Origin of the sequence: Bradyrhizobium sp. in8p8 (assembly GCF_000426845.1) — a bacterium.
Lineage (GTDB): Bacteria > Pseudomonadota > Alphaproteobacteria > Rhizobiales > Xanthobacteraceae > Bradyrhizobium > Bradyrhizobium japonicum_C.
This window is the reverse complement of sequence record NZ_AUGD01000012.1, coordinates 1-113,753: the sequence shown is the minus strand read 5'-3', so window position 1 is coordinate 113,753 and position 113,753 is coordinate 1. Positions and strand designations below refer to the sequence as shown.

108 protein-coding genes and 4 pseudogenes (1 of these 112 running past the window's edge) are annotated in these 113,753 nt (G+C 61.9%); 47 read left to right on the top strand and 65 right to left on the bottom strand.

The genetic code is table 11. The annotated features are described in order from the left end of the window. Positions 1-426: pseudogene (gene modD / locus K408_RS38860) on the bottom strand (ModD protein); its annotated part reaches 208 nt to the left of the window's first position; the annotation flags it as partial. A gap of 2 nt (positions 427-428) precedes the next feature. On the opposite strand from modD, the pseudogene K408_RS42325 reads away from it, so the two are divergent. Further along, positions 429-653: pseudogene (locus tag K408_RS42325) on the top strand (molybdate ABC transporter permease subunit); the annotation flags it as partial. Further along, positions 653-1,465: a DUF2478 domain-containing protein gene (locus K408_RS0127485; protein ID WP_155248697.1), complete on the top strand. Its 813-nt coding sequence runs from the start codon at positions 653-655 to the stop codon at positions 1,463-1,465. The pseudogene K408_RS42325 and the gene K408_RS0127485, both read left to right, overlap by 1 nt. Positions 1,466-1,824: 359 nt before the next feature. On the opposite strand, the gene K408_RS0127480 is transcribed toward K408_RS0127485, so the two are convergent. The 8 genes from K408_RS0127480 to K408_RS0127445 form a co-directional block, all read right to left on the bottom strand. Further along, positions 1,825-2,571: an SDR family NAD(P)-dependent oxidoreductase gene (locus K408_RS0127480; protein WP_024342075.1), complete on the bottom strand. Its 747-nt coding sequence runs from the start codon at positions 2,569-2,571 to the stop codon at positions 1,825-1,827. A gap of 51 nt (positions 2,572-2,622) precedes the next feature. Further along, positions 2,623-3,585, bottom strand: a complete 963-nt coding sequence (locus tag K408_RS0127475; RefSeq protein WP_024342076.1) for a carbohydrate kinase family protein — start codon at positions 3,583-3,585, stop codon at positions 2,623-2,625. Between the two features lie 32 nt (positions 3,586-3,617). After that, entirely contained in the window at positions 3,618-4,310 is a 693-nt protein-coding gene (locus K408_RS0127470) for an L-fuculose-phosphate aldolase (protein WP_024342077.1), read from the bottom strand. Between the two features lie 19 nt (positions 4,311-4,329). Next, complete coding sequence (locus K408_RS0127465; protein WP_349509771.1) at positions 4,330-4,989, bottom strand: hotdog family protein; 660 nt, start codon at positions 4,987-4,989, stop codon at positions 4,330-4,332. A 124-nt stretch (positions 4,990-5,113) separates the two neighbouring features. Next, positions 5,114-5,683, bottom strand: coding sequence for a peroxidase-related enzyme (locus tag K408_RS0127460; RefSeq protein ID WP_024342079.1), 570 nt, complete (start codon positions 5,681-5,683; stop codon positions 5,114-5,116). A gap of 14 nt (positions 5,684-5,697) precedes the next feature. Next, positions 5,698-8,010, bottom strand: coding sequence for a molybdopterin guanine dinucleotide-containing S/N-oxide reductase (locus tag K408_RS0127455; RefSeq protein WP_024342080.1), 2,313 nt, complete (start codon positions 8,008-8,010; stop codon positions 5,698-5,700). Continuing rightward, the gene (locus K408_RS0127450) at positions 8,007-8,765 is read right to left on the bottom strand and encodes a CoA transferase (RefSeq protein WP_024342081.1); all 759 of its coding nucleotides are present in this window, start codon (positions 8,763-8,765) and stop codon (positions 8,007-8,009) included. Before K408_RS0127450 ends, K408_RS0127455 begins: the two co-directional genes overlap by 4 nt. After that, positions 8,765-9,550 carry a CoA transferase subunit A gene (locus K408_RS0127445; RefSeq protein WP_245265933.1) on the bottom strand — a complete coding sequence of 262 codons (786 nt, stop codon included), beginning with the start codon at positions 9,548-9,550 and terminating at the stop codon, positions 8,765-8,767. The genes K408_RS0127450 and K408_RS0127445 overlap by 1 nt, the downstream gene beginning before the upstream one ends. A 267-nt stretch (positions 9,551-9,817) precedes the next feature. On the opposite strand from K408_RS0127445, the gene K408_RS0127440 reads away from it, so the two are divergent. The 4 genes from K408_RS0127440 (at position 9,818) to K408_RS0127425 (ending at position 14,815) form a co-directional block, all read left to right on the top strand. Beyond that, positions 9,818-10,972: an ABC transporter ATP-binding protein gene (locus K408_RS0127440; protein ID WP_024342083.1), complete on the top strand. Its 1,155-nt coding sequence runs from the start codon at positions 9,818-9,820 to the stop codon at positions 10,970-10,972. Further along, positions 10,969-12,759, top strand: coding sequence for an ABC transporter permease subunit (locus K408_RS0127435; protein ID WP_024342084.1), 1,791 nt, complete (start codon positions 10,969-10,971; stop codon positions 12,757-12,759). Before K408_RS0127440 ends, K408_RS0127435 begins: the two co-directional genes overlap by 4 nt. A gap of 32 nt (positions 12,760-12,791) precedes the next feature. Beyond that, positions 12,792-13,886 (top strand): extracellular solute-binding protein, encoded by a 1,095-nt coding sequence (locus K408_RS0127430; RefSeq protein ID WP_024342085.1) that lies wholly within the window; start codon positions 12,792-12,794, stop codon positions 13,884-13,886. Between the two features lie 113 nt (positions 13,887-13,999). After that, positions 14,000-14,815 carry an IclR family transcriptional regulator gene (locus K408_RS0127425; RefSeq protein WP_024342086.1) on the top strand — a complete coding sequence of 272 codons (816 nt, stop codon included), beginning with the start codon at positions 14,000-14,002 and terminating at the stop codon, positions 14,813-14,815. 241 nt (positions 14,816-15,056) lie between these two features. Here the strand turns inward: K408_RS0127425 and K408_RS0127420 are convergent, their stop codons facing one another. After that, positions 15,057-16,046: an NADPH:quinone oxidoreductase family protein gene (locus tag K408_RS0127420; RefSeq protein ID WP_024342087.1), complete on the bottom strand. Its 990-nt coding sequence runs from the start codon at positions 16,044-16,046 to the stop codon at positions 15,057-15,059. 141 nt (positions 16,047-16,187) lie between these two features. Here K408_RS0127420 and K408_RS38850 point away from each other — a divergent pair, with 141 nt between their 5' ends. The 3 genes from K408_RS38850 (at position 16,188) to K408_RS0127405 (ending at position 20,127) form a co-directional block, all read left to right on the top strand. Next, complete coding sequence (locus tag K408_RS38850; protein WP_024342088.1) at positions 16,188-17,252, top strand: AraC family transcriptional regulator; 1,065 nt, start codon at positions 16,188-16,190, stop codon at positions 17,250-17,252. 104 nt (positions 17,253-17,356) lie between these two features. Then, complete coding sequence (locus K408_RS0127410; RefSeq protein ID WP_024342089.1) at positions 17,357-18,883, top strand: acyl-CoA synthetase; 1,527 nt, start codon at positions 17,357-17,359, stop codon at positions 18,881-18,883. Positions 18,884-18,915: 32 nt separating this feature from the next. Continuing rightward, entirely contained in the window at positions 18,916-20,127 is a 1,212-nt protein-coding gene (locus K408_RS0127405; protein WP_024342090.1) for an ABC transporter substrate-binding protein, read from the top strand. Positions 20,128-20,187: 60 nt separating this feature from the next. Here K408_RS0127405 and K408_RS0127400 read toward each other — a convergent pair whose 3' ends face one another. The 10 genes and pseudogenes from K408_RS0127400 to K408_RS0127360 all read right to left on the bottom strand — a co-directional run bounded on the left by K408_RS0127400 (position 20,188) and on the right by K408_RS0127360 (position 31,700). Beyond that, positions 20,188-21,369: an acyl-CoA dehydrogenase family protein gene (locus tag K408_RS0127400; RefSeq protein ID WP_057199131.1), complete on the bottom strand. Its 1,182-nt coding sequence runs from the start codon at positions 21,367-21,369 to the stop codon at positions 20,188-20,190. A gap of 254 nt (positions 21,370-21,623) precedes the next feature. Further along, positions 21,624-21,803: pseudogene (locus K408_RS44350) on the bottom strand (SCO family protein); the annotation flags it as partial. A 251-nt stretch (positions 21,804-22,054) separates the two neighbouring features. Then, complete coding sequence (locus K408_RS0127395) at positions 22,055-24,112, bottom strand: hydantoinase/oxoprolinase family protein (protein WP_035698553.1); 2,058 nt, start codon at positions 24,110-24,112, stop codon at positions 22,055-22,057. Next, positions 24,112-25,770, bottom strand: a complete 1,659-nt coding sequence (locus K408_RS0127390; RefSeq protein WP_024342093.1) for a hydantoinase B/oxoprolinase family protein — start codon at positions 25,768-25,770, stop codon at positions 24,112-24,114. Before K408_RS0127390 ends, K408_RS0127395 begins: the two co-directional genes overlap by 1 nt. A gap of 84 nt (positions 25,771-25,854) precedes the next feature. Next, a complete protein-coding gene (locus K408_RS0127385) occupies positions 25,855-27,171 on the bottom strand; it encodes an aspartate aminotransferase family protein (protein ID WP_024342094.1) in 1,317 nt (438 codons plus the stop codon). A 21-nt stretch (positions 27,172-27,192) separates the two neighbouring features. Further along, a complete protein-coding gene (locus K408_RS0127380; protein ID WP_024342095.1) occupies positions 27,193-27,900 on the bottom strand; it encodes an ABC transporter ATP-binding protein in 708 nt (235 codons plus the stop codon). After that, a complete protein-coding gene (locus K408_RS0127375; RefSeq protein WP_024342096.1) occupies positions 27,887-28,624 on the bottom strand; it encodes an ABC transporter ATP-binding protein in 738 nt (245 codons plus the stop codon). Before K408_RS0127375 ends, K408_RS0127380 begins: the two co-directional genes overlap by 14 nt. Continuing rightward, a complete protein-coding gene (locus tag K408_RS38845; protein WP_162250097.1) occupies positions 28,621-29,595 on the bottom strand; it encodes a branched-chain amino acid ABC transporter permease in 975 nt (324 codons plus the stop codon). The genes K408_RS0127375 and K408_RS38845 overlap by 4 nt, the downstream gene beginning before the upstream one ends. 10 nt (positions 29,596-29,605) lie before the next feature. Then, positions 29,606-30,481 (bottom strand): branched-chain amino acid ABC transporter permease, encoded by an 876-nt coding sequence (locus K408_RS0127365; RefSeq protein ID WP_024342098.1) that lies wholly within the window; start codon positions 30,479-30,481, stop codon positions 29,606-29,608. Between the two features lie 67 nt (positions 30,482-30,548). Further along, on the bottom strand, positions 30,549-31,700 hold the full coding sequence (locus tag K408_RS0127360) for an ABC transporter substrate-binding protein (protein ID WP_024342099.1): 1,152 nt from the start codon (positions 31,698-31,700) through the stop codon (positions 30,549-30,551). 174 nt (positions 31,701-31,874) lie between these two features. Here K408_RS0127360 and K408_RS0127355 point away from each other — a divergent pair, with 174 nt between their 5' ends. Next, positions 31,875-32,660, top strand: a complete 786-nt coding sequence (locus K408_RS0127355) for an IclR family transcriptional regulator (protein WP_028146010.1) — start codon at positions 31,875-31,877, stop codon at positions 32,658-32,660. Between the two features lie 57 nt (positions 32,661-32,717). Here the strand turns inward: K408_RS0127355 and K408_RS0127350 are convergent, their stop codons facing one another. The 9 genes from K408_RS0127350 to K408_RS0127305 form a co-directional block, all read right to left on the bottom strand. Further along, positions 32,718-34,121 (bottom strand): amidase, encoded by a 1,404-nt coding sequence (locus K408_RS0127350; RefSeq protein WP_024342101.1) that lies wholly within the window; start codon positions 34,119-34,121, stop codon positions 32,718-32,720. A 76-nt stretch (positions 34,122-34,197) separates the two neighbouring features. Beyond that, positions 34,198-34,959 carry an SDR family NAD(P)-dependent oxidoreductase gene (locus K408_RS0127345; protein ID WP_024342102.1) on the bottom strand — a complete coding sequence of 254 codons (762 nt, stop codon included), beginning with the start codon at positions 34,957-34,959 and terminating at the stop codon, positions 34,198-34,200. Between the two features lie 45 nt (positions 34,960-35,004). Beyond that, positions 35,005-35,730 carry an ABC transporter ATP-binding protein gene (locus tag K408_RS0127340; protein ID WP_029674454.1) on the bottom strand — a complete coding sequence of 242 codons (726 nt, stop codon included), beginning with the start codon at positions 35,728-35,730 and terminating at the stop codon, positions 35,005-35,007. Next, positions 35,720-36,439: an ABC transporter ATP-binding protein gene (locus K408_RS0127335; RefSeq protein ID WP_024342104.1), complete on the bottom strand. Its 720-nt coding sequence runs from the start codon at positions 36,437-36,439 to the stop codon at positions 35,720-35,722. The genes K408_RS0127340 and K408_RS0127335 overlap by 11 nt, the downstream gene beginning before the upstream one ends. 2 nt (positions 36,440-36,441) lie before the next feature. Continuing rightward, entirely contained in the window at positions 36,442-37,512 is a 1,071-nt protein-coding gene (locus K408_RS0127330) for a branched-chain amino acid ABC transporter permease (protein ID WP_024342105.1), read from the bottom strand. Between the two features lie 12 nt (positions 37,513-37,524). Then, complete coding sequence (locus tag K408_RS0127325; RefSeq protein ID WP_029674455.1) at positions 37,525-38,391, bottom strand: ABC transporter permease subunit; 867 nt, start codon at positions 38,389-38,391, stop codon at positions 37,525-37,527. A 95-nt stretch (positions 38,392-38,486) separates the two neighbouring features. Beyond that, a complete protein-coding gene (locus K408_RS0127315) occupies positions 38,487-39,704 on the bottom strand; it encodes an urea ABC transporter substrate-binding protein (protein ID WP_028146009.1) in 1,218 nt (405 codons plus the stop codon). 58 nt (positions 39,705-39,762) lie between these two features. After that, on the bottom strand, positions 39,763-40,758 hold the full coding sequence (locus K408_RS0127310; protein WP_024342108.1) for an acetamidase/formamidase family protein: 996 nt from the start codon (positions 40,756-40,758) through the stop codon (positions 39,763-39,765). A gap of 17 nt (positions 40,759-40,775) precedes the next feature. Next, the gene (locus tag K408_RS0127305; RefSeq protein ID WP_024342109.1) at positions 40,776-42,176 is read right to left on the bottom strand and encodes an amidase; all 1,401 of its coding nucleotides are present in this window, start codon (positions 42,174-42,176) and stop codon (positions 40,776-40,778) included. A 411-nt stretch (positions 42,177-42,587) separates the two neighbouring features. Here K408_RS0127305 and K408_RS0127300 point away from each other — a divergent pair, with 411 nt between their 5' ends. Both K408_RS0127300 and K408_RS0127295 read left to right on the top strand, forming a co-directional pair. Next, positions 42,588-43,760: a transporter substrate-binding domain-containing protein gene (locus tag K408_RS0127300; protein ID WP_024342110.1), complete on the top strand. Its 1,173-nt coding sequence runs from the start codon at positions 42,588-42,590 to the stop codon at positions 43,758-43,760. Next, positions 43,757-44,344, top strand: a complete 588-nt coding sequence (locus K408_RS0127295) for an ANTAR domain-containing response regulator (RefSeq protein WP_024342111.1) — start codon at positions 43,757-43,759, stop codon at positions 44,342-44,344. The genes K408_RS0127300 and K408_RS0127295 overlap by 4 nt, the downstream gene beginning before the upstream one ends. 392 nt (positions 44,345-44,736) lie before the next feature. Here K408_RS0127295 and K408_RS0127290 read toward each other — a convergent pair whose 3' ends face one another. Together K408_RS0127290 and K408_RS42315 are read right to left on the bottom strand one after the other, a co-directional pair. Then, on the bottom strand, positions 44,737-45,474 hold the full coding sequence (locus tag K408_RS0127290) for an IclR family transcriptional regulator (RefSeq protein ID WP_283805289.1): 738 nt from the start codon (positions 45,472-45,474) through the stop codon (positions 44,737-44,739). A gap of 190 nt (positions 45,475-45,664) precedes the next feature. Next, on the bottom strand, positions 45,665-45,859 hold the full coding sequence (locus tag K408_RS42315; RefSeq protein WP_155248698.1) for a hypothetical protein: 195 nt from the start codon (positions 45,857-45,859) through the stop codon (positions 45,665-45,667). 83 nt (positions 45,860-45,942) lie between these two features. Between K408_RS42315 and K408_RS0127285 the strand changes: the two genes are divergently transcribed. The 6 genes from K408_RS0127285 (at position 45,943) to K408_RS38840 (ending at position 52,470) form a co-directional block, all read left to right on the top strand. Continuing rightward, positions 45,943-46,788 (top strand): amidohydrolase family protein, encoded by an 846-nt coding sequence (locus K408_RS0127285; RefSeq protein WP_024342113.1) that lies wholly within the window; start codon positions 45,943-45,945, stop codon positions 46,786-46,788. A 16-nt stretch (positions 46,789-46,804) separates the two neighbouring features. Then, a complete protein-coding gene (locus K408_RS0127280; RefSeq protein WP_024342114.1) occupies positions 46,805-48,016 on the top strand; it encodes a CaiB/BaiF CoA transferase family protein in 1,212 nt (403 codons plus the stop codon). A 51-nt stretch (positions 48,017-48,067) separates the two neighbouring features. After that, positions 48,068-49,240 (top strand): NADH:flavin oxidoreductase/NADH oxidase, encoded by a 1,173-nt coding sequence (locus K408_RS0127275; RefSeq protein ID WP_028146008.1) that lies wholly within the window; start codon positions 48,068-48,070, stop codon positions 49,238-49,240. Between the two features lie 74 nt (positions 49,241-49,314). After that, positions 49,315-50,526 (top strand): ABC transporter substrate-binding protein, encoded by a 1,212-nt coding sequence (locus K408_RS0127270; protein ID WP_024342116.1) that lies wholly within the window; start codon positions 49,315-49,317, stop codon positions 50,524-50,526. 992 nt (positions 50,527-51,518) lie between these two features. Next, the gene (locus K408_RS0127255; protein WP_024342119.1) at positions 51,519-51,842 is read left to right on the top strand and encodes a hypothetical protein; all 324 of its coding nucleotides are present in this window, start codon (positions 51,519-51,521) and stop codon (positions 51,840-51,842) included. Positions 51,843-52,014: 172 nt separating this feature from the next. Beyond that, complete coding sequence (locus K408_RS38840) at positions 52,015-52,470, top strand: PaaI family thioesterase (RefSeq protein ID WP_024342120.1); 456 nt, start codon at positions 52,015-52,017, stop codon at positions 52,468-52,470. Positions 52,471-52,637: 167 nt separating this feature from the next. Here K408_RS38840 and K408_RS0127245 read toward each other — a convergent pair whose 3' ends face one another. From K408_RS0127245 to K408_RS0127215, 7 genes are read right to left on the bottom strand one after another with little or no spacing between them, the layout of a single operon-like run. After that, positions 52,638-53,675, bottom strand: coding sequence for a tagatose 1,6-diphosphate aldolase (locus K408_RS0127245; protein ID WP_024342121.1), 1,038 nt, complete (start codon positions 53,673-53,675; stop codon positions 52,638-52,640). After that, positions 53,672-54,631: a sugar kinase gene (locus tag K408_RS0127240; protein WP_024342122.1), complete on the bottom strand. Its 960-nt coding sequence runs from the start codon at positions 54,629-54,631 to the stop codon at positions 53,672-53,674. Before K408_RS0127240 ends, K408_RS0127245 begins: the two co-directional genes overlap by 4 nt. Beyond that, positions 54,628-55,701 (bottom strand): ABC transporter ATP-binding protein, encoded by a 1,074-nt coding sequence (locus K408_RS0127235; protein WP_024342123.1) that lies wholly within the window; start codon positions 55,699-55,701, stop codon positions 54,628-54,630. The genes K408_RS0127240 and K408_RS0127235 overlap by 4 nt, the downstream gene beginning before the upstream one ends. 6 nt (positions 55,702-55,707) lie before the next feature. Next, on the bottom strand, positions 55,708-56,712 hold the full coding sequence (locus tag K408_RS0127230; protein ID WP_024342124.1) for a zinc-dependent alcohol dehydrogenase family protein: 1,005 nt from the start codon (positions 56,710-56,712) through the stop codon (positions 55,708-55,710). 5 nt (positions 56,713-56,717) lie between these two features. Further along, positions 56,718-57,545: a carbohydrate ABC transporter permease gene (locus K408_RS0127225; RefSeq protein ID WP_024342125.1), complete on the bottom strand. Its 828-nt coding sequence runs from the start codon at positions 57,543-57,545 to the stop codon at positions 56,718-56,720. 4 nt (positions 57,546-57,549) lie between these two features. After that, positions 57,550-58,437 (bottom strand): carbohydrate ABC transporter permease, encoded by an 888-nt coding sequence (locus K408_RS0127220; protein WP_024342126.1) that lies wholly within the window; start codon positions 58,435-58,437, stop codon positions 57,550-57,552. A gap of 60 nt (positions 58,438-58,497) precedes the next feature. Beyond that, on the bottom strand, positions 58,498-59,796 hold the full coding sequence (locus K408_RS0127215) for an ABC transporter substrate-binding protein (protein WP_024342127.1): 1,299 nt from the start codon (positions 59,794-59,796) through the stop codon (positions 58,498-58,500). Positions 59,797-60,022: 226 nt separating this feature from the next. On the opposite strand from K408_RS0127215, the gene K408_RS0127210 reads away from it, so the two are divergent. From K408_RS0127210 to K408_RS0127195, 4 genes are all read left to right on the top strand, one after another. Continuing rightward, positions 60,023-61,039, top strand: coding sequence for a LacI family DNA-binding transcriptional regulator (locus K408_RS0127210; protein WP_245265934.1), 1,017 nt, complete (start codon positions 60,023-60,025; stop codon positions 61,037-61,039). 10 nt (positions 61,040-61,049) lie between these two features. Next, entirely contained in the window at positions 61,050-61,784 is a 735-nt protein-coding gene (locus tag K408_RS0127205) for an SDR family NAD(P)-dependent oxidoreductase (protein ID WP_024342129.1), read from the top strand. Positions 61,785-61,987: 203 nt separating this feature from the next. Continuing rightward, positions 61,988-62,296, top strand: coding sequence for a formylglycine-generating enzyme family protein (locus K408_RS44345; protein WP_200948598.1), 309 nt, complete (start codon positions 61,988-61,990; stop codon positions 62,294-62,296). A 1-nt stretch (position 62,297) separates the two neighbouring features. Then, positions 62,298-64,088 (top strand): chloride channel protein, encoded by a 1,791-nt coding sequence (locus tag K408_RS0127195; RefSeq protein WP_024342130.1) that lies wholly within the window; start codon positions 62,298-62,300, stop codon positions 64,086-64,088. Positions 64,089-64,093: 5 nt separating this feature from the next. On the opposite strand, the gene K408_RS0127190 is transcribed toward K408_RS0127195, so the two are convergent. Genes K408_RS0127190 through K408_RS0127180 form a run of 3 tightly spaced genes read right to left on the bottom strand, consistent with a single transcriptional unit; the run spans position 64,094 to position 67,567 of the window. Beyond that, positions 64,094-64,816: a GntR family transcriptional regulator gene (locus tag K408_RS0127190; protein ID WP_024342131.1), complete on the bottom strand. Its 723-nt coding sequence runs from the start codon at positions 64,814-64,816 to the stop codon at positions 64,094-64,096. Between the two features lie 28 nt (positions 64,817-64,844). Beyond that, complete coding sequence (locus tag K408_RS0127185; protein ID WP_024342132.1) at positions 64,845-66,440, bottom strand: GMC family oxidoreductase; 1,596 nt, start codon at positions 66,438-66,440, stop codon at positions 64,845-64,847. Further along, positions 66,440-67,567 carry a mandelate racemase/muconate lactonizing enzyme family protein gene (locus K408_RS0127180; RefSeq protein ID WP_024342133.1) on the bottom strand — a complete coding sequence of 376 codons (1,128 nt, stop codon included), beginning with the start codon at positions 67,565-67,567 and terminating at the stop codon, positions 66,440-66,442. Before K408_RS0127180 ends, K408_RS0127185 begins: the two co-directional genes overlap by 1 nt. A 105-nt stretch (positions 67,568-67,672) precedes the next feature. Here K408_RS0127180 and K408_RS43545 point away from each other — a divergent pair, with 105 nt between their 5' ends. From K408_RS43545 to K408_RS44340, 5 genes are all read left to right on the top strand, one after another. Further along, a complete protein-coding gene (locus tag K408_RS43545; protein WP_245265935.1) occupies positions 67,673-67,966 on the top strand; it encodes a hypothetical protein in 294 nt (97 codons plus the stop codon). Next, positions 67,963-68,442, top strand: a complete 480-nt coding sequence (locus K408_RS43540) for an ABC transporter permease (protein ID WP_245265936.1) — start codon at positions 67,963-67,965, stop codon at positions 68,440-68,442. The genes K408_RS43545 and K408_RS43540 overlap by 4 nt, the downstream gene beginning before the upstream one ends. Next, complete coding sequence (locus tag K408_RS0127170; protein ID WP_024342134.1) at positions 68,439-69,248, top strand: ABC transporter ATP-binding protein; 810 nt, start codon at positions 68,439-68,441, stop codon at positions 69,246-69,248. Before K408_RS43540 ends, K408_RS0127170 begins: the two co-directional genes overlap by 4 nt. 21 nt (positions 69,249-69,269) lie before the next feature. Beyond that, positions 69,270-70,265: an ABC transporter substrate-binding protein gene (locus K408_RS0127165; RefSeq protein WP_024342135.1), complete on the top strand. Its 996-nt coding sequence runs from the start codon at positions 69,270-69,272 to the stop codon at positions 70,263-70,265. Positions 70,266-71,077: 812 nt separating this feature from the next. Beyond that, positions 71,078-71,623: a DUF421 domain-containing protein gene (locus K408_RS44340; protein ID WP_024342136.1), complete on the top strand. Its 546-nt coding sequence runs from the start codon at positions 71,078-71,080 to the stop codon at positions 71,621-71,623. A gap of 152 nt (positions 71,624-71,775) precedes the next feature. Here K408_RS44340 and K408_RS0127155 read toward each other — a convergent pair whose 3' ends face one another. Next, a complete protein-coding gene (locus K408_RS0127155; RefSeq protein WP_024342137.1) occupies positions 71,776-72,864 on the bottom strand; it encodes a c-type cytochrome in 1,089 nt (362 codons plus the stop codon). A 761-nt stretch (positions 72,865-73,625) separates the two neighbouring features. Here K408_RS0127155 and K408_RS42310 point away from each other — a divergent pair. From K408_RS42310 to K408_RS0127130, 5 genes are read left to right on the top strand one after another with little or no spacing between them, the layout of a single operon-like run. Beyond that, positions 73,626-74,000, top strand: a complete 375-nt coding sequence (locus K408_RS42310) for a c-type cytochrome (RefSeq protein WP_210163716.1) — start codon at positions 73,626-73,628, stop codon at positions 73,998-74,000. Next, entirely contained in the window at positions 73,997-75,022 is a 1,026-nt protein-coding gene (coxB, locus tag K408_RS0127145) for a cytochrome c oxidase subunit II (RefSeq protein ID WP_024342138.1), read from the top strand. Before K408_RS42310 ends, coxB begins: the two co-directional genes overlap by 4 nt. Positions 75,023-75,072: 50 nt before the next feature. Beyond that, a complete protein-coding gene (locus tag K408_RS0127140) occupies positions 75,073-77,598 on the top strand; it encodes a cbb3-type cytochrome c oxidase subunit I (protein ID WP_028146005.1) in 2,526 nt (841 codons plus the stop codon). 6 nt (positions 77,599-77,604) lie between these two features. Next, positions 77,605-77,964 carry a hypothetical protein gene (locus K408_RS0127135; RefSeq protein ID WP_035728965.1) on the top strand — a complete coding sequence of 120 codons (360 nt, stop codon included), beginning with the start codon at positions 77,605-77,607 and terminating at the stop codon, positions 77,962-77,964. 30 nt (positions 77,965-77,994) lie between these two features. Continuing rightward, a complete protein-coding gene (locus tag K408_RS0127130) occupies positions 77,995-79,059 on the top strand; it encodes a sodium:calcium antiporter (RefSeq protein ID WP_024342141.1) in 1,065 nt (354 codons plus the stop codon). A 15-nt stretch (positions 79,060-79,074) separates the two neighbouring features. On the opposite strand, the gene K408_RS38825 is transcribed toward K408_RS0127130, so the two are convergent. Beyond that, entirely contained in the window at positions 79,075-79,953 is an 879-nt protein-coding gene (locus K408_RS38825) for a cytochrome c oxidase assembly protein (protein ID WP_024342142.1), read from the bottom strand. A 649-nt stretch (positions 79,954-80,602) separates the two neighbouring features. Between K408_RS38825 and K408_RS0127115 the strand changes: the two genes are divergently transcribed. The 5 genes from K408_RS0127115 (at position 80,603) to K408_RS42885 (ending at position 85,807) form a co-directional block, all read left to right on the top strand. Next, positions 80,603-81,646 (top strand): AI-2E family transporter, encoded by a 1,044-nt coding sequence (locus K408_RS0127115; protein WP_029674464.1) that lies wholly within the window; start codon positions 80,603-80,605, stop codon positions 81,644-81,646. Between the two features lie 389 nt (positions 81,647-82,035). After that, the gene (locus tag K408_RS0127110) at positions 82,036-82,491 is read left to right on the top strand and encodes a DUF2231 domain-containing protein (protein WP_024342145.1); all 456 of its coding nucleotides are present in this window, start codon (positions 82,036-82,038) and stop codon (positions 82,489-82,491) included. A gap of 10 nt (positions 82,492-82,501) precedes the next feature. Beyond that, on the top strand, positions 82,502-84,034 hold the full coding sequence (locus K408_RS0127105) for a PQQ-dependent sugar dehydrogenase (RefSeq protein WP_028146004.1): 1,533 nt from the start codon (positions 82,502-82,504) through the stop codon (positions 84,032-84,034). 871 nt (positions 84,035-84,905) lie between these two features. After that, a complete protein-coding gene (locus tag K408_RS0127095) occupies positions 84,906-85,106 on the top strand; it encodes a hypothetical protein (protein ID WP_024342148.1) in 201 nt (66 codons plus the stop codon). A gap of 524 nt (positions 85,107-85,630) precedes the next feature. After that, positions 85,631-85,807 carry a hypothetical protein gene (locus tag K408_RS42885; protein ID WP_196232402.1) on the top strand — a complete coding sequence of 59 codons (177 nt, stop codon included), beginning with the start codon at positions 85,631-85,633 and terminating at the stop codon, positions 85,805-85,807. An 821-nt stretch (positions 85,808-86,628) separates the two neighbouring features. On the opposite strand, the gene K408_RS0127085 is transcribed toward K408_RS42885, so the two are convergent. The 11 genes and pseudogenes from K408_RS0127085 to K408_RS0127035 form a co-directional block, all read right to left on the bottom strand. Next, on the bottom strand, positions 86,629-87,006 hold the full coding sequence (locus K408_RS0127085) for a limonene-1,2-epoxide hydrolase family protein (protein ID WP_024342149.1): 378 nt from the start codon (positions 87,004-87,006) through the stop codon (positions 86,629-86,631). A gap of 251 nt (positions 87,007-87,257) precedes the next feature. Next, entirely contained in the window at positions 87,258-87,758 is a 501-nt protein-coding gene (locus K408_RS0127080) for a DUF6448 family protein (protein WP_245265937.1), read from the bottom strand. A gap of 63 nt (positions 87,759-87,821) precedes the next feature. Beyond that, positions 87,822-88,310: a hypothetical protein gene (locus tag K408_RS0127075; protein WP_024342151.1), complete on the bottom strand. Its 489-nt coding sequence runs from the start codon at positions 88,308-88,310 to the stop codon at positions 87,822-87,824. Positions 88,311-88,584: 274 nt separating this feature from the next. Further along, entirely contained in the window at positions 88,585-88,974 is a 390-nt protein-coding gene (locus K408_RS0127070; RefSeq protein WP_024342152.1) for a c-type cytochrome, read from the bottom strand. Positions 88,975-89,050: 76 nt separating this feature from the next. Continuing rightward, a pseudogene (locus K408_RS38820) lies at positions 89,051-90,045 on the bottom strand (FAD:protein FMN transferase). 10 nt (positions 90,046-90,055) lie between these two features. Then, a complete protein-coding gene (locus K408_RS0127060; protein ID WP_024342153.1) occupies positions 90,056-90,607 on the bottom strand; it encodes a nitrous oxide reductase accessory protein NosL in 552 nt (183 codons plus the stop codon). Then, entirely contained in the window at positions 90,604-91,431 is an 828-nt protein-coding gene (locus K408_RS0127055) for an ABC transporter permease (RefSeq protein WP_024342154.1), read from the bottom strand. Before K408_RS0127055 ends, K408_RS0127060 begins: the two co-directional genes overlap by 4 nt. Next, the gene (locus tag K408_RS0127050; RefSeq protein WP_024342155.1) at positions 91,428-92,348 is read right to left on the bottom strand and encodes an ABC transporter ATP-binding protein; all 921 of its coding nucleotides are present in this window, start codon (positions 92,346-92,348) and stop codon (positions 91,428-91,430) included. The genes K408_RS0127055 and K408_RS0127050 overlap by 4 nt, the downstream gene beginning before the upstream one ends. Further along, on the bottom strand, positions 92,345-93,730 hold the full coding sequence (locus K408_RS0127045) for a nitrous oxide reductase family maturation protein NosD (RefSeq protein WP_024342156.1): 1,386 nt from the start codon (positions 93,728-93,730) through the stop codon (positions 92,345-92,347). The genes K408_RS0127050 and K408_RS0127045 overlap by 4 nt, the downstream gene beginning before the upstream one ends. A 2-nt stretch (positions 93,731-93,732) precedes the next feature. Next, positions 93,733-95,682: a TAT-dependent nitrous-oxide reductase gene (gene nosZ, locus K408_RS0127040; RefSeq protein WP_024342157.1), complete on the bottom strand. Its 1,950-nt coding sequence runs from the start codon at positions 95,680-95,682 to the stop codon at positions 93,733-93,735. Positions 95,683-95,700: 18 nt separating this feature from the next. Further along, positions 95,701-98,001 (bottom strand): NosR/NirI family protein, encoded by a 2,301-nt coding sequence (locus K408_RS0127035; RefSeq protein WP_024342158.1) that lies wholly within the window; start codon positions 97,999-98,001, stop codon positions 95,701-95,703. Positions 98,002-98,193: 192 nt separating this feature from the next. On the opposite strand from K408_RS0127035, the gene K408_RS38815 reads away from it, so the two are divergent. Both K408_RS38815 and K408_RS0127025 read left to right on the top strand, forming a co-directional pair. After that, on the top strand, positions 98,194-99,087 hold the full coding sequence (locus K408_RS38815) for a ferritin-like domain-containing protein (protein ID WP_024342159.1): 894 nt from the start codon (positions 98,194-98,196) through the stop codon (positions 99,085-99,087). 14 nt (positions 99,088-99,101) lie between these two features. Next, a complete protein-coding gene (locus tag K408_RS0127025) occupies positions 99,102-99,902 on the top strand; it encodes a succinate dehydrogenase iron-sulfur subunit (RefSeq protein ID WP_028146001.1) in 801 nt (266 codons plus the stop codon). Between the two features lie 10 nt (positions 99,903-99,912). Here the strand turns inward: K408_RS0127025 and K408_RS38810 are convergent, their stop codons facing one another. The 6 genes from K408_RS38810 to K408_RS38800 all read right to left on the bottom strand — a co-directional run bounded on the left by K408_RS38810 (position 99,913) and on the right by K408_RS38800 (position 104,779). Beyond that, on the bottom strand, positions 99,913-100,674 hold the full coding sequence (locus tag K408_RS38810; RefSeq protein WP_024342161.1) for an ABC transporter ATP-binding protein: 762 nt from the start codon (positions 100,672-100,674) through the stop codon (positions 99,913-99,915). Between the two features lies 1 nt (position 100,675). Beyond that, entirely contained in the window at positions 100,676-101,809 is a 1,134-nt protein-coding gene (locus K408_RS0127015) for an ABC transporter permease (protein WP_024342162.1), read from the bottom strand. Further along, a complete protein-coding gene (locus tag K408_RS38805; protein ID WP_155248703.1) occupies positions 101,806-103,050 on the bottom strand; it encodes an efflux RND transporter periplasmic adaptor subunit in 1,245 nt (414 codons plus the stop codon). The genes K408_RS0127015 and K408_RS38805 overlap by 4 nt, the downstream gene beginning before the upstream one ends. 11 nt (positions 103,051-103,061) lie before the next feature. Next, complete coding sequence (locus K408_RS0127005; protein WP_024342164.1) at positions 103,062-103,478, bottom strand: hypothetical protein; 417 nt, start codon at positions 103,476-103,478, stop codon at positions 103,062-103,064. A gap of 22 nt (positions 103,479-103,500) precedes the next feature. After that, positions 103,501-103,914 carry a hypothetical protein gene (locus tag K408_RS0127000; RefSeq protein ID WP_024342165.1) on the bottom strand — a complete coding sequence of 138 codons (414 nt, stop codon included), beginning with the start codon at positions 103,912-103,914 and terminating at the stop codon, positions 103,501-103,503. 184 nt (positions 103,915-104,098) lie between these two features. After that, positions 104,099-104,779, bottom strand: a complete 681-nt coding sequence (locus tag K408_RS38800; RefSeq protein ID WP_024342166.1) for a TetR/AcrR family transcriptional regulator — start codon at positions 104,777-104,779, stop codon at positions 104,099-104,101. 249 nt (positions 104,780-105,028) lie between these two features. Between K408_RS38800 and K408_RS0126990 the strand changes: the two genes are divergently transcribed. The 7 genes from K408_RS0126990 to K408_RS0126955 all read left to right on the top strand — a co-directional run bounded on the left by K408_RS0126990 (position 105,029) and on the right by K408_RS0126955 (position 109,505). After that, positions 105,029-105,511: a DUF6789 family protein gene (locus tag K408_RS0126990; protein ID WP_024342167.1), complete on the top strand. Its 483-nt coding sequence runs from the start codon at positions 105,029-105,031 to the stop codon at positions 105,509-105,511. 164 nt (positions 105,512-105,675) lie between these two features. Beyond that, the gene (gene fdxA, locus K408_RS0126985; protein ID WP_024342168.1) at positions 105,676-106,014 is read left to right on the top strand and encodes a ferredoxin FdxA; all 339 of its coding nucleotides are present in this window, start codon (positions 105,676-105,678) and stop codon (positions 106,012-106,014) included. 104 nt (positions 106,015-106,118) lie between these two features. Continuing rightward, positions 106,119-106,364: a DUF2249 domain-containing protein gene (locus K408_RS0126980; RefSeq protein WP_024342169.1), complete on the top strand. Its 246-nt coding sequence runs from the start codon at positions 106,119-106,121 to the stop codon at positions 106,362-106,364. Positions 106,365-106,428: 64 nt separating this feature from the next. Then, the gene (locus K408_RS0126975) at positions 106,429-107,793 is read left to right on the top strand and encodes a hypothetical protein (protein ID WP_024342170.1); all 1,365 of its coding nucleotides are present in this window, start codon (positions 106,429-106,431) and stop codon (positions 107,791-107,793) included. Positions 107,794-107,804: 11 nt separating this feature from the next. Continuing rightward, positions 107,805-108,350, top strand: coding sequence for a DUF2249 domain-containing protein (locus tag K408_RS0126970; protein ID WP_024342171.1), 546 nt, complete (start codon positions 107,805-107,807; stop codon positions 108,348-108,350). Next, complete coding sequence (locus tag K408_RS0126965) at positions 108,347-108,664, top strand: metal-sulfur cluster assembly factor (RefSeq protein ID WP_024342172.1); 318 nt, start codon at positions 108,347-108,349, stop codon at positions 108,662-108,664. The genes K408_RS0126970 and K408_RS0126965 overlap by 4 nt, the downstream gene beginning before the upstream one ends. Positions 108,665-109,076: 412 nt before the next feature. After that, positions 109,077-109,505, top strand: coding sequence for an RrF2 family transcriptional regulator (locus tag K408_RS0126955; RefSeq protein ID WP_024342174.1), 429 nt, complete (start codon positions 109,077-109,079; stop codon positions 109,503-109,505). A 17-nt stretch (positions 109,506-109,522) separates the two neighbouring features. On the opposite strand, the gene K408_RS0126950 is transcribed toward K408_RS0126955, so the two are convergent. The 3 genes from K408_RS0126950 to K408_RS42305 all read right to left on the bottom strand — a co-directional run bounded on the left by K408_RS0126950 (position 109,523) and on the right by K408_RS42305 (position 110,584). Then, on the bottom strand, positions 109,523-109,762 hold the full coding sequence (locus K408_RS0126950) for a hypothetical protein (RefSeq protein ID WP_028145999.1): 240 nt from the start codon (positions 109,760-109,762) through the stop codon (positions 109,523-109,525). Positions 109,763-109,890: 128 nt separating this feature from the next. Then, positions 109,891-110,079 (bottom strand): DUF2249 domain-containing protein, encoded by a 189-nt coding sequence (locus K408_RS38790; protein WP_051160739.1) that lies wholly within the window; start codon positions 110,077-110,079, stop codon positions 109,891-109,893. Continuing rightward, positions 110,057-110,584 (bottom strand): hypothetical protein, encoded by a 528-nt coding sequence (locus K408_RS42305; protein WP_155248700.1) that lies wholly within the window; start codon positions 110,582-110,584, stop codon positions 110,057-110,059. The genes K408_RS38790 and K408_RS42305 overlap by 23 nt, the downstream gene beginning before the upstream one ends. Positions 110,585-110,655: 71 nt before the next feature. On the opposite strand from K408_RS42305, the gene K408_RS43535 reads away from it, so the two are divergent. Further along, complete coding sequence (locus tag K408_RS43535) at positions 110,656-110,985, top strand: DUF6522 family protein (RefSeq protein ID WP_024342176.1); 330 nt, start codon at positions 110,656-110,658, stop codon at positions 110,983-110,985. A gap of 98 nt (positions 110,986-111,083) precedes the next feature. Here the strand turns inward: K408_RS43535 and K408_RS0126930 are convergent, their stop codons facing one another. Both K408_RS0126930 and K408_RS0126925 read right to left on the bottom strand, forming a co-directional pair. Then, the gene (locus tag K408_RS0126930) at positions 111,084-111,398 is read right to left on the bottom strand and encodes a hypothetical protein (protein WP_155248702.1); all 315 of its coding nucleotides are present in this window, start codon (positions 111,396-111,398) and stop codon (positions 111,084-111,086) included. A 733-nt stretch (positions 111,399-112,131) separates the two neighbouring features. Then, entirely contained in the window at positions 112,132-113,688 is a 1,557-nt protein-coding gene (locus K408_RS0126925) for an ISL3 family transposase (RefSeq protein ID WP_024342178.1), read from the bottom strand. Between the last annotated feature and the right edge of the window lie 65 nt (positions 113,689-113,753).

Here is a 113,753-nt window from a genome sequence, read left to right as displayed (position 1 = left end):
CCGGCAACCGCCGCGGCAAGTGCGGCGTCAGCGGTCTTCACCTCGATCACCAGCTTCTTCTCCGGCGCCGCCCGGCGCAATCGCTGGACCGCTTGAAACAGCGGCAGTTCGCTGAGGAACGCACGGTGCTCGGGAAACACCAGCACGGTCTCGGACAGGCCGAGCCGGTGCATCACGGCGCCGCCCGCCTTCACGGCCGCCGCTGCAAAGCGCTTGGTCCCCGGCACGTTCTTGCGCGTGCAGGCGACCGCAATCTCGGGTGCAACCGCCCGCGCCGCAGCGACGATGAACGCGAGCCTCGCCGGCCACGCCCGACCAGATCTCGATCAAGGTCTGCGCCACCTTCCAGCTCCGGAGCAGATCCGGGGCCGAACCGCGCGCTTGGAGGATCGGGGCGCCCTGCTCCAGCGCCGCCCCCGATGCGGCGAACGGTGCTCGGCTTCGCACACACGGTCGGCGAGTTCGGGCTCGTTCTGATGATCGGCGGCAACATTCCCGGTCGCACCAAGGTGCTGTCGGTCGCGCTCTTCGATTGTGTCGAGACGTCCCGGTGGCGTGAAGCGAGCATGCTCGCAGGCCTCATGGTGATCTTCGCCTTCGCGGTGATCCTGACCATGGCAATCGCCGACAAGTGGGCCGCAAGGGGTGCGGCATGTTGCTGCCGGTACTCTATATCAGCCACGACATGGCCGAGATCGAGCGCTTCGCCGATCATCTGATGTTGATGGAGAGTGGCCGCGTCGTCGACTCCGGCCCGCTGCACAGCCTCCATCCGATACCGCTGGTCGGGAGCCGTGATCGGTACGGACATTGCTCGGCTCGACGGAACCGCGTAAATAATCCGACGAGGATGACCATGCCGATCGACTTTCACGACATCGACCCGAACCGCGTCGCCGCGATCCTCTATCGTCCGCAGGACGACGTCGACGCCCTGCTTGCCGAGTTTGCACAGAACCTCGGGCGGTCGGGCGAGCGGATCGGCGGCGTGGTCCAGCGCAACGTCAAGGATGGCGCCGGCTGCCAGGTTGGCATGCAGGCCATCGACCTCATGACCGGCGCGGAGATCTCGATCTGCCAGCCACTCGGCTCGGGCGCCATGGCCTGCAGGCTCGACGCTGCGGGCCTTGCTGAGGCGGCGGTCGCCGTCACCCGCGCGATCGCGGCCGACGTCGATCTCCTCGTGATCAACAAATTCTCCAAGCAGGAGGCAGCCGGCGAAGGCCTGCGCGACGAGCTGGCCTGCGCCATCGCCGCCGGTATCCCCGTGCTCACGGCAGTGCCGGAAAAATGCCTGGACGCCTGGAATGATTTTACCGGCGGGATCGGCACAACTCTCTTGTGCGAGCGAGCAGCGATCGAGGGCTGGTGGCAGGAGCTGTCGTCACGGTTGAAACAGGCCCGCACGGCGCACGCGCCCGCCGATGCGCCTGCGGCGTTACTTGCCGATCATCACGTCGGATGACTTGATCACCGATAGCAGTTTTCACTGGCCGAGACCCCTATGACTCGTTGCTAACCTGAGTCAGCGTATGCCACGAGAGTAAAGCTTCCGGGGCACGGCTGCGGCCAACCGGTGCATTAGCGCAAACCCGGGCCAGACGAAGACCAATCTCAAGCTTCTCCATACTTTCCTACCCGCGGCCCAGCACGAGAGCTTCCAGAAAGCTGCGGAATCGAACCGCTCTCCGTCCGCGATCAGCATGCAGGGTCGCGACACCATTGCCGACGAATAATGCCTGAGCCGACGAAGACCGCGCCGGTTTCAGAACCGACGCACTGGAAGCAGGCACTAGCGAGTTCTTCTTGCGGTCGGCCCTCCTCTTAGCTGTAGAAGATACCCCCATCGACGTTAAGGGCCTGGCCGGTGACGAAGGCAGAATCATCGGACGCAAAGAATGCGACTGGACCGACCACGTCCTCCGGTTGTCCGAGCCGGTGCAAGTCCGTGATCTTCTCGAAATAGGCGACGCGCTCGGGATCGCGGAGATTGTTCATCCCCATCTCAGTCACGATGATGCCCGGGCATACCGCATTGACCGTGATGCCGTGGCCTCCGAACTCCATGGACGAGACCCGTGTAAAGCCGACCACGGCGGACTTCGACGCGGCATAGTGGGACTGTCCCGGGCCGCCTGTTCGGGCAGCGAGCGAAGCGATGTTTACGATGCGCCCGTACTTGCGCTCCTTCATGTGCCCAACCACAGCCTGGGTCATTTGGAACACGCCGCGGGTGTTGACGGCGAACGTCTGATCCCATGTATCGGTCGTCAGTTCGTCGATGGTCGCCAGCCTGAGGATACCCGCATTGTTGACGAGGACGTCGATGTGCCCAAGGCCCCCGACGGCTTCCGCCACGGCCCGCCTGCAATCGCCGATCGCGCTGACGTCGCCCAGCACCGGGATGCAGCGGCCGCCAATCTCCTTGATCTCGGCGACGGTCTCCAGAAGGACCTTCTCCTGCGCTGCGATGTCGGTCAGCGCGAGATCGTAGCCGCGTTTGGCAAGGCCGATGGCAATGGCGCGGCCAATTCCGCGGCTTGCTCCCGTCACGATCGCATGTCGGGCCATGTTACGTTCTCCCCTGTTGTTCGGACGAATTGTTCTTGCGGTGTAGAAAGATCAGGCGCGAGCAGACTTGCGGACCGGGAAGGTGTTCATGGCTTTCACGGTCTCCTCGAATGATACGAGGTTGGCGCCGGAGCCCAGACCCGTTGCGACGATCGCGGCGGTGGCGGTCGCAAGCCTGGCGCAGTCGAGCAGGTCCCAGTCGCGGACCAGACCCGCAATGAACCCGCCCGTGTAGGAATCGCCGCATCCCGACGTATCGCGGACCGCAACTTCGAAAGCCGGCACGGAGAATTGACGTCCGTCCCGCGTCATCACGAACGATCCGTCGGCCCCAAGAGAGATGGCACAGGCCCCCGCTCCCTTCTCGATGAAGAAGCGCGCACACGCGGCCGGATCGTCGGTTCCAACCATGGCATTGGTCTCATCGATGCTCGGCATGAAGAAGTCGACATAAGGCAGCAGCGGCTCGACCAGCGCCAGCGTTTCACGCCGCGCCTGGATGAGATCGAGCGTCGTCATGCAACCGGCCGCCTTGGCGTCGCGCAGCAATGCGACGGAAGGCGCTCCGTCCATCGCGAGCAGGGAGCCGACTCCGCCGAGATGCAGGACCTTGCTGCGGCAAGCCGCCTTCTGCGTTTCGGGTGCGATCCGCCAGCGCGCCGAGGCGCCCCTTGCATGCATGACCGGACGCGAGCCATCGGGCCGGATCGGCAGGATCGTGGCCGAGGTCGGGCTGTCGGCCATCCGCTCCATGAGAGAGATGTCGATCCCTTCGCGCTCAAGCGCGTTCAGCATCCAATCCGCCTTCTCGTCGGAGCCGACTGCGCCGACCGCGAGCGCCTTGAGACCAAGACGTGCGCAAGGAACGACCGTTCCGCCGGCGGTGCCTGCGACTGCGAGCCGAATTTCTTCGATCAGCAAGCGGCCGCCACCGGGCGGAATCTCCGTCACCGGGACGCCTAGAATGTCCAGAATGTAAGTACCGCAGACGCTGACATCGTGAGTGTGAGCCATGATTTCTCGCAGGACAGTGGTTTGGTCGTGATCTAGCTCGACGGATGGCGGGTCTCGGGCTTGCCGTCGTTATCGCGCAAGCCGTACTGCCCCCATCGCTTCAGGATGCTGTCGATTTCCTCGTCCGGCAGCAGCGGAGGAGAGCCGAGTTGAAGACAGCCGTGATACTGCTTGGCCAGCACTTCGACTTCCACCGCGAGCCAGAAGGCCTTGCGCAGGTTGGGACCGATGGCGATCAGGCCGTGATGAGCGAGGAGGCAAGCGCGGCGATAGCGAAGCGCGTTCAGGGCCGCCTGCGACAGCTCGGCCGTGCCGTATTGAGCATAGGGCGCGCAAGGGATGTCGTTTCCGCCGGCAGCGGCAATCATGTAGTGAATCGCGGGGATCGAGCGGTTCATGATCGCGATGATCGTGCAGAAGATCGGATGGGCGTGAACGACGGCGCCGACCTCCTGCTTCGATCTCAGGATGTCGAGGTGAAAGCGCCATTCCGTCGAGGGAACGTTGCCGGCCGACGCTGTCCACGAGCCGTCCCAGTTCATGGCCACGATATCTTCAGGCTTCATGCGGTCGTAGGGAAGGCCGGACGGCGTCAGCAGGATGCCGTCATCGGTTCGGACGCTGATGTTTCCGGACGTTCCCTGGTTGATGCCCTGCGCCGCCATCTCGCGGCACGCGTCGATGATGGATTGACGAAGTTCGAACTCTGCTTCGCGCCCGCTCATATGTTGGTCCCGTCCCCGTTCATGCACTTGCTCCGAGCTGGACCTGCCGGTCGACCAACAACCACGTCGCTCGGGCGGTCGCCAGCACCTCCTGCTCCGCATTAAGCAAGGCACTCTCGGCAAAGAGCTTGCGGCCGGCCCGCCCGGTCGGCCACGCCACCACCACGCAGCGATCTCCGGGACGCGGCCGACGATCGATCCGCGCTGCCATTCGTCCGAGCAGGGCCGTCTCGTCACCATTCAGTCCCAGGTGCCGGGCACCCACGCTGCAATAGCCGGTCGGGCAGTCAAGAGCAGCCCAGAGGAATTCGGGCGCGACATGGCCGTCCTCGCCGGACAGACTGCCATGAGGCACCCAGGAGGCAGCGAACACGACCGGCTTGCCCGGGACTGCCCCTGCCTCGAGCGGACCTGCGAAGATCCGGAGACCGTCGCCATGGCTGCGTGCGGGGCCACAGACGAAGCATCCTGGAAGGTTGTGGCTCTGTTCGTTGTAGGGCGTTCTGCCGACCGCGTTTTCAGCGGCTTCGTAGCTCACCCTGGGAACGTCCGGCACATCGACGCGTGCTGCATGCGCCGTCGCGAGCGGCTTGCCGCTCTCGCGCAACTCGATCCCGCCGTCGGTCCCTGTCAGCACATCGAGCGGCCGCTCAAGCGGCGGCGGGGCGCGCAACGTCACTTCAGCGTCTCCGGCGACGTGCCTTGCGAGAGATCCGCATACATAGCCTCCGTTGCCGGAGTTGGGCGGCCCCCGGAAGCGTCTGTCGATGACCAGCGATACCATTGCAGTTCGTCCGCGTCGCTCATCGCCCCATCGAGAAGAACTCATCGTTCGGACGCATGCTGGTGACATTGGCGAGGCGGTTCGACATGCCGAAGAATGCAGCGATGGCCGCAATATCCCAGACGTCCTCCTCGGTGAATCCGTGTGCCTTGAGATCTTGGATGTCGGAGTCGTCTACCTCATAGGCCCGCGCCGAGACCTTCATCGCGAAATCGAGCATCGCCCTTTGCCGCGCGGTGATGTCGGCCTTGCGGTAATTGGCGGCGATCTGGTCCGCAATCTGCGGATTCTTTGCGCGCACGCGCAGGATGGCGCCGTGTGCCACGACGCAATACTGGCATTGATTGGCGCTGCTGGTCGCGACGACGATCATCTCGCGCTCGGCCTTGGTGATCGGCCCGGGCTTGTCCATCAGAGCGTCGTGATAGGCGAAGAACGCCCGGAACTCGTCAGGACGATGCGCGAGTGTCAGGAAGACGTTGGGGACGAAGCCGGACTTTTCCTGAACCGCCTCGATTCGCGAGCGGATATCCGTAGGAAGCGTCGCGATGTCGGGGACGGGAAAGCGGCTGATGGCGGGCGCAGACATGTTGCAAGCTCCTGTTAGACTGCCGCGAGCGCGACGAGCGATTCCTGATAGGCCCCGAACGCGTCGCGCTGATCGGCGGCGTACGGCTCGACTCGCACGAGGCTGGTATGGGCCGAGCAGCCCTGGCCGAATTGGGACGTGCCGATATCGAGCGTGAGCACGTTCGGATTGCCGGCGATTTCCAGGCCGCTATTGCCTGTCGGCGTGAACCAGGCACCGGTCGGAAGCACCAGTACGCCCTGACGGACCTTGTCGGTGATTTCAGCCGTCGCGAGGCATTCCCCGCGACCATTCCAGATGCGGATCGTCTGGCCGTCATCGATGCCGAGAGCTGCCGCGTCGTCAGGATGAAGGCGAGCCTGTTCACGGCCATTGCGCTTCATGGCCCGGCTCGACGCGCCGGTTTCGAGCTGACTGTGAAGACGACCGGCCGGCTGGTGCGAGATGAGGTGCATTTGGCCTGCGTCGGCGGCATTGCCGAGCCATTCAGCCGGCTCGATCCACGCGGGATGCGGGCGACAGTCGGCATAGTCCAGCCTGGCCAGAGTTTCGCTGCCGAGCACGATCTTTCCGCTCTCGGTCTTGAGCGCATGCGCCTCCGGATCCTTGCGGAAGTCAGCCAGGAACGTATGCTCCGTCTTGACCGGGCAGCGGGCATAGCCGGCTTCCCAGAACGCATCGAAATCCGGCATCGCAAAGCCGAAGCGCTGCGATGCGTCACTGCGGCAGGCTTCGTAGAGATGCCGGACCCAGCCCATCTCGTCTCGGCCTTCGTTGAATCGATCGGCCATCCCGAGCTTGGCCGCAATCTCATTGAAGATCTCAAAGTCGGATCGAGCCTCGCCCAGCGGCTCGATCGCCTTCTTCATCGCCAGAATGAAATCCGAGCGTCTGTTGCCGGCGATGTCATTCCGCTCGATCGACGTGGTTGCGGGCAGGACGATGTCGGCCCGCTGGGCCGTCGCCGTGAACATCGGATCCTGCACGATGATCGTTTCCGGTCTGGTCCAGGCCTCCGATAAGCGATTGAGATCCTGGTGATGATGGTAGGGGTTACCGCCAGCCCAGTAGACCAGTCGCGTGTCAGGATAGGAGCGTGTCTCTCCTTCGTAACTGAACGACGCGCCGGGATTGAGCAGCATATCGCTGATCCGAGCCACGGGAATGAAGCTGTCGATCGGTCGCGCCAACTGCGAAATAGCCGGAGACTTGCCGACGTTGATCGGGGCCCCGACGCCGCCCAGCGATCCGTAGCCGTAGCCGACGCCGCCGCCCGGCAATCCGATCTGGCCGACAACCGATGCAAGTCCGAGCGCCGCCCAGAACGGCTGTTCGCCATGATGGGCGCGCTGCAGGCTCCAGCTCACCGTCAGCATGCTCCGCGTGTCGACCAGGCGGCTTGCGAGCTCGGCAATCTGGCCTGCATCGAGCCCGCAGATGCCGGCGGCCCACGCGGCGTCCTTTCGACCGCCATCGGCCTGGCCTTCGAGATAGCGAAGAAAACGATCCGCGCCGCTGGTGCAGCGCGCGAGGAAATCCGTGTCGTGCCGGCCCGCCTTCACGATCTCGCCGGCAAGGCCCAGCATCAGCGCGGCGTCCGTGTTCGGCCGGATTGGCCACCATTCGGCATCGACCCAGTCCGGCAGATCGTCCCTCAGCGGCGAGACGTGGATGATCTTGACGCCGCGCTCGACGATCTTCCTGAGATAAGTCTCGAGGCGGTGGCTGCCGATTCCTCCGGCCTCGTTTTGCGCGGTTCGCGGCGACAGAGCGCCGAACACCACCAGCGTCTCGGTATGCTGCGCGATCGTGTCGAGCGTATTGGCGCGGCCGCCGCATGCGTCGTCGCTGCCCAGCGTGTGGCGCAGGATCACGGGACCCGCGGCGATGGAATAGGTGTCGACATGCCTGGTGAAGCCGCCAACCAGGTTGAGCATGCGCTTCAGAAGCGACGAGGCATGGTGCAGGCGACCCGAGTTGGTCCAGCCATAGGAGCCCGCGAAGATCGACGCATTGCCGAACGTGCCCGCCACACGGCGTACTTCGTCGGCGACCAGCGTCGTCGCCTCGTCCCAGCTGACAGCGACGAACTTGTCCCGGCCACGACCGCGGCGATCACTCTTTTCGCGCTTGTCCAACCAACCGGAACGAACCATCGGCCGCAGCACGCGCCGGTCGGGATTAGCCCATTCGGCAACGGAATGGATGATCGGGGAAGGCGCCGGATCGTGCTCGAACGGCTCGACGCCCACGATGCGATTATCCTCGACGAGGATCGTGTAAGCACCCCAATGGCTGCAATGCGGGACCCGCTTGATCCTGCTCATGCGTCGACCGCCACCAGATCGCGCCGGATTTGCGCGGCGAATTCGGGATAGGTCTCGGCGAGTTCGTCGAACACGCGGCCGCGGAGCAACTCCAGCGTCGACCCGTCCGGCAGCGGGGTCTGCCGCGGCTCGGCGTCATGTTTAAACTGAAAGCCGGTCGCCTGCTTGATCTCGGCAAGATCATGCCCGGGGTGAACGCTCTCGAGTTCGAATCCCGGCCGTGTCTTGTCGAACCGAAAGAGACCCTTGCCCGTCAGGAGAGCAACGGGACCGCCGCTCCGAAAGACTCCCTCTGCGCTGACGCCGGGGGCACTGATGAAGTCCACATGTTCGACGAAGACGCGCGGCGTATGCTCCTCGCGGAAGAGGATGACCCGCGGCACGACAAAGTAGAGATAGGCCGACCCGAACGAGCCGGGCCAGCGCACGCTGGAGCGCGGATAATCACCGGCGCCGACGAGGTTCACATTGCCGAAGCCGTCGATCTGGCCACCACCGAGGAAGAACGCGTCGATCCGTCCTTGACCTGCACAATCGAACAGCTCGGCCGAACCGTTGGTAAAGAAATTATGCTCGACAGAACCGAGAATGGAGATGCGTGGACCGACGGCGCCGCCCGCTTCCTTCAGTGCGCGCAGAAGCATCGCACCCGCGGCAGGAATCGGAGAGGAGGCGCCTACAGCGACATGCCTGACCCCATCGAGCAGCCGCGCGATCGTGCAAATCAGCACTTCGCGAGGGAGAACGTCCGCCATCACGCCGGCTCCATCTGCGCCTGCGCCATATAGGCGGAGAAGCCTTCAGCCGTTCGCGCGGCCTTCGCATAGCGTGCGATCTCGGCGCTGTCGGCCGGATACTCGCCCCAAAGACCGTACGGCCACGCGCCCTTCGGTGCGCGCGCGACTGCCGTGACGTAGAGTGCCGGCAACACACCGGCAGCGCTCATCTCGTCGGCGAGCAGGTTTTCTTCGACGATGCGCTCTACCGTGACGAGAACGGTTCGCGAAGCATAGGCCATGGCGGCGAGCTCGCGGCGCCGCCCGATCCAGACATTGCCGAAACGATCAGCCATGGGAACGTGGAAGATCGTGACATCGGGCTTGATCGCGGGAATCAGCACGATCGGATCGCCGCCGTCCGCCAGGGGATTGTCGACCACGCGCCAATCGTCACGATGGCGGAGCAGATCCGTTCCAATCAGCCCTCGGAGCGGCATGAAGGGACTGCCCTTCTGCGCCGCCACCAGGCCCGCATGGATGGCGGGGCACGTCGCGTCCTTCAGTCGAACCGCGCCATCCTTGACCGCAGCATTGAACCGGGGCGCTCCACCCGCTTCACCCAGCGAGACGGCGCTGGTCTCCACCGTCCGGACGAGACCCGCACCGATAAGCTGGTCGACCTGCAATCCGCCGGTTGGCACGCAGACGAGATCGAGATCACCCGCACCATGCTCGATCATTGGCCGCGTCATGGCCATGGAGACGCCGGCGTAGTCGACCGGCAGCGCCACGCGCATGCCCGGCTCGATGTGCTTCGCCATTGCGCGAGGCTCGCTCAACACCATCATCCTCCCCGTCTTGTTCTATATTGTAGAACGCAATTCCAAATTAATCTAGGCGGATTTCGACGATGCTGTCAATCTGACTTCGCCGCCGGAGCCTTGATTTGCAGGACTTTCCCGTGCGCAGCCGACCGCAGCAGCGCATGATTGCGCCGCGATCGGGCGGCTCGACTTGACAAGACGATGCGCTACGCCAAGAATAATTGGAATAGCGTTCTACAATATAGAACATGTCGGGAGGAAAGAATGGGTGAGCCTGCGGCTCAGCGCGCGATGCGCTCCGGCGATGCGAACGTTCGGACATTGCCGACCGGCCGCCTCCGGGACCGCGACGCGATCGGATCGAGCATTTCCGTCCGCGAGGCGGTGAAAACCTACGGCAGCTTCCATGCCGTCGACCGGATCAGCATCGATATCGAGCCGGGCGAGTTCATCACGCTCCTTGGACCATCCGGCAGCGGCAAGACGACGCTGCTCAACCTCGTGGCCGGATTCCAGAGCCTCGACAGCGGCGAGATTCTCGTCGACGGCAAGCCGGTCCACAACGTACCCACGCACAAGCGCGGCTTCGGCATGGTTTTCCAGAGCTACGCGCTGTTTCCGAACATGACGGTCAGCCAGAACGTCGCGTTTCCGCTTCGCATGGCTGGTGTCGACCGGGCAACTGCAGAGCGCCGTGTCGCCGAAACGCTGGAGATCATGCGGCTGACGGAGCATGCGGCGAAATCTCCCTCCCAGATGTCGGGCGGACAGCAGCAGCGCGTCGCGATCGCCCGGGCCATCGTCAGGAGGCCCAAGGTCGTGCTGATGGACGAACCCCTCAGCGCCCTGGACCGGCGGTTGCGCGAGCAGATCCAGATCGAGATCCGCGACCTTCACCAGACCATCGGCAGTACGATCCTGTTCGTGACTCACGACCAGGGCGAAGCCCTGACGATGAGCGACCGCATCGCGGTGCTCAACGCCGGCAAGATCGTTCAAATCGGCCGACCGCTGGACATCTACCGGCATCCGACCGATCGCTTCGTCGCCTCGTTCGTCGGCGAGAGCAATCTGATCGAGGCAGAAATTCTGCAGAAGCGCGGATCGACACTGACGATGAAGAACCGTGCAGGATACGTGTTCAGCGCCGAAAGCCGGGATACGATCGACGTCGGGCGCGCAACTGTGCTCGTGCGTCCGGAACGCATCGCCGTGTCGAACGAGCCGGCTGCGAATTCCACGCCCGTCAGCGTCACGTCTGCGATCTTCCTCGGCGAGATCCTGCGGATCGAGGCGCAAATGGATGGGGGAGATCCGCTCCTGATCCGGTGCACCGACATGGCCGACCGGCCCCTGCCGGCCGTTGGGGATCGTCTGCATGTGAGCTGGGGCGCCGCGGACTGTTGGGTGCTCGCATGACCTCGGCATCGCTCGCCGCCCTGACGGGGCGCCCTGGGAATCTCGATCTCGTCAGGAGGTTGAAGGATCCGGCGCTGCTGCTCCTGCCCGCGCTCGCGTTTCTGGCTTTCATCTATCTCCTGCCGCTGATCGATCTCATCCGTATCAGCGTGAGCGGGCCGTCGTGGTCGTCCTACTTCGAGCGGGTGTTCGCGATCCCGCTCTATTGGGATTCGCTCGTCCGCACGATGCAGATCTCGGTCACCGTCGCAGGGCTGTGCCTGCTGTTCGGATATCCGACTGCGCTGCTCATTCACCGCAGTCGCGGCATTGCCCAGGTCCTGATCGCGACTGCGATCGTGCTGCCCTATTTCATCGCCATCCTGATCCGGACCTACGCCTGGATGGTCCTGCTCGGCCGCAACGGGCCGGTCAACAAGCTGCTGGTTTCAATCGGCATATTGAGCGAGCCCGTGCAGCTGCTCTTCAATCGCGGCACCGTGCTTCTCGGCATGACCGCCGTGCTGCTGCCGCTGATGGTGCTGACGATCTATTCCAGCGTGGCGCGCCTTGATCAAAGCCTGACCCGCGCGGCGCTGGCCAGCGGCGCCGGGCCCATTGCGGCGTTCTGGCGCGTGTTGCTGCCGCTGACCTTACCCGGCATGGGCGCCGGCTTCCTGCTGGTCTTCGTCGCGGCGATCGGCTTCTTCATAACCCCTACGCTGCTCGGGGGACCCGGTGACCAGATGTTCGCCATGCATATCACCCAGCAGGCAGACTCGGTCACATCGGAAGGATTCCTGCAGGCATTGGGCGTGGTGCTGCTGACGATCACGCTGGCGGTCGTCGCGGTGGCGGGACGCTTCCTCGGTTTCGAGTTCATATGGGGTGGCCGCAAGCTGACCGAGGCAACACCAAGAACCACTGACCGCCCCGCAGCCGATGTCGGCCGCCGCAGCCTCAGCGCCACAGCTGCCGACTTTGTCGGCTGGCCGCTTCTGAGGCTTTTCGGGCGGCTGCCGGCGAGCTTCGGAACTTGGACCGTTCGTCTCGTGGGCGGATTGGTCATTGCCATTCTCATCCTGCCGATCATCGTGGTGATGATCATTTCCTTCAGCAGCGCAAGCTATCTGACGTTCCCGCCGCCGGGCTTCTCATTCCGCTGGTACGAGCAGTTCTTCTCCGACTCGAACTGGATGCGGGCATTCTGGACATCCTTGGTCGTCGCGGCGATGTCAGCCGGCATCGCGATCGTGCTGGGCGCCTCGGCCGCCCTCGGCATCGTCAGAAGCAGCATTCGCGGCAAATCCGCCATCATGCTGCTTCTCGTAAGTCCGATCATCGTCCCTCCCGTCGTGCTCGGCCTGTCGCTGTACAGCCTGTTCCTGCGTTTCGATCTGGTCGGCTCCGTCTTCGGCCTTGCCGCGGCGCATGCGATCGGCGGCCTTCCCCTTGTCGTGGTGATCCTGTCCGCATCGCTTCAAGGCGTCGATACCAGGCTCGAACAGGCCGCCGCCGTCCATGGCGCATCGTCCCTGACGGTATTCCGCCTGGTGACGCTGCCTGCCATCATGCCGGGCTTGGCTGCAGCGACATTCTTCGCCTTCCTGCACTCGTTCGACGAACTGGTGCTGACGCTGTTCCTGTCGAGCGCGGAGCTGAAGACGCTCCCACTCATGCTGTGGGGCGACATCAACTATCGGCTCAATCCGGTGCTGGCCGTGGTCTCGACGCTGGAGGTGCTGCTGGTGGTCGCGGGGCTCGTCCTTGCGCGACCCGTTCTCGCCACGTCGCGGAAGGCGACGTGACACAGATCAACTTCAACTGGAGGAAAGAGAAAATGCTGGGAATGAAACGCTGGCGATTGTCGGCTTCCGTATTGGCTTCGGCCCTGTTCATCGCGATGGGGACGGGCCTGGCTCAAGCGCAGAGCAACGTCGTGATCATGCAGGATCCGGGCGGCGGATATGGCGATGCATTGCGTAAGGTCATGTACGATCCGTTCGAGAAGGAGACCGGCATCAAGGTGGTCACCGTCCAGGAGGCCCGCAGCGGCCCGCGCATCAAGGCTCAGGCCGAAGCCGGCAAGGCGCAATGGGACCTGACGTTCATCTTCGACCAGGAGACGAAGTTGCTCGGCGACTGCTGCCTGGCCGATATCGACTATTCCAAGCTGTCCGACGCGGCGAAACAGACGCTGGCGGCGATGCCGGACAATCTGAAGCGCAAGAAGGGCGTGGCACTGCAGGTGATCGGCGTCGGCCTCGTCTACAACAAGGACAAGTACAAGGGGGCAAACGTACCGACCACGTGGGCCGACTTCTGGGACGTGAAGAAATTTCCCGGACGGCGCTGCATGCCCGCCTGGCCGCGTTTCGTATTCGAAGCGGCGCTGATGGCCGACGGCGTGGAGAAGAGCAAGCTCTACCCGATCGACATGGAGCGGGCGCTGAAGAAGGTCAAGGAAATCAAGCCACACATCGCCAAATGGTGGACCACATCCGCACAGCCGCCGCAGCTCCTGCTCGACGGCGAGGCCGACATGTGCATGGCCTACACCGGCTCGATGAGCAAGCTCGCCCTGGAGGGCGCCCCGATCGAGCTGACCTTCAACCAGGGCTTCGTCTACTACGATTTCTTCTCGATCCCCAAGGGAGCGCCGAACTACGATAACGCGCTGAAACTGCTTTCCTGGCGGCTCGATCCCAAGCGCGCAGCGCAGCTCACCTCGACCTTCCCGGTCGCGCTTCCCTCCCAGGTCGTGTTCGAGGCAGCGACGGACAAGAAGCTCGCCCGCTACTGGGCCAACAATCCGGACAACGTCTCGAAGGCAATCGAATGGAGCCCGGACTATTGGGGCGCACCCTCGCCGGCCGGAAACTCCACCAATGAAGAGTACGGCCAGGAGAAACTGAACGCCTTGCTGGCGCAATAGGCAGGCTGATCGGCCCCGATCCAGGAGGATCGGGGCCGATCCCACACGCGGGCTGTTGCGGATCGCGCGACCATGCTAGACGCGGTGAAAGATCATTCTATTTTGGCTTGTGGATGGATAAGGCTTTCACCAAGGGGCTGCGTCTCCTGGAAGCACTTGCTCTGAGCGAGCAGCCCCGCGGGGTGACGGACCTCGCGAGCGAGCTGAAGCTCACCAAGAGCAACGTGCATCGGCTCCTGATGACTTTGCAGTCCCAGGGCTATGTGCGCCAGATTCCCCCGCACAGCACCTACGAGCTCACGACCAAGATCTGGGCGCTCGGCAGCCATGTCATCCACCGGATGGATCTCATCAACATCGCGCGGCCGGCAATGACGAAGCTTGCCGAGATCACCGGCGAAACCATCCACCTGTCCGTGCTCGAAGATACCGACGTCGTCTACGTCGACAAGATCGAGAGCGCTCACCATATCCGCGCCCATACGAGCGTTGGCATGCGCGCACCTGCGTTCACCATGGCGACAGGGAAGGCGATGCTCGCCCATATGCCAGATGACTATCTGGAACGCTTCCGGCCGCATCTCAAGCGGTATACGGAAACGACGCGAACGACGATCGAGGAGCTGCGCGAGGACATCGAGCTGGCGCGCACGCAGGGTTACTCCTCCGTCCTCCATGGCGAGTGGCGCGAGGGCATCGCAGCCTGCGCTTGCGCCATCCTCGGCCGCTCCGGCGAACTCGTCGGGGCGATCGGCGTATCCGGCCCCGACACCCGCATCAAGCGCAAGCAGATCAAGGAGTACTCGGTCCACGTAATGGAGGCAGCCCGGGCCATCGGCGCAGCCCTCGGCTATTCCAACAGGCCGGCGGCGCACCCTGCCCCGAGAAGCGATTCGATGCCGTCACATCAACCACGACGCACCCCTTGATCTTGCCGGCCGCGGTGTCCGTAGCAGGCAGTGGCGCGATGCGCTGCCGAATCCAATCAAGATTCCAAGTTCGTGCTTCTCATTGAGACGTTCCTCCCGAGATCCTTCTATTGGTGGACCAACTACGTGGCGGATTCGATGGGGGCTTTCTGTACGGGAACGCCTCAGAAGGACCTGGTCGTTGCTGAAGAGGGCATCATAGATGTCATGAGAGCTTTTCTGTCGAGCAATTGTCAATCGCTCAAATGACTACGACAATCTTCCCGACCGATTGTCGGCAGGCAAGACGCCGGATCGCCTCACCGCCCTCCCGCAGCGAGAACTCGGCCGTAATTCCTGGCGATAACAGGCCTTGTTCATACCAGTCCTGGAGCTGACGCCGGTTGGCAACGATCCGCGGATCTTCCGACAGGGTGAATGTTCGCCAATTGATACCCAGCACGTCGCAGTTCTTCAGGAGCGGAAGGTTGAGCGGCAACGACGGAATGCCGGCGGCGAAGCCAAGAACGAGATAACGTCCGCCTTCTGCGACACTTCGGATAGCGGCCTCCGCGAGCCAGCCTCCAACGGGATCGATGATCACATCGGCACCATTCGGACCGACTGCAGCCTTCAAACGTAAGGCAACCTCGCTGCGTTGCTTTGGCATCTCCACCGGATAGGATACCCCCTCAGCAGCCCCGTGCTGACAGGCGAAGGCAAGCTTCTCTTCCGACGACGCTGCGGCGACCACGCGGGCTCCGAGATTGCGAGCAACCTGAACCGCAGCGATGCCGACACCTCCGCCGGCGCCGAGCACAAGCACCGTCTCGCCTGCTTGAAGCCGGGCGCGGGTATGAAGCGCATAGTAGGCCGTCTCGAATGTGAATTGCATGACCGCGCCGTCGGCCAAGGACATGCCGTCCGGAATCGGAATGCAGCGGTCGACGGCAACGGCGACCAACTCTGCCATGCCCCCTGTCCCGGTACGGGCGGCAACGCGATCCCCGACGCTGAACGCCGTCACGCCCGGTCCCACCGCTGACACGAGGCCAGCGACTTCGCCGCCCGGTGCGAAGGGGCGAGGTGTCTTGACCTGGTAGCGGTCCTGAATGGTGAGTACATCCGGGTAGTTCACGCCGCACGCCCTCACCGCCACGAGGACTTGGCCGGCTCCGGGGACCGGATCTGGTACATCGAGCAGCCGCAGGCCCTCGGGTCCGCCCGGTTCGCAGCTCATCAACGCCCGCATCTGGTCTCTCTCGGCTGAATCCTGCGGCGGAGAATGAAGCGGAGCTGGCTCGCCGCAATGACGAAAACGATCAGACGCATTGACCATCGACGCCAGGGGAATGCTGGCGTGACGGCGATCCGGCCGTTAACATGATGCGTCATGTCGGGAACCTCACAGGCCAGGAGCCGATCAGCTCAAACGCCGCCGCGTTCGGCAATCGACACCGGCTATGTCGGCCTGGTGCTGAGCGGTGCGCGGGAGGCCGGGCTCGACATCAATCGGCTCCTGAGACGCGCGGGAATCGCGAACGGTCAGCTTGACAGGCCGGGCACCCGTCTGCCGCAGGAGCAGTTCGCGCGCATGATCGCAACCTTGACGCGCCAAACGCGTGACGAACTCTGGCTGCTGTGCAGCAGGCCCATCAAGCCCGGCACGTTTCGCATGATGTGCCGCCTGCTCATCCGCTGCACCAACCTGCGCGAGGCCATCAGGATAGGTTGCCAGTTCTATCATCTCGTCGTGGACGACTTCGCCGTTCGACTCGCCGAAGGCGAGCACGACGCCTCGGTCTACGTGACCGACAGGATCGAGCAGCCGAACCGCCGGCGAATGGTCAATGGCGCCATCCTGTTGTTCACCTACGGCCTCATGTGCTGGCTTGTGGGCCGTCGTCTGCCCCTGATCACCGTGCATTACGTCTTCTCGGAGGAGCCCTTCAGCTCCGAGCTCGAGCCTTTCTACCGGGCTCCCATGCTGTTCGATCAGCCGCGCACCGAAATTCGCTTCGACGCCGAGCTGCTCGATCTGCCGATCATGCCCGACGAGGAACGGCTGCGGCGGTTTCTAGCCTCCATGCCGAACGCGCTGCTCGTGCGCTACAGGGACGACAGCAGCGTTGCCGAACGCGTTCGCGCCATTCTGCGCCGCAACCTCAAACGTCCCATGTCGCTCGAGGACGTCGCGGAGACGCTGGCCGTCTCGCCACAGACCCTGCGCCGTCGCCTGATCGAGGAGGAGCAGTGCGGCTTCCAGGAGCTCAAGGATCGCGTCAGGCGCGACATTGCGACACATATGCTCAAGAAATCCCGCCTGCCGCTCGAGGAGATTGCGCTGTCGCTGGGGTTCTCGGAGCTCAGCACGTTTCACCGTGCATTCCGGCGGTGGACAGGGCTGACACCGGGCGAATTCCGCGAGCGTCACGCCGCCGCGGTGGACGCGCGGTAGGATTCCGCCAATCCGATTGGCATGCTTGGTCATTTCAACGGCCGCGCCATTGACCTGATACTACCCGCCAATCGGCCACCGACGTGGCCGTCAGCGGGGAAGAAATGCCGATCTTGCGTCAATGGGCCGAGCGTCATCCTGAGAAAATCGCAGCGCGCGTCGCCTTCTCGAAGGACATTCTCACCTATGGCGAACTCGACCGGCGAGCGAACGGTGTGACCCAGATCCTCGTCTGGATGGGCCTTACCGTCGGCGATGGCGTCGCCATCATGCTCGACAACGACCTCACCTATTTCGAGCTGCTCTGGGGCGCTCGGCGGCACGGCGTCTATTACACGCCCGTCAGCACCCATCTGCAGTCCGATGAGGCCGCCTACATCGTCCGGGACAGCGGCGCGAAGATATTCTTTGTCGCAGCGCGCTTCGCCGACACCGTGCGCGCGCTCAAGGCCAACAATACTAACCGGTGCGCCATCTTCGTGATCGGCGGCTCCGATGACGGCAGCTTCGATTATGCCGCCGAGCTCTCGCGTTTCGACCGCATGATCGAAATCGGAGACGGTCCCGTGGGCAAGGACTTCTTCTACTCCTCCGGCACGACCGGGAAGCCGAAAGGCATCAAGCAGCCGCTGTTCTCCAGCGTTCGGCAGGCCCAGGCCTCCGGCGACTGGGTCCGCAGCAATTTCAACTTTGCGCAGGACACCGTGTATCTTTCGCCCGCACCCCTGTATCACGGCGCGCCGCTGCGCTTCACCATGCGCACGCTGGAAAGCGGCGGGACCGCCGTCATCATGACGAAGTTCGCGGCCGAGCCGGCGCTTGCCGCCATCGCGCGCTACCGCGTCACCCACAGCCAATGGGTCCCCACGATGTTCTTTCGTTTGCTGGCGCTGCCCGCCGAGATACGCGCCCGCTACGATCTGTCATCGCATCGCTGCGCCATCCATGCGGCCGCACCCTGCCCGCCAGTTCTGAAGGAGCAGATGATCGAATGGTGGGGGCCGATCGTGTGGGAATACTATGCGGGCTCAGAGCGCAATGGCGCCACCTGTATCTCGACTGCAGAATGGCTCGCTCATCGCGGCTCGGTCGGTCGCGCCTGCGTCGGCACCATCCACATTCTCGACGAGGCGCAGAACGAGCTCGGACCTGGCCAGATCGGTGACGTCTATTTTGACGGCCCGCAGTTCGTCTATCACAACGATCCCGAGAAGACCGCGCGATCCCGCAACGCGCTGGGTTGGTCGACCATCGGCGATGTCGGCTATGTCGACGAAGAAGGCTATCTCTATCTTACCGACCGTCGATCGCACATGATCATTTCCGGCGGTGTCAATATCTACCCCGCCGAGATCGAGCACCGCCTGGCCTTGCACCCGCAGGTCGCCGACGTAGCGGTATTCGGGATACCGAACCCGGAATATGGCGAAGAGGTCAAGGCAGTCGTCCAGCTCAAGAATCCGTCGCAGGCCTCGCCCGCGCTCGCACAGGATCTGATTGCGTTCTGCCGGGCGGAGCTCTCGCACGTGAAATGTCCGCGCTCGATCGACTTCGAGCCCGAACTGCCGCGGCAGGAGAATGGGAAGCTATTCAAGCATGTGCTGAAGCAGCGCTACCTGCAGCCCGCCTGATACCCCTCGACCAACCAGACAAGGAATGGAGCATGAATAAGCTCATCGCCGCGACCTGCGCAATGGCATGCGCCGTCCTCTCCCCGATCGCATGTGCCGAGAGCGGCAAACAAGGACCAGGCGTCACCGAGAGCGAGGTCAAGATCGGTCAAACCATGCCCTATAGCGGCCCGGCCTCCAGCTTTGCGGCCATCGGCCGCGCCATGACAGCCTATTTCCGCAAGGTGAATGACGAAGGCGGCGTCAATGGCCGCAAGATCAACCTGATTTCGCTCGACGATAGCTACAGTCCCCCGAAGGCCGTCGAACAGACGCGCCGGCTGGTGGAGAGCGATGAAGTCCTGGCGATCGTCGGGACCTTCGGCTCGCCGACCAACTTCGCCATCCAGAAATATCTCAACGCCAAGAAAGTCCCGGGCCTGTTTCTCGGCACCGGCGCCAATCGCGTCTCCGAGCCCGCAAACTATCCGTGGTCGATGGGCTGGCAGCCCAACAATCACGCCAAGGGCGTGATCTATGCCAAATATGTTCTGAAGGAGCGCCCCAACGCGAAGATCGCCGTGTTGTACCAGAATGATGATTTCGGGCGAGACTATGCCAAGGGGTTTCGCGACGGGCTCGGTGACAAGGCTGCCTCGATGATCGTCAAGGAGCTTAGCTATGAGATCTCCGAGCCGACCGTCGACTCTCAAGTCCTGACTTTGAAGGCTGCCGGAGCGGACGTATTCCTCGACATCTCGACGCCGAAATTCACCGCCCAGGCCATCAAGAAGATGGCCGAAACGAAATGGGAGGCACTGCACCTGCTCAGCGACGCTGCCGGTTCGATCTCGAGCACGCTGGTGCCGGCGGGGCTCGAGAACTCGAAGGGAGTGATCACGGTCGCCTTCCGCAAGGATCCGAACGATCCCGCCTGGGCTGATGATGCCGGCATGAAGGACTATCTGGCCTTCATGAAGCAGTACATGCCCGACGCCAATCCGTCCGAGACCTATCACGTGTTTGGTTATGCCACGGCTCAGACGTTAGTCCACGTATTGAAGAACTGCGGCGACGATCTCACCCGCGAGAACCTGATGAAGCAGGCGGCGAGCATCAAGGACCTCGAGCTTCCGATGATGCTCCCCGGCATCAAGCTCAATACCAGCGCGACCCGTTACACGCCGATGAGCCAGGAACAGCTCATGCAATTCGATGGAACACGATGGAAGCCCATCGGCGAAGTGATCGACGCGGAGAAATAGCGGCGAAGCAGAGCGACGCCCGGTCGAGCCGGGCGTGCATCTTCTAGCCGGATATCAGCGCTAATCCGTTGCGCGCAGAACTTCTCGCGCGATCGTCATCTTCATCACCTCGGTCGTGCCCTCCGCTACCTGGGCGATCCGGCTCTGGAAGTAGAGCTGACCGAAGCGGTTCTCCCTGAGCACCCCGAGCCCACCATGGATCTGGATGGCCCGGTCGATCACCCTGCAGGCGGCCAGCGGCGCAAAGCACTTGACCATGGCCGCCTCCTTGCGCGCATCCATGCCGCGATCGAGCATCCAGGCTGTCTTGTAGACCATCAGGCGCGACTGCTCGAGATCCATCTCGGATTCGGCGAGCATCCATTGAATGGCCTGCCGCTCGGCAAGCGGCTTGCCGAAGGTCTCGCGCTCGCGCGCCCGTTTCGCCGCCTCGCCCTGCGCCCAGCGAGCCGTACCGGTCAGTCGCGCGCCGATCACCGTGCGGTTGCGATTGAGCTGGTCCATCATGTAGCGGAATCCCATGCCTTCCTGACCGAGCATGTTCCTCGCCGGCACCACGCAATCCTTGTACTGGTAGTCGCAGCTTCTCCCCAGATACGTGCCTGGCGCCATGGTCTCGTATTCACGCAGCACGGAGACGCCGGGGTTGGGATAGTCGACGAGGAAGAGGCTGATCCCCTCGTACCCCTTCCCGGGGTCGGTTACCGCGTAGCACAGGAGATATTTCGGCGTGATGCCCGGATGGTTCGGCGGCGGCGCCCAACGCTTGATGCCGTTGATGACATAGCTGTCGCCTACGCGAACGGCCGTCGTCTGGATACCGGCCGCGTCCGAACCTGCTCCCGGCTCCGAGATGTTGATGTGATAGAACTTGTCTTCCTTGAGGATCGGGTAGAGGTAGGCCTCTCGCTGCCATTCAGGGGCGACGTACAGTGCGGGATGTGGATCGAGGAATCCCGACCAGGTCGCAAGCAGGCCGTGCATGACGGGCGATCTGACGATTTCCTCATAAACCAGGCACTTCGCGATGGTCCCGAGCCCTTGGCCGCCGGCCTCCTTCGGGACTGCGATGCCCCTGAACCCGTACTCGCGAAACTTGCGCACCACGTCCATGAAGATGTCGTGGGGAACGGCGTAGTCGTCCGTTCCCCATCGATCCTCCAGTGGCCGGCACACCTCGTCCACGAACGCGGCGGCGCGCGCCTTGATATCTTGCTGCTCCCTAGAAAGTTCAAAATCCACTGCGATCTCCAACCTTTGTTCAGTGAAGCGAGCCTAAGACCCCTGTCTCGCGGCCGTTATGGCGCCGTAGCCCAATCTGGTTGGCCGATTGGATCATCGGGCCGGCTGCCCGTTCCGGCGGCGTCGGATGCCGGCGTCGGCTACCAAGGAGGACTTGCAGGGATGCAGTCCGCGGGTAAACCGGTTGAAGCAATTCCGGTTCGGCCAGACGATCTGGAGAGGTTCGCGCAGCGGACCCCGATCCCGAAGAGCGCTCACGGGCGGTGTTTTCTCGCCGCCGTCCGGCACTGGCTGAATATCCCGATGTTCTCGCGCGAGCCGGTCAGGCCAGGTGCAATGCGGATAGCCGCGTTCCAGGGAGACCCTTTCAGGATCCCCGGCGTATCGCGCTCCGGATCGACGGCGACATAAAGCGGCGGCAGCCGCGACGCTAGCGGTCCGAGCCGACCGTCGGGAGACCGAACCTGATTGCAGCCATCCGAGCCATTCGAAGGTGGTAAAGCGCGCCCAAAGCGCCGACGCGCGTTGCTATAACCACAGTTCCCCTACTTGGACCACCGGCGCAAAGAAATCGGCGGCCTGCAATGATCGTCGACCACGGTCGCTTCTGACCCGTCCGATTCCATACACCCAAGTCCCAGAGCGGAAGTAGCGGTCTCGAAGCCTGAGCAGACTCGTCATTCGGTCACCTGAGCCTGATGTCGAGCCAGCCCAGATCGTTTACCTCGATTTGATCGCCCTCGCCGATGACGACTGTCGTCGTTTCCGCTTCCACAATTGCTGGACCTTCGATTCTGTTGCCCGGACGAAGCTGATCGGCGGCGAAAACATCGACTTCTCGCCATTGGCCGAAGAACGCCTTTCGACGTTCTCTTGGTTTGCAAGGCGCTTCGGTCTCCTGCCCACGCGCGACTTGTCCGACGCTCGGGACAGCGCCTAGGGCAGAAACCCGCGCATTGACGAACACCACTTCCTGATCCGGGGACGAGTAAGTGTATAGCTCTTCGTGGCGACGATGGAACTGATCCTCTAACCGATCGACGATGTCGTCCGACGCCCAATCAAGATTGTTTAGCGGGACATCAATCTGGAAGATCTGCTCGCCGTAGCGCATCTCGGCGGAACGTTCGATTGCCACATCGCCGCCAAACCACGACTTCAGGCGACCCGTCGCCTCTCTTTCCAGGTTGGCGAAGATGGCCCTGACCTCCTGGGCCGTAATCCGTTGGCCGGCGCTGTAATGCGTATGGCTCACCTCGTACCGCAGATCGCTGGTCAACATGCCCCAGGCGGACAGGACTGACGCCGCCGTCGGCACGATGATGCGCTTGATTTCAAGTTCCCGCGCAACTTCGGCCGCGTGCAGGCCGGCAGCGCCACCAAAGCTAAGCAGCGCGAAGCGTCGCGGGTCGACACCGCGACGCAGGGTCATCAGACGGATACCGTCCGCCATGCGCAGATTGACCATTCGATAGATTCCAGCCGCTGCATCGTCCCGCGACAGCTCCAGCGCTTTCGCAATACGATCGACTGCCGCTTCTGCGGCTGCACGATCGAGCGGCCGCTTTCCGCCCATGAACGCAGACGCGTCCAGATATCCGAGAATGACATTGGCATCGGTAACCGTCGGTTCAACACCACCGTTGCCGTAGCAAGCCGGCCCTGGCACCGACCCAGCGCTCTCTGGCCCGACGCGGAGCGTACCACCCGCATCTAGAGTAGCAATCGACCCTCCACCGGCGGCGATGCTCGCGATATCGAGACTCCTTAGCGCGATACGTTGACCGGCGAGCCCTCCCTCAGCGGACAGCGACGCGCGACCATCAGTAATCAGCGAGATGTCCGTGCTGGTTCCTCCCATGTCGAAAGGGACAAGGTTGGGAATTCCGAGCAGTTCCGCACAGCGCCGGGATCCCGAGATACCACCCGCGGGGCCGGAAAGTACGGTGCCTGCAGCGAGCCGCGCGGCTTCCTCAAGCGGGGCCATCCCGCCATGCGAAAGGATAATAAAAAGGCTGCTGGTCAGGCCCGCGTCCCTCAGCCGGGCTTCTAGATTGGTCAGATAGCGCCGCACCAGCGGAGCAACGTAAGCGTTCACGATCGTTGTTGAAACGCGTTCATACTCCTTGATCTGCGGCAACACATCGCTCGACCGAGAGACGTTGAGCTCTGGAAGCTCGCGTTTCAGTCGTTCGACGGTCGCAATCTCGTGCGCTGGATTGCGGTAGGCGTGCAGGAAGCACACGGCCACGGAGCTTGCTCCGGCGGCGCGGATCGCCGAGATCGCATTACCGAGGGAGTCTTGATCGAGTGGGATCAGCACCTCGCCGTTCGGCCTGACGCGCTCACGCACACCGAAGCGTAGTTGGCGCGGAACCAGGGGGGCCGGGGGTGGGATGCGGAGGTTGTAGCGATCTTCCTTCAGACCCTCGCGCATTTCGATGACGTCTCGATGGCCTTCCGTCGTGAGTAGCGCGACCTTTGCCCCCTTCCGCTCGAGCAATGCGTTCGTCGCCACTGTAGTCCCGTGCACCAGGCGGTCCGTCCTGGCGAGCATCTCCGCTCGTGGCATCTTCAGCCGGCTTGCGAGTTCCTCAAGTCCATTCATGACGCCTACAGACTGGTCCGCCGGCGTTGTCGGCGATTTTGCGAACACGGTGTTGCCGTCGCGATCGACCGCGACGAGGTCAGTGTACGTACCGCCAACATCGATTCCGATGGTAAACATCTTCAGGCTATCCATTAAATCGTCGTGAGCTTTGTCGTCAGGCCCTGCATCAAGTCGCCTTCGCGCGCTTCAGCAGACCGTTGACCAGGGGGGCCCCATCCTCCGCCGCCTGAGGAGCGCACCTCGAAGCAGTCGCCGGGAAGGACTTCGATGCCGACCTCCTTCGTGCGCAGCACTCGCGGCGCGCGGCCCTGCGACACGAGAGTGTACTGATGGGGAAGCCCATCACTGCCGCCGAGCATCCCGCATGCGCCATGCTTCGTGCCCTCGCCTGCGGTGTTCGCTCGCGCAGGCTTCGCCGTTTCCACGACGAGATCCAACGACACGCCCAGGCCGCCGCGAAACTTGCCGTCTCCGCCGGAGTCCGGACGAAATTCGTGATGCCGGAAATAGAGCGGAAAGCGGGCTTCATCGACCTCGATGCTGCCGAATTTGATACCCCCGACCGTATGCCATTCACCAATCGATGACCAACCATCGCCCGCCGACGACGCCCCTCCTCCGGGCCTGGCCTGGAACAAATGCCAGATAAAGTTGCGCCCTGTCCGCGGATTCTCACCCTGGATGGCGATGCGGAATCTGCGGCTCCACCCGGCCATCGCACGATCCGGACACGACTGGGAAAGTGCCTTGACGATAGCCTCCACGATTTCATTCGAAGGATGGCTGGTGCACATCGTGACCGGCCGGCCGGGATCTGCCCATACGATCGTGCCCTGTTTGGCAACGACCTTCAGCGGCCGAAGTGCGCCGGCGTTCTTGGGAATATCCGCATCGATGAGATAGGCAAAAGCCATGACGACCGCAGCCTGCATATTGGCGTGCGACGAATTGACAAAGCTCGTCGACTGAGGGTCCGACTCCGAAAGATCAATCTCGATGTCAGATCCCTTCTTGGTCACCTTCGCGGCGATTCTGATATCGCTTCGACCATGACCATCATCGTCGAGATACGCTTCTCCATAGAACGTACCGTCCTGCCATGTCGCTAGGACTGCCCGCGTCTGTTGTTCGGCAGCATCGAGAATTGCTTCGACGGCGGCCTCGACGACCTGTCCACCAAACTCGTCGAGCAGCCGCCTGACACGGCGTTCGCCGAGGTGCGCCGCACCAATCATCGCAGCAAGATCACCGCGGAAATCTCGAGAATTCCGCACGTTGAGTGCCAGCATGTCGAGCAGGTCGTCACGAAGTCTGCCCGCTTCATAAAGCCGGATCGGCGGTACCCGCAATCCTTCCTGCCAAATGTCGGTCGCGCCCGGATTGTAGCCGCCGTGGGTCGCCCCGCCGATATCGCTCTGGTGTGCACGCACGATGGTCCAGTACAGCCTCCGTTCCCCATCGAAGATTGGCACGAACGCGGTCAGATCGGGCAAGTGACTGCCACCATGGTAGGGATCGTTGAGCAGCAGAACGTCGCCTGGCTTGATGTCCTTGAAGCGCTCCTCGATCGCAAGCGTCGCCCAGGACAGCGCGCCGACATGAACCGGAATATGGTCCGCCTGCGCAATCAAACGCCCATTCACGTCGCAGATCCCCAGCGAGAAGTCACGGCTGGAGTTCAGGATCTGCGAGTAAGATGTACGCAGCATCGCTTCGCCCATTTCGTTCACGATCGAACTTAGACGATGCTGGACAACGGAGCGGGTGATGGGGTCGATCTTTGAGGTCATCGCAAGCCTGCTGGTAGAAATTAAAATCTCAATCCGATGTCAAGCGGGCGCCAGTCGGAACAGTTCGCGCTACAGGGAGCTTGATCAGCCGAACGCGGCGACCTCCTCCAAGGACTCCGCGGCCGCCTTCACAATCGTATCGACGTCAGCATCGGTCATCGGCAACGACAGCGCCATCAGGCCATAGCTCGCGACGAAAATCCCGCGATTGAGCAACCCGGCGGTGAAAACGGCCTGGCGCTTCGCTTCCACCTCGCTCGAGTAAGCCGAACGATAATCCCGGACGTTGCGGTCGGTGAAATGAACCTTGAGGAGCGAGCCCAATCCGACTGCGGTCCCGGCAACGCCAGTCTTGCGGAAGGCCGCATTGATGCCGTCGCGTACCGCAGTGCCGATCCGATCGAGGCGTGAATAGGCTGCTGCATCGAGCAACATCATGGCGGCAAGACCGGCGCGCATGGTGACGGGATTGGCCGAGAAGGTGCCGCCGTGCGGGAGCGCCGGTTTGCCGGAAGATGGATCGAACACCGCCATGAACGTCTTGCCGCCGGCGACCGCGCCGACCGGGAAGCCGCCACCGATGATCTTGCCGAGCGTCGTCAGGTCCGGATCGATGCCCCAGAGCCCTTGTGCGCCCTCATAGCCGAGACGGAATGTGATGACTTCGTCGAAGACAAGCAGCGCGCCGACTTCCCGCGTGACCTGACGGAGCGCTTCCACGTAGGCTCGATCCGCCGGAACCAGACCCGCCCGGTTCGGCATAGGATCAACGAGTACACAAGCGAGTTCGGGACCATGCTCGCGGATCAGGCTCACGGCCGCTTCGACGTCGTTGAACGGAATGGTCACGACGTCCGCGAGCACGTTGTCGGGCGTGCCTTTGGCATAGGCTACCGATACCGGGGCGTTGCCTCCCCAAGCCGCGGGTGTCGGGTCGAGGCTGACTTCAGCGTAGTCATAGGAGCCGTGATAAGCACCCTCGCACTTCGCGATCTTCGGGCGACCCGTGTAGGCGCGGGCCGCTTTTAGCGCCATCATTACCGCCTCGGTGCCCGAATTGCAGAAGCGGACATGATCTACGGATGGAAGCCTTGCTGCCAGCAACTCCGCGAGTTCGACTTCGGACTCCGTCGGCATGCCGAAGGCGGAGCCCAGAGCGAGTTGCTTGGTCGCCGCCTCGATCAATGCGGGATGAGCGTGGCCATGGATGAGAGACGTGAAGTTGTTGATGCAGTCGATATACTCATTGCCATCGACGTCCCGGACACGGCAGCCGGCGCCCGAAGCTGCGTAGATCGGGAACGGCTTCATATAGACGGTGGTTCGCGTATTGCCACCCGGCAGGCTCTTGAGCGCTCGTTGATAGAGATCTCGCGATTGAGAATGATTGGCGGGATACATCTTGCCTCCTTGATCCTGGGTTCAGCGCCCCAGATAAGCTTCGCGAACGCGCGCATTGTGCTTGAGTTCGTCTGCCGGTCCTTCCAGCACAATGCGCCCTGTCTCCAGCACATAGGCACGATCGGCGACCGAGAGCGCGAGTACCGTATTTTGCTCCACTACCAGAATGGTCAGACCGGTCTCGCCAATGCACCTGACCTGTTCGTAAACCTCTTCGGCAAGCCGCGGCGCCAAGCCGAGCGATGGCTCGTCGAGCAACAGCAACTTGGGGCGGGCCATCAGAGCACGTCCGATCGCCAGCATCTGCTGCTCTCCGCCCGACAATGACCATCCCAGTTGTCGTCGGCGCTCCTTAAGGCGCGGAAACAATCCAAAGACGCGATCGAGATCGGCCGCAATCGACTGCCTCCAACGGCGCCAGCTGACGGTCGCAAGGGTCAGGTTCTCCTCGACCGACAATCCAGGAAATATCCTTCGGCCTTCGGGCGCCTGCGCAATGCCAGCGGAAACGCGTGCGTCGGTGGGCCATCCGGCGATCGAGCGTCTCTCGAATCTTATGTCTCCCGACGAAACTCGGTTGAGGCCGGAGATCGCATGGAGCAAGGTCGTCTTGCCGGCGCCATTGGCACCGATAAGCGCGACCGTTTCGCCAGCTTCGACCTGGAGGGTCACTCCCTGCAGCGCCACGATATCGCCATGCGCGACCACGAGATCGTTACACGACAGCATGAGCATATCCTTCGCCCAGATAAGCAGACAGCACGGCCGGATCTGCTTGTATCTCCGCTGGAGTTCCCTCGGCGATCTTGCAACCAAAATTGAGAACGAAGATGCGCTCGGCGAGCCGCATGACCATCCCCATATTGTGTTCGATCAGCACCACGGCGAGTCCGTGCATCGCCCGCAACTCCGCCAGGCGATCGATTAGTTGATCGACCTCGCCTGAATTGAGGCCGGCCGCCGGTTCGTCCAGCAGGAGGACGTGCGGCCGGCACGCCAACGCACGTGAGAGCTCCACCATTCGGCGCCGACCGTACGAGAGCGACATAATGGCTTCGTGCGCCACGTCTGCCAATCCCATTTGCTCGATGATCTCCATCGAGAAGTCGCGCAGGTCAGACTCGCTTAGGCGGCCGCGTATCGCCGCACCCGTCATCACGTTTTCTAGCACGCTAAGGCGTGCGAATACCCGTCCGTGCTGGAACGTACGGCCGAGGCCGGCACGAATACGCTTGTTGGTGGCCATCCGCGTGATCGCCTGCCCGGCGAGAAGCACCTGCCCTTCATCTGGCATCGCCAGGCCAGTCAGAACGTTCAACAGGGTGGACTTTCCAGCGCCGTTAGGCCCGATGACAGCGACGAACTGCCCGTTTTTGACGGTCAGATCCACGTCCGCTAACGCAGCGAGACCTCCATAGCGCTTGTGAATGCCTCGTGCTTCCAAGGCGTTCATGACGTCGCCTCCGGAGCGCGAGCAGATGCGAGAAGCGGAGTTTTAGCTGACCGACGGCTCAAGCGTTGGCCGAGGCCAACGAGACCCGTGGGCAGAAACACCAGAATCCCAAGCACCAGCAGGCCGAAGAAGAAGAGGTAGGCGGTACCGAGAAAGCGCAACCATTCCGGCAGAAACGTCAGCAGCACCGCTCCGAGGACAGCACCGACGATTGTGCCTTCGCCGCCGACGATCAACATGGCGAGGTATGTGATCGAGTGCGCATAGGTGAAATCCTCCGGCGCAACGAAGCGCATGTGCAGGGCAAACAGGCACCCGGCAACGGCAGCGCAGATGGCGGAAAGCACGAACGCTTCAATCTTGATCCGCGTCGTATCGATTCCGGTCATCTCGGACGCGATCTCATCATCGCGCACAGCTATCATTTCGCGGCCCAGGCGGGACTTGTGCAATGCGGCCGCGGCGGCGGCGATCAGCGCCAGAACCATAAGCGCAAGCCACAGGAACTGGTGCTCCCCGGAGAAGCTGAACGAGCCAAGCGCCAATCCCGGGATCCGCGCGATCCCGTTGGTCCCCCCTGTCATCGCAATCCAATTGGACGTTACGATATAGAACGACACGTTGAGGCCGAGCGTCGCCAGTGCCAGGTAGTGCCCGCGCAGGCGAAGCAATGGGTACCCGATCAGGCCGGCAGAAATGGCTGTCGCCGCAATCGCTACTGGCGCAGCGAGCCACGGTGACCATCCGCAAGTGGTCGTCAGGATGGCCAAGCCATAGCCGCCCATGCCAACAAAAGCCGCATGGCCAAGCGAGATCAAACCGGCATAGCCAAACGCAAAGTTGAGCCCAATCACCGCGACCGCGGAGATCAGCGAGAGATTCAACAAGCGAAGATGATATTCCGGCAGGACCATACCGGAGATCCCGCCGAGCACAATGATCGCCGTCGCGATCTGCAGGGGAATGCGCATCGCCATCCTCTCAGCCTCGATCCTGAATTTTCTCGCCGAACACGCCTTGCGGACGCACAAGCAGAAAGGCGATCATTATGCCGAAGGAGATCAGATCCTTGTACGCAGACGAGACATACGATGCGCCGAGGACCTCACTCAAGCCGACGAAAAGGCCGCCCACGATCGCTCCCGGCAGGCTCCCAAAACCACCGATGATGGTCGCGGCGAAGGCCTTCAATGCGATCGGATCCCCCATGTTGACGTCCGCGAACCACATCGGGCCGAGCATCAATCCCGCGACGCCCGCGAGTACCGCGGCGAGGATCCATGAGAACGCCAGCAGGCGGTTGACTTTAAGACCCATCAATCTGGCAGCCTGTACATCCTGCGCTACGGCTCGCATGCCCACGCCAACCGAAGTACGATTGAAAAGAAGCCATAGCCCGGCCACCATCACCGCGGTCACCGCGACCACCGCCAGGGCATGCAGGGAAATGATCGCACCCCCAAGCGAAACCGCGCTGTCCTCGACGGGAGATGGCAGCCGGAATGGCCATGATCCAAAGGATAGCAAGGCGGCGTTCTGCATCGTGATGCTGACGGCAACGGTCCCGATGATGATGGTCACTATCGAACCGCGCCGCAGAGGCAGATAAACCGAGACAAAGAACAGGGCCCCGAACAGCGCCATGATGAGGAGCGCCGCACCATAGGCGAAGGGCCATGGCAGCTGCGCGTTGACGAGCGTCGCAACGCCCGCGAACGTTCCAAACATTACAAACTGACCGGCGGCGAAATTGACCACGCCGGTAGCAGAGTAAACGATCACGAAGCCGATCGCAGCGAGCGCATAGACGCTACCGATCGCCAGACCGTTGATGATGAGCTGAACGAAGTCCGCCATGACGTTCCCTGCACGATCCCGGTCTGCGGCCGACTTGTCGGACCGCAGACCAACTCGTTTCGAATGATCAGTTGAGCGAGACAGGTTGGACCAGTTCCAAGGTCTTGGTGCCCGGCTTTGCCTTCACGACCGCGAGGTCGCGAACCCCATTGCCTTTGTTGTCATACGAGTAGACGTGGCCAATGCCCTGCCACCCCTTGACCGAGGACAGCCATTCGCGCAGCGCCTTCGGGTCGGTTCCGGCCTTGCGCATGCCGTCCGCCATCAGCATCGCACCGTCATAATACGCGAGCCCGTAGGGATCTGGATCAACCCCGAATTTCGATTTGAAGCGCTCCACGTAGTCCTTCATCCGGCCGCCGACGCTGACGTCCATGAAGGCATCGACCACGCCCCAGACCCCCTCGAGATCCGACGGCGAAAGAAGCTGCGTCGCCGCGGGCACCAGCGCAGCAGAGGACGTAACGAGCGGCATCTTGAAGCCGAGCTGCTTCGCCTGGCGGAGGACCAGCGCGCCATCCTGCGGATAATTGAAGATCAGAATGGCATCGGCGCCTTTATTGCGGAGACTGAGGAGCTGCGCGGAGAAGTCCTTGTCGTTCTGGCCATAGGCTTCCATGCCGGCGACCGCGATCCCGGCGGCCTCGAAGCGCTTGGCGGCAGTCTGCGCACCGCCCTGACCAAAGTCGTTCTGGATGTAGAGAATTCCGGGCTTCTTTGCCTTGATGACGTCGACTGCGGCCTTCACCATTCCTTCGGCCGAAACGCTGTCCGCCGGACGGATCCGGAACATCCATTCGTTGCCTTTATCGGCCACGACGTCGGCACCGCCGGCATACATCGCCGGTACCTGAACTTTGCTTAGCTCGGGCGCCGTTGCGAGATTCTGCGTGGAGTAGCTCGACAGGAAGAAGAATGCTGGCTTGGTTTCCTGGGCCAGCTTTACGAACGCGTTGACAGCAGTTCCGTTGGACGCCTGCGTGTCCTCGAACACGATCTTGATATGGCGACCGTTGATGCCCCCGGCCTTGTTGATGTCCTCTTCGGCCATGGAAAGGGAGTTTTGATACTGTTTGCCGGTCAGGGACAGTGGCCCCGTCATCGGCACAGTCGCGCCGATCAGGATAGGGCTGCCCTGCTGAGCCTGAGCCACACTCACGAACGACAGCATCGCCGCTCCGATCGTCACGCCGAGACCAGCCTTCCGCGTAATCTTCATGTCGCCTCCTAGAATGAAAAAATCTCTCCATCGCACCCAGCGGATTTCACGAGGGCTTGACAGTCGTTCCGTTTTTCGGAACATAATCCCGAATTATGAAACGGTAAACGGCCGCCTCGCCAGGAGTCAAGCCGTTCATTTTTGCTTGCGTCGCACAAAGATTGATCGGATCACATGCAAATGGATGACAACTCGCCCGGCCCGCTGGCTCGATACATCGACGTGCTCGAAGTGATTGCCGCCTTCCCCGGCGCGATCACGCTCGCCGACGTCTCATCGATCCTCGAACTCCCCAAGACAACCGCACATCGACTGCTGAAAGGGCTGGTTCGATCAGGGCTGGCAGTCGAAGCGGAAGCAGGACGCACCTATTCCGTGGGCGATCGGCTGACGCGTTTGCTTCATGCAAGCGCGGACGATGGCTGGTACGCGTCGCTCGCCGGTCCCCACATTCATGCTTTGACGGAGGCGACCTCCGAGACCTGCTATCTCGCACGCCTCGTTGGGTCGCGCGTCCTCGTAGCCGTTTCATATTCGCCCGATGTGAGGTGGCGCGGATATGTTCAGCCGGGAATCGAGATGCCCGTGAATGCCGCAGCGACTGGCAAGGCCATCATGGCCTTTCAGAGCAAGGAGCTGATCGCTGAGGCCCTTTCAAATGAGCTTCCCAAGCCGACCGTCAATTCGCACACCAGCCGAAAGTGGATTGACCAGGAGTTCGCAAAAGTCAGAAGATCGGGCTACGCCACTTGTATCGGGGAGATCAACGAAGGACTTGCGGCACTTGCGGTCCCCGTCACGCTTTCGGATGGCACAGTCCTTCAATCCGTCGGCATGACCGGGCCGCTTGAGCGCATCATGAACAAGCAGATGGAGGAACGGCTTTCGGCTCTCCGGAAGACTGCAGCAGCTCTCTCGAAAGCCCTATCCCGAGGAATGGCTGTAAATCGTCGGCGTTGAGACTTCGCGACGAAGGGCGCTGCAGCCGCTTTGCCCGCGGCCGAGCCAGAATAACCCTCAGTCGATCGGCGCGCGCCGGGTATGCCAATCCGTCACCGACTGGAAGGCATGCCCGGCGCGGGCGAGCACATCCTCCGATAGATGCGGGCCGACCAATTGCATGCTGAGCGGCAGGCCGTCCGACGCCATGCCATTCGGCAGCGTGATGGTGGGGCTTCCGGAGAAGTCGAACACCGCGGTGAAGCGAAGGATGCTGAGCAGCACAGTCGGATCGGCGCCGTATTCGCCCATCTTGGTCAGCGTTGGGATCGGCACGGGCATGGTGGGAATGAGCAGCAAATCGACCTCACCGAACAAGGCCGCGAGGCTTCCGCAGAACTTCAAGCGCTCGTGATGGATCTGCGCGATCTCGACGCCGCTCATGGATCTCCCCTGCTCGATCAGCTGCGCCAGATCGGGGCCGTACTCCGACTTCCGCGATGGATAGGTCTCAAGATGCGCCTCTGCGGTCTCGATCGAGCACATCGGAATCCACATGCTGACGAGCTTCTCGTATGCGGGGAACTTGATCTCGCGGATGTCTGCGCCGAGCTCCGCAAGCGTGCGTTCAGCTTCCAGCAGCGCGGCGACAACCTGCGGATCGATACCATCCTGGGTGTAGCTGCGGTCCACGCCGATCCGCAAGCCGCGAACGCCGCCGCCAATCCCGGTCAGATAGTCCGGTACCGGCTCCTGCAGCGCCGTGGGATCGTTGACATCGGCGCCCGCGATGGCGCCGAGCATGGCGGCCGCATCCGCCGCGCTTCGGCACATCGGCCCGACATGGTCGAGCGAGTCCGCGAGGGGAAAAACGCCGTGACGGCTGACGCGTCCCCAGGTCGGCTTGATGCCGGTCAGCCCGCAGGTAGCGGACGGAAATCGGATAGAGCCGCCGGTGTCGCTGCCGATCGAACCGAAGCAGAGCCCCGCCGACGTTGCCACGCCCGATCCGCTCGAGGAGGAGCCAACCCAGTATTCGATGTTCCAAGGATTGAGCGGAGCCTGATCGTTCGGATGGTGACTGGTGTAGGCGCCCTCGGTCATCTTCAGCTTGCCGAGCGCGACGGCGCCGGCGAGTTCGAGCCGGTCCACGATCGTCGCGTTGAAGGACGGGATAAACTTGGCGTGGATCGTGGTGCCGCCCGCCGTCGGCGCAAAGGTGGTGTAACAGAGATCCTTTAGTCCAATCGGCACGCCGTGCAGCGGCCCCCGCCAGATGCCTTTCGCGAACTCGGCGTCATGGCGTTTCGCATGAGCCATGGCGCGATCGGCGAGTACGAGTGCATAGCTATGGAACCTGCCGTCGAGCTTCTCAATCCGTCCCAGCATGGCCTCGGTCACCTTCGACGGCAGGAGCTCACCCCGGCGGAACAGCCCGGAGAGCTCTGTGATCGACTTATAGTGAATTGGATCTGCTGACATCTGACAGCCCTGTTGTTATCGGAAATGGCTTCGCCCCGCGTGCCGCGCCCCCGTTGCTGCGTGGCTCCGGATGCGTCTAGAACTGCACGCCGCGCGTGAGCGCACCGTCGATCACGAGGTTGGTCCCCGTGATGAAGCTCGCGGCCTTGCTGGCAAGGAATACCGCACCGTTCGCCATTTCCTGCGGCGTACCCATGCGGCCGGTCGGGTTAAGCGCGAGCGCGGTCTTGTAAAGCTCGGGATTGCCGTCCTTGATCTGATTCCAGACCCCGCCCTCAAAGTAGGTGTTGCCCGGCGAGACCGAGTTGGCGCGAATGCCCTTGCCGGCAAGCTGGAAAGCCAGCCCTTGCGTGTAGTGGATGATCGCGGCCTTGAACGTGCCATAGGGGCCGCTGGCGAAGTCGACCTCGCGGCCCGACACGCTGGAGATGGTGACGATCGCTGCGGCCTTGCTCTTCTCCAGATACGGCATTGCTGCATTGACCAGCCGCACGGTGCCCATCATGTCGGTCGAGAACTCCTTCTCCCAGCTCTCCTCGTCCTGCCCGATCGACAGCGCGCTGACATTGGCGACGACAATATCGATGCCGCCCAGCTTGGAGGCCATATCCTCCACCCAGGCTTTGAGCGCCGGTCCATTGGAGACGTCGACCGAGCTGCCGAATGCAGCGACGCCCTTCGCCTTGATCGCGGTGACTGCGTTGTCGACGTCAGCCTGATTGCGCGCGCAAATGCCCACATTGGCCCCCTCGGCCGCGAAGGTCTCGGCGATCGCCCTGCCAATACCCTTCGTGCCACCAGTGACGAGAACCTTTGCTCCCTTGAGTCCCAGATCCATGTTCATTCCCTCCCAATTGACGCTTGAATACGCCGAAACGGCCTTTCAGAGCAGCAGCTGTTCGCGGACGTTGTCCTCGTTGACCTCGCCGCCGGCCAGCGACTTCGTGATCCTGCCCTTCTCCATGATGTAGCAGCGCTCCGCGATCGCGAGGATCGTGTCCAGGTTCTGCTCGACGAAGATGATGGTCGTTCCGAGCTCGTTCCGGAACGACCTCAGCGCCTCGCAGATGTGCTGGACGATCGACGGCTGGATGCCTTCGGACGGCTCGTCCAGAATCATGAGGGACGGATTGCCGATCAGCGCGCGGCCTATGGCCAGTTGCTGCTGCTCGCCGCCCGACATGGTGCCCGCGGCCTGCCGCCGACGTTCTTTCAGCCGTGGAAAGTATTCATATACGAGCTCCGGCAGCTTCTTGCTGCGCGGGCCACCGATCAGTTCGCCGACCAGAAGATTCTCGTCGACCGTCATCTGTGGAAATACGTCACGCCCTTGCGGGATGTAGCCGAAACCCGCCCTCGCCCGTGCGTCGGCCTCCAGCGCTGTGACGTCCTCCTCCATGAAGCTGATCGTACCGCGCCAAGTTTGTAGCAGGCCGATGAGACAGCGCATCAGGGTCGATTTGCCGACGCCGTTGCGGCCGATCACGCCGACAATCTCGCCGCGCGAGACCGACATGGTAACCCCCTGCAGGATCGGCGTTGCCCCGTATCCGGCCCACAGCTCCGATACGTCCAGGATCCGGTCGGTGGGATTGGGCTTAGTGAGCATGGGTCTTACCGAGATAGATTTCAGCGACCTTCTCGTCCTGCAAGATGCTCTCGAGATTGCCCCGCGCAAAGATCTTGCCGAGATGCAGCACCGTGACGCGCTGCGCGACCTGCCGTACGAAGGCCATGTCATGCTCGACGACGAGCACCGTCATTCCCTCGGCATTGAACGATTTGATCAGCTCGCCTGTCTTGTAGGTTTCTTCCGGCGACATGCCGGCCGTCGGCTCGTCCAGCAGCAGGAGCTGCGGCTTCAGCGCCAGCGCCATCCCGATTTCCAGCCATTGCTGCTGACCATGCGACAGCGCACCGGCGAGTTTGCCGCTGTCCGGTGCGAGGTTGAGCAGCGTCAGCAGGCGATCCTCCTCGGCGATGCGCTCCGCGCCGGACAATCGTTCCTGGAGCGCCGTCTGGATGTTCTGTCGAACGGGCAATTCCTTGAACACGCTCGGAGCTTGCATCTTGATGCTCATGCCCCGCTGCACGCGCGCATAGGGACGCTCGGTCGTGATGTCGACGGTATCGAACAGGATGTTGCCCTCGGTCGGCGGATAGAGCCCTACGATCAGCTTGAACAGCGTGCTCTTGCCGGCGCCGTTGGGCCCGATCAGACAGTGGACCTCGCCCGCATTGACCGTGAGATCGACCCCGGAGACGGCGGTCAGCCCGCCGAACCTCTTGGATACGCCCTTGACTTCGACCAGCGCCACGATCAGGCCTCTTCCGACTGCAAGCGACCGGCCTCCGTGACGACGGCATCGTCACCACGACGTCGGTCGCGCCACCAGTCCGCAACGAGTTTACCGATGCCGAGAACAAAGCCCTGCGGCGCCAGCATCACCGTTGCGAGCAGCAGCGCCCCCATCAGCACGAGCGCGGCCTGCTGGCTGTAGACGGTGATGGTCTGAAAGCCGAACAGCAGCAGGAACGATCCGACCAGCGTCGCCGTCAGGTCGCTCCGTCCGGAGAACGCCACCCATACGATCGGCATCGCAGCCGCAGGGAGGCCGATGCTGGAGGGGGTGATGAACTGCCCCCACGACGTGTAGAGCGCACCGCTCAACCCCGCGAGGCCGCTGCCGATCACGAAGGTCAGAAGCTGATATTTACGGACATCATAGCCCAGCATCTCCGCGCGTTGCGGATTCTCGCGCGTCGCCACGATGACGTTGCCGACGCCCGAATTCAACAGCATCCGCAGCGCCAGATATACAATGACGATCAGCGCGACCAGGACGTAGTAAAGCGCCGATCCCTCGATGTAGAAGTCACCCACGGTCAGCGGGTCCATGCCCTTCATGCCATTGAAGCCGTTCAGCCGCGCCGGACCGATATGCCATTCGGGCCCGGCCGTCTGGCCGAGGAAGAAGGCCAGCACCAGCGTTGCGGACAGCGTCACGATGCCGAAGAATATCCCGTTGATGCCGCCCCAGATCATGAAGTAGCCGAGGATGCCTGCCGCAATCATCGCGAGGGCGACCGAGAGCACGAGCGCGGCGATCGTCGCGGTGCCGCCGCCCATGTTGATCGCGAGCACGCCGTATCCGTAGCCGGCGATGCCGAAGAACAAGGTCTGGCCGAACGAGAGCATGCCGCCATAGCCCCACATCAGGCAGAGGCCGAGCGCCATGAAGATCCAGATCAGGAAGTAGGCGAAATTGCCAACGTCGTAGGAGTCGGCGAACAGCGGGTAAGCCAGCGCTCCCCCCAACACAACGAGGAAGCAGGTCCAGAACATCCTGCCGCGCCCGAGCGTCTGTGGACCTTCCAGCAGCTTGAACATCAACGTTTCCCCCTAGCGCCCACGACGAACCAGCACGCTTGAGAGCCCTTCGGGCAACACGCGAATGATCAGGATGACGGCCACCAGCATGCCGATCTGTCCGATGATCTGACCGTAGCTTGCGTTCAGCGTCATCCGGATCATCGCCAGGAGCACGGCCGCCGGCGCCGTTCCGAGCAGCACGTTGGCTCCACCGATGACGACGGTCACGAAGCTCTCGACCACGAAGGTCGCACCCATGGTCGGGATCAGCGTCATGGTCGGCGCGTACAGCGCCCCACAAAGCCCGGCGAGGCCGGTCCCGATCCCGAAGCTGATTGCATAGATCCTGCCGGTGCGCGCGCCAAGCGCCTTGGCCATCGCCGCATTCTGCATTGTCGCGCGGGCAATCACGCCGAACCGCGTCCTCATGAAGATGATGTAGAGGCCGACCAGCACGGCTACCGCGCAACCGAACAGCACCAGGCGATAGGTCGAAAACGTGTAGCCGCCGATCGCAAAACTTCCCTCGGGCGTTCCGATACCTCGCACGGCGGAGCCGACGATCAGGAGCATCGATTGCGTCACGATGAGACTCAAGCCCCAGGTTGCGAGCAGCGAATCCAGCGGCCGCTTATAGAAACGCCGCACGACCAGGAACTCGACGAGGACACCAATAAGGCCCGCGGTCACTGCGGCCAGGATCTGGGCGATCGCAAGCGGCACGCCGAGGTTCACGAGGCCAACGGTGACGTAGGCGCCGCACATGATGAACTCGCCATGCGCCATGTTGATCACGCCCATCATGCCGAACACGATGGCGAGACCTGCGGCCGAGAGAATGAGGAACGCAAACACGTCGGCAAATTGATAGAATACCGAAAACACTTCAGCCGACATCCTGATCCCCTTGCCGCTCCCGGCGCCGCATCGTTGCGGCGCCGGCCTTGTTCAAGATCGTGACATTCAACACGAGCAAGATCTGTGCCCGAGCATCACGATTTCTTCGGCAGATGGCTCGGCGTGTACTGATCCTTGTCGTTCTTCTTGGTCAGATCGCACCCGATCTCGCCAAGCCAGTAAGGCTGGATCGTTCCATAGTCCTTTTCGACCTTCACCTCGTGCTTGGGCCCGACCGAGATCAGCCGCATGCGATGCGAGGTGTGCTGGCTCTTGGGATCGATGCAGACCTTGCCTTCGGGAGCGTCGATGCAGGCGTCGCCGGTCGCGATCACCTTCCGCATGTCTTCGAGCTTGATCGACTTCGCCTTCTCGACCAGCGACTTGTACATGTAGAGCGCGTTGTAGGCGTTGTACCCCATGTCGTTGATGTAGAGCTCGTCGGGGAACTTGGCGCGCCAGCGCTTCTTGAATTCGGTCGCCTCGGGCGTGTCTATCTCCTCGAACCAGTTCGCGGTCGCATGCATGTTGTTCAGCGCCGGCGGCTTGAACCGCTTGTGCTCGAAGCCAAGCATGACCTTGATCGATGAGCCCATCGGCAGGTTGAGATTGGCCGCCGCTGCCTGCTCGAAGAACGAATCCTGGGCGGCGCCGACATTGATCGTGAGCAGCCAGTCCGGCTTCGCTTTCTGGATGTTCTGGATGGTCTGCGCGAACTGCGACACGCCAAGCGGAATGAACTCCTCGCCGACGACCTGGCCGCCGAGATCCTTGATGATCTTGCGGTTCCACTCTGCCGATATCTGACCGAAGTTGTAGTCGGCGGCGATAACATAGACCTTCTTGCCGAACTTCTCGACCATCCAGGGAATCAGCGTCGAGAATTGCTGCTCGGGCACCGCGCCCATGCTGATCATGCTGGCGTCGCAGACGCCGCCTTCGTACTGGTTGGTGTAGAAGTACGGTGTCGAGGTCCGATTGACGATCGGACGCAGAGCTTCGCGCGAGGCCGAGGTGATACCACCGATGAGCACGTCGACCTTGTCGCGATTGAGCAGCCGGCGTCCGAACTCCTGGTAGCGCGCATTGTCGCCCTGCGGATCAAGGTGGATGAGCTCGATCTGCCGACCCAGGATACCGCCGCTCTTGTTGATCTCCTCAACGGCGAGCTGTGAGCCGTGCAGTTTCGGCATGCCCATGAAGGCAAGATCGCCCGACACGTCCTCGAGCAGGCCGACCTTCAGCGGTGGCTCGGCCGCCTGGGCAAGACTTGTCGATGCCGCCGCGCCAAGCATGGCGCCGAGCAAAACCATCCTTAACTTGCGTCTCGAACTCATCGTGATGTCCCCTCTCATTGGAATCGGTTGGATGTCATGGCTTGAGGTAATTCTTGAGGATCGACGCACCCATCGTGTATTTGGGGTCGACCATGTTGCCGAGGCGCATGCGGCCGGCCTGGCTGAGCAGCATGTAGGCGTCGATCTCGTCGAACCCGTAATCGGCCGCCATCCACCGCACGAGTTCGCGATATGCGATGCGCGCTGCGTCCTCGAGAGGACGCGCGCTTCCGATCGTCATGATGAAATCCTCGGTCTCAAGCCGGGGCCAGGCAAAGCTCCAGTTCTTGATCAGGTCCACCTGCAGCGTGACGGTCGCGCGCTGCTCCAGCGCCACTCCGGAAAGCTCGCCGTCGCCTTGCGTTGCGTGGCAATCACCGACGTAGAGCATTCCGCCGTCGGTATGGACCGGGAAATAGATGATTGCACCCGGAGCGACGTCAGGCAGATCCATGTTGCCGCCGTGATAGTCCGGCTGCAGCGAGGAGATCGCCTCGATCTCAGGCGAGACGCCGATGGTCCCGATGAACGGCTCGTAGGGCAGCGTGAGCTTGTCGTTCCAGCGAATGCCGTTCCTGTCGACATGCAGCCTCTTCACGCGTTCCGGGAGCGGCGGATTGAGCAGCGCGGTCGAACCCGTCCCGACCAGTCCGCCGAATTCCGGAATAATGCAGGTCGTGCCAGCGGGTTGTTCGCCCCGGGTCTCGACGTCGCGGATGTAGATCGCAAGGCAATCGCCCTTCTTGGCCCCCTTCACCGCGATCGGCCCACATTGTGGATTGAGATAAGGGAAGTTGAGCTTGGCGGTGGGACTATCAGTCTCTTTGGTCAGCACGCCGCCAAAAGCATCTTCGGTCTCGACGACGACCACCTCGCCGGGGTCGATCGACAGCGTCGGCTTGGCATAAGGGCCGTAGACGTAGTGGAAACCACCCTGCTGCTCGATCGTCAGACTATGCGTTGCGCCCGCCGCGCCTTTGGCGACAGCGCGCTTGGCCATGATGGACGTCTTCAACCAGTCTTCGGACATGTAATCGGCTCCTCGGCTCAAATCGCGGGATGACGCTTGTGCCAGTCGGTGACGCGCTGGAACGCATCACCTGCACGAACGAGGCCAGCCTCGTCGAAATGGCGGCCGACGAACTGGAAGCCGACCGGACCACCATTCGCCGCGAAGCCGCCGGGCAATGTCACGGTCGGACTTCCCGTCATATCGAAAGGGCACGTGAAGCGAAGCAGGCCGCCGATCAGCGAGGCGTCCTCGCCGAGCGCCGCCATCTTTGAAAGCGTGGGCGCCGCGAACGCCTGGGCCGGGACCGCGATGAGATCGACCGTCTCGAACAGCAGACGCACCGCGCCGCGAAACGCTTCACGCCGAAGCACGATCTTCTGATAGTCCATGCCGGATTGCTGCCGGCCGAGTTCGAGCAGGCCCGCAAGGGCCGGACCATACTCGTCCTTGCGCGCTGGATAGGTCTCCTCGTGCGCCACCGCGACTTCGATGCCACAGAGCGGGAACCAGTCATCGATAGCCGCCGTCGGATCGGGGAACGTGATTTCCTTGATCTTCGCACCGAGATCAGCCGCCACACGCAAAGCTTCGGCCAGCACTTTGGCGGCATCGGCGTCGGTGCCCTCGCTGGTCCATCGCCGATCGATGCCGATCGTCACGCCACGCAGATCTCCGGTCAGACCAGCAAGATAATCCGGCACCGTCAGCGGCACCGACGTCGTATCCTTGGAATCCTGCCCCGCGATCACGCCAAGGATGGCACCGCAATCGACCGCGCATCGCGCCATCGGACCGATGTGGTCCAGCGTCGCCGCGAGCTCGAATGCGCCGTAGCGGCTGACTCGTCCCCAGGTCGGCTTGAGCCCGGTGACACCATTGGCCGCGGACGGGAAACGGATCGACCCGCCAGTATCGGTGCCGAGCGAACCGAAGCAGAGGCCCGCGGCGGTGGCGACGCCGGAGCCACTGGAAGATGCGCCGGGCCACAGATCCGCGTTCCACGGATTTTTCGGCGGGTCGATCTTCGGGTGATGATCGGCGTAAGCGCCCTCGGTCTGCTGCAGCTTGCCGAGGATGATCGCGCCGGCGTCCTTCAATCGTGCGACCACCGTTGCGTCCTCGGTGGGACGGAAGTCGCGGTGGATCGTCATGCCATGGGCCGCAGGTGCACCCTTGGCCCAGCAGAGATCCTTGACCGCAACCGGCACGCCATGAAGCACGCCCTTGATTTTTCCGGAAGCGATCTCCTGTTCGGCCGTAGCGGCATCAGCGAGCGCCGAGTCAGCCATCACATACGCGAAACTCTTCAGCTGGCCGTCGAGCTTCTCGATCCGCTGCAGCATCGCCTTGGTGGCTTCGACCGGTGACAACGCCTTCGCCTGGATCTTCTGCCCGACTTCGACGAGCCCGAGATAGTGGAGGTCTGTTGCCGTCATCGCTCTTCATCCTCTGCTCGACATGACGCACGATCTCCCCCGAGCACGCGTCACCGTTCTGGCGATGCGGACGCATCGCCAGCTTTCCCCGGCGGCAAACGAAAAAAGCCACCCGTCCCTCCCGAATGAGGTGACGAATGGCTCAAATGCCGCGGCTATGATCTGTCGCTTCAGGGTCCGTGATCGAACGAAGCACTTAGTGCAAGGAGCTGGACGTCATCGGCCAGTTCGGCGCACGCGAGGTTCGACAGGTAGCCCTGTATGAGAAAAGTCTAAGTAACTGCCCATCGCATTGTCAACGATGCTGTCTGCCTAAATTTAGAGAGTGCTGCGCAGCAAAGCGGCAAGCCACTTGCCCTTTCGTCGGCGATGATGATTTCATCTCCGCGTTTCCGCGATCGAAAGCCGTCAATGACCAAGCCGTCTGTTCCCGTTGGCATCATCTGCTCACAGTCCGGGCCTTATCAGGCAATGGGCCGCGAGATCCTCAAGAGCGCGATGATGGCAGTCGACGAGATCAACAACCATGCGGAGTTCGAGTTCGCGATCGCACCCCATATTCGCGATCCTCGCGGCATTGTTTCCGAATACCATACGGTGTGCGACGACCTCATCCGCAATGTCGGCGTCAAGCACATCATCGGCTGCTACACCTCCGCCTCCCGCAAACAGGTGCTTCCGATCGTCGAGCGCACCGATCGACTGCTCTGGTATCCCGCCCGCTACGAAGGCTTCGAGTGCTCTGACAACGTGATGTATGTCGGCGCGTCGCCTAATCACAATGTGCTGCCGCTCGTCCGCTACGTGCTCGACAATCTGTCGCGGGAGATCTTCTGCGTCGGCTCCAACTACGTGTGGACGTGGGAGACCAATCGCGTTACCCGTGAATTGGTCAGCGCGGCAGATGGCCATATTCTCGCCGAACGTCTGCTTGAGCTCGGGGAAAGCGCCGTCGGTCACATCGTCGAGGAGATCGTCCGCCGCAAGCCGCCGATCGTGTTCAATACGCTCGTCGGAAGCTCGAGCTACGATTTCATCCGGGCATTTCACGCAGGTACCAAGGCTGCAGGGCTGCAGATTCCCATGCTGAGCTGTAGCCTCTGCGAGCCGGAACTGGCGATCGTCGGGCCGGCGTCGGCCGGCTGCATCACGTCGTCGGCATATTTCGAGAGCATCCGCCTGCCCGAGAATCGTGCCTTCGTCGCGCGCTGGAAGGCGCGCTATGGCGAGGAGAGCAGTCCCTCCGTCGACGGGCAATCCGCCTATGTCGCAGTCTATCTGCTGGCGCGCGCGCTGCAGCGCGCGGCCACGTCCGACATAGCGGAGGTGCGGCGCGCAGCGGCCGGGTATCGCTACAATTCGCCGCAAGGACCGGTGTGGATCGACGGCGGCAACAATCATTGCGTCCTTACACCGCGGCTTGCCGTATCCAATCCGCAAGGGCAGTTTGATATCTTCTGGGAAGCCGACGCGCCTGTTAAGCCTGATCCTTACCTGACGCAGCTCGACGTGGCCGTCAGCCCCTTGAGGGACGCCTCGGCGGGCGTATTGCCGAATGCGCCGCATTTGCGGGTTGTGAAATGAGCAGACCGTCTTCGTTTTCGCTGCGCGGACGCAAGGCACTCGTTGCAATCAAGGACGAGCGCGACGCGACCATCGTGCGGCGCCAGTTCGAGCGTCTCGGGATCGAGGGTGTTGCGTGGACGCCGGCCGAGCCCGTCGGCTTCACACCGGATCTGTCGCTGATCGACGACGAGTTCCTGCCTTTGCTGCAACCGGCGCAACGCGCGTCCCTGGCGCGATCACCTGTCATCGCGCTGCTCGGCACAGAGACCCCGAGCCGTCTGAAACTGGTGTTCGAACTCGACCCCGCTTCATTCCTGATCAAGCCGTTGCGATCAGCAGGCATCTATGCAGCGCTTGTCATGGCATTCGAGCGAAGCGAACGCACAAGCGAACTGAAGCAACAGATTCTCAAGCTGGAGCACCGTTTGAAATCTCGTCGCGTCGTGCTTGCCGCCGTCCTTCAGGTCATGCATTTGCACGCACTCGCCGAGCCGGCGGCCTTTGCGCTGATCCGCAAGGCCGCGATGGAGCAACGCAAGACCATCGAAGAGCTTTCGGCGGAGATTACGGCAAAAGGCATGCTCCCGCGTGCAGCAGGCTAGAGCGCCTTCTGTCGGGGCGGGGGGCAAGCAGCAATCGTCTATGCTGTGCTGCCATCCTTGCCTTTGGATTGTCAGACAGGAAATAAGCCGCAGCACGCGCATCGCGTAGCGCGGCTGACGCCTCGTCTGATTGCTACCCCTCGGCCAAGCCTTGGCCTAAGCTTCTGGCTCGACGCTGCTCCGGCCAAGCGCGGAGCAAGGGTCCGCCTCCAAGCCGAGAACGGGTCGTTCTGCCCTTGCTGCAGTCGTCAGCCGGCTTTCCAAAGCTGACTCGCTGTGCAAATGACGGCGAGACTCTCCTTGATGCCCTCTCAGCGCAATCGGCCGTGAAGGCCGACAGACCTTTCATCTGTGGGTATGGAGCAAGCCTTTGATCTGCCAAACCGGTCAGGTCACGGCAGGAACCGGCCGATGCCTTCGCGGATACAAGCGAGGATTTCGTCCTGCCGCTCCTCAAGACGGGACACCGGCCCGCCGACGCCGAGGACGAGGTTGCGTCCGAAGTCACGCTTTGGCAACAGGACTGCGATCACGCCGGCATCCTGAACGATGATGTGTTTTGAGAACATGTAGCCGTCGCGCCGGATGCCGTTAACGATCTTCATCAACGCGTTCAGTTCGAAGTGCTCCTCCCGCGGGCAAACGGCGTTGATGCGACGCAGGAGCCTTTCAATCTCGACGTCAGTATGACCACTGAGCAGCGTGCGTCCGATTCCGCTGATCGCAAGCGGCCTGACATCCCCTGGCTTCACTTCGAAGCGCAGGCGCTTGCTGGTTTGCAGGGCGTGAATGTATTGTGCATGCAGATCGGACTGTGTGCTGATGCTGACGAGCTCGTCAAGTTTCCCATGGACGAAATCGACGAGCGCAAGGATGGCGCTGTCGCCGAAGAGCCCGGTGTCCAACCATCGGCCCATCTGCGCGATGCGCATCGTCGGCATGTAGGTGCGATTGTAGCTGTCGTAGAACAGATATCCCAGCATCGCCATGCTCTTCAGCAAGGCCGCGGCACTTGACGTCGGATAGCCGCACTTCGTCGCGACTTCCTTCAGGGAAATCGGACGCTTCACATCCTCAAAGTATTCGAGAACTTCGAAGATCCGCTTGGCCGACTTGATGCTGGAATCCATCATTTACACGTAGGTGGAAGTAAATTCCGGGGCGCGGACCAATACCTCGATATACTCAAAGGGCCGCCTGCGCCAAGCCGCAAACTAGAGCCATTCGGCTTCATTCGCAAACCTGTTTTCCATATATATGTAAATAGAACTACATATCTGTAATAGATGGACTCCAGGCCGCGCCGCTCCTAGTGTTCTTTCAGGCCGATAGGCCGCGGCGTCGTGGCCGCTCAAAAAACAAGACGTCCCACCACAGGTGGGCGCGCTGCAGGGAGACGTCATGGAGCCGGGAATGAATTTTTCTGCTGCGATCAACTGATCTCGACAGGTCGTGCACCAGCTCCTCGTCGCCACGTCGAAGCTCCCCGCGACCATTCTCCTTGAGATCACTCATCTCGTTTCACGACGGCGACACTGGCCAGGCCACTGTGCGCAGCGGCGGTAACACCTTCTCAAAACTGAACAGGGATTTGCGGCATGGATTATCGATTGCCTGAAGGCAGCTGCGATTGTCATTTTCACATCTACGGCCCCTTCGATCGGTTTCCGCCCGGAAACGAAGGTCGCTTTACCGCTGCAAAACCATTCACGATCGAAGACGCCTTCGCCATCTGGGATGAGCTCGGTATCACGCGTGGGGTCATCGTTCACGCCGTGGGATCGGGCGAAGACAACGCCGTCACCTACGACGCGCTGCGTCGCTATCCCGACAGGCTTCGTGCCGTCGCAATCCTGCGGCCCGACGTTTCGGATCACCGGCTCGATGAACTCACCGACGCCGGTTTCAGGGCGGTGCGCGTCACCATGATCCGGCAGGACGGCAAACCGGTCTCGACACTCGGCACCAGCTACGACGATCTGGTCAAGCTCGCCCCTCGCATCGCGGAGCGAGGCTGGCATGCTCAGCTCTGGATCGAGAGTTCGGATCTGGCGGCCGCCGCAACCGAGCTCGAGAAGCTGCCGCTGAACTACGTGATCGATCACATGTCGCGGACCATGGCCGACAAGGGGCACGATCATCCGGATTTCCGTGCCTTCACCGATCGGCTGAAGACCGGCCGTTACTGGACCAAGATCTCGGGCGCGGACCGCAACACGCGTATCGGCCGTCCCTATGCGGACACGGCACCTTTCATGCGCGCCATCGTTCAGGCTGCGCCCGATCAGGTCGTGTGGGGCAGCGATTGGCCACATGTCGGCCACAGCGCCGAGACGATGCCCGATCTTCAGGATCTGCTTCGTCTGCTGCACGAATGCGTTCCCGACGAAGCCACTCGCCGAAAGATCCTGATCGCCAATCCTGCGCGTCTCTACAATTTCTGACAGAACCGAGGGTACCTTGGACAACAGCAAGAAGCTGCCGCTCGAAGGCGTGATCGTCATCGATCTCGGCCAGGTTTATCAGGGTCCGTACGCTGGCTTCCTGATGGCGCAGGCCGGCGCGACCGTCATCAAGGTGGAGCCGCCAAAAGGTGAGCCGGTGCGTCATCGCGCCCGCATCAGCAAGGGCAACGCCGTACCGTTCGCTATGCTCAACGCCAACAAGCGCAACATCAGCCTGAACCTGAAGTCGCCGGACGGAGCCAGAGTCCTGAAGGAGCTCGCCTCCAAGGCTGACGTGCTGATCGAGAATTATGCCCCGGGGGTGCTGGATCGGCTGGGCGTCGGCTATGCCGCGCTCAGCGCCGTCAATCCGCGGCTGATCTACGGCTCGGCCTCTGGCTACGGCCTGTCGGGTCCCAGCCGGGACAATCTGGCGATGGACCTGACCATCCAGGCCGTGTCCGGCATCATGAGCGTGACAGGCTTTGCCGATGGTCCCCCGGTCAAGGCGGGGCCAGCCATCACCGACTTCATCAGCGGCGTGCATCTTTACGCTGGCATCCTCACCGCGCTCTACGACCGGGAGAAGAGCGGCCGCGGCCGCCTGGTCGAGATCGCGATGGTCGAGGCCGTCTATCCGGCAATGGCTTCGAACCTCGCTGATGTCTTCAACCGCAAGGCCGCCGCCCCGCGTACCGGCAACCGTCACGGCGGGCTCGCGGAGGCACCCTATAACGTCTATCCCGCATCCGACGGCTATGTCGCCATCATCAGCGTCAACGAGTCCCACTGGACCGGACTGACGCGCGCGATGGGGCAGCCGGAACTGGCCGACGACGCGCGCTTCAAGACGGTGCTTGACCGTTTGAAGCACATCGACCTGACCGACCAGATCGTGTCCGACTGGTCTTCGCAGCTCACGCGCGACGAGATCACCGAGCTCTGCCGCGTCAACCGGGTGCCTTGCGCCGCGGTTCGCGACCTGCGCGAGGTGATCGAAGACAAGCATCTCCACGTCCGCGGCATGCTGCGCGAGATCGCGCATCCCGAATACGGCGACATCCTCGTTCATCGCAGTCCGCTGGTGCTGCACGATACCGCGGCGCCGGACTACGTCCCGTCCGCGCGTCTCGGTCAGCACAATGGCGAGGTGCTGTCGCAATATCTCGGCCTGTCCGACGGCGAGATCGATGCGTTGCGCCGCGCTGGCGCCATCGCACAAGCATGACGAACGTCACGGGGCGAATGCCCTGGTCCGCGAATTCATGGGGAGATCACAATGGTCAAGCTGTTTGAAAGCATTGCATTCCGTGGCGTCGAGCTGAGCAACCGCATCGTCGTCTCGCCGATGGGAATGTATTCGGCCGAGAACGGCTACGTCACGCCGTTCCATCTGGTTCACTACGGCAAGTTCGCCATGGGCGGGGCCGGCCTCGTCTTCGTCGAGCAGACCTCGGTCACCCGGAAAGGGCGCATCACCAACGGCGATCCCGGATTGTGGGAAGACGGCCAGATCGACGGCATGCGTCAGATTGTTCAAGTCATCAAGTCGCATGGAGCCAAAGCGGCGATCCAGATCAATCACGGCGGACGCAAATCCAGCCAGCAGCGCGCATTCCGGGGCAATAGCCATCTGACCGATCGCGATATCGAGATGGGAGAGGAAACCTGGGTGCCTACGGGCCCATCGGATGTCCCGTTCTCCGAAGGCTTCCAGACTCCCATTCCCCTCAGCAAGGAAGGCCTTGTTGGCGTGCGGGATGCATTCGTGGCGGCGGCGCGCCGGGCCATGCTTGCGGGCTTCGACGTGATCGAGCTCCACATGGCTCACGGCTATCTCCTGCAATCGTTTCTATCACCACTCGCCAATTTCCGGGCCGATGAATATGGCGGCAGCCTCGAGAACCGGATGCGGTTTCCGCTCGAAGTGACGCGCGCGGTGAGGGCTGCGCTGCCCTCCTCGACGCCGCTCTTCGTACGCATCTCGGCGACGGACTGGATTGATGGAGGCTGGGAGATCGAGGACAGCATCGTCTTCTCCCGTAAGCTGAAGGAACTCGGCGTCGATCTGGTCGACTGTTCGACGGGCGGCAATCTTCGCGCCGGATCGACCAATGCCAATCTTGGTCGCGGTCCAGGCTACCAGGTCCCGTTTGCCGAACGCATTCGCCGTGAGGCCGACATTGCGACGGGCGCGGTCGGCATGATCAGGACTCCGGATTTCGCGGAGAAGATCCTGCAGGACGACCGTGCCGACCTCATCTTCATGGCCCGCCAGATGCTGTTCAATCCATTCTGGGCGCTCCACGCCGCAGAACATTTCGGGCTGACCGGCAACTTTGAGAAATGGCCCGAGCAGTATGGCTGGTGGCTTGCCAAATGGGGCGGTGCCCTTCGTGCCAATGGCGAAAGCCTGGACGGGCTGGAGCGATACCGCGAGGCGGCCGAATAGAGCCTCACGGCGCGGGTAACTCCGCATGATCAATTCTGACTTCAAGCATCAAAATTTCCAAAGGGAGTGAAAAAATGAGAAGTATGCTGGCAGCGTCGATGGTTCTCCTGGGCCTTGCTTCGGCTCATGCGCAGGCGCCTGCATCGAAGCCGGTCAAGCTCGGCGTGCTCAACGATCAGTCGGGGCAATATGCGGACGCCGCCGGGCCTGCGGCGGTCGAAGTCGCCAAGATGGCGATCGCCGATTTCGGCGGCAAGCTGCTGGGACAGCCGATCGAGCTCACTTTCGCCGATCACCAGAACAAGACCGATATCGCTTCGGGCATCGCGCGGCGCTGGATCGACACCGAAAACGTCGACGTCATTCTCGACATCGGCAACTCCGCGGTCGCGCTGGCCCTGGCGGACCTCGTCCGCGACAAGAACAAGATGATGATCGTGTCGTCGGCGGGCGCTTCGACGATCACCAACGAAAAGTGCTCTCCGAACACTTTTCAGTGGACATACAACACCAACACGCTCGCGCGCAGCACAGCCAAGGCATTGATGGGCCAGGGCGGTAACGAATGGTTCTTCCTGACGGCCGATTACGCCTTCGGTCACGCGTTCGAAGCGGATGCTTCGGCCGTGGTCAAAGCGAACGGCGGCCGGGTCGTCGGATCGGTGCGCCATCCCTTCAACACAAGCGACTTCTCATCGTTTCTGCTGCAAGCCCAGAGCTCCGGTGCCAATGTGCTGGCGCTCGCCAATGCCAGCGGTGATACCTCCAACTCGCTGATGCAGGCTCACGAATTCGGCTTGCTCGGCCTCAAGAGCAAGATGAAGGTCGCGGCGCTGCTGTTTCAGATCACGGATGCCAAATCGGTCGGCCTGAAGAACATGCAGGGTCTGTACACGTCGGAAGCCTTCTACTGGGATCGCAACGATGCATCGCGCGCGTTCGGGAAGCGGTTCTTCGACAAGGTCGGCCGCATGCCGACCATGGTTCAGGCCGGGATGTACTCGGCGACCATGCACTATCTGAAGGCCGTCGAAGCGGCCGGCACGCTCGATACTGCCGCCGTGCTGGCAAAATTCCGTTCGATGCCCGTGAACGACTTCTTCTCGGAGAAGGGCTATGTGCGCGAGGACGGCATGCACATCCACGATTACTATCTGCTGCGCGCAAAAACGGTGGAGCAGTCCAAGGGTCCGTGGGACTTCTACGACGTTGTCGCAACCACCCCAGCCGAAGACGCCAACATTCCTCGTGAACAGAGCAAGTGCTCGCTGATGAAGAAGTCCTGATCTTCAAGGCGTGATCGACAAGCCAACGCCTGAGCGGCCGCCGCCTTCGCTGCCGCTCAGGACGTTCAACCCCGCCGGCCTGCTCTTCTCTCGATCGCTGGCGAGGTTGGCAGCGATGCTCCGGCCCGAGATGTCCGGGAGCTTACGCGTCGCTCGACCCCGAAATCCTCTCCAGCCCCGCCTCTATGGTCGCGATGTCCTGTTCGACCTGAGCGATCGATGACCGGCAGTCAAAGCCTGGTCTTGCCTTCAGGTCGCCGACCAAGCGCCGGCGATGCATTCTCATGTCCTCCAGTGACTGGCGGTCCCTCAGTCTAGTGAAGCTATCTACAATCAACTCGATCGCACTCGACATGACACAACCCCACATTCAAGAATCTGCATCCGTAGCGAACGGCAAGCCGAAACCGGGAAGATTATGCAACAGCTGCCTGCGGACAGTAAGATGGAACTTAGGTCAGGACTGAGCGCTGATGGCTTGTCGCCGAACTGACGCAGCGGCCGCCGCGCAGTGCCATAAAGGTGCCCGGCCGGCGGGCCACCCTCCCGCACCCCTGTTTGGCGACTTTATCGCGCCCAAACTGCACTGCAGCATTCGAAACGGCAGAGCGCACGCGTCGCGAGCGAAATGGCGATTATCATGCGACGAAATCTTCGTGAAACAATCGGCTGCTTTAGTTGGCCCGTCCGGGCATGGCGTTTGTATCCTTAGAAATTTTCACCCGGGGCTGGATTGAACGCACCAAATTTTTGGCACGGGAAAGGGTCGCCGAGAGGCGGCCCTTTCTTCAGTTGATCCGACGCAGAGCTCTCGCCGCTGGCGACGCCATGGGGATCGAGCCACCTCGATCACACCCCAAGGACATGGACGCCAGTCCGGAATGAGCGGATGGTACCCAAGGTCCGGCTTCACTTCCGGCTCCCCGAATCTTGTGCTTATCTAACGACGAATCCAAGTTTGGATCTCGACGATACGCATCGGGGGCGGGTCCATGACCGATCAGGCGAGAGAGGCTGTGCAGCTTCTGCTGAAAAACCGTCAATCGGACAACCGGCAATCCTATCTCGTGCGTGGCCGCCGGTACGAACAGCTCTCTGCCGACGATCTTTCCAGGCTGTGGGCGGAGCAGATGAGCCGCTGGGCCGACGACTCGACCGCGTTTGATCAGAGAGCCCTCAACGATCTTGGGGTCGAGATGGGGTTGCGGCAGATGGCGCCGCCTCTCGAACAGATCGCGGCAGCAAGGGAGAAGATCCTCGCGAAATCAGGAAAGGCCTTGGCGGCGATTTTTGCAGGCTATCCTGAGACAAAATAGCGGGTCCGCCGCGGCTTCTGGCGGAAATCCCTCCGCGTGGCAAAAGGGCATCGCGGCGGATGGCTGATCTCCGCTGAGCGCAGTTGCAGAGCCGCGCCGCCTGTGGTGATTGCCTGCAGGGCGTGCCTTGGCTCGCCTCGTGCACATCCGATCGTCGGGCAATCAAAGACACATGTCCTATTCAGAACTAATCAGGCAGATCCAGGCTCGCCGTCCGCCGGCATGGGAGCTTCTGGGTGTAGGAGGGGTCAGCTATGATCAGCTCCTGAATCGCGTTACGATCGAATGGCATGCCGAACAGCGTCACTGCCATTCGGTCGAAGGGCATCCCAAGGGCGGCATCGTCCAGGGCGGTATCGTTACGGGTTGGCTCGACGCCGCGATGGCCACCGCGAGCCTGTTGCACGGTGAATACCAGATCGCCGTCGCCAGTCTGGAGATCAAGGTCGCATTCCTGCTTCCGGCGCATCCCGGCCTGTATCGCACCCATGGCAAAGTCCTTCGGCAGGGCCGCAGCATCGGCTTCATGGAGGCCGAGCTGCGTGACGCCAACGACGTGCTCATCGCAACGGCAAGTTCGACGGCGGCTTTGCGCGCCAAGAACCCAGCCGGGACCAGCCCGGCGTGATCCCTGCACGGCTTGCGGCCCTCAGGCCGTAGAGCCGGTCCAATTGTCTATCAGGATCTTCCTGCGGACGGTTTCGTCAGCACATTCTCGGGCTTCACCACTCGTGGTGAAGTCGTCAGTCGTGTCGCGGATCTTGCGGTCGGGACGAACAATTCAGAGCCGCTATCTCAATAGGCGCGCGCGAAGTCACCTTCCTGCTTGATGTCGGTGAATACCGGAAAGCGCGGCTTCCATGGCGTGCCCTTGGCGGTGGTCAGCTTGTTCAATCGCTCCAGCACGCCGAGGCCGTCCTTGCGCAGACTGGCCGATACTGCCGCACTATCCGGGAAGTTCTTCAGGACGGCATCCAGCCAGATCGTGCGGCCGGCGAGAAAGCCGCTTGCGCCAGCAGCATAGGAATAGTCCAGCACGCGCTCGAACTTTTCGGGCGCAGCGCCGCCGGACAGCAGCACCCAAGGAATACTGCGCTCGCGGCAGATGGCGCCGATCGCGTCGAACTCCTTCTGCGCGGCCTTGGCTTCAGGGCTGCCGTCGCGAGCCGGGAGGCTGTTGGCCGCAAGCGGGCTCTCCAGCTTGAGCAGATCGACGCCATACTCCGGCTTGGCGAACTCGCGCACACTGTCGATGACGAGGCCCGGCAGCTTGCCGGGCGATTCCACGTAATCGACGGTGTGGTTGGCGCTACCGAGGAACGGATATACCAGCAGCTCGAGGACGTAAGGAATGTCGTAACGAGCGCAATCCCGTCCGATCTCTCGTACAAATCGCTTCTGGTGCTCGTTCACCGCGGCATCGGCGTCCGGCCGATACCAGGCCAGCACCTTGACTGCATCGCCGCCCATGGCGCGAATTTTCTCCACACTCCAATTGCTGATGGCGCGCGACTTGCGGCCGCCGGCGGTCTCCTCGACACGGTGCTCTTCCAGGGTCATGATCAGGCCGCAGCGGGGCGGCAACAGATCGATCGCGGCGGGCACGGCGAAGTTCGGGTCGAACAGCATCGAGCTGCAATGCGGCGCCAGGTTCTCGACGAGAAGGCGCTTCGCCGCAGTGACGTCGGAATATTCGACCTGATCCCGAGTGATGCCCTTCGCCCTGGCGATGGCGTCGAACAATGGCGGCCGCTGATCAAGCGCGACCATGCGAAAGTGGCCGTCCGCGTCAGCAAGTCTGGCTAGGCCGCGATTCTTTCCGATCGTTCTCATGGTTTCGTCCTCATGAATGCAAGACACTCGTTGATATCGGGGATTCCGTTCCGCCCGCCGGCGTGGCGGCATTTCATGGCGGCCGTGGCTGCCGAGAACGCCATGGCGGCGCGCACATCGAGGCCGGCGCCGATTGCGAGCGCGTAGGCACCATGGAAGACGTCGCCCGCGCCGGTCGTGTCAACGACGTCGACGGCATAGGCGGCCTGCCGGTGCAGCCGTCCCTGCTCGTACCAGCTCACGCCACCCTCGCCGCGCGTGACGGCGACCACGCGGCAGCCGAAGCGCGCGAGTCCCGCGAGGGATCTGTCATCAGCGGAACCGGCATAAGCTGTCAGCGCGGGCTCGGAGAAGATCGCGTGGTCGGTCAGCGGCAGCAGCCGCTCGAACACCTCGGCGTCGGCCATGTCGCCGTCGAGCACCGTCGGAATGCCCCGTGCGCGCGCTTCCCCGAACAGCGTTGCGGCGCCCTCGACCCAGCGCGGGTCGGCCAGCACGGAGGACGCCTGCGCCACCGCGTCCAGCGGAAGCCAGTCCGCAGCTTCCGGATAAAGACCGCGAAAGTTGACAATCTGCCGTTCACCGAGGCTGTCGACGATGATTCCGGAGACGGACGAACGGCCGTCGGGAAACAGCCGGAAATTCTCGACGTCAACGCCTTCGGCGGTGAAAGCCGATGCCATCTCGTGACCGGCGGCGTCATTCCCTGCCCGCCCCCAGAATGCGACGGACGCGCCGAGCTTCGCCACCGCGACGCTCGCATTGGCCGCCATGCCGCCGCCAAGCGTGCCGTACGCGACGGCCTTGATCTTCTCGCTTCCGCCCGCGAAGGGCTGCTCGACGCGCCAGACCTGGTCGAGCGCGGACAGGCCGAGGCAAATCACATGCACAGGCTTCGCTCTGGAAGCAACCTCCGCCAGCGCCGAGAAATCTCCCATGTCCGCTGACGCACTCACCGCAAGACCTGTCCACCTGCGGCATCGAACAGATGCATCTTGCCCGGCTGCGGGCGCAGCGTGATGCGATCACCGACCTTCGGCCGCAGGGCCGGATCGACGCGCGCGATGGCGGGGCCGCCGGCGAGATCGAAATGAATCAGCGTGTCGGAGCCGAGCGGCTCGACCAGCTTGATGTGGACAGCCATGCCGTCGGCCGCATCGGCGGCGACGGCGAAATGCTCGGGGCGAATGCCGAGCACGGCGCTGCCGGCTTGGCGGAGGCGGCCCGCAGTCTCACCATCCAGCGGCACCGCCGCTCCGCCTTGCGAGAGGATCGCTCCCTCGCCACTCCACTCCACCGGAAAGAAATTCATCGCGGGCGAGCCGATGAAACCGGCGACGAACTGGTTGGCGGGCCGCTCGTAGACCCCCTCCGGCGTATCGTATTGCTGGATCGTGCCGCTCTGGAGGACCACGATCCGGTCGGCCATGGTCATGGCCTCGATCTGATCGTGGGTCACGAAGACCATCGTGGTCTGCAGCTCCTGCGACAGCGCCTTGATCTCGGCGCGCACTTGCCCGCGCAGTTTTGCGTCGAGGTTGGACAGCGGCTCGTCGAACAGAAAGGCCTTGGGGTTGCGCACGATGGCGCGGCCCATGGCGACACGCTGGCGCTGGCCGCCGGAGAGCTCCTTCGGCTTGCGGTCCAGATAGGGCTCGATGTGCAGCAGTGCGGCAGCGCGCTTCACGCGGGCGTCGATCTCGGCCTTCGGCGTGCCCCGCAACTCCAGCGCAAACGACATGTTGTCATAGACCTTCATGTGCGGATAGAGCGCGTAGTCCTGGAACACCATGGCGATGTCGCGCTGCGCGGCCTGCACGCCGTTGACGCGCTTGTCGCCGATATAGAGGTCTCCCGACGAAATCGGCTCAAGACCCGCGATGATCCGCAGCAAGGTCGACTTGCCGCAGCCGGACGGGCCAACGAAGACGACGAACTCATGGTCCGCGATCTCCAGATTGAGATCGGGGATCACCGTGAAATTGCCGTAGCGCTTGGTGAGATTGCGGATCGAGATCGAAGCCATGATCGCTCAGTCCAGCGCCAGCACAGGCTTGATCAGCTCGCCCTTGGCGAAGCGGGCGAAATTCTCAGGGAGAGCCGACAGGCCGAACTCGCCGTCGACGAGGACGCGATATTCATCCTTGTACTCGCGCAGCAGCTCGATATTCGGCTCGAAGTCCGAGACCGGGAAGTAGAAGGTACGGATCATGTAGAAGTCCTTGCGACGAAATACCTTGCCTTCCTCGATGATCCAGGGCGCGGCGTTCTCGCCGACAAGCACCAAGGCGCCACGCGGCAGGACGAGCTCGATGCCGAGATTGCGCGCCGCATGGGCGCCGGAGCATTCCATGATCAGTGCGAAACGCTTCGATGTGTCGCCGACGGGGTGGGCCTTTGCGCCGAAGGATTGCGCGATCGTGAGACGCGCCGCATTGGGATCGACGACATGGACGTCGTCAAAGCCGAGCGCGCGGAGCGCCAGCACGACTCCGAGACCGACGGGTCCTGCCCCCATCACGAGCACCGGACCAGCCTCGCGTGGCGGCACCACGCGACTGACGAAGCGCACGGCGTGGCCAGAGGTACCGATGGTATCGAGCAGCAGCGGCGCCAGACTGTCCTCGATGTCATCGGGCACCGGCAGGAGGCAGTTTTCCGGCACCGACACATATTCGGCATATCCGCCCGGCCTGTTCCAGCCGATCAGGCTGGAGACTTCCAGGCACATCTGGGTGTCGCCGCGCTTGCACGCCGCGCAGCGGTCGCAATGCAAGGGGATATAGACGGCGCAACGGCGGCCGTGCAGGCGGTGGCCGGGTTGCTCGACGACGCCGAAGATCTCGTGGCCGGCGGTGAACTCGGCACCCTTGTGCCAGAGCTTGAAGTCCGAACCGCACAAGGCGGTGCGCGAGACGCGCACCAGCACCTCGCCGGCGCCGACGTCGGGCATCGCCACGCGCTCGATGGTAATGCGGTCATTGCCGTGGAAAACCGCGGCCTGCATGATCGAATTCGGATGGAGGGATAGGTTCATCGGATTCAGCCTTTCACCGCGCCGAGCGTCAGTCCGGACACCAGCCAGCGCTGAACGAGGGCCGCGAGCACCAGCGGCGGCAATGCGATCAGCGTCGCCGCGGCCATGAGGGCGCCCCATTGCGTCGAGCCCTCGCCGATGAAGTTGAAGGCCGCCGCGATCAGCGTCTTGGTGTCACCATTGGACAGCACCAGCGCAAACAGGAAGTAGTTCCACGAAAACACGAAGGCGAGGATTGCCGAGACCGCGATCCCGGACGCCACCAGCGGCATCGCGATGCGCCAGAGGATGCGCGTGACACTGCACCCATCGACCTGCGCGGCTTCGAAGACACTGCGCGGAATGGCGTCGAAAGAGGGCAGCAGCACCCAGATCACGATCGGCAGCGTGATGACGGCATGGCTGAGGATCAGCGCGGTGTAGGAGCCGATCATGCCGATCTGCCGGAACATGACATACCACGGCAGCAGGAACAGCGTGCCCGGCGCCATGCGCGCCGCCAGCGTCAGTATCGCCGGCCACGAAATCCGCGTCCAGGAGACGGCGAAGGCGGCGGGAATCCCGAACAGCAGTCCGAGCGCGGTCGAGCCGACGGTGACGATGAGACTGTTGAGCGCGTAGCTCAGGAACGGCGTGGTCCTGGTCAGCTCGTCGTAATTCTCAAGCGTCGGCGAGAAGATCAGCGTCGGTGGATAGGCTGTGACTTCGAAGGAAGGCTTGAACGACGACAGCACCATCCACACCGTCGGTGCCATGATGAGCAGGCCGGCAAGCACGAGCTGTAGCGTGTTGAGCCAGCGGATCCAGCGATCAGTGTTGGCGGCATCGCTCATGAGATCACCACGCCACTGCGCCGCGGAGGCGGTTGAAGGCGAGCACGGCGCCGAACACGATCGCCGTCAGGGTCAACATCAGGGCACTGGCATAGCCGATGTTGAAGAACTCGAAGCCGACCCGAAAGCCGTAGATGTTGAGCGTGTTGGAGGCGTTGCCCGGGCCGCCCTGGGTCGTGATGTAGATGATGTCGAAGAAGCGCAAGAGATCGACGCTGCGCAGGATCGCTGCGGTGACGATGGTCGGCAGCAGCAGAGGCAGCGTGATGCGCTGGAACGTCTTGAACGGGGAAGCGCCGTCGATCTGCGCGGCCTCGTAGACACTCGGCGGCAGCGACTGCAATCCGCCCAACACGATGAGGGCGACGTATGGCGTCCACTGCCAGCTGTCGATCAGCGCAACAGTGGGAATGACCCATGTCGGCGAGGCCAGCCAGTCCGACGGCGGCAGGCCGAGCGATTGCAGGATGTAGTTGGCCGCGCCCAGCGAGGGATCGAGGATCACCAGCCACATCATGCCGGCCACGACAGGCGGCATCATGAAGGGCGAGATGAACAGCGAGCGCACGATCCCCGGCAGACGCTTGGCATGGAACAGCACTAGCGCGAGCCAGACGCCGAACACGAGCTGCAGCGCGAGCGACAGCACGAACAGCGCGATGGTGATCCACAGCCCGTGCCAGAACTCGACGTCGGAGATCAGCTTGGAATAATTGGCGAGGCCCGCGAAAGACTGCTTGCCGGTCGAGGTGAATGTCTGGAAACCGAGCCAGATCGTATAGACGACCGGAAATGCGATCATCGCGACCGTGAACAGCACGGCCGGCGCCGAGAGCGCCGCCATCTCCAGCTTCTGCCGGTCCTGCGTGAATGTCGCAGCCGTGTCCGACATGCGTCCTTGTCCCCGGGGAGTGAAGAGCCGGCAGGCGGCAAGCCCGCCGGCATGAGGAGTTTACTTCTGAGCGATCAACGCATCGAGCGCCTTGTCGGCATCGGCGCAGGCCTGATCGACCGGCTTCTGCTTCAGGATCAGGTCCTGCACCGCCTGGCCGATGAATTCGCGCGATTCCGGATTGGCGACGATGGGATAGCCGACCTCGGAGGATCCCTTGGTGGCGAGCACGTCGAGCGCCGCCTGCCATTCCTTGCGGACCGGCTCCTCGTCGATCCACTTGCGATATTCAGGATCCTTGGCCACCGACGGGCGCGGCGGGGCGATGCCCTGGAGCGCCATCTTCTTCTGCACTTCGGGGCTGGTGGCCCATTGCACGAAGTACCAGGCCGCCTCCGGCTGCTTGCTGTGTGAGGACACGGCCAAGCCCCAGCCGATCGTGGTCGGCACCTGGCCAGCCTCGCCTGCCGGGAACGGCAGCAGGCCGGTGTCCTTCAGCCGCGCACCGCCGTCCATCACCGTGCGCAGTTCGTTGGAGGATTCGAACGCCATGGCAGCACGGCCGCTGCGATACAGCGCCGAAATCTGCTGGAAGCTGTAGTTGACGACGCCGGGCGGCCCGAAGTCGCGCAGCAGCCGGCTATAGGTGTCGAGTGCTTCCTTGCCCTTGGCCGAGCACAGATTCGACTTGCCGTTGGCGATGTACGTGCCCCCGATGTTGTGCAGCATGTTGCTGAACGTGTAGGCGACCGCGGGCTTGAGGCCGCGCGATACGAACGGCGTTACCGTGCTGTCGCAGGTCTTGATCTTCTCGGCGGCGGCTTCGACGTCCTTGATGGTCTTGGGCGCTTCGAGGCCGCACTTCTTGAAGATGTCGGTGCGGTAATAGAAGATCGGCCCCTCGATGTTCATCGGCATGCTGGTCAGCTTGCCGCCGAAGGTCGCGGACTTAAGCAAGGCCTGGCTCAATCCGCTCGGATCATACTCCTTGGCGACCTCGTTCTTGACCATCGCGGTGAGATCGCCGTACCAGCCGGCGGCGGCGAACTGCTCGCCCTCGCGCGAGGGCAGCGTCATGAACACGTCGACCTCGTCGCTGTTCGCATTCATCACCGTGACCAGACGCTGGCGCATCTGCTGTTCCTGATAACCGTCGACCTTCAGGGTCATGCCGGTCAGCTTCTCGAAATCAGCCTTGTAGGTCAGCAGCGCCTGCGAGACCGGATTGTTGTTGGCGAGAAAGGTGATCGTCTTGCCCTTGAACTTCATCCAGTCGAAATCGGCAGCCTGCGCCTGCGCGCTGGCGGCAATGACGAGAACGGGCAGCGCGACATGGGTCGCGAGCATCCTGGCCTTCATCGAACTCTCCTCCCGGCTGGCCGCCTTAGCCGGCGGACCATTTTGACACGTTTGAACACAACTTGAAAACGGTTACAAAATAGACCTCACATCCGCCATGTCAAGCGATGGACAAGCCGCACAATCTGCGGCAGATTGCGATTAATTCCACGATCTGACCGCTCGCGCCGCGCTTTGTAACGTTACATTCATGCGACTGACCAACGCCACCTCTGTGAAAAAATCCGTGAAACAGGGCATCCGCGCCGTGGCGGCCCGCGCCGGCGTTTCGACCGCCTCGGTCTCGCGCGCGCTCAACAATCCGGATGCGGTCAGCCCGTCTCTGCGTGCGCGCATCGAACAGGCCATCGATGCGCTCGGCTACATCCCGCATGCGCCCGCGCGCATCCTGTCGTCGCGTCGCTCGCGCACCCTTGGCGCGATCGTGCCGACCATCGACAACACGATGTTCGCGCGCGGCATCGCCTCGCTGCAGCACTATCTGTCGTCGGTCGGATACATGCTGTTCCTCACAACGAGCGGCTATGATCTCGATGTCGAATTGCAGCAGGCGCGCAACCTGATCAGCCGCGGCGTCGACGGCCTGGTGCTGCGTGGCGATTGCCATCACGACGGATTGCGAAAGCTGCTCGCGGACAACGCCGTGCCCTTCATCAATGTCGGTATCTACCAGCCCGACAGGCCCTATCCCTGCGTCGGCACCGACAACGAAGCGGCCGCTCATCGCGCCGCCGCGCATGTCATCGAGCTCGGCCATCGCCGCATCGGGATCGTCTCGGCGCTCCAGCGCAACAACGACCGCGCCAGCGCCCGCGTCGCCGGGTTTCGCCGCGCGCTCGCCGAGAACGGACTCGAGTTGCCTCCGCAATGGCATGTCGAGGTGCCATATACGCTCGACGACGCCCGCGAGGCGGCCCGCTATCTGCTGAACCTGAAAGACCGTCCGACAGCCGTAGTTTGCGGCAACGACGTCATCGCCTATGGCGTGCTGCTCGAAGCGGAGCGCGACGGGTTCTCCGTGCCGCGCGACCTTTCAGTGGTCGGCTTCGACGACCTCGACTGGAGCCGGCATTTGCGGCCGAGCCTGACCACGATCCATGTTCCGACCGGAGAAACCTGGCAGCGCGCCGGCGAATATCTGGTGCGCAGCCTCGCCGGCGAGCAGACCATCATGCACAGAGAGGTCGACTTCTCGCTTGTGGTCCGCGAATCGACCGCCCCACCGCCGAAATCCCCGAAGTGAGACCTTGCCGATGACTTCGAATTTTTCTCTCGCCCCCGGCTTCCATGCCGTCGTGATTGGCGGCGCCGGCGACATTGGCGCCGCGATCAGCAATCAGTTTTGCGATCTCGGGGCGACTGTGACGGCAACAGGCGCCAACGAGGCCGATCTCGCCCGCACGCTGCTGAAGCCGCGCGCCGGCCTCACCCTGGCGACGCTGGACGTCACCAATGACGCGGCCGTCACGTCCTTCGCCGGGAAGCACACGCGCGTCGACGCATTGGTCAATTGCGCCGGCATCCTGGCGCGTGACAAGGAATTCGAGATCGAAACCTTCATGAAGGTGCTCGACGTCAACCTCACCGGCACGTTCCGGACCTGCATGGCGTTCCACCCGCTGCTCGCGGAAGCCAGGGGCTCGATCGTCAACATCGCGTCGATGAACGCGACGCTTGCGCTGCCACGCATCCCCGCCTATTGCGCCAGCAAGGGCGGCGTCGTGATGCTGACCAAGGCCCTGGCCTTGAAATGGGCCGAGGACAGCATTCGCGTCAATGCGGTTGCGCCCGGCTACATCGAAACCGCCATCAACGCCGCGGGCCGCGCTGACCTTGCGCATTACCAGCGGATCGCGGACCGTACCGCGTTCAAGCGCTGGGGGAAGCCCGAGGATATTGCCGGCGCGGTTGCGTTTCTCTGCATGCCGGCGTCGCAATATGCGACCGGCACTGTCATTGCTGTCGATGGCGGCTTTCTCGCCGGTTGACGTCACGGAAGCGCCGGCGGCCATACGGTGACTGAGACGCAAGCGGCACATCGTCACCTTCACACCATCTCTATCGAAAAGCGCATCCGGACTTCCAAGGCTGCGCGATGTCTTTCCAAGAGCAACGACGCACGGCGACTTTGCCGCGGTTCACTTGCTATAGCGTTCAGGCAAATGTTCTTAATGCTTCCCGTAGATGATGGTTGCTTCGGCACGGCACCCGTTCACACTTTTCGCCCAACGGATGTGGCCTGCACAATGTCGCCGGAAATGTCTGGGAATGGTGCGAGGAGCATTCTTCGCCAAGCTATCACCGCCTCACACCATCGCGAGACCCCTTGAACCGCGCGCCAGCTCCCAACCGATCGATGCGTGGCGGATCCTTCCTCTGCCACGAATCCTGCTGCAACCGCTATCGCGTCACGGCGCGAAGCTCCAATACGCCCGATTCCTCCTCGAGCAATATCGGCTTCCGCGTCGTGCGCATCGAGCCGCTGCGGGATCCCTCATAGAATGGAGCCGGCACCACATCCTGCGAGGCCGCCCGCTGCCCCCGGCATCCGGCTACTGCCACTGTTCCTGCGCAATTTCGTGCGCAATCGCGAGACCGGCCTTGTGCTGGTCGCCATCGTCGTCGGACTGCTCAGCGGCGTGCTCGTGGCAGCGATCTCGAACCTCAGCCAGGTCTCCCACGCACTGCTGTTCGACATTCCGTTCGACGCCCACCTCAGCGCAACCGGCGTGATCTCGTGGCAGCGCACGCTGCTTGTTCCGGTGCTCGGTGGCCTCGTGCTTGCGCTGATCGGACTTTACTTCGCCCGGCGCGTCAAGGGACAGCAGCTCGCCGACGCCATCGAGGCCAACGCGCTCTATGGCGGCCGGGTGTCCTTTCGCGGCAGCTTGCTGATCTCGATCCAGACACTGCTGTCCAACGGGTTCGGCGGATCGGTTGGACTGGAAGCCGGCTACACCCAGATCTGCTCGATGTTCGGCTCTCACGTCGGCCAGCGCCTGGCCGCCCGGCGCAATGACATGCGGCTCCTGGTGGCCTGCGGCGCCGCGGGAGCCATCAGCGCCGCATTTTCTGCACCGCTGGCGGGCGCCTTCTACGCCTTCGAAGTCGTGCTCGGTGCTTACACGTCTGCCGCTCTTGTACCGGTTATCGCCAGCGCCGTCACCGCATGGCTCGTCGCACGGCAACTGGCGCACCAGTCCTTCCTGATGGTGCCTGGATTCCCCTCACCGGTTTCCGTCGAAATGATCGGCCAGACGGTGCTGATCGGCATCATCTGCGCCTTCGTAAGCATCCTCGTCATGCTCGCCGTCGCATTCTCCGAGCGCTGCTTTCAGCGCATCACGGTGCTCAAGGGCCTGCTGCGGCCGATTCTCGGCGGCTTCCTCCTCGGCTGCCTCGCCTTGCTGACGCCGACCGTGCTCGGCGCCGGCCACGGTGCGATGCAGATTCTGCTGGTCAGCAATCCGACTTGGCTCCTGCTCACAACCACCATCGTGTTCAAGATCCTGGCCTCCGCCATCTCGCTCGGCTCGGGCTTTCGCGGCGGCCTGTTTTTCGCCTCCCTCCTGCTCGGCGCGCTGATCGGGCAGCTCTACAGTGTCGTGCTGACAGGCCTCCTTCCCACGATCGCGCTTCAGCCCGGCACCGCCGCGATCGCAGCGCTCGCCGCGCTCGGAACCGGCGTGCTCGGAGCACCCTTCAGCATGGTCTGTCTCGCGCTCGAGATCACCGGCGATTTCTCCGTCACCGTTGGCGCGGTGGTCGCCTCCTCGGTTTGCGCGCTGATCGTCCGTGAGCTGTTCGGCTATAGCTTCGCGACCTGGCGCTTTCATCTGCGCGGCGAGGCGATCCGCGGCCCGCAGGACATCGGCTGGGTCCGTCAGATGAGCGCAGCATCCCTGATGCGCACCGACTTTGAGAATGCGCTGACGACGATGCCGATCGGCGAGGCGCAGAGGCAATTCTCGCCGGCGCTGGTCCGCCAGATCGTATTGCGCGATCCTAACGGCATCTATGCGGGTATCGTGCCTGCCGCCGCGCTGCATTCCGTGTCCAACCAGGACGACGAACTCCTCGGGTCGCTGGCGCAACAACAGGATGAATACCTGCTTCCGACCACGCCGGTTCGCGAGATCCTGAAGGCCTTCGAACGCAGCGAAGCCGACGTGCTCGCGGTCGTCGACCGCCCCGACCACCGCGCCACGATCGGCACCCTGAGCGAAGCTCACGTTCTGCGCACTTACGGCGAAGAGCTCGAGCGCCGGAACCAGGAGCTGTTTTCGCGTTGAGGGCGCTAGGGCCGCAGATCCATGTCGATCCGCACGAAGTCGCCGCGATAGGTGACTTCGCCGAGATAGATCACGGTGCGGTCCTGCGTGGTGAAGATGCGGCGGACTTCGGCCACTGGCGAGTTCAGGGGCACGTGCAGCAGCCGCGCCGCCTCGATATCCGCGGTACCGATCGTCAGGGTCTGGCGCGCGCTGGCGATGGTGGGATCCCTGAGATCGTTCAGGATCGGAATCACGGTCTCGTTGCGAAAACGCTTCGGCGACCTGCGAAAGATCCTCTCGTCGAGATAGATGGAAATGACGCAGTAGGGCTGCTTCTCCCGCGAATGCAGCCGACGCATGAAAACGTACTTTTCGGCCGGCTTGCCATCCCCGGGAAGCAGCGGCGCATCGCTGCGGCTTTCCGAGATATTGATGATCTCGGGCGAGGTGTCGCGATACATGTCGGCGAGATCGGACAACGTGGTCTCGACCTTGAGCCAGCGATCCTGCCGCACGGTCCCCGTGACGAAGGTGCCTCGGCCCTGCTGCGCCTCGATCACGCCGTCGCGGGCGAGCAGCTCCACCGCCTGCCTGATCGTGACGCGTGACACACCGAACTCGGCTGCCAGCTCCTCGTTGGCCGGCAGGCGAAATCCCTGAGTCCAGACGCCGCGCGCGATGCGCTGCCGGAAGATGTCGGCAATCTGCGCGTATTTGGGGATGTGACTGTCGGAACTTAATTCCATCTCGTCCTCCCGAACTCAGGCCGCGCGGTCACGCCGTGACCAGCGCGGCGCCACGTTCGCCGATCATCAGGCTGGTCGCATTGGTGTTGGCTGAGGTGATCCGCGGCATCACCGAGGCATCGATCACACGCAGCCGCTCGACGCCGCGCACGCGCAGCTGCGGATCGAGCACGGCCCCCGCATCCCGGCCCATGCGACAAGTCCCGACACAGTGGAACACGGTACCACCAGTGTTGCGCGCAAATTCCCACAGCCCGGCATCATCCTTTGCGGCCTCGCCCGGCACCATCTCGACGTCCCAGAGCGTACGAAACGCTTTCTGCTGATAGATCTCGCGAAGAATCTTCAGGCCCGCGACGATAGTCTTGCGGTCGATCTCCTCGGCGAAATAGTTCGGTACGATCCTCGGCTGTTCAAACGGATCGGTCGAGCTGATCGCAAGCTGTCCGCGCGATTTTCCATGGCACTGCCAGACCGAAGCGGTGAAGCCGGAATAGCTGTGCAAGGGCTCGCCAGGCTTGTCGACCGAGAGCGGCATCACGTTGAACTGCACGTCCGGCCGGCCGCCGACGGCGTATTCCGTGCAGGCCGCGCCGCCCACCTGCCCGGCGCCGACCGTCAACGGACCACTGCCTGCCACCATCCACTGCAAGCCCATCTTCGCAAGGCCGACGGGATTGCGGACCTGGTCGTTGAGCGAAATTCGCTGCTTCAGGCGGACGATCAGTCGGGCCTGATAATGGTCCTGAAGATTGGCGCCGACTTCCGGAGAATCGGCAACGATGGGAATGCCGAGCTTGCGCAGCAGGTCGGCCGGACCGACGCCGGAAAGCTGAAGGATCTGGGGAGACTGCAGCGCGCCGCCGGATAGAATGATTTCACGATCAGCCGTCGCCCTGTGGACCTGTCCCCTGCTGATCCATTCGACGGCGGTCGCGACGCGACCGTTGAAGACAACCCTGCTGACCTGTGCGTGGGTGATGATGGTGAGGTTGGGCCGGCCGGCGATGGGACGCAGAAATGCCGAGGCGGAACTGGTCCGCCAGTGCCGCCCGATGCCGAGCTGGTAGGTGCCGACGCCCAGCGTCGTGGCGCCGTTGAAGTCGGGATTGCGCGGCAGGCCGAACTGCACACCCGCCTCGACCCAGGCCTTCGATGCCGGATTGTCGTTGCGCAGGTCGGATACCTCGAACTCCCCGAGCCCACCATGAAACTGGCTCTCGCCGCCGCGGTAGCGTTCGTGGCGTCGGAAATAGGGCAGGAGTTCGCGATAGCTCCAGCCATCGGCGCCAAGGCGCTCCCAATCATCAAAGTCCTCGTGCTGGCCCCGGATGAAGATCAGCCCGTTGATCGACGAGGAGCCGCCGAGCACGCGACCACGCGGCCAGACGATGGCTCGACCGCCGCTCCCTTCCGAAGGCTCGGTCCTGAACAGGCGCGAGTATCGCTCGTTATAGATGGTCCGGTAGTAGCCGACCGGAAGCTTCAGCCAAAAATTGCGATCCGATCCGCCGGCTTCCAGCAACAGCACGCGGCAGGACGGATCGGCCGACAACCGGTTCGCAACCACGCAGCCGGCCGAGCCCGCGCCGACGATGATGTAGTCGTAGCCGCCTGCTGGCATCAGACCGTCCGGTATTTTTCGATGGAGGCAAGATTGGGGGTGATGCCGAGGCCCGCTTCGTCGCCGAGCTCGATCACGCCGTCACGGGCATCAAGCACGGGACCGCAGAAGCGGTCGCGCAGCGGGTTTTCGTTGCAGTCGACTTCGAGCAGCCCATCGCCGCCGACACCGGCAAGAAGATGCGCGGATGCCAGAAGGCCGATGCCGGCACCGAGATAGTGCGGGCAGAACATCTTTCCCGATGCGAGGATGTCGCGTGCAATGCCCGCGCACGCCGACAGCCCGCCCCATTTGGCGATGTCGGGCTGGACAACACCAAGAACCGGCTCGCGCAGCACCTCAGCGAATCCGGCGCGGCTGGCGATGTTCTCGCCGGCTGCGAGCGGAAAGCGGACGATCTCGTGCAACTGCTTCCATTCCTCGCGGGGGCGATCCGCACGGATCGGCTCCTCCAGCCATGCGAGACCGAAGCGATCGAGGTGCGGCGCAAGTTCCAGCGCCTGCGCAATGATCCAGCCCTGGTTGACGTCGGCAGCAAGCAGGCCTTCGCCCACAAGGCGGCGCAGCGCAGCGAGGTTGGCGCGGTCACCTGCCGGATCGAAGCCGATCTTCAGCTTCAACGCGCGGTAGCCGCGGCTCAAGGCCGCTTCGGCCGTCCGCTCGGAACCGATCGGATTGATGCCGCTGGCGTAGACCTTGATCTTCTGCTTCGCCCCGCCGAGCAGCCGCCACAGCGCGAGGTTCTGGCGACGCGCGTGGAGATCCCAGACGGCGAGATCGATGCCGGCGATCGACTGCGCAAACGGGCCGGCTTCGCCTGATTGCAGCGCCAGCACCGAAGTTCCCTGCGTCAAATGCTCGAACGCAGCGGACGGCTCGGTCGCATGAAATCCAACCAGAGCCGGCGCAAGCACCTCGTTGACGAGCCGAACACGATGTTCGGCACCTGGTGCGGGAAAATTGCACCAGACCTCGCCCCAGCCGACATATCCATCGGCATCTTCGACGCGAACGAAGACAGCAGGCCGATCGTTCATCCGCCCGAAGGACGTGATGACCGGCATCGTCAGCGGGTAGCGATAGCCAAACGCCTGGACGCTTCGAATGGTGAAAGGCGGCGGTGTCATGCGGGAAAGCCTGCGACGCCGAGGACTAAGGCGCCACTTGTATGGTCATCCTATTTATAATATGACCTCTGAAAACATCAACCGCAATCTGGGTGGACGCGTCGAATGAACGGAGCCGGCCTGAGACGCCTCGGTCTCGGATTGATCCCATGGATCGGTGCGATCCTGCTCTGGTACGCCGTGCGCTGGAGCGGCTTCGTCAACGTATCGCTGATCCCGGCGCCACACCAGGTCGCCGCCAAATTCTTCGAGCTTCTCACCCGGGAAGGCCTGCTGATCGACATCTTCGTCTCGACCCGCGCGTCTTTCTCGGCGTTGCGCTCGGCATCCTCGTGGCCGTGCCAGTCGGATTCCTGCTGGGGTGGTATCGCCCCGCCCGCACCTTCGCCGACCCCATGATCAACTTCTTTCGCGCGCTGCCGCCGATCGCACTGATACCGCTGGTGATCGTCTATTTCGGCGTCGATGAGCTCGCAAAGCTCGTCATCCTGTTCTATGCCTCGTTCTTCTCCGGCGTGATCGTGATGTATGAGGGCGTGTCGCAGATCACGCCACTCTATATCCGTGTGGCGCAGACACTCGGAGCAAACCAGGCCGAGATCTTTCGCAAGGTCATCATTCCCCTCACCGTCCCGCACATCCTCACGGCGCTGCGCGTGGCATTGGGCGTGGCCTGGGCGACGCTGGTCGCATCCGAGCTGATCGCGGCGCAGCGCGGACTCGGCGCCATGATCCAGAATGCCTCGACCTATTTCCTGCTCGACGTGATCTATGTCGGCATCATCTGCATCGGCCTGATCGCGCTGATCATGGATTTGATCCTGCGCAAGATAACGGCCCGGTTGCTGGTCTGGCAGGATCGGGCCATCGCATGACCAAGCGCGCACAGTTCGACAGGGTTTCACTGTCCTTCGAGACGGCGAAAGGCCGCCTCAATGTCGTCGAGGACGTCACCTACGACATCAACGACGGCGACTTCATCGCAGTGATCGGGCCGTCCGGCTGCGGCAAGACGACGATGATGAGCATGCTCGCCGGCTTCCAGAAGCCGACGACGGGCAACGTATTGTTCGATGGGCGCCCTGTCGCCGGTCCCGGCCCCGAACGCGGCGTCATCTTCCAGGAATATGGCGTATTCCCCTGGTTGACGGTGAAGCAGAACATCGCCTTCGGGCTGACCCTCAACGCCAACCATGTCGCGACCGCCGAGCGCGACGCGATCTGCGATCATTATCTTGGCCTGATGGGTCTGTCCGACTTCGCGAATTCCTACCCGAAGCATCTGTCCGGCGGCATGCGGCAACGCCTCGCGATCGCACGGGCTTATGCTGTGAAGCCGCAATTCCTCCTGATGGACGAGCCGTTCGGGGCGCTCGACGCCCAGACCCGTTCCAACATGCAGAACCTGCTGCTGAAGGTGTTGGAGACCGAAGGCAAGACCGTCATGCTGATCACCCATTCCGTAGAGGAGGCGATCTACCTCGCCTCCCGCATCGTGGTGGTGACGGCGCGACCGGCGCGGATCAAGGAGATCATCGACGTTCCCTTCGCTTACCCGCGCGACGAGTCGATCCAGGAGCGGCCGGAATTCGCCGAGCTGCGAGGCCATATCAGACAGCTCGTGATGGACGAATATCGCGCCCAGCAGGCGCAGATGCGTCCGGTCTCATTCTCGGAATAACAAGCAGACGGAGGAAACACCATGGATCGTCGTCAATTTCTGGGCACAACGGCGGGCCTTGCGCTCGGCACCTTCGCGGCCTCGGCACCTGCGATCGCGCAGGCAAAGACAAAGGTCCGCGTCGGCTATCTTCACACTGTCGCCGTCGATGGCCAGATATGGACCGGCATGGATCGCGGCTCCTTCGAAAAGCAGGGCCTCGATCTCGAGCTGCGGCAGTTCAACACCGGCCTGGAAATCTTTCAGGCACTGATCGGTGGCAGCCTCGACGTGCTGTCGACCGGCGCGGTCCTCTCGAACTTCCCGGCGCGTGGCCAGGGCAAGGTGTTTCTTATCAATGACATCGAGGTGGCAACTGCTCAGCTCTGGGTCCGCGGCGATCAGGGCATCAAGTCGTTCGAGGATCTGAAGGGCAAGCGCATTGCGACCGCGACCGGCACAACTGCGCATGTATTTCTGGACACCGCGCTTCGCGCCAACAAGGTCGATCCCAAGGAGATCGAGCTGGTCAATCAGACCATGCCGGCGGCCGTAACCGCCTTCATTTCCGGCGCGGTACCTGCCGTCGCCCTCTGGGTGCCGTTCAACGTCACGGTTCGCGACAAGGTCCCGGGCGCGGTCAAGCTCGCCGACGCTTCTGCTTATTATCCAAAAGCCGCGATCATCGGCGGTTGGGCGGCGGCGAACGACTATTACGAGCCCAACAAGGAGACCTTGGCGAAGTTGATCCGCGGCTGGGCCGATGCCAATGACTACATCGTCGCGAACAGCACTGAAGCAATGGAGAAATTGCAAAAGGGCCACTACAGCCAGACGCCCCTTGCGGACATCAACGAGTCGTTCAGAGCCCAGAAGATGTTCACGTCCAAGGATTGGAAACGCATGTACTCGGACGGGACCGTGACCAATTGGCTGCAGCAGTCGACAGACTTCTTCATGGCCAACGCGGGCATCAAGGACTTCACGCCGGCGAGCAAATACTTCGATCCGAGCCTCTACCTCAAAACCATCGCTTAGCTCGACGTCACGATCACCAGTCCTCCAATCCCAAGGAGTATGACAGCCGACTCCGTGACAGCTCCGAGCATGAAGCGGCGCAGATCGCAGAGGAGATCCGACCCGCGCCGGTTCAATCCAAATCCGACGCGGCATTTGTCCCGACCTTATGCCCTTTCCTATGGAGGTCTCATCCATCCGGTCTGCGCGTCGGCCTCCATTTTGGCGTCGGTCTCAAGACCCTCATTGATATCGCGGGGGCGATCAGGTGCATGTCTTGGGGGTCTGTAGAGCCGGGACTCTCCGGGTTGAACAACTTGCACGGCCCATTTCCCAATGTTCATCGCCGGCCGCCCAGCGACCGGCGACAACGGCCTGAAATGGCCAGACGTTGTCCGAATTCGTCGGAGTAGCGCCATAGGTCCGATTGTCTTGACGTCGTCAATAGTCTGGCCTGGCAGGGCGGCTGCCTCGAGCAGTTCGGCAACATGTGCACGGGACGCACTATCATGCCGGTTGACCGCGGCAGTTCGTCGAGCATCAGGCGAATAGCTGTTGCAGGTCTTCAGTTAGAAGTATGGCGGGCCCAAGCATCTGAAAAGCCACACGTTGAGGTCAGATCCTCACTCTATCACCACGCCAAGCGAGCAGCGTTACCATATGCCAGTGTTTCGCGAGGCTTTCTTCGTTCCCGGCGTTTGATGATCCTAACATACATTATTGCACCGTTGCCTTCTGCCGATCGCAGGAGCGACGCCGGTCAGGACAGCAACCAATCACCGGACAAGCAGTTTCCGGATTCGATCGTCAATGCTGGACGGAACAGAATTGTGATGATTTTTGGCAGTTGGACGGATTTGGTGCGCATTCTGAGCGTCGGAGCGACCAGCTATCTCGCCCTGGTGGTTCTGCTCCGCATCTCGGGTAAGCGAACGCTGACCAAACTGAATGCATTTGACCTTGTCATTACGGTAGCGCTCGGCTCGACCTTAGCGACCGTGCTGCTCAACAAATCCGTGACCTTGTCGGAAGGCGTGCTCGCGATGGCTCTGCTGATCTTCCTTCAACTTGCTATCACGTGGTTGTCGGTGCGTTCTGAGAAAGTACAACGTCTGGTCAAAGCTGAGCCGACCTTGATCATAAGAGACGGCTCATTCTTGGAAAATGCTCTGCGAAGGGAACGCGTGACACATGAGGAAGTGCTTGCCGCACTCCGATCGCACGGGGTCACCGACGTTGGGAGAGTAGCAGCCGCGATTCTTGAGACGGACGGATCGGTAAGCGTTTTATCTGAAGGGGTTGCCGGCAAGGCGGCCAACAACACGCTCCAGGGCGTGGCCATTCACCATTCGACGAGCGAGAGTGCCGCGGCCCCATGAAATTTCACATCGGGGTGGCACACGGCAGCTTGGGTGCGCATCGCAAGGAGACCTGATCGGCCAGGTCAGTCCTGAAGCCAATCGACTTTCACAAGACAGCCGTCGCTCGTCACTGTCACCATCAATAGGTCGGCTGCCTTGCCTCGCGGACCTTATCTGAGTGCGTTGTAGTACATTGCGACTCCCTCGATGTCTTCATCAGTCAAGCCACGCGCCGCGGCCGACATGACTTCCGCCAAGCGGCCACCTCGCTTGCCTGCCCGAAAGAGCCGCAGCTGATTGGTCAGATAGATGGTATGCTGTCCCGCAAGTGCAGGATATTGGGGAGTGTTGTCGCTTGCACGCCCATCCCTTCCGTGACAGGCTTGGCAAGCAGGAATTCCGCGTGATGGCGCGCCTCGTTCGGCAAGTATGGCTCCAAGCTGGCGCGGCTCGTCGATTCTTTCTCCGATGTTGTGTTCTGCTACCTCGTCGAGATTTATGGACGAATAGTAGCGCGCGAGTTCGCCTCGCTGTTGCCGGTCCAGGTTGGCGACCGGTGGCTCCATCATCCCGCTCGATCGGGTCCCCGCTGCGAAATCTTCCAACGCCATCTCAAGATACGCAGTTTTCTGACCCGCAAGCCTTGGAACGCCACCGAGCGAGCTTCCCTCGCCGCGCGCTCCATGACAACCGCCACAGGCAAACGGCCCGACGATCAATCCTTCGTTTGCTATTGTCCGAGCACCCTGGCTTTCGCCGTCGCGCAGACGGGTGGCGGCCCGGTACTCTCCTGCTGGAATCTGCGGCATGCGTCTAAGGAATGCGACAAGTGCCCACACTTCGTCGTCGCGGCTTGGCGCTGCCCACGCCGGCATGCCAGTGTACTTTATTCCATGCTTTACGATCCAGAAGAGCTGCGCGCCCGACCAGTCATTGGAGGCACGCGTGAGATCCGGTGGCTGCGGAAGCATCCCCAACGCCACCCGATTGCGCGACAGGCCGGGCGCCCCGTGACAAGGCGCGCACCCGGAGTGGAAGTATAGCATACCCTGTTCTACGTGAGCGGGACCGAGTGACGGCACTTCTATTCCGGCCGCATACGTCTCGACCGAGTTCTGCATGCCGAACTGGAGAAATTTGCCAACGACGGCAAGATGACCACTGGAAGCAGCGATATTGTAGACGCCCGACCAAGCGAACAGGAATGCTGCCGTCACCGCACAGATAGAGATCAGCGCACCCCACAATAGCTTCCGCATAGTGGCTTCCCAACTCGCACATGATCAGCGAACCCTTCCGCGGAAGCGGCGGAACCGCGGTCTACCAACCTACACTTCGAAGGCTGGTTCCTGGGCCCGGAGTCAGAGCGCGCCTCGACCGCAAGTCAGATTGATGCTGCGAAGCTTGTCTTATGATCGACGGGGCGGCCGCTCACGTCAGCCTGCAACAAGAACACCTTCGCAACAGCATATCAGTGATCCGCCGGGTAGGAGGAAAGTCGCAGCTGTCAAAAGAAGACCCTCCGCAGAACAATCGATGGAAGCCAATTCCAGATGAGGATGGGAAATGTACCTTACCGTACAAGAAAACCTCCGTTTGCTGCACGAATTCTGGCCAGGACGAGGTCGCTGCCACTCCGCTTAGGAACAATCGTCGATCCGGAGGGCTTTAGGGATCATTCGGGCGCGGAAGCCTGAGGAGGGTCGCGAGATTGCGGTCGGGCACACCTGAGTCAGTTCTGTTCCGCTACCGCAGCAATGGCAAGGGAGGTGCCGACAGACGATCGATCATTACCGATGGATGACCGCCTCAGGCAGCTCGAGAGCGCGACTGGGGTTGAAGAATGCAGAGGCGGAAGGTGGCAGCTCAATGGATCCGGACGGATGGTCGCTTTGCCGGGCGCTTATGCCCGGTATCGAGATCTCGTGCCAGGGCGCCAGATCACAGGAACGAAGTGAAAGGCCACCATACTGGCAATTCTGGAGCGACTCGGCACGGGCGCGGGGTGATCTGCGCTGTCGTGGGCGCTACGACGGTGGTTCTAGGCGGCTGTTCCGATCTTCAGCAAGCAGCTGAGCAGAAATCCTACTTTGATGAGCGCCGACTCGTGAATGGAGATGCGGCAAAAGGCCGAGAGCTCGTTGCGGCGGTCGGATGCGGGACTTGCCACGCAATTCCCGGCGTTCCGGGCGCCAATGGGATTGTCGGCCCCCCACTGAACACGTTCGCCAAGCGAACGTACATCGCGGGTATGATTCCGAACGAACCTACTGTGCTTGTCGCTTGGGTGCGCGATGCGCCGTCGCTGTCACAGCGGACGGCCATGCCGCAATTGCCGATCTCGTATCAAGAGGCGGTGCATATCGCCGCCTACCTGTACACTCTAAGAAAATGAAAGCGCTCTCGTCATTCGCAGTTCTTGCTGCTGGCGCCGGCGTCTCGGGCTGCACCTGGATGCTGCCGGAAGAAAGCCATGGCAGCCAGCCGTCACTAATGTGGCTGCAGTCAGCGCTGATCACGTCTGGTCCGAATGCTGAAGCCATCCGCACCCTGAGCTGGGTGATGTTTGCAGGTGGTGCGGCAATATTTCTGCTAGTTCTCACCTTCACGGCGCATGCAGTGTTTGGCGGGACGAGGCGCGGCTGGATGAGCGGGCATCGCTTCGTCATCGTTTTCGGTGTCGCCATGCCGATTGCTGTTCTCACAATTCTTCTGGTCTACGGGCTGATGCTTACGGGTCATTCGGCGGCTCGCGAGAATCCCGTGGCCCGCATCGAAGTCGTCGGCGAGCGCTGGTGGTGGCGAGTGAACTATCTCGATCCGCAGGGCGAGCGGCTCGCGTCCGCAAACGAAATCCGTGTTCCGGTGGGCGCGCCTGTCGAATTCATTCTAAGATCAAACGACGTCATCCACTCATTCTGGGTGCCGAGCCTCGCCGGCAAACTCGACATGATACCGGGACGCGTCAACAGGTATCAGTTTTCGGCCGCGCGGCCCGGGGTCTATCGCGGCCAATGCGCAGAGTATTGCGGCGCTCAGCATGCCCTGATGGCGTTCTACGTGGTTGCGGTGGAGCGCGAGAATTATCCGGCTTGGCTTGCGGATCAGAGAAGGCCGGCAAACGATCCCGTGACCGAGCTGGGCGCCAAGGGAAAGGAGCTGTTCATCGCCACCGGGTGCGGCGCCTGTCACACCGTACGCGGTACGGCGGCTTCGGGCCAGATCGGTCCCGATCTCACCCACTTTGGCAGCCGCAGGTCAATCGCCGCCGGAAGCTTCCCCAACAACGCCGGCACGGTGGCGGGTTGGATTGCGTCCGCACAGCATCTGAAGCCCGGCAACTTGATGCCGTCATTCGCCAACCTGCGCGGGGAGGAACTTCGCGCGATCGCGGAGTATCTTGAGGGTCTCAAGTGACGACGACTGCAGAACACCCAGCTATCGCAAATTCGCGGGAGACAAGATCCATCGGGACTGACGGCTTTCCGAATGCGGTCCCGCGCCCAGAGGGCGAGCTCGACGAGCTGGAGCGAATCTGGGCACCACCGCGCGGCTTCCATCTGATCTCGGCTGTGAACAACAGCTATGTCGGCGTCTGGTACGTCGGAGCATCGATGTTGTTCTTTGTTTTGGCGGGAATTCTGGCGCTGATGATGCGCACGCAGCTGGCGGTCCCGGAAAGCAGGCTTATCGGCCACGCACTCTATAATCAGCTGTTCACCATGCACGGCACGCTGATGATGTTCTTGTTCGCTGTGCCGGCGGTCGAGGCCATGGGCGTGTATCTGCTTCCGAATTTGCAGGCGGCACGCGATCTCCCGTTTCCACGATTGTCAGCATATGCATTCTGGGCATATTTCGTCGGTGGCCTTGCCTTCTTTTGCAGTCTCTTCTTCGGACTGGCTCCAGATGGCGGCTGGTTCATGTATCCGCCACTGACGAGCTATACGTTCTCTTCCGGGATCAATGCCGACTTCTGGCTTCTCGGCATCGGGTTCATCGAAATCTCGGCCATCGCGGGTGCGATCGAGATCATCGTCGGCGTTCTGAAGACGCGCGCACCGGGACAATCGCTCGACAAGCTTCCTGTGTACTCCTGGGCAATGTTGATCTTCGCGCTGATGATCGTCTTTGCCTTCCCCGCGATCATAATTGCCACAGTGCTTCTCGAGCTCGAGCGCGCATTCCACTGGCCTTTCTTCCTCGCTGAGAAGGGCGGCGACCCGTTGCTGTGGCAGCACCTCTTCTGGTTTTTCGGCCATCCCGAAGTCTATATCATCTTCCTGCCCGCCGCGGGCATGGTGTCGATGATCGTGCCGGCGATGGCGCAGGCGCCCCTCGTGGCGTACCGGCTTGTGGTGTTGGCCGTCATCGGCACAGGTTTCCTGTCGTTCGGGCTGTGGGTGCACCACATGTTCACGACTGGCCTTCCGGCTCTTTCGGTCAGCTTCTTCTCTGCCGCGAGCATGGCCGTGTCGATACCAAGCGGAATCCAGGTCTTCGCATGGATTTCGACTTTCGCGTTGGGTACGTTGCAATGGAAGACTCCATCCTACTTCATTCTTGGCTTTCTCTTCATCTTTACACTTGGCGGCCTGACCGGTGTGATGGTGGCAATGGCCCCGTTCGATTGGCAGGCACACGACACTTACTTTGTCGTCGCTCACTTCCACTACGTCCTGATTGGCGGGATGGTCTTTCCGCTGTTTGCCGCCTTCTACTATTGGGCGCCCACCATATCGAGTAAGCCGCTCTCCGAACGACTCGGCAAGACCGCGTTCTGGCTGATGTTCGTCGGCGTGAATGTCACCTTCTTCACGATGCACCTCACCGGCCTGATGGGCATGCCGCGTCGCACCTATACGTACATCGCGGCGATGGGCTGGGGCCCGCTGAACATGATCTCGACGGTGGGCGCATTCATGATCGCGACCGGAGTTCTGACCTTTCTGATCGACCTTGCAAGGAACTTCCGTCCATTCGGAGCAAGTGCCGGGAATCCATGGAACGCAGGAACGCTTGAATGGCTACCTACCGGCAACTACCAAACGCGGTCGATCCCCATCGTCACCAGCCGCGAGCCGCTTTGGGACCAGCCCAACCTTGCCGCAGACGTGCAGGAGGGGCGGTACTACCTGCCGGGCGCGCCGACGCGGTCGCGCGAGACCATTGTGACTAGTCCCATCGAGGCGCGGCCACAATATGTGCTGAGGATGCCAGGTCCGAGTTGGCCGCCCGTGTTGGCGGCGCTGTTTACTGCCGCCTTCTTCTTTGGACTAACTCTCAAACTCTATATTCCGGCGTTCGCTTGCGGCGCACTCGCGACTGCTTGCGTTCTTTGGTGGCTATGGGACACGGACCCGGGTCCGGATGTGCCGACAGTCGATGTCGGCGGGGGCCTTGTGCTTCCGGCCTACGTAACGGGTTCCGTCAGCCACAGCTGGTGGGCGATGATAGTACTCATCTTGGTCGCTGCTACCGCATTTGCTTGCCTGCTGTTCTCGTACTTCTATCTGTGGACCGTGAACCCGCAACTTTGGCCGCGCGAACCTGCCGATTTGCCGGATCTCGCCTGGTCGGTTGCTTCGGCTGTAGTGTACCTGCTGAGCGGCGCAGGAGTGTTTGGCGCGAGCCGGCTGCTCACGCGCGTGCCGAGCAGAAGCTCCGCTCCCGTCGTCCTCGCTCTCGTCGCCGCTACACTGCTCATCCCTTTGCCTGTCGCCATTGAGGTGCTCGCTCATCGCTCGGTTGGCTTGTCGCCGTCGGCGTCGAGCTACGGCGCCACTGTGTACGCGGTTGTCTCATGGCAGGGATTCTTTGCAGCTGTGCTCATGGTCATGGGATGCTACACGGCCGCTCGTTCGCTCACGGGACGCCTGTCTGCCGAACGTCGCGTGACCTTCGACAACACCCAGCTGCTTTGGCAGTACACCATCGTGCAGGGCATCGTGTCGCTCGTGATCGTTCACCTGTTTCCGCGCCTGCTCGGGTAAGCGCGCATGGACAATGCATCATTCATTCGCAAAACGTTTTCCGTGCTGGGCGGGCTGCTGATCTGGGCTGCGTATTTTGGCTTCGTATACGTGTTCAACGCACTCGCCTGCGCCCGCAGCTTTCATCGTCTGCATCTCCTTGGATTCAGCGTAGTTCCTCTGACGATTTTATCGGGTGCAGCAATAGCCGCGACTGGCGTTCTCGTTCTGATGTTCATTGCGCTCCGAGCACCCGACCACGTCGAAGACACCCGGGATTCATCCGCCGACTTTCTTCGACACCTAGCGGTGGGGGTCGCGTTGTTGTCGCTCCTCGCGATCGGCTGGATTGGATTGCCGGCAATTATCGTGCCACCTTGCGGCTAGCCTTGAGACTGGAGCCAGGAGAACGATGCAATGAACCTCGGCGATCTCAGCAGTCTGGGTCTTTTCGCCAATCTTGCGATCTTCGTGTCAGCTGCGGGCATTGTCTGGTTCTCCGGCTACAAGCTGGCGCAATATCTTGACGCAATCGCCGACAGTACCGGATTGAGCGAGGCATTCGTCGGAATGCTGTTCATGGGCACGATTACATCCCTGCCGGAGATTGCCGCAGTTTCGACGTCGGCATATGTCGGGAACGCAGCCCTTGCTACGAATAACCTGCTGGGCAGCGTTTCCATCAACGTCGTACTGATCGCAGCAGCCGACGCCGTGCTCGGTCGCGACGCCATCACATCCACCATCGGCCGGCCGACAACGCTTATGCAGGGCGTACTTGTCATCGTCGCTCTATCGCTTACCATTTCTGCGGTGTTAGCGGGCGATGTAAGTCTTGGTCCGTTTGGCGCCTGGTCGCTCGCACTTCTAGCCTACGCCGTCTTTGCGTTCTGGATGTCGGCACGATATGGGAGACGTGCCCCTTGGCGCGCCGAGCGACGCCAAGGGCACCGTTCGGACCAGCCCGAGGAAGGAGGGAGTGATCAAGGCGGCGGCGGGTCCCACTCGTCGCTTACCACACTAGTGCTGCTGACCGTTCTATGTGCAATCGCCATTCTCGTGGCGGGCTTCGGTCTCGCCCAGAGCGGTGATGCTATCGCCAAACTCACCGGTCTGGGATCAGGCATTGTCGGGCTTGTTCTGGTCGGATTTGCCACGTCGCTCCCGGAACTGAGCTCCATTATTTCGGCGGTGCGGCTGCGACGCTACGAGATGGCGTTGGGCGATGTATTCGGCACTAACATTCTCACGCTCGGACTCGTCTTCCTCGCCGACCTCGTCTATGCAGGTGAGCCGGTCCTGAACCAGGCCGGCCGCTTCGAAACGATCGCGGCAACGCTCGGGATTATCCTGACGGGAATCTTCTTGGTTGGTCTGCTCGAGCGGGCCAACAAGACATTCCTGCGGATGGGCTATGACGCTCTTGTCGCACTCCTAACGTTTGCGGCTGGCGTCATGCTTCTCTACTTTGTCCAAAATTGAGAGCGGCCTCGGGCTTTACTTCCAGTCGGCGTTACCCGTCGTCGCAGACGACTGCCCTAGTGACTGCGCGGAGAGTCCGCGGCTTATGACCAAGAGCGCGCTGAGAAGATAGATCAAACCCATGGGTACCCACATGATGAGGCCGGCCAGCTGTTGATCTTCGATCGGCGAAAGTCCGAACGCGATCGCTCCTCCGCTCATGATGGGGTAAAGCGGCCGCGGAGCGAATGTCAGCAACGCTCCGAGCAAACCGGTGTGAACCATCGTCAGGAGCAGAGCGAGCGCGGCCGCACCAGTCGATCTCGCGCGAACCACGCAGGTCCAGAACCAGAGACTGACCAGCACGAGAGATCCGAGATAGAGGAGGTGCCAGCCCGCGCTAGTCAACGCAAGCTCGTACGTCGCGGGAGCGTGCCAGAACCAGATCAGAAAGCCGTATGCGCCAGCGGCGAGCAACGGCCGATTCCACTGAAGCTCTCGCCTGCGATTGCTTGAGGTCGTGCGCGTGGTACCGCGCAATCCGGCTCCGACCGTTCGAACCGGAGCCGCAATGACAATGAGCTGCGGAGCCAAGACGACCAGCACGAGGTGCTGAACCATGTGGACCGAAGCGAGCGCGGCGGAAAGCCGGCAGAGCGGGCTCACCACCGCAATCGCGAGCAGGAACATGGCCGTTGCCGCGGCCGTTATCTCATAGGACAACGCTCCTGAATCATGCGGCTCTGCGGCGCGCCGAAAGACACCCGCAGCATAGAAGGCACCGAACAAAATCAGCGGAACCGTCACGGCGGGCGCGATGCTCCACGCCGACCAGATCGTCGCTGAAGCGACCGAGTTGCCGGACGCAAGGCAAAGCGACCAAACTGAAACCAGGGCATTTGCGGGATCGCCCATTCACAGCCCCTTCAGAGCGCGGCGCGAGCCTGGCCAAAGAGCGGCTCCTTGCCAGTTCCCGGCGTCGACGTTGTTTGCGTCTAATGGAACGAGCGCGACGATCCGCAGTTCCTCCGCGACCAACGATTGAGGAAGTAACATGAACGCGCGGTTGCTCACGTCGGCAATCATCCCTCCGGTAACACTGGGTGACACCTCCTCCGCCGTAGCAATTCCGGTTCGCCCTGGCTGCCGGCCACCGTTTCCTGGCGTCATCGAGGCGAAGCCCGACGGCGAGCGCAACTGGCGCAAAGGGCTCGCTATCGGAAGTCACGAGGGGGCTGGCGCGGTATTCATCGTCGCAGACATGCACCTCCAGGATGGCCCGTTACAGGAACCGGCCTTCGGATTGGCGAGGACACGGCTGTGTCACGATCGGACCGGCATGGCTCCGCCCATTGGCAGGAAAGCGGCAGTGGGCCAGCGACAAGCGGTAGAGACAATCGATTGCGGCCAGCCGCCGATAGCCTTGGGATATCGCGCCTTCCGGGCAGTGTGATGGCCGACTGTGTACACGAAGGACGCTCATCAGCCATGGGTAGCGCCTCGGTTGACCGCATTTGCGTGCTGAAGGCACCGCGAGCCGAAACCTCACAACCGAGTCATGCACATGAGCTACGCCCCCGCCTCCGACTGGATTTTTCTCCGCCGCGTACTCATCACGCTGGCAGTGACCACGATCGCCTACATCGCTTGGAAGCTTGCTGACCTATTCATCCTCCTCTTCGCTGCCGTTCTCCTGTCGGTTCTGCTCGGAGGACTTGCCGCCGCGGTTGCAAGATACAGCCGGCTCCCATCCGGCTGGGCACTTGCCGTGAGCTGCGTGTCATTGGCAGCCCTTGCCGGCATTTTGCTCAGCTTATTCGGAGCACAGATCATCGGGCAGATATCAGGGGTTTTCGATCAGCTTCCTGGCGCAATCAATGTTGCAGGCGCGACGCTGGGCATTGCAGATGCATTCAAACAGCTTCAGGAAGCTCTTTCCAACGAAGGCAGCGGGCAGCTACTGTCCCGAGCGGCCCGCGTCGGCTATACTGCGCTTGGCGTGGTGAGTGATCTTTTGCTGGTCACGGTCGTAGCAGTGTATCTCGCGGCTGACCCGAGCGTCTATCGTCGGGGCGCGATCAAGCTATTCCCTTCCGAGCAGCATGACCGCATCGCAGACGCGCTGGATATTTCCGCCTCAGCACTTCGCCTCTGGTTTCTCGGGCAGCTCGCATCCATGACGCTGGTCGGCCTGCTATGCGGGCTTGCCTTTTGGGCGATCGGATTGCCTTCGCCCGTCGGTCTTGGAGCAATTGCGGGTGCGACGAACTTCATTCCCTTGATCGGCCCGATCATCGGAGCGCTGCCGGCAGTCCTGTTCGCATTAACGCAGGACCTTAGCGTCGTATTGTGGACAGTGAGCGCTGTTCTCGTCATTCAACAGCTCGAAGGCAACGTTATCACTCCGATGATTCAGAAGCGTGCAGTGGAGTTACCGCCCGCGCTCATTTTGCTTGGACTCTCGGCTTTCGGAGCGCTGGGCGGCATGCTCGGCGTCATTCTTGCAACGCCTCTTACCGTCGTTGTCATGGTCCTCGTGCAGAAATTGTGGATCCGCGAGACCCTCGGCGAGAATACCACGATACCTGGAGAGAGACGCTCCAACTAATTGCCCTTTCCAGGCCCGCGACGAGCCCGCCGAACCACGATTTCTTCTTCTCAGCGATCTCGTGACCTTCGTCTTGTTCTTCCGCCGAAGGTCGTAGGTCGGCGAAATTCGGCGCGATACCGTACAATTCGTCCTTCCCGGCGGCCAATTCTCTGCACAGAACCTGACCGGCTCACAATTGCGTCATGCAGCTCACCAGATTTGTGGCGACGCAAACGTCAGGTTTCGCGAATCCTCAGGACGACGTCGCGCACGATCCAGGGCGCGAAGGGAGCAGACTATGTTTCAGCAGTTGAAGGTGCGCTCTCAGACCTAACTCGCTGCTCCGAGGAACGATGCGCCCGCCCGGACATTCGGATGTCTTGAACCAACCGTCATGGACACCACTGATGACGCATCTACATACCCCCGTGACCGCGGCAATCGGCGGTCAACCGATCCACTCGATGCTCGCGCAGTTTCCAAACGTCTGTTTCACGCTGACGCTACTCACCGACATCGTATACTGGCGAACATCCTATCTCATGTGGCAGGAGTTCTCGTCCTGGCTCCTCTTGGCCGGACTTGTCTCCGGCGTGCTTGCCTTGGTTGCGGGCCTCATCGATTTTCTGTTCGGTTCGGCTGTGCGTGCTCCGAAACCCGCATGGCCCCATGCCATTGGTGGCGTGGTTGTCCTCGCGTTGGCCTTCCTCAACAGCCTTGCTCACGCCCGAGACGGTTGGATCGCTGTTGTACCTTGGGGTCTCGTCCTCTCCGTTGCGACGATCATCGCCATGGTCATCAGCAACTGGCTTGGCCGTGCACTCGTATTTCACTACGGCGTAGGAGTGAGACGACATGACTAGATGCATTCGGTTGCGGGGCGCCGCCGCGTTTGTCAGCAATTCCCTGCTCGTCGCGGTCCTTGCGGGCTGCAGCGACGGCGGCACGGATTTCGACATTTCGCAACAGATTGGACCTGAGCCTCTCCTGCCGAAACCGAGCCACTCCCTTCTGACGAACCTGAAGGTGGCCGAAGTGGTCGGCTGGAGTGAAGGCCAGACGCCGGCTGTCGCGGGCGGGCTCAAGATCACGGCCTATGCCAGCGGCTTGGTTCACCCCCGCACGATACATACCCTGCCGAACGGAGACGTTCTCGTCGTTCAGTCACGCACTCCGCCAGGCAAGCCGGTGGCGCGCCCCAAAGACCTCATCCGCGGTTGGATCATGTCGTACGCGCAGGGAGGTGGCGGCGAACAGAAGAAGAGCAATCTCATCACTCTCTTGCGTGATACGAACCGCGACGGCGAAGTCGACGAGCGCCGTGACCTGCTCACGGACCTAAATTCACCCTTCGGCGTGGCGTGGCACGACGATACGCTCTATGTGGCCGCCGCCGATGCGATCCTGGCCTATCCCTATCGGCTCGGCGATACCAATATTGCCGCGCAGCCGAAGGTGCTCACGCCGTTGCCCGGCGGACCGATCAACCATCATTGGACCAAGGATCTCGCGCTCAGTCCGGACGGCCGCTTTCTTTACGTGTCGGTCGGCTCCAACTCCAATGTAGCGGAAAGAGGGCTGGAGGCCGAGAAGGGACGCGCCGCCATCTGGCAGGTGGACCGGCAGACCGGCGCATCCCTGGTCTATGCGTCTGGCCTGCGCAACCCGAACGGCCTGACATTCCATCCGCAAACCCGCGAGCTCTGGGCCGTGGTAAACGAGCGAGACGAACTTGGTCCCAATCTGGTCCCCGACTACATGACCTCGGTCAAGCAAGGGGCGTTCTACGGCTGGCCATGGAGCTACTACGGCAATCATGTCGACGAGCGCGTCCACCCGCCACGTCCTGACATGGTCGAAAGGGCGATCGCTCCTGACTACGCGCTGGGGAGCCACGTTGCCGCGCTGGGAATGACATTCACGCTGAATTCAGCCCTTCCGGGAGAATATCGGAGTGGTGCTTTCGTCGGTCAGCATGGCAGCTGGAACCGCAACTCCTTTTCCGGTTACAAGGTGGTCTACGTTCCCTTTCAGAACGGCACGCCCGCCGGCAAGGCACGAGACGTGGTGACCGGCTTCCTTGACGGCGATCAGGCGCGCGGTCGGCCAGTTGGCCTCGGGATCGACGGCACCGGCGCGCTTCTCGTTGCGGACGACGCCGGGAACAAGGTCTGGCGCGTAGCAGCTGCCGATGGCAGCTCCACACCGGAGCCGGTCGGCACTGATCAGATTACGGTCGGCCTTGCCGGAGGTCGCGGGCAGAGCGCGACTGGGCAGCAAGAGGCCACTTCCTCTGCCGGCTCTCCCAGCGATGCGACTCCACCACAACCACCGCAGACGAACATCGCTCCCGCCGTACTGCCACCCGGCGCGAGCTCGGAAACGCCTGAGATGCAGCGTCAATGATGGATCATAGGTCAACTGGACGGCGTGTCTGGCTTAGTTGCGGTCGCGAATGCTGATGCCGCTCGTCCCGATGTCGCCAGGGCTTTGGTGACCACTCGTCGCTTGCCAATCTTGCAGCACCCGCCGATCGGGCAAGATCAGTCTGCCGAGGCAGCGACACAGCGAGATGGCCGCGGTGGGTCGCCCCTTCTTCAATTCGCACAACAGAACCTGCCAGCGTTGGAGGGTCACCTGAGATCGGCACGGTCAATCAGAAAGACCATGCAATCCGGGCCTGATGTTGCTGCCAACCAGCAATCCAAGTCCCAGCGGAGCTCTACGGATGGGCGCTCCGAGCAATCCCGCACGCGGGACAGCGATACCGCCCGCAGGTTTGTCGTAGAGCAACCAAGGCCCCGAGTCACGGTGACTGACCCGCGATCGAAGGTGAACATCGAGCAGCCCCAACCGCGGGTCACGGTGCGCCAGCAAGCTCCGACCGTGACCATCGATCAACCGCCTCCTGAAATCGTTGTTCACATGCCCCAGCCGCAGGTGGACGTGCAGGACCGCGATCCGGGAGTGTCAGTGAATGTACCGCCACCACAAGTCAATGTTGAGCAACAAGGGGGTTCCGCGCGCGTGCAGGTGCAAAGTCGATCTGACGACGCGGCCCAAGTGCAATATGAGCGCGCGCGCCCTCAAGTGAAGTTCGAACGGGCCGGTGAACCTCGCGTCGTCTATCGGCCCACCGAGCAAGAGCCGAAGGTCCGTTACGAATCCAAACGACAGGAGGCAGCCAGCACTCGGCAGCAGCAGGCGGCTAGCTCGCGGAGCGGAAGCATGCCCGGTCATCGGATGCGCAAACCGGTAATGTGGCAATGCACGATTCGTGATCCTCGCGAGCGGCGGTTTTCTCGGATTGTTTCAGGACGAAGTCGCACTGCCCGTCGAACGGTTTCGTGCAAGCGGAGACCGCCTTGTCGTCAGCGGCCTGACCGACCAGGACATCGACAATATGCAGGACTGGGAAGACCGCCTTCCCAACAGCTCCGTGCTGGACGGTGCTCAATCGGTTCGCATCCGGAAATAATGCGATCCCGATACTTGCGCGACAACGTTCGTCTGTACGCCGCGGGTGGTTGCCCTGTCACGGCAGGGCGGCTCCCGCGCACATCCGCCCGGACCGGAGACAAGCTTGCTAAGGTCTTGACAGTGCCACGAGCGACCGGCGCGGCAGAGCCCAGAAGGACCCAAGCGCAGGATCAGACTAGGTCATTCCGAGCTTAAGGTTCGGCAAAAAGGGCGAGGCACACTCGATCGAGAAACGTTCGATAACCCGTCAAGGCCGTGTCCTTCCGTCATCATCATGAAGCACCGCAGCGGGATGGCTGCTTACGAGCGCTGAAAGCACGCGATGGCAGTGCGCTCTTAGGTCACAAGGCGCGGCAAAAGCCGCTCGAAACGAACGGTCGATGTCCGGGTTGACGCGCATTAGGCGAACTGGAAGCGAACATGCATGCGGACGTCCAGTGCTGCCACTTGACACGTTTCGCGAGGGCAACGGGAGCGCGCCCCATTTGCTTGATTGGAGAGAGCACAAGCTGGAGCACTAACATGGAGAAGACGGAACTGCATCCTGAAGATTTTCCTCTCATGCTCGATGGCAATGCCTTGGTCACCCAAGATGGAACGAAGGTCGCCGACGCGCAGTCGGTCCGGTTGGCAGAAGATATAGCGCAACGCCTCAACGAGAACGCAGCGCGCAAACGAGAGGATCGCTGGGCCCTCTAGAACTGCCTCGCGTTGGCCTACTTGAGAGAAGACAGTTGCAGCATTTGCCGCGGCGAAAAGCCCGACTGCCAGGCCTCGGCTGACGAAATGCAGCGAGTTGCAAGAACGTGTGACGAAAAAGGCAACATCGCCTGCGAAGGAGCACGAGCTCCTCTTTGCGCTGTGACCAAAGCTCGAGCCGGGATTCCAGCGCCGCTCCGCCAAGCTAAATTTCCGCCAAGCTACTAGATAACGAGCCCGTTGCGGTGGCGCCGGTTCCTCGGGTCGGGAGAGAGACACGGGTCGGGACCGCAGGAGCGGAAAGGGAGATCGCGGGGCCGAGTTCCTGCTAGGCTACGGAGAGAGCACGGCCACTCGCCCCTCTTCATCATCGGCCCGTCTACAATGACCGGCACTCGGATCGCTGTTTTTCAACCTCTACGAACGGGTTTGCTTGCCCGCAACCCTGACTACATTATCGAGAGTGGGCTGCTAGCCGATCAAAAAACACCCGTTTGAAAAACCGTTTTAGTTCTGCCTTCTCAAACGGTCTCTCGCGCTAAGGACTTTATATGGTGGGCGCACCAGGGCTCGAACCTGGGACCCGCTGATTAAGAGATAGCGACGGGTTGAGGACAATCAATGACTTACCGGTCGCACCCCTGGGCTTATCCGGCCGAAAATGGGCATTCGTCGCACGATCGTAGTGCTTTGGTTGCACTGCCTGTCAGGCAAGCGCCGGCGTCTACATTGATGGCCCGTTCGATAGGCTCCGGAACAAATCCGGAGGGAGCCTGAAACTGCTCAAGAGGAGCAGTTGGTGAAGGGCCGATACCTCTCGACTACTTGGGCGGCATAATGGCGCGCGTGTAGGTCGCAAGATCGAAATAGTCCCGCCAGACCTTGATTTTGCCGCCCTCCATTTCGAAGACGCCGCAGCAGGGCAAATCCACACTCTTGTCGCCCACCTGAGTACGGTCGAGGCGTTCGGCCACCACGACATTGCCATGGCTAAGGATGTTGAGAACGTCCCAGTCCGTTCTGGTCCAATCCTTGATGAAACCGCCGATGAATTTGCGAAGGCTGTCATGGCCAGCAACCGGCTTGTTCATCATGTTGTGATAGGCACCGTCCGGGGTAAAGAAGGCGACGATCTCTTCAACGTTCAGACGCGACCACGCCCTAATAAAGTCGCGTACAATCTGCTCGTCGTTTGCCATCTGCTACTCCCTATATTTTTTCGTTTACCGCCTCTAGTCTCAGTCGCTCAGTTGGCCCCCCGGCCTATTCCTGCCGAGTGTCTCGTGGGCTCCGACGAACTTTCCGGAAACAATGGGGCTACCGTGAACGTCCCACCCGCAATGCACGTGGTGGCGATGATCTCCGCGAAGCGATTTGCGCTGGAACGCAGCTCGGCCGCCTGAGCCAACCAACCTCTTGCGTTCCGCAACTACTGCCTCAGCGAAATCAGTCAATGACGATGCTCGTGACCACCCACGTGAGGCGTGGACTTCATCGCCTGATAGAGATGGTGTGAGTAGACCTGCAAGCCGAGCATCGCCTCCACATATTCGCGAGCCCTGGCGACGTCGCTCGCACGGTATTCACTGAGATGCTTCATGTGGTCGAAGCGATGCTGTACCTCCTGTCGAAGGGTATCGGTCAGCAGTCGGATCAGCGCATCGGGCGAGCCGGTCTCGATCGCCTTCTCGGCCACCGGGATGACCGGGCCAACATCCAGGCCAGCCGGCTTAAGGCCAGTGTAGGGGGCCCCCTCTCCCGCCCGGTGCAACCGCACAGCCGTTTCAAAGAAGTAGAGGTCGGCAACCTCGCGCGCTGCAGGGTGGGCCTTGCGAGCCCGGACTGCCTTCTCGAAAGCCGATTTTAGATTCGCACTGGCGTCGGCTTTCACATATGGCAGGATCAGGTTGACATCCTCATTTTCCAAGGCGCGTCGTGCGGCCGCAACCACGGGCCCATCCATAGTGTCGCAATGGGGAGGCATGGCAGATTTCCTTCTTCGTTCGTCTTGGAGCTATCTTCCCGGCTTTGGGGGAACCAGCGGCCGCCAGCCGGCATGGTTGAAGTAATCACCGTATTGGGCGAGCGCGTGTACGATCTTCGCCGCGCCTTGATCGCGGCCGGTCGTGGCCTTCATCCCGGCGACGCCATCAATGATCTGTTCGAGCACGAGATGGAGTTGCTGGTCGGCCTGCTCAGGCAGCTTGCAGTTGCTCACCACGTAGTCGATCTGTGCCTGGGTGCGGGCCGCCAGCGCATCATACTGCGCCGGCGTGAACACGTTCTCATGGATAGGCGTCAATGCTTCGGCGATCGCGGCGCGGATTTCGCTCATGCCGCGGCGCAGTGCATCGTCGGTCTGCCATTTCTTGCCGTGGTTGAGCCGGAGCTGAACGGCAGCCGCCTTGTCTCCGTGCGCGTGCGGCTCAGCGGCGAGCCCTAGCCCGCCCCAGGCGAGGCCGAATGCGATAACCGTTGGCACAAGCAACTTGTCTATGAACATGGTTCGGATCTCCTCCGGGTTGATCTTGATTGCTTGTCTGCCAGATAGGGAGCCGGCGGCACGACTAGTTTGATCCGGAGCAAAGTTCCGGACGAATCGTTCCTGGCAAATCAGCGCCCGGCCGCGATGGCATCAGGCGCGACGCAGCTGTCGCGCACCCGACGCGGCCTTACAAACCCGACCCTTCTGTCCTCGCCCGAGCACCCCATCTCGGAAGTCTCGCGGCCAAACGCGATCTTAACAGCGACTGGAAGGTAAGACCGGGCTCAGGGCATCACTGCGCAAGCTTGACCGGCGCCTTGTCGAATTGATGCAGGTAGGCAGTCAAATCCTTGATCTTCTGCTCGTCCTTGACGCCGGCAAAAGCCATCTTGGTGCCGGGCACCTTGGCCTTCGGATCCTTGATGTACTCCGAGAAGGTCGCGTCATCCCATGTGATGCCCGATTTCTTGTTGCTGTCCGAGTAGCTGTAGCCGTCAACCGAGCCGGCCTTGCGTCCGAATAGCCCGTTGAGGACCGGTCCGACGACATTCTTTGCGCTATCGCCGACCTGATGGCAGGCATTGCATACGACGAAGACCTTCTCGCCGGCGGCGGCGTCCTGGGCGCTGGCCTGACCAAACCCAGCCACGATGAACAGTGCTGCAAGGGCAATTCGATTCATGCATTTCTCCCGCTTCGAGGTCGAAAACAAAACCTGTTTCCGCCAAATAGTTCAATTCGCCGAACGTCTCATTCGTCTATGCATTCATCTCATACGCATTTCCCTTCTCATCAATGAGATGAACCCGCTCGATCTCAACATATTGCAGCACGACGCGAATTTGCTCCTCGCTCATCAGGCTGAATGCCGTGGACAGGGCATCAGCGGTCGTAGCGTCCCGAGAGACGGTTGTCACGCTGCGGTAGCGGCGCGCGCAGCCGCCGGTTGAGGGATCAAACAGGTGGTTGAAGCGGCCGTGCGGGTCGAAGCGAAATCCGTAAGCCCCGGACGTCGATACGGCTCGATCGACGACCGGAAGGATGGTTTGGGTCCGGCCCACCACTTCAGGATCGGCGACCCCAACCTCCCACGGCAGCCCATCCGGCCGGGATCCGATCGCGCGTGTTTCGCCCATATCGACCAGGCTGTGAGCGACGCCCTGGGACAACAAGAACTCGACGATCTTATCGTCACGTAGCCCTGCGCGATTCCATTCAGGGTCACCCTGGTGCCGCGCGGCATTGCAATGCGACTGCCACCAATGATCAACTTGTCAAAACCAACGCGCACCAATGCGGATTGCAGCGCTGCCCGTGGCGGGCCAGCCGGATCTGCATCCGGCCGGGAAAAGTGATCGGCGTAAAGCTCCCACAGCGGTTGCACGGTTGGATCGAACAAGCCACCGGTCAATTCGGTGTGGCGTCGCGAGATCAACAGGAGTTCAACGAGTTCCGGCGCAGGATCGACCAGAATGCCGGTATGATTCAGTTCAACGAGAGCGGAATCCTCGCGATAAAGACTGAATAGCCGCTCCAGCCGGCGCGCTTTCGCGAGTGCCTCGGCGATCAAGCGTTGCGCCTCGCGCTCATCCTCGTGATGGATCTTCATGGTTGCGGCAGCGCCCAGCATCGTCCCATGCCAGGTGACGAGCTTTGCCTCTACGCTTGCAGCGCGACCAAACGGTACGACCGCAAGGCCCGCCGCCGCTGCGCTGATGCTGATGAAGCGTCTCCGGGAGTTCGCGCGTATCATCATATTCTCCTCAATTCATCGGCCCGCGCGAAGCGCCATTTTCCGCAGCCGCGCCGGTCGTCTCGCCTGATCCCAGCACATAGTCGTGGGGCACCTCGGTGAAGGTAACCATTCGTCCTCCGTTCTTGCTGACGAATTTCTCCGCCGCCTCTCTATCCGAAAACGGTACCGCCTCGTCGCCACCCATGCCTCCCCTGGCGCTGCTACCGATCACGAACACCGCCTTGCGGGCCTCGATCCAGTTTTCGGCGCCCGGGTTTTCCCAGCTATCGGCCTTCCCCATGTCAGAGACGTAAATTGCCTGAATATCTTTCGGCTCCTCTGGCAGCATCGTGAAAGCAATGGCGTCTCGCGCCGAAGAGAACCAGACCGGCTCGATCAGACTGGCGACAAAGATCTGTCCCTTTGGCCCAGGGTGCTCCAACACGTTCATGCCGCAGTAGTGACCGATCACGTCCGCGGTCATCCGATGCGGCGGAGGAATCTTCGACACTTGCTTCTCGCCGCAACCGGCGAGCGCGAGCGGAAGCAAGAGGGCGAATGCCAATGCCCAACCTCTCATAGCTCCCTCCGGGAAAAAGCGAACGCCGCTAACCCGAGCGGGATGACCGTCCAGAGCAGCAGAGCAGCCAGAAGGATGGTTGCGGACAAAGTTGTGCTCTGCGCCAGCCCGGCCATCCCAGCGAACGTGCTGACGTTTGCGAATCCCGTGAGGTTGAACAAGCGATAGACGTCAGTTGGATTCAGTAGCAGCATCGCGTCGACCGCAGCGGACGAGATGCTGCGGCCCTGGTCCACGGCGAGCAGTCCGAGTAGCGCCATGTCATAGATGAGGACCAGCAGGAGCCACAAGCCGATACACACGCCCGCAGCCGTGCCGCGGTCGCGCACCAGCGCGCTGACGAGATATCCGGTGGCGACGAAAACCGCTCCAAGCATCACGGACGAGCCGATCATGGCGCTGAAGGCGGCGAGGCTGTCCGAGTCGATCCGGCTTCCGGAGGCGATCAGCGCTGCCGCGGCGATGCCGTAGCCGAGACAGGTCGCGAACGCGAGCACCGCCAGGTGACCGATGAACTTGCCCAGCAACACCTGCCAGCGCGCGACCGGGTAGCTCAGCAGCAGGAGCATGGTCCCGCGCTCCATATCGCCAACGATGGCATCGTGGGAGATAAGAAGTCCGATCAACGGAATCAGGAAGATGGTCAGGCTCGACAGGCTCACGATCACGACATCGAGCGCACGCACGCCCACGGTGCCGGTCGGCGAACTTCCGAGGAACGTCAGCGACAGCGAGAGGCCAGCGAGCAGCAACGTTGACGCCAGGACCCAGCGGTTACGAACCGCCTGGTGGATTTCCTTGCGCGCAATGATAAGCGCGTTCATGGCGTTCGCTCCGCCTGCCGCAGGAAATGCGCGTAGAGTTCGTCCAGGGTCGGTGGAATAACGTCGAGGTCCTCAACCGACGTCCCGGCGGCCGTCGCGCTGTGCAGAAGTTGGATCTTCTGTTCGGGCGCCGCGTCGATCTCGACGATATGTCCATTGAGCCGCCGACATGCCGCACCACTCGGCAGCCAAGAGGGCAGTTCGGTGGGCGCAAGACCCGCGACCTTCAGCCTTATCTTGGTCGGCAATCTCGCGATGTTGCGCAGCCGTTCGATCGAACCATCCGCCACCTTGATGCCGTGGTTCATGATGATGACGCGCCCGGCGCGCTCTTCGAGTTCTGTAAGTGCATGCGAGGACATGAACACGGTCGCGCCAGCGGCGGCGAGCCGCTCGATGACTTCGTAAAAAGTCTGGCGCAGCTCCGGATCGAGCCCGGTGGTGGGCTCGTCCAACAACAACACCTTCGGATGCCCGATGAGCGCTTGGGCGAGCCCCAATCGCTGTCGCATGCCTTTCGAATAAGTCCCGATGCGCTGACGGGCGGCAGCGCCGAGCCCGACGATTTCAAGCAACTCCAACGCCTTCGCCACCGGCTCCCGTTTCAGCCGCGCGTAGAAGGCCTGTGTCTCGCGGCCGGTCAACGCGGCATCGAAGGAGACGTTTTCGGGGAGGTACCCAAGTTGCCGTCGGCCGGCGAACTCACCGGCCGCTGGATTGTCACCGAGGACCTCGACCGATCCGCGGGTCGGCCGGATCAATCCCAGCATCAGCTTCATCAGCGTGGTCTTGCCGGCGCCATTGTGGCCTATCAAGGCCACCAGCTCGCCTTGGCTCAGTTCGAACGAAGCCCCGCGCACGGCCGTGGCCCTGCCGTACACCTTGGTGACGTCGGTAACCCGCACCGTGCTCGTCATCGTGCCTCCTCGGGCGCCCGGTGCGCCGGCGGCGACATCAGAGGATGGCTGTCGAAGACGCCGCCCGGCAGAAGCGCCGGAAACTGCGCCTGTGCCCAACGGATCACCTGGACCGCGGGACTATTGATCAGAAGCTTCGCCGCAGGAGCCGTCCACAGCACGCGGTCAATCAGATCGTTCGGCCGGTAGGCCGTGTCGGCGATGCCATCGCCATTGAGATCGAAGGCCGGGTTGTCGCTCCAGTAGTTGCCGCGCCCCTCTTTCGACCAGTCGAGGCGACGGGTGCCGACGTATTTCACCTGGTTGGCGTTGTTGACGAACGCGTTGCCAGTGATCTCATTGCCCTCGGAACCTGCCGTGAAGTGAACGCCGATCTCGCAGCCCTCGAACCAATTGCGCTCGATCCGGTTCTTGTTGGTGTTATAGATGAACACGCATTTTTCGGGGCCCAGCCGCTCGCCCTTCGGAGCCCCGGAGGTGCCCGCTACCGATTGCGGCACGCCTTCGTCAGTGCCGCGGCTGTCTGATGTCGCCCAGCGCTCTGCCGGCTGCGAGCCGCCGATCACCGTATTGCCGGTGATATCCGATCCATTCGTCGCATTGAACAGGATGCCGCGGTCGCGGTCGTGGTCAGAAACGTTGCCGCGAACCACGAGATTCTTTGAGAACATCAACGCGTAGCCGATGATGTTCCCCTTGGAGACGTTCTTGGTGATCTCCCCGTCGTTGGCGTACATATAGTGCACGCCAAACCGCAGATCACGGAAGCGGTTACCGCTGAACGTGTTGCTGCGACTTGTGATCGCGAAGATGCCGTCGCGCCCATAGCGAAAGTCATTGTCGAGCACTTTGGCGCCGGGCGCATTCCAGACCGTGATCCCGTTGCCGGTTTCGCTCATGCGGGCTTGCCGCAGCCCGATGACGGAGTTGCGGCGGGCGATGGCGTCCGGCGCTCCGTGGAAATAGATGCCAAAGAGGTTTTCCACAATGCGGTTGTCCTCGACGACTGCGCCGCGGGCCGACTGCTCGACGAAGATTCCCGAGTCCATGGTTTCGAGTGAGCGACCGGAGCCACGTACCTCAAGGCCGCGGACAACGGCACCCGGAGCGGATATCGTGATGACGCTCCCTTTCCCGGAGCCGGCTACCGAGGCGCCTGGCGTGCCGGAAAGGATGACTCGACGAGCAACATACAGCGGACCGCGATAGGTGCCCGCCCCAAGCGATACTTCATCACCGTCAGATGCGGAGTCGAGAACGGCCTGGAGATTTCCGGCGTCGGGCGCAACTGAGACCTTCTCCGCTCTTGCCGCGCGCGCATCAACGCCGGCGGCCAGCAAGGCCGCCAGCGTCCAGATTGCAAGACGACGCGCGCGAAGCATTGTCACACGTTCTGCGGAGACACCAGCATGCGGCCGCGCATCTCCATGTGCATGGCATGGCAGAACCACGTGCAGAAGTACCAGTACACGCCCGGCTTGTCAGCGACGAAAGTCACCGACGCGGTCTGCTGCGGACCAATTTCCATGTTGATGCCGTAGTTGACGATGCAGAAGCCGTGCGTCAGATCTTCGACGTCGTCGATATTGGTGACGTAGACCGTCACCTCGTCGCCCTGCTTAACCTCGAACTTCTCGAGCGCGTAGGCGGGCGCGGCCGAGTACATGTAGACGCGGACCTTGTTGCCGTCACGGACGACCTTGGCGTCGCTTTCGAGCTTCACGCCGTCAGCCGCCGCCTGCTTCACCGCGTCCGCGAAATAGGGATCATCGCGCTTCCAGACGCTTATGACCCGCCCCTCCAGCTTCGAACGATGGACGATCACGGCGTCGTGCGGTTCGGCAAAGCTCGGGCCATCGTGCACGAGCTTCATCTGCTCGCCGGAGATATCGATTAGCTGATCGTTCTCAGGCTTGAGAGGCCCGACATTGATGAAGCGGTCTTTCGAGAACTTATTCAGCGAGATCAGCCACTTGCCGTCAGCTTCCTTGGTTTCTCCCATCGAAGAGTGGTTGTGGCCGGGCTGATAGTGAACGTCGAGCTTCTGGATGATCGGATTGACCTTCTCCCCCTTGAAGGCTCGCTTGGCAAGATCGATGTTCCACTTGCAGACCTGGCTATCGAGGAAGAGCGTGGTGTAGGCATTGCCCCTGCCGTCGTACGCGGTGTGCAACGGGCCTAAGCCGAGCTCGGGTTCAGCGACGACCACGTCGCGCGGCTTGATCTTGTCGTCGAACAACTGATCGAACAGACGGACGTCGAATACCGTCACGGTCGGCGACAGCTTGCCGTTCGCGACGACATGGATGCCGTCCGGTGCCGCATTCATCCCGTGCGGACTGTTGGATACCGGGACGTAGCGCGTATAAGGCGAGCCGTGCCGACCATCAATGACGGGCACGCCGTTCATCTCCTTGAAGTCACCTTTCTTTACCGCCTCCTCGATGCGCTTAATGTTGAAGATGGTGACCCAGTCCTGCTCGCTCGCAGTCATTTCTGCGAGATCGATACCCTTCTCCGAATTGTAGCAGGTCGAGAACGTGTATTTGCCCTGATAGTCGGCATCGGTATTGTCGAGGTTGCCGTCGACAATCACCTGCCAAGCGACCTTCATGGTGTCGCCGTCGACAGCGGAGAAGATCGACCAGTATTTCGATTTGTCATCGAGCACCCTGCCATCATTGGGCAGCGGCACCTCGTATTCGCCGTTGCAGAACAGATATCCAGTGCGGGGATATCTCTGCGGACGCATGCCGTGGATCGTGTATTGGTTCGGCAGCTCAACGATCTTGTCGCATTTCATTATGTCCGTGCGGATGCGGGCAAGGCGCGTATTCGCTTTGTCGTTAATGAAGACGTAGCGGCCATCATAGGTCCCGTCGGTGAACGACATGTGCGGGTGATGGCAATCGCCGTTCATCCAAATGCCGAGTTTGTCCTTCAGCCGCTCGCGCGTCTCGGGCAACAGACCTTCCGTCATGATCTTGCGGCTCTCGTTCGTGAGACCCCAGCCAGTGGCGCTACAGCGGTTAAATACTGGGATGCGCATGAGTTCGCGCATCGACGGCATGCCGATAATGCGCACCTCGCCGGTCTGGCCGCTGGAGAAAAACACGTAGTATTCGTCGAGCTCACCCGGGGCGACCTCAGCCTTTAAAACGCCGGTCCGGGCTGGAGCCTGGGGCTGAGCCTTAGGCTGTGCCTGCGCTGCTGCGGGTTCCGGCGTGAGGGTTCGGCCGAGACCAACTCCACCCGCCAGGCTCGCCGCACCGATTGCGGCGGTGCCGACCACCTGCCGCCGGCTGATCGTGCTCTTGTCGTCTTCCTGTGCCATGTTGGTCTCCTCTTGCTGTCAGGTCGATGGGTTAGTGCTGGCACCTGCCGGGATGGGCTTTCCGGCGTGGGTGATGACCGTTTGCGGCCCTTTGCCGCCGGGGCGCATCGAGGGCGACGACATCGCGGCAAACTTCTCGCGCTTCAGCCGCACCTGGATCATGTGCGGGCAGCGCTGGTCGTCATAGTAGAGTTCCTGGCAGTGCATGCAGTAGATGCACTCATTCACGTTGATGTGACCCTCCGGATGAATCGATTGCACAGGACACTCCTTGGCGCAGCGCTGACAGGGCGATCCGCATTCTTGCCAGCGACGCAGCCATTCGAACGTCCGCATCCGGCCGGGAATAGCGAGCGCCGCGCCCAAGGGGCAAAGGTAACGGCAGAAGAAGCGCTCGATGAAGAGGCCGATAACGAGTAACGCGACCGCATAGAGCGCGAACGGCCAACTTCGCGCGAACTTCAGGATGATAGCTGTCTTGAAGGGTTCGACTTCCGCAAATCTCTCGGCCAATTCTACGGAGTAGAGCGACAGGCCGAGTAGTCCGAGGAAGATTATGTATTTAATCGGCCACAGCCGTTCATGCAGACCCCATGGCACCGTGATCTGCGGAACCTTGAGCCACTTCGCAACAGTGTTTGTGAGCTCCTGCAGTGCGCCGAACGGACAGAGCCAGCCGCAGAAGGGCCCTCGGCCCCAAAACAGAAGTCCACCGGCAGTTGCCGCCCATAGAATGAATATCAGCGGCGCGGCCAGGAAAAACTCCCAGTGAAAGCCGGTCACCAGCGCATTCGTGAAGGTCACTACATTGACGACAGAGAGCTGCGCATTGGCGTACCACCCGAGCCAAAACAGCACGAACACAAGATAGGCGCGGCGAACCCAGGTGTAGAAGATGGGTCGTCGAACCAGGAAATTTTGGAAGAAGAAAATGATGGTGAGCATGCCCAGCGCGAGCGCCGTGATCACTATCGAGGCTATGTGCGAGCGCCACATCCGCACCCACAGCGGCTCTTCTTGGTCGGCTGCCTGCGCAGACGACTGGGCCGGCGCGGCAGGTTGCGCAGCAAGCGCTGGAGCGGTGGCCGGAACAGGTACCGCGCGCTGCTCGCGTTTGACATAGCGATCGGGCAGGTCGTAATTGAGGTCGAAGGTGAGAAAAGCCTTATCACGCCCGCCGACAGCTCTCTGCACCAACAGTTTCAATTGCCAGCGCTCGGTGGGATCGAGCGTGAATTCGGGCGGAGTGACGAACAGCCCGATCTCCTTGAACTCAGGTGCGCCAGCGGCTGCGAGACCGCCCAAGCGAGTATGGTTGCGGTCCCGAAAGCGGGTGCTCGATCCTTCCTGCAACACCTCGATTCGATCGAATATGCCGCCCCGCACGTAGGCCGAGCCCTTGAAGGAGTAGATGCCATTGTCGGCCACGATGATGGCCTGCTGACCCGGCTGCAATCGATCCTTTAGTCTCTGATAACCTTCATCGCCGAGGAGGCTCCGTCCGATGGTCGGCACGCTGACCAGGGCGACGTAGAGATCGACAAAGGTATCAGCAGGGTCGCCGGGCTCCGGATACTGCGCGGCGGCCGGATTCCCCGACTTGGCAAAGGCATCGTTGACGTCGCCGATGCTCAGGTGCAAACGCCGCACGGAGCCATCCCCGGCGAGACTCCCCCAATCACGGACTTCGCTGCGTTCAAAATCGACCGTCTTCGTCACCGGTGGCAGCGCTGAGGCTGCCGTTGCGGTGTCGCCGCCGCCGATACGGCCGCTGCGGATCAGTTTCGAGGCGGAACGAACGATGCTGTCGCTCATGACCAGAACCGTGACGGTCGCGCCACTGACGATGTCGACTTGCGGCGGCTGTTCGGCACCTCGCGCCACCGGCTTCATGTCCTTGCCAATGAGGCCGTTGACAGCCGCCACGATGCGCGCCTCCGGAATGCCGATGAGGACAATCGGCTCCTTGTGATCGACGAGTTTCAGCGCCTTAATGATGCCCTTTGGATCAATACCGACGAGGATATGGATCGGCTTGCCGGAATAGCCGACAGCGTTGGTGAAATCGGAATTGAGATAGACGAAACCTTCCAGCTGATCGCCCTTGTAGGCGGGAGCGATCGGCGGGTCACCCTGCGCCGGACCAAAGCGGTCGGCATCCGGAAAGAAGTTCGCGGCCGACACTTTGGGCAGGAAGTTGGCTAGCTCGCTGGCCGCGCAGGCTGCTTGAGTCCAAAGCGCTGCGCAAATCCCGAGCAGAACTGCGAGCGCGAAGCCGACTTCGCGGCGGGTCGAGGTGGCGACAGAACAACGGGCCATGCAGCACCCTAAGCGCACCGGCCGGCCCCATGACCGACACAGAATGTTTGATGTCCGCATGTCGCCACTGACAGTCGGGCACAGCTTCCAATTGAGCCAAATCCAACAAATCCAATTGACTTACGTCAAGGCAATTCATTTATCTGGGGATCATAGAATTCTGGGCTGCAGCAGATAGCCAAGGAAGCCCACATGCCCTTGCTGCGAAGCACACTTTTGAAGGCCGAGCCCGCGGGGGCCTTGGCTTCGCTAGATGAACTGTTCGCACTCGCCAGCGCGATGGAACAGGAAGCGGCAACTAAATACTCCCAACTTGCCGAAGAAATGGAGCGTCAAGGCCGATCGGAGCTGGCCAAGGTGTTTAGCGACCTCGCTGCCGCCGAGCGCGAGCACGTCGATGGCGTTACACACTGGTCGCAGTCGCGGCGCGGCAAGGCGCCCGATCCTGCTCTGGTCCGCTGGCAAGCACCGGAAACATTCGATAGCGATGCGTCCGCTGAAATCAGAACGTCGCGTTTGATGACGCCTTACCGAGCGCTCGCAATAGCCGTACAGAATGAGGAACGGGCCTTCGCATTCTGGTCCTACCTCGCGGCGTTTGCGCAAGACACGGAGATCAAGAGCGCGGCGGAGGCGATGGCCCGCGAGGAGCTAAGCCATGTTGCGACCCTGCGCAAAGAGCGGCGTCGCGCCTATCACCGAGAACATCCGGCACCGCGAGGAGCGACAGGGGGAGCCAAGGAGGTAGATGCAGCGACGCTTGAACGGCGGCTCGCGCAATATCTTGCCGAACTTGCGACCGGCATGGACGGAGCGAGCGCGGAGCGTGCACGCGAGCTCTCCCGCGAAAGCCGTCAGATGTCCAGTCAGGTAGAGCATTTGGGACGATCTCCGACCGAGCTGGTCGCCAGCGATCCTCCTATGATCGCGGAAGCCCTGGTGGATTCGTACCTTGAACAGGCAGAGGCAACCAAGGATGCCAAGAGCCTGGAATCGCTCCAAAGGTTGGCCCAGTGTTCGATCGCGCGCCTGGCCTGGCTCCGAGCGTTGAGGCCGCTCCGCGGCGAACAAGCTTCGGGCGCGTGATCGGTGAGAAGACGATGAGATCCCTGCCGATCGGATCAAATCTCGGATTGCCAAAGGACTCTCGGCTGCGTCTCGGCAAGAACTGGCCTGCACCGGCCGCCGCGAAACGCGTCAAAGAATTTCAGATTTATCGCTTCGACCCCGATGGTGACGATGGGCCTCGGCTGGATACATACTTTATCGATCTTGATGCCTGTGGCCCGATGGTTCTTGACGCTCTTATCACGATCAAGAACCATGTTGATCCGACGCTCACCTTTCGGAGATCCTGCCGTGAAGGTGTGTGCGGCAGCTGCGCGATGAACATCGACGGGATGAACTGGCTCGCGTGCACGCGTGCGATCGAAGACATAAATGGGTGCGTCCGAATCTATCCGCTCAACCACATGCGCGTGATCAAGGACCTGGTGCCTGATCTCACACACGCAATCACCCAACATGCCATGATTGAACCTTGGTTGAAGGCAGGAACTCCGCCGCCCGGCGGACGTGAGAGGCTCCAATCGCCCGAGGATCGGACCGCACTCGACGGCCACTATGAGTGTATCCTTTGCTTCTGTTGCACCGGCGGCTGCCCAAGTTGGTGGTGGAATGCCGACCGCTACTTGGGGCCCGCAGCGTTATTGCAGGCTTACCGATGGCTCGCGGACAGCCGTGATGAAGCTACCGGTGAGCGGCTCGACATGCTTGAGGATCCGTTCCGACTATACCGCTGCCATACAATCCTCAACTGCAGCAAAACCTGTCCAAAGGGGCTCAACCCCGCCAGAGATATCGCTCTCATCAAGAAAATGCTGGTTGAGCGACAGTCTTGAACCTGGCGGTTTAAGAGACGGACTTGCTGCATTGGAAAACGTCAGGCTCCCGCTGATCGTCGCCTCTCTCCTCCATTTCCAATCGGCCATCACGCAGGCTGAAGATACTATCGAAGCGGTCGAAGATCTTCTCGTCATGCGTAACCGCGATGATCGCGGCGTCCTGCTCGACCGCAACCTTGCGCAGCAAATCCATGACGATCCCTGCGCGCTTCGAGTCGAGCGCCGCTGTCGGCTCGTCAGCCAGGATGATGCGCGGCCGGTTCGCCAAGGCGCGAGCGATGGCGACGCGTTGCGCCTCGCCACCCGAGAGCTTGGCCGGCATCGCGCTCCGGCGGTGCCCAACCTCGAGGTAGTCGAGCAGTTCGACCGCGCGCGCGCGGGCTGTGGCTGCTTCTGCACCTGCCAGCTGCAACACGAGCGCCACGTTGTCCGTGGCGTCGAGGAACGGGATCAAATTGTGGAATTGGAAGATGAAGCCGATCTTGTCGAGCCTGAGCCGCCTGAGATTGGGCCTCAGCCATTGGCCGTCCTCGATCACCGCCTCTCCATCGAGTTCCATCGAGCCGGACGAAGGATCGAGGATGCAGCCGATGACGTTGAGAAGCGTGGTCTTGCCCGAGCCCGACGGTCCGAGCAGCGCGACTACTTGGCCCGGATAGACATCGAGCGAGACATTGCGCAAGGCATCGACACGGGTCTCGCCTTCGCCGAAGTGCTTGGAGATGCGATCGAGCCGCACAAGTGGACGATTTGTTTTCGCGTCCGTCATCTCAGCCTCCAAGTGCCGTCGCGGGATCGACCCGGAGTGCGGCACGAACGCCAAGACCGCTCGAGAAGAGGCACACTGCGAACACGATCAGACCGAGGATCAGAACGTTGTCTGGCTCGAGCACCACGCGTCGCGGGAAATAATCCTTAATGTTGGCGATGAGCGTGGCGCCGATGGCGAACCCGATGAGACCAAGCGCCAAAGCTTGTTGCACGATCATGCCGATGATCGTACGGTCTGGAGCGCCGATCAACTTCAAGGTGGCGATCTGCTTCAGCTTTTCCATGGTCATCGTGTAGATGATGAGCGCGATGATCACCGCGGATACTACGAGCAGGAGCGATGTGAAGAGCCCGATCTGGCGCCTAGCGCGGTCGACGAGCGAGCGCGTCAAGATCAGCTCCTGCCCCTCCTGCGTGATCGCTGCCAGATGCTTCCAGCGGCGCACCGTCTCGGCTACTGCATCCGGAGAAGCATTGGGCTGCAGCCGTGCGACGACGGCATTCACAATGTCCCGGCTCGAGCCACTTGCGCCGCGCGCGAGTTGCACACGGGCGGCTGGCGGAGCGAGATCAAACTGCAGCTTCTGCGCATCAGGCAGTGTGATGTAGACCGCCGGATCTCCACCGGAGTTGACCTGGTGGTGCGTCAACCCGACGACGGTGAACACATTGCGGCCGAGATTGATGCGTTCGCCGAGAGTGAGCCCCGTGCTCCTATCGGCCACCATCTCGTAGTGACTGCGGGCGATCTCCCGCCCTGCGATGACTTGCGGCGGTCCTCCCGGTCGTGTCGGCTCATAGCCAATGACATAGAGTCTGAGCTTGCCGCTACGGTGCTCAGTCTCGACCGTCTGATAGGTGATGCTGCCGGCCGCCGACACGCCTGCGATGCGCGCAACCGCCTCGCGCAGGTCACCGGGAATGCGCGAGGCCTCGGCGAAAGGACCGCGGGTATTTGCTTCCACCACCCACAGATCGATGGCCGGAGCGCGCGCAATGGTCAGGGCCTCGACGACCAACCCACGATAGATGCCGATCATGGCGAGAACGACGCCGAGCAGAAGCCCGAGGCCGATGCAGGTCAGGAGGAAGCGGCCGAGGTTGTGCCTTATGTCGCGATAGGCGAGATTCATGGCTTCCCGCCCTCACCGATCCAAGCCGAACGCCCCTCACGGAAGCCCACATCGACGCGCGTCGCCACGTGTGCGCCATCAGGCAAACCATCGACGATCTCGAGGCGGGCGTCCTCTGTCCGATGCCGAAACTTGACGAGGCGCTGGTGCAACCGGCCGTCCTCGACTGTCCACACCGTGCCCTCGCGCCCATTGTAGCCGTGAACGGCAGCTTCCGGCACGAGCAGCGCCTTGTCGAGTTTCGCGACCGTAATCAGAAATTCCACCTGCTCGCCCAGGAAGACGCGCGGGGGTGGATTGTCGCCCTTGATGAAGACGCGGCGCTCCTCGGTCACGCGGTCGCTCTCAAGCCCGATCCGCACAACTTGGCCCGTGAAGGCATCCAGCGGACGCGAGCGCAGACGGGCATCGACCCGCTGGCCTTCCGAGATGTAGCCGGCGCGCGCCTCGTCGACGTACGCAAGGCCCCAGTACGAGCCGACGGCAATGAGCGTGAAGATCGGATCGCCGGCTTTGACGACCGTGCCCAGTTCCTTGTGCCGTTCGATGACAATCGCATCGTAGGGTGCCACGAGCGTTCGGTGCTTGAGCAGAGTCTCTTCGAACTGGAGTTGCGCCTGGGCGTCGGTCAGCTGCGCCTTGGTGCTCGCAATCCCGCTCTCGGCCACGCGGACATCTGCCTTTGCCACCGCCTCGTCCCGGACCGCCTCCTCAGCGGTCTGCTCCGACACGACGCTGCGGCCGACGAGTACCTGCTTGCGCCGGTTGACCTCCTGCTTCTGCACCAATACGGCTTGCGCCTTTTCTAGATCGGCTTCCGCGCGCTTGATATTGACCTCGGCGATTTCGAGCGCAGCGCGGGCTTTGGCGACCTTGGCCTCCTGCTCGCCGAGGCTCAATCGCGCGAGCACCTGACCTTTCGTCACGCGGTCGCCATGGTCGGCATTGAGCTGCGCGAGCGTCGCACCGACCTCGAAGCCGATCTTGGACATGACGCGAGCCTCAACTGTACCGAGACCAAACACGCGCACGGGGACGTTCTGCTCGACCGCCGCCACCTCGACCCGGATAGGTCGGTTGTTGACGACGGCGACAGATGCGAGGATTAATGCCAGTAGCCCAGCCCCAACCACAGCGTGCCGGACGGCCGGCCGGCGGAGAACGGACGGCCCTCGTGGCTTCGTCGATGGCGCTTCGTCTGCGGGCTTGTGTTTGGCGGTACTGGGTGGCGCTGGTGGCATGCTCATGACCGTCAGGCTCCCTGTGCTGCGATGTTGCGCCGGACCGCGACGGCAAGCCACGCCATGCAGACGACCATCGCAACGCCGCCGGCAAGCACGAGGAGAGGCGGCACGGAAAAAAAGACCTCGGACAGAATGCCAAGAGGCATGAGCAAGCCCGCGATGCCGAGCCACGAGATCGAGCGACCAGTGGCCTTCGGCAACGGAAAGCGGGCGAGCACGAGTCCAATGGCGACGTTGATCAGGGCGAACAGATTGCCGTGGACGTGGGCGAGGCGCGACTCGAAGTGCTTGCCGACGGCGTAGTCGGCGATCCATTTCTCCTTCCCCGGCGCGAAGTCACGCAGGTAGATCAGCACGAAGCCGTACACCATGAAGCCCGCCAGCATCATCAGGCCGACCACGATGTTCTTTGTTCCTTCGGACACGGCAAGCCTCTCTATTGCTTGATCATGCGAGCGGCGCATTCGGGGCCTTGGCGAGCCGCGATGCGGTGACCGCAATGCCGATCCAGACGATGCTGCGTAGCGACATGGCGGCGACGGTCCGCAGCTCGTAAGCGCCGCCGCTCCACACGTGCACACCGAACGCGGCGAAGACGAGCACCGTCGCCGCCGCAATGGCGATTGAGAGCCGGACAGCCCAGCTTCTGCGTGCCATCAATCCGAGCCCCGCCACCAAGTAGGCGAAGCCCGCAGCGAAGTTGAACCACAGGACGAAGGGAACGACGGCGCCGGCGGCAGACCGCGCGGCCGCATCACCGAAAAGGACACGTCCGCCCGAGAGGATCGTCAGTATCCCAAACAGAATCGCGACCACTCCCAGCACCAGCGCGGTCAGATGCCACTTGCGTTGATCGATCATCGGCGACCCCTCACCTGTCATCATCCTGGACCTCTCAGTGCTGCAGGACATAGACGCCGGCGCATCGGCGAGAGACCCGGTCAACGGCCGCGCGGGCATCATCGGCATCGCCTGACGCGCCGGCTCCGATTTGCCGGGTACGGCCGGGTCAAGAGCGACCGCTGCTGCTTGTGGCATTGTGACCTCAACCCTTCTCGCTGCCCTTCGCGGTGCGTCTGGTCGTGCGACGCACGGCGCTGCGCCCACCCTCGGCCGCCAGCACTCCACCATGCGTAGCCACCCCGCGCCGAAACACTTTGAAAACTCCGGCCGCATTGGTGCGCGCCGCTTCGATGTGACCCGACAGCATCGATTGCATGACAAGGCCCTGAATCATGCCGATGAACAAAATCGCCGCCGCCCGACAATCGGTCTCGGCGGCCACTTCTCCGATTTTCTTGGCCTCCTCAAGCCTCCGCGTTACTCGTTCTGCGTAGCGTCTCATGAGGCCGTGCGCGACTTTCTTTGCCGGCGTCGCCTCAGCACGCTGCAATTCGCCGAACATCATCCTCGGCACCCCGGGATGCTCGATGACGAAGCTCACGTGGCCTTCAAAAACCGCCCGCAAGGCTTCGAGTGGCGAAGCCTCCGAGGCTGCGGCCCGGTCGATGCGATTGAGCAGCCCCTCGGCAACCCACTCCATCACCATCTCCCAGATGGCGTCCTTGCTGGGAAAGTGACGAAAAAGGGCTCCCTGCGTCACGCTCATATGCTTGGCAATGGCCGCGGTCGTGATCTCGCTCGGGTTCTGTGTGCCTGCAAGGGTGACGACCGCTTCCACCGTACGCTGACGGCGCTCACCGGCTGAAAGGTACTGAGTCTGCATTCGTGGATCCAAAAGATAGTAATCGATTACTATCTTTTTCGCCTCGTGTCAATCCGCCGACCCGCCATTCGGCCCCGGCCGCTCCACGGCGCCTAGTGACCTTCGTTAAGACCCCGCGGCCAGCCGCCGTCGCAACGGCGCCACTCTCGCGCTATCATTTGTAACCTCGGCGAAACAGGCTAGCGCAAGTCGCCGCTAGGAGTTCCGCGTTACGCTGCTTTCGCTATCCGACTAGCCGGGATGCCATGAATGCCGAACGAGGCCTTATCCCGCATGACCGGCAGAAAAATCCGCAACGCATTCATTGCCGGGTTTTGCGGCACAGTGGTGCACGCGCTGTTGATGCTGGTGCATAGCAGGAGCGGCCCGCTGCCTGGGTTTCAGCCTAACGAGGACATCCAGCGAGGCCTGTTATGGCTCGTCGGAACGGAAGTCCCTGCGGGCGTCGCTTGGCTGCTCTCGTTCATCAACGGAGCGATCGTCTGGGGATTCGTATTCGCTCAGACGTATCGGGTCCTTCCCGGAAACAGTCCCTTGCTCAAGGGAGCGTCATTCGGTGTTTGCGCGTGGCTGATAATGGGACTTCTGTTCTTTCCCCTTGTCGATCGAGGCTTTTTCGCGGTCAAGCTTGGCCTTGGCATTGCGCCGGCCATGCTCATGCTCGGGGCGCTATTGGCCTACAGCGTGACGATGAGCCTGGTCTATCATTTTCTCAACAAGCTCTCTGCTTGATGCCGTCCTGACGTCCGGCACGCAATCGCAACGCTTGGCCGCACGCGCACCTTCACCCCCCAAAACGATATATCTTTCATATTGCTTTTTGCCGTGCCGGGATTAACATGTATTTCATATATATGTTATCGCATCCATGCGGGTGGCACCCATCGGAAGGCAGCATGACTCACGTCGTCACCGAGAATTGCATCAAATGCAAATACATGGATTGTGTCGAGGTTTGTCCGGTCGACTGCTTCTATGTTGGCGAGAATATGCTCGTCATTCACCCGGACGAATGCATCGACTGCGGCGTATGCATTCCGGAGTGTCCGGCCGAGGCGATTTTCCCGGACACCGACACCGCGATCGGCCCGCACTGGCTCGAACTCAACCGCAAGTTCGCTGAAAGTTGGCCAAACGTCACGGCGAAGGGTGAACCGCCCCCCGACGCCGACGCATGGAATGGCGCGCCCGACAAGTTTGCCGAGCATTTCAGCCCACAACCGGGTGACGGCTGAGACGAAACGGCTCGGTTCGAGCCAACCGCCCTCTTCGAGCCGCCGCCGAGGTCGCCGGTGGCGATCGGGTCAGACCCTCGAGCGACCAGAGGAGAAGTACCAGAATGTCCAGTGACGCATCCATTGTCGATGTGCGCAGCCTTCCCCCCGCGCAGCGCCACCAGAAGATCTTTCAGTTGGTCAATGAACTGGCCGCCGGTCGCTCGTTCATTCTCGTGAATGACCACGATCCGAAGCCGCTCTACTACCAGCTCGAAGCCGAATACCCGAAGCAGTTCTCCTGGACCTATGTCGAAAGCGGCCCCACGGTCTGGCGGGTCGAGATCGGCAAGCTCGCCAAGGCTGCCTGAACAACCGAACGGGAGCGGAGCAGTTTGCGCGCTTCGCTCCCTCCGATCGCGGGAGGAAGGAGCCATGAACGGCGTATCTCTGTCCAGATGGACGATGAGCTACTTCACGGCCGCCCTGCTGGCACTTCTCGGCACCGAGGTCCTCATGGTCGCCGGCTTCGGTTTTCCCAGTCACGGCATTCAAGCCCCCGAGACGCTGGTTCTCGTGCACCTCGTTGCCGTCGGCTGGCTCAGTATCTTGATGTGCGGGGCGCTCAACCAGTTCGTTCCGGTGCTGGTTGCAAGACCGCTTGTCCATCCCGAACTGCCTGTGGTGGCGCTTGCGCTCCTGATTTCCGGCCTGGCCTGCCTTCTCGTCGGGTTTCTGCGCATGGCGGGCTACCCCGTGGGCGCGCTGCCGTGGTTGCCTCTCGGCGCCGTCGGCCTCACGGCGGGCTTCGCGCTGACCATCTGGAATCTCGGCCGTACCATGTGGACGGCGCGCCCGATCGGTCTGCCTGCATGGTTTGTGGTCGCCGGCCTTGTGAGCCTCGCAGGCGTTATCTCGCTCGGGACGATCTTCTCCCTTGCGCTTGGCGGGTGGACAACCAATTCCACCCTCATGCGCCTGACGTCGGCCGGCATTCCGTTTCATGCCGCGTTGGGCCTCGGCGGTTGGCTGACCTTCACCGCAATGGGCGTAAGCTATCGTCTGCTTGCAATGTTCATGCTGGCGCCGGAGGAAGAACATCGCACCAGCCGAATTGCCCTTCTGACCGGAAGCGCATCGATCCTGGTTCTCTTGGTCGGCGGCCCCTTGTGTCTGCTGATTCTTGAACGGAGCGCAACGCATCCGCTTGTGATCTCGCTTGCGCTCGCTACCGTCAGTCTTGCCTTCTACGGCTACGACATCATCCGGCTCTACCGCACTCGCAGGCGGCAACGGATCGAGCTCAATGCGCGCATGGCAGCCTGGGCATTGGGCGGCCTCGGGCTGGCAACCATCCTGTTGCTCGTGGTGACGATATCAGGCGAGATCGACCGACGGATCGGCGCGGTGGCGTTTCTCCTTGCCTTCGGCTGGCTTACCGGGCTCGGCCTCGCGAAGCTTTACAAGATCGTCGCTTTCCTGACCTGGCTCGAATGCTACGGTGAGCTGCTCGGCAGGCGCCCGACGCCGCGCGTGCAGGATCTCGTCGACGAACCGCGCGCGCTTCCCTGGTTCTGGCTCTATTTCGGGTGCGTTGGCGCCGCTTCAATCGCGGCCCTTCTGGATGGATCACTTGCATTCCAAATCGCAGCACTCGGGATGCTCGTTGCCACTGCCGCGATATGCAAGCAGTTCATCTCCATCCGCACATTGGGATCGGTGCCGGCCTCGATGTTGCCCGACGATGCCGTCGCGCGGCTGAGACTGTTCTTGCCCATTCTGCAACAATCACGACGATAGGGAGTGATGAGATGACGCTAGTCCCGCATGAACTCGACGTTCGCCCGATCTTGCACGACGGCGGCGAGCCCTTCTCCGTTATTTTGCAGGCCGTTGGCCAGCTCGGTCCCGAACAGGCTCTCCGGCTGCTCTCGACATTCGAACCCGTGCCACTGTACGCGGTGCTCGCGAAGAAGGGGTTCGACCACGCGGCGCGCGAGATCGGCGGCGGAGACTGGGAGGTGATGTTCACGCCGTCCTTCGCAGTGGCCGGTACGGGACAAAACGAGCTGGCCCAGCCGGCTCCAGACAGCAGCTCGCCCCATGGATGGCCGGAACCCTCGCGTCACCAAGACAATCGGGACCTCGCCCCCCCGGAGCCAATGGTGCGCGCGCTTGCAGCTCTTGAAGAGCTGCGGCCGGGCGAAACCATGAGTGTCCTTCTCCGCCGTGAGCCGGTTTTCCTCTTCCCCGAGCTCGGCAAGCGCGGACATGAATGGCGGGGAGGGTTCGAAGCTGACGGGAAGACCTACAGGCTGTTGGTGCGCAAGGCGATCGGGAAGGAGGAAGCGGCGTGAGCGATGCGAATGAGCTTGTCGAGACTGTACGCGAAGCGCTTCGCGTCGTGATCGACCCCGAGATCGGATTCAATATTGTAGATCTTGGTCTTGTCTACGACATCGCAGTCGAGGATGGCGGCATCGCCAGGGTTGCGATGACAACGACGACCAGGGGCTGCCCGGCGACGGACTATCTCCGGGATGGTGTCGGAGCGGCGGCACAATCGGTCAACGGTGTCCACCGAGCCGATGTAAGGCTCACCTATGATCCTCCCTGGACGCCAGACATGATGAGTGCTGTGGCAAAGGAATATCTCGGGTTTGGACAATGAATCGAGAACTTATCGCTACGAGATTTGACCATGCCGCGCCGGAGCGCCAGGTCGCCCTGCTGCTCCTTGATGCGTTGCAGAAGCTTGCCGACGCCGGCGAGGTGGACGCCGCCTGCCGAATTGCCGGGAGAGCCTGCGTTATCCTCCGCCACGGCTCCCCGGGAAATGAACGGCGCTTCAACGCCCTGCTGCATCGCTTGACGCCCAGGCTAGGTGCGTCGAATGAGGAGACAGCGAAGCGCGGGGCTCCCGCCATGGAAGGTAATTAGTTCCCCGCCGCGCCGTCTGGCCAGCCCGAGGCCATGGACTCAGCCGCCGATCGTCACGACTTGCGAAACATATATACGACCTATATCTTTCTGTAACGCATGCTTGCCTCATGCGCATTGCTGCCAACTCCCGTGGACAAACGATGCGATTAACGAACTTCTCTGACTATTCCCTTCGGCTCCTGATGTTCGCAGCAGCGCAAGGAGATCGGCTGATTACGATCGAGGAGGCGTCCGAGATCTACGGCATTTCGCGCGCGCATCTCATGAAGATCGCCAATACGCTGACGCGAGCCGGCTATCTCAAGGCAGTTCGCGGCCGCTCCGGCGGCCTTACGCTGGCGAAAGCACCGCACAGGATCAAGCTTGGAGACGTCATCCGCGCCACCGAGCCCGATTTCACTTTGGTCGAATGTTTCGGCACTGACAACGAATGCATCATCGCCCGTTGCTGCCGGTTGCGCGGCGTCCTGCGCGAGGGGCTCGAGGCGTTCAACGCGGTCCTCGACAAGTACACGCTTGCGGATCTGATGCTCAGACCGAAGGATTTCGGCGTGCGGCCGGCGGCCTGACGGGAGCGCGACCGTAGCTATTCGGCCGCAATGAGAATGGGAGCCCCAGCGCGCTCGGCTGCGGCGCGAATGGCCGCAAGAGCCATCCAGTCGCGAAGCAGCCCCCTATCCTCCTTCGAGAACGACGCCCGGCGCTTGGTATCTTCCAGCGTCTCGCCGGGGTGACATCGCGCAAAATCCTCCAGGATGAGCGATTCCAGATAGGCACATTCCGCCTCATCCGCAGGGCGGACGAAGTTATGAGAGTTGCTCAGCATATCTGTTCTCCGAATTTGATGATCGAGGGCTAGGACCATCATCGGTCATGAGCGGGTTGGTCGGGCACCCCCGTGCTCAGCAGTCGCAGGCGCACGCGCCAGACGTCGGGGCCCTTCTCCAAGTACGACTAGCCGCAGCGCGAGCCGTTGCGCGCCTCCAGCTGCATACGGAGTCGCTTGGGATCATGGTCTACAACGATCTGCAGCGGATCATCGGGCGCGAGATGTTCAAACAGGCGGGAAAGAATCGCGTGGCGATGTTGCGGATCTATGTCCGCAACCTTGATGACGCGTTCACTGGGATTCGTTTCGGACATGACCAGATTCCTCTGTCGGAGGGTTATTACGCTGCACGGGCGAAGTGGAGGTGGGTTGCTGTGCTTTCCATTCGATCTCAAGAAACAACAGCTCGACGTGACGGATCATCCGTTCGGCGTGGCGTGGCTCGAGAAGTCTGTGCAGTAGCGCATGAAAATAGGGCTTGAGGATTCGGCCCGTGATGCCGCGATCAGCACACATCAGATCAATGATGTTCTGCTCAAGCGGTGAAAGAGCGTCGCTTGTCGTTGCCGGATCGAGGATGGAAGCAAGGGATCGCTCGATCACTGTCCAGTCGGCGCGGGATATGTGGGTTAGAACATTGTTGATGTGGGGATGCGCACGGAACACAGCCAGCGTTCTGAAGGCGAGTTCGTCGGTCGAGGGCTTCGGGCGCCGCTTGCGGTCACGGGCCCTGTGTTTGATAGGCGCGACGGCGCGTGAATTTGTGCCCGGCCGCGGCCGCACGCCCGGTTGACTATCCAGCCTAGCCTGATGGTGCATCGGTTGACCTTCCGAGATATAAGATATATGTGGAATATATCTTTTGAAACAACCTAGCAAGGGGAAACGCGATGCACTACAGCCAACGAGCCGAAACGGCAGAACCATCCTCGCCCCGGATCGAAATTGAGGACGATGCATTCATCGTCGGCGCCGAGCTCCTGGGTGAGCTTCTGCATGTGCCAGCTTCGCAGATACCGATCCTGCTGCGAGAGGGCGCGATCAGGAGTGTCTGCGAACGTGGTATCGAGGATAACGAGGGCGAATTCCGACTTACATTTTTCTACCGCAGCCGCCGAGCGCGGCTGAGCACGGATCTGACGGGCCAGATCATCCGCGGATCGGTCATCGATTTCGGCGACCGTCCGCTTCCGGACGACCTGCATCGGTCGGGCGCTTGACCGGGTGCTCCGCGAGGGAGTGACCGACTTGCACGACCCTGCCAGACTGGAGGCGAGCGAACGTGGTTGACGGCGTCGATAGGACCCTGGCTTTGCCATCAGGGACTCGGCTCTGCCCCGCCTAGGGGCAGATCATAGGCATGGCCAATGAGGAGGACCGACGTCCGCGCTGCGCTGACAGCAAAGTCGCGAACCTCGAAGGCGCGGCGCTCCCCCTCGTGGGCTGGGCCGGCGCGCGCGATGATGTAGCAGCGGTCGGGGTTGAGCGGAGGCATACCCATGACGGCGGCATCGATCGCCAGTTCTTGTCGCGATAGCCGCCGCCAGCGCTCGTTGCCAGACGCGATCATCTGCATCCGCGCCAGCAGTCTTACGTCGCTGACCCGCTCGCAGTGGGCTTTGATCTCGCTCACTTCCAGGCGTCGGCTGTCCAGCCACTCGCTCCCGGCCCACGCCGAGGATGCAGTCGCAAGGATTACAGTCGCTGTACCCAGCCAGACCGCCCGCATCATGCGCGAAACATGAGCCGAGATGTCATGAGCAGCATTGACCGATGTCAACCAGATGGCACGATCTTGGCGATCGCCGACAATTGGCGTCCCATCATCCTGGGACGGTGCAATGCCAGTTCAGGTGATCACTACGTTCTGCACGAAATAGCCGCAAACAACTTCTACCGCGCGCACGATGTTCACCGCTATTGCTCGGATTTGATCTCTTCGTGAATGCCACGGGTGATATGGCACCCCTCACCCCGCTTGGGGCACTACCGTCAGGGTACAAAATCGTGGAAGATCGCAGTTTGGCGCACAAAATCGTAGCGCATGGTAACGGGGGAGCGAATTGAACCCGCGACCCGAACAATCCGGTTCTGGTTCTGCAGCAAGCAATAACCTGCGGCAACAAGCAGAACAGATTGTCCGTTTTAATCGCCCTAATATCCTATTCTACGACGAGCGCGTAATCGACCTGTACGACCGGATCTGCGCGCTGTATCGAACGCGTGAAGACGAGAAACCAAGGAAAAGTCGCACAGCAATCTGGCCGCGCAACATCGACCACAAAAAACGTCGTACGAGACCCGTTTTGTTTGTCAATCGGCGTCTAAACTTGGCTCTGACGCATATTCGATGATCGGGATTGTTTTTATGGCGCACCAATCAGCCTAGCCTGAAGGAGATCGAGCTTAGCGCGCCCGTACATTTGCCGTTTGACCAGCTTGAGCTTGGTGATCTGAGCTTCCACCTGGCCATTGGACCATGGTTGCGTGATAGCCGCGTGCACCGCGCCCTTATCGTTGGCAATGCCATTCGCGAACGAGGCAATGAGGCTCCGCTTGGATTCCTCAATCCAAGGTTCGAGCTCCATCTCGGCCTTCTTTCGGATCATCGCGTGGAAGCGGCCAACGAGAGCTTGGGCATCGGCCAGCATAGGAACGTTTTGCTCGATGACGGCAAGCGTGACGGTCTCGGCCCTGGTCAGGTGGTCGCGCTTCGTCGTCATCAGCTGCGCTATCGTCCTGGCGGCGGGGACCTTCTGCAATTGTTGATGGCTGATAGTCTCGGCACGCCGCCGTCGCGTCGCCCATTCCGCCACCACGCGCAGCGATCCCTTGAAGCCTTGTCCCTTCAAACGGCGCCAGAGTTCGGCACCGTTGCGACAGCCGCCTGACCATTGCCCGTCCAGGAACGGCAGGTGCCCGTCCAGGGTGCTTTGACGGGTGCGGAACATATCCGTACCGCCACCGCGGCTAATTTGGCGAACCAGATTGCGACTATGTCCTGTGCGGCGGACGATCTCCTTGAACGGCACACCGTCGCTGATGAGAGCCGCAATTGCGGCATGGCTGTCCTGGCGCCGCAGATAGCCCTGATAGCGCAGCTTTTCCGCATAGGTCAGCAATTCCGGATTGATCGTTGTCGCTCCGATTGCGGTTCGGATTCTGTTCATGGAGCGGCGCACCGCATCAAGTAAGGCCGCGCTCGCATTTTCCATCAGATGCCAACGGTCGGCGACCTGGATGGCGTTCGGGAGCGCCTTGGCTGCTGCCTCGCCATATCCACCACCGCGATCCCGCGACACAATTTTGATCGCTGGGTGCTTCGATAGCCACGCCCGAACGGTCGCAGTCTCCCTGTCGGGCAGCAGGGTTACGATCCGCCGACGCTCCAAATCGCACACGATCGTCCCGTATCGATGGTTTCTCCGGAACGCCCAGTCATCGATGCCCACAACAAGCAATGGATCGGTCGGCATCGCCGTCCGCCGGCGGACCACCCGTAGCAAGGTATCGTTGCTGACAGGCAGCATGAGCCGCTTGGCGAAGCTTGCCGCCGGCCGGCCGCCGAGCGCCAACCCCAAGTGATGGACGATGTATTCCAGCCGTGCTGTCCGACGCCGTCGCAGCGGGACGATGTCTTCTCCGAACCGCTCCGCGAAGATCCGCCGGCGGCAATGCGGCACCTCGCATGTGAAGCGCCGCGTGAGCAATCGGAGGCGCACCTTTCTGCCCGCTGATGGCAAATCGGCCACGTGCCGGATGTAACGGCTATGGATTCGGCGCGATGCTGTCGTGCACAAAGGGCACTGGGCCTCGGCAGCCTCTGACCGAACAGCCAGAATAACCGAATCCTCTGAATCACTTACGCCATCAAACACCAAACCACTCGGTACGAGCGATGAAATTCGAAAGCCTGTCCGCATGGCGCCGATTCTCCGTTGAAGAACCACAGTCGCCCGGCAAACTTCATCAGAAATGAGTCAGACCC

What these genes read in the sequence shown, in the direction of transcription:
- K408_RS0127195 (WP_024342130.1), top strand. Translation starts at nt 62,298, where the DNA reads ATGGAGCCGGCACCACATCCTGCGAGGCCGCCCGCTGCCCCCGGCATC.
- K408_RS0127135 (WP_035728965.1), top strand. Translation starts at nt 77,605, where the DNA reads ATGGACAATGCATCATTCATTCGCAAAACGTTTTCCGTGCTGGGCGGG.
- K408_RS0127165 (WP_024342135.1), top strand. Translation starts at nt 69,270, where the DNA reads ATGGATCGTCGTCAATTTCTGGGCACAACGGCGGGCCTTGCGCTCGGC.
- K408_RS0127245 (WP_024342121.1), bottom strand. Translation starts at nt 53,675, where the DNA reads ATGAGAACGATCGGAAAGAATCGCGGCCTAGCCAGACTTGCTGACGCG.
- fdxA (WP_024342168.1), top strand. Translation starts at nt 105,676, where the DNA reads ATGACTCACGTCGTCACCGAGAATTGCATCAAATGCAAATACATGGAT.
- nosZ (WP_024342157.1), bottom strand. Translation starts at nt 95,682, where the DNA reads ATGGCACAGGAAGACGACAAGAGCACGATCAGCCGGCGGCAGGTGGTC.
- K408_RS0127290 (WP_283805289.1), bottom strand. Translation starts at nt 45,474, where the DNA reads ATGGATTCCAGCATCAAGTCGGCCAAGCGGATCTTCGAAGTTCTCGAA.
- K408_RS0127380 (WP_024342095.1), bottom strand. Translation starts at nt 27,900, where the DNA reads ATGCTGTCGTGTAACGATCTCGTGGTCGCGCATGGCGATATCGTGGCG.
- K408_RS0127255 (WP_024342119.1), top strand. Translation starts at nt 51,519, where the DNA reads ATGACCGATCAGGCGAGAGAGGCTGTGCAGCTTCTGCTGAAAAACCGT.
- K408_RS0127405 (WP_024342090.1), top strand. Translation starts at nt 18,916, where the DNA reads ATGAATAAGCTCATCGCCGCGACCTGCGCAATGGCATGCGCCGTCCTC.
- K408_RS0127220 (WP_024342126.1), bottom strand. Translation starts at nt 58,437, where the DNA reads ATGTCGGACACGGCTGCGACATTCACGCAGGACCGGCAGAAGCTGGAG.
- K408_RS43545 (WP_245265935.1), top strand. Translation starts at nt 67,673, where the DNA reads ATGAACGGAGCCGGCCTGAGACGCCTCGGTCTCGGATTGATCCCATGG.
- K408_RS0127355 (WP_028146010.1), top strand. Translation starts at nt 31,875, where the DNA reads ATGCAAATGGATGACAACTCGCCCGGCCCGCTGGCTCGATACATCGAC.
- K408_RS0127275 (WP_028146008.1), top strand. Translation starts at nt 48,068, where the DNA reads ATGGTCAAGCTGTTTGAAAGCATTGCATTCCGTGGCGTCGAGCTGAGC.
- K408_RS0127270 (WP_024342116.1), top strand. Translation starts at nt 49,315, where the DNA reads ATGAGAAGTATGCTGGCAGCGTCGATGGTTCTCCTGGGCCTTGCTTCG.
- K408_RS0127330 (WP_024342105.1), bottom strand. Translation starts at nt 37,512, where the DNA reads ATGTTCAAGCTGCTGGAAGGTCCACAGACGCTCGGGCGCGGCAGGATG.
- K408_RS0127305 (WP_024342109.1), bottom strand. Translation starts at nt 42,176, where the DNA reads ATGACGGCAACAGACCTCCACTATCTCGGGCTCGTCGAAGTCGGGCAG.
- K408_RS0127395 (WP_035698553.1), bottom strand. Translation starts at nt 24,112, where the DNA reads ATGGATAGCCTGAAGATGTTTACCATCGGAATCGATGTTGGCGGTACG.
- K408_RS0127225 (WP_024342125.1), bottom strand. Translation starts at nt 57,545, where the DNA reads ATGAGCGATGCCGCCAACACTGATCGCTGGATCCGCTGGCTCAACACG.
- K408_RS0127325 (WP_029674455.1), bottom strand. Translation starts at nt 38,391, where the DNA reads ATGTCGGCTGAAGTGTTTTCGGTATTCTATCAATTTGCCGACGTGTTT.
- K408_RS0127350 (WP_024342101.1), bottom strand. Translation starts at nt 34,121, where the DNA reads ATGTCAGCAGATCCAATTCACTATAAGTCGATCACAGAGCTCTCCGGG.
- K408_RS0126990 (WP_024342167.1), top strand. Translation starts at nt 105,029, where the DNA reads ATGCCGAACGAGGCCTTATCCCGCATGACCGGCAGAAAAATCCGCAAC.
- K408_RS0127075 (WP_024342151.1), bottom strand. Translation starts at nt 88,310, where the DNA reads ATGTTCATAGACAAGTTGCTTGTGCCAACGGTTATCGCATTCGGCCTC.
- K408_RS0127170 (WP_024342134.1), top strand. Translation starts at nt 68,439, where the DNA reads ATGACCAAGCGCGCACAGTTCGACAGGGTTTCACTGTCCTTCGAGACG.
- K408_RS0127365 (WP_024342098.1), bottom strand. Translation starts at nt 30,481, where the DNA reads ATGGCGGACTTCGTTCAGCTCATCATCAACGGTCTGGCGATCGGTAGC.
- K408_RS0127345 (WP_024342102.1), bottom strand. Translation starts at nt 34,959, where the DNA reads ATGGATCTGGGACTCAAGGGAGCAAAGGTTCTCGTCACTGGTGGCACG.
- K408_RS38790 (WP_051160739.1), bottom strand. Translation starts at nt 110,079, where the DNA reads ATGTCCGAAACGAATCCCAGTGAACGCGTCATCAAGGTTGCGGACATA.
- K408_RS0127295 (WP_024342111.1), top strand. Translation starts at nt 43,757, where the DNA reads ATGAGCAGACCGTCTTCGTTTTCGCTGCGCGGACGCAAGGCACTCGTT.
- K408_RS0126955 (WP_024342174.1), top strand. Translation starts at nt 109,077, where the DNA reads ATGCGATTAACGAACTTCTCTGACTATTCCCTTCGGCTCCTGATGTTC.
- K408_RS42885 (WP_196232402.1), top strand. Translation starts at nt 85,631, where the DNA reads ATGGAGAAGACGGAACTGCATCCTGAAGATTTTCCTCTCATGCTCGAT.
- K408_RS0127385 (WP_024342094.1), bottom strand. Translation starts at nt 27,171, where the DNA reads ATGTATCCCGCCAATCATTCTCAATCGCGAGATCTCTATCAACGAGCG.
- K408_RS0127310 (WP_024342108.1), bottom strand. Translation starts at nt 40,758, where the DNA reads ATGTCCGAAGACTGGTTGAAGACGTCCATCATGGCCAAGCGCGCTGTC.
- K408_RS0127025 (WP_028146001.1), top strand. Translation starts at nt 99,102, where the DNA reads ATGAGATCCCTGCCGATCGGATCAAATCTCGGATTGCCAAAGGACTCT.
- K408_RS0127085 (WP_024342149.1), bottom strand. Translation starts at nt 87,006, where the DNA reads ATGGCAAACGACGAGCAGATTGTACGCGACTTTATTAGGGCGTGGTCG.
- K408_RS0127440 (WP_024342083.1), top strand. Translation starts at nt 9,818, where the DNA reads ATGGGTGAGCCTGCGGCTCAGCGCGCGATGCGCTCCGGCGATGCGAAC.
- K408_RS0127475 (WP_024342076.1), bottom strand. Translation starts at nt 3,585, where the DNA reads ATGGCTCACACTCACGATGTCAGCGTCTGCGGTACTTACATTCTGGAC.
- K408_RS44340 (WP_024342136.1), top strand. Translation starts at nt 71,078, where the DNA reads ATGATTTTTGGCAGTTGGACGGATTTGGTGCGCATTCTGAGCGTCGGA.
- K408_RS38845 (WP_162250097.1), bottom strand. Translation starts at nt 29,595, where the DNA reads ATGCGCATTCCCCTGCAGATCGCGACGGCGATCATTGTGCTCGGCGGG.
- K408_RS0127485 (WP_155248697.1), top strand. Translation starts at nt 653, where the DNA reads ATGTTGCTGCCGGTACTCTATATCAGCCACGACATGGCCGAGATCGAG.
- K408_RS38825 (WP_024342142.1), bottom strand. Translation starts at nt 79,953, where the DNA reads ATGGGCGATCCCGCAAATGCCCTGGTTTCAGTTTGGTCGCTTTGCCTT.
- K408_RS42305 (WP_155248700.1), bottom strand. Translation starts at nt 110,584, where the DNA reads ATGCACCATCAGGCTAGGCTGGATAGTCAACCGGGCGTGCGGCCGCGG.
- K408_RS38800 (WP_024342166.1), bottom strand. Translation starts at nt 104,779, where the DNA reads ATGCAGACTCAGTACCTTTCAGCCGGTGAGCGCCGTCAGCGTACGGTG.
- K408_RS0127110 (WP_024342145.1), top strand. Translation starts at nt 82,036, where the DNA reads ATGACGCATCTACATACCCCCGTGACCGCGGCAATCGGCGGTCAACCG.
- K408_RS0127045 (WP_024342156.1), bottom strand. Translation starts at nt 93,730, where the DNA reads ATGCTTCGCGCGCGTCGTCTTGCAATCTGGACGCTGGCGGCCTTGCTG.
- K408_RS0127390 (WP_024342093.1), bottom strand. Translation starts at nt 25,770, where the DNA reads ATGACCTCAAAGATCGACCCCATCACCCGCTCCGTTGTCCAGCATCGT.
- K408_RS0127235 (WP_024342123.1), bottom strand. Translation starts at nt 55,701, where the DNA reads ATGGCTTCGATCTCGATCCGCAATCTCACCAAGCGCTACGGCAATTTC.
- K408_RS0127480 (WP_024342075.1), bottom strand. Translation starts at nt 2,571, where the DNA reads ATGGCCCGACATGCGATCGTGACGGGAGCAAGCCGCGGAATTGGCCGC.
- K408_RS0127430 (WP_024342085.1), top strand. Translation starts at nt 12,792, where the DNA reads ATGCTGGGAATGAAACGCTGGCGATTGTCGGCTTCCGTATTGGCTTCG.
- K408_RS0127035 (WP_024342158.1), bottom strand. Translation starts at nt 98,001, where the DNA reads ATGGCCCGTTGTTCTGTCGCCACCTCGACCCGCCGCGAAGTCGGCTTC.
- K408_RS0127360 (WP_024342099.1), bottom strand. Translation starts at nt 31,700, where the DNA reads ATGAAGATTACGCGGAAGGCTGGTCTCGGCGTGACGATCGGAGCGGCG.
- K408_RS0127435 (WP_024342084.1), top strand. Translation starts at nt 10,969, where the DNA reads ATGACCTCGGCATCGCTCGCCGCCCTGACGGGGCGCCCTGGGAATCTC.
- K408_RS0127185 (WP_024342132.1), bottom strand. Translation starts at nt 66,440, where the DNA reads ATGCCAGCAGGCGGCTACGACTACATCATCGTCGGCGCGGGCTCGGCC.
- K408_RS0127425 (WP_024342086.1), top strand. Translation starts at nt 14,000, where the DNA reads ATGGATAAGGCTTTCACCAAGGGGCTGCGTCTCCTGGAAGCACTTGCT.
- K408_RS0127205 (WP_024342129.1), top strand. Translation starts at nt 61,050, where the DNA reads ATGACTTCGAATTTTTCTCTCGCCCCCGGCTTCCATGCCGTCGTGATT.
- coxB (WP_024342138.1), top strand. Translation starts at nt 73,997, where the DNA reads ATGAAAGCGCTCTCGTCATTCGCAGTTCTTGCTGCTGGCGCCGGCGTC.
- K408_RS0127155 (WP_024342137.1), bottom strand. Translation starts at nt 72,864, where the DNA reads ATGCGGAAGCTATTGTGGGGTGCGCTGATCTCTATCTGTGCGGTGACG.
- K408_RS0127060 (WP_024342153.1), bottom strand. Translation starts at nt 90,607, where the DNA reads ATGAGAGGTTGGGCATTGGCATTCGCCCTCTTGCTTCCGCTCGCGCTC.
- K408_RS0127190 (WP_024342131.1), bottom strand. Translation starts at nt 64,816, where the DNA reads ATGGAATTAAGTTCCGACAGTCACATCCCCAAATACGCGCAGATTGCC.
- K408_RS42315 (WP_155248698.1), bottom strand. Translation starts at nt 45,859, where the DNA reads ATGAGTGATCTCAAGGAGAATGGTCGCGGGGAGCTTCGACGTGGCGAC.
- K408_RS0127000 (WP_024342165.1), bottom strand. Translation starts at nt 103,914, where the DNA reads ATGATCGATCAACGCAAGTGGCATCTGACCGCGCTGGTGCTGGGAGTG.
- K408_RS0127115 (WP_029674464.1), top strand. Translation starts at nt 80,603, where the DNA reads ATGAGCTACGCCCCCGCCTCCGACTGGATTTTTCTCCGCCGCGTACTC.
- K408_RS43540 (WP_245265936.1), top strand. Translation starts at nt 67,963, where the DNA reads ATGATCAACTTCTTTCGCGCGCTGCCGCCGATCGCACTGATACCGCTG.
- K408_RS0127050 (WP_024342155.1), bottom strand. Translation starts at nt 92,348, where the DNA reads ATGACGAGCACGGTGCGGGTTACCGACGTCACCAAGGTGTACGGCAGG.
- K408_RS0126950 (WP_028145999.1), bottom strand. Translation starts at nt 109,762, where the DNA reads ATGCTGAGCAACTCTCATAACTTCGTCCGCCCTGCGGATGAGGCGGAA.
- K408_RS0127340 (WP_029674454.1), bottom strand. Translation starts at nt 35,730, where the DNA reads ATGCTCACTAAGCCCAATCCCACCGACCGGATCCTGGACGTATCGGAG.
- K408_RS0127180 (WP_024342133.1), bottom strand. Translation starts at nt 67,567, where the DNA reads ATGACACCGCCGCCTTTCACCATTCGAAGCGTCCAGGCGTTTGGCTAT.
- K408_RS0127460 (WP_024342079.1), bottom strand. Translation starts at nt 5,683, where the DNA reads ATGTCTGCGCCCGCCATCAGCCGCTTTCCCGTCCCCGACATCGCGACG.
- K408_RS0127130 (WP_024342141.1), top strand. Translation starts at nt 77,995, where the DNA reads ATGAACCTCGGCGATCTCAGCAGTCTGGGTCTTTTCGCCAATCTTGCG.
- K408_RS0127285 (WP_024342113.1), top strand. Translation starts at nt 45,943, where the DNA reads ATGGATTATCGATTGCCTGAAGGCAGCTGCGATTGTCATTTTCACATC.
- K408_RS38810 (WP_024342161.1), bottom strand. Translation starts at nt 100,674, where the DNA reads ATGACGGACGCGAAAACAAATCGTCCACTTGTGCGGCTCGATCGCATC.
- K408_RS0127470 (WP_024342077.1), bottom strand. Translation starts at nt 4,310, where the DNA reads ATGAGCGGGCGCGAAGCAGAGTTCGAACTTCGTCAATCCATCATCGAC.
- K408_RS0127420 (WP_024342087.1), bottom strand. Translation starts at nt 16,046, where the DNA reads ATGCGGGCGTTGATGAGCTGCGAACCGGGCGGACCCGAGGGCCTGCGG.
- K408_RS0127455 (WP_024342080.1), bottom strand. Translation starts at nt 8,010, where the DNA reads ATGAGCAGGATCAAGCGGGTCCCGCATTGCAGCCATTGGGGTGCTTAC.
- K408_RS38815 (WP_024342159.1), top strand. Translation starts at nt 98,194, where the DNA reads ATGCCCTTGCTGCGAAGCACACTTTTGAAGGCCGAGCCCGCGGGGGCC.
- K408_RS0126980 (WP_024342169.1), top strand. Translation starts at nt 106,119, where the DNA reads ATGTCCAGTGACGCATCCATTGTCGATGTGCGCAGCCTTCCCCCCGCG.
- K408_RS0126970 (WP_024342171.1), top strand. Translation starts at nt 107,805, where the DNA reads ATGACGCTAGTCCCGCATGAACTCGACGTTCGCCCGATCTTGCACGAC.
- K408_RS0127015 (WP_024342162.1), bottom strand. Translation starts at nt 101,809, where the DNA reads ATGAATCTCGCCTATCGCGACATAAGGCACAACCTCGGCCGCTTCCTC.
- K408_RS0127215 (WP_024342127.1), bottom strand. Translation starts at nt 59,796, where the DNA reads ATGAAGGCCAGGATGCTCGCGACCCATGTCGCGCTGCCCGTTCTCGTC.
- K408_RS0127450 (WP_024342081.1), bottom strand. Translation starts at nt 8,765, where the DNA reads ATGGCGGACGTTCTCCCTCGCGAAGTGCTGATTTGCACGATCGCGCGG.
- K408_RS0127410 (WP_024342089.1), top strand. Translation starts at nt 17,357, where the DNA reads ATGCCGATCTTGCGTCAATGGGCCGAGCGTCATCCTGAGAAAATCGCA.
- K408_RS0126925 (WP_024342178.1), bottom strand. Translation starts at nt 113,688, where the DNA reads ATGCGGACAGGCTTTCGAATTTCATCGCTCGTACCGAGTGGTTTGGTG.
- K408_RS0127375 (WP_024342096.1), bottom strand. Translation starts at nt 28,624, where the DNA reads ATGAACGCCTTGGAAGCACGAGGCATTCACAAGCGCTATGGAGGTCTC.
- K408_RS38840 (WP_024342120.1), top strand. Translation starts at nt 52,015, where the DNA reads ATGTCCTATTCAGAACTAATCAGGCAGATCCAGGCTCGCCGTCCGCCG.
- K408_RS0127055 (WP_024342154.1), bottom strand. Translation starts at nt 91,431, where the DNA reads ATGAACGCGCTTATCATTGCGCGCAAGGAAATCCACCAGGCGGTTCGT.
- K408_RS0127315 (WP_028146009.1), bottom strand. Translation starts at nt 39,704, where the DNA reads ATGGTTTTGCTCGGCGCCATGCTTGGCGCGGCGGCATCGACAAGTCTT.
- K408_RS0127445 (WP_245265933.1), bottom strand. Translation starts at nt 9,550, where the DNA reads ATGGCGAAGCACATCGAGCCGGGCATGCGCGTGGCGCTGCCGGTCGAC.
- K408_RS0127230 (WP_024342124.1), bottom strand. Translation starts at nt 56,712, where the DNA reads ATGAACCTATCCCTCCATCCGAATTCGATCATGCAGGCCGCGGTTTTC.
- K408_RS38850 (WP_024342088.1), top strand. Translation starts at nt 16,188, where the DNA reads ATGTCGGGAACCTCACAGGCCAGGAGCCGATCAGCTCAAACGCCGCCG.
- K408_RS0126975 (WP_024342170.1), top strand. Translation starts at nt 106,429, where the DNA reads ATGAACGGCGTATCTCTGTCCAGATGGACGATGAGCTACTTCACGGCC.
- K408_RS38805 (WP_155248703.1), bottom strand. Translation starts at nt 103,050, where the DNA reads ATGCCACCAGCGCCACCCAGTACCGCCAAACACAAGCCCGCAGACGAA.
- K408_RS0127300 (WP_024342110.1), top strand. Translation starts at nt 42,588, where the DNA reads ATGACCAAGCCGTCTGTTCCCGTTGGCATCATCTGCTCACAGTCCGGG.
- K408_RS0127070 (WP_024342152.1), bottom strand. Translation starts at nt 88,974, where the DNA reads ATGAATCGAATTGCCCTTGCAGCACTGTTCATCGTGGCTGGGTTTGGT.
- K408_RS43535 (WP_024342176.1), top strand. Translation starts at nt 110,656, where the DNA reads ATGCACTACAGCCAACGAGCCGAAACGGCAGAACCATCCTCGCCCCGG.